The 83,378-nt window shown below is 66.7% G+C and carries 73 protein-coding genes and 1 tRNA gene; 39 read left to right on the top strand and 35 right to left on the bottom strand.

Features of this window, described 5'->3' with window-relative positions; translation table 11 throughout:
* Window positions 1-7: 7 nt before the first annotated feature.
* Window positions 8-1,207: a tyrosine--tRNA ligase gene (tyrS, locus tag N7640_RS16560; protein WP_279904536.1), complete on the bottom strand. Its 1,200-nt coding sequence runs from the start codon at window positions 1,205-1,207 to the stop codon at window positions 8-10.
* Between the two features lie 180 nt (window positions 1,208-1,387).
* Between tyrS and N7640_RS16555 the strand changes: the two genes are divergently transcribed.
* Together N7640_RS16555 and N7640_RS16550 are read left to right on the top strand one after the other, a co-directional pair.
* The gene (locus N7640_RS16555) at window positions 1,388-2,818 is read left to right on the top strand and encodes a peptidoglycan DD-metalloendopeptidase family protein (protein ID WP_279904537.1); all 1,431 of its coding nucleotides are present in this window, start codon (window positions 1,388-1,390) and stop codon (window positions 2,816-2,818) included.
* Window position 2,819: 1 nt separating this feature from the next.
* The gene (locus tag N7640_RS16550; RefSeq protein ID WP_279904538.1) at window positions 2,820-3,911 is read left to right on the top strand and encodes an anhydro-N-acetylmuramic acid kinase; all 1,092 of its coding nucleotides are present in this window, start codon (window positions 2,820-2,822) and stop codon (window positions 3,909-3,911) included.
* A gap of 52 nt (window positions 3,912-3,963) precedes the next feature.
* Here the strand turns inward: N7640_RS16550 and erpA are convergent, their stop codons facing one another.
* Both erpA and argC read right to left on the bottom strand, forming a co-directional pair.
* Window positions 3,964-4,314 carry an iron-sulfur cluster insertion protein ErpA gene (erpA, locus tag N7640_RS16545; protein WP_220813833.1) on the bottom strand — a complete coding sequence of 117 codons (351 nt, stop codon included), beginning with the start codon at window positions 4,312-4,314 and terminating at the stop codon, window positions 3,964-3,966.
* Window positions 4,315-4,482: 168 nt separating this feature from the next.
* On the bottom strand, window positions 4,483-5,517 hold the full coding sequence (argC, locus tag N7640_RS16540; RefSeq protein ID WP_220813832.1) for an N-acetyl-gamma-glutamyl-phosphate reductase: 1,035 nt from the start codon (window positions 5,515-5,517) through the stop codon (window positions 4,483-4,485).
* Between the two features lie 136 nt (window positions 5,518-5,653).
* On the opposite strand from argC, the gene hemJ reads away from it, so the two are divergent.
* The 4 genes from hemJ (at window position 5,654) to N7640_RS16520 (ending at window position 8,934) form a co-directional block, all read left to right on the top strand.
* A complete protein-coding gene (gene hemJ / locus N7640_RS16535) occupies window positions 5,654-6,079 on the top strand; it encodes a protoporphyrinogen oxidase HemJ (protein WP_279904540.1) in 426 nt (141 codons plus the stop codon).
* Between the two features lie 21 nt (window positions 6,080-6,100).
* A complete protein-coding gene (locus tag N7640_RS16530; protein ID WP_279904541.1) occupies window positions 6,101-7,063 on the top strand; it encodes a nitronate monooxygenase family protein in 963 nt (320 codons plus the stop codon).
* A gap of 95 nt (window positions 7,064-7,158) precedes the next feature.
* Window positions 7,159-8,124, top strand: coding sequence for a DUF805 domain-containing protein (locus N7640_RS16525; RefSeq protein WP_220813829.1), 966 nt, complete (start codon window positions 7,159-7,161; stop codon window positions 8,122-8,124).
* 3 nt (window positions 8,125-8,127) lie between these two features.
* A complete protein-coding gene (locus tag N7640_RS16520) occupies window positions 8,128-8,934 on the top strand; it encodes an SDR family oxidoreductase (protein WP_279904542.1) in 807 nt (268 codons plus the stop codon).
* On the opposite strand, the gene N7640_RS16515 is transcribed toward N7640_RS16520, so the two are convergent.
* Complete coding sequence (locus N7640_RS16515; RefSeq protein WP_279904543.1) at window positions 8,931-10,412, bottom strand: AAA family ATPase; 1,482 nt, start codon at window positions 10,410-10,412, stop codon at window positions 8,931-8,933. The genes N7640_RS16520 and N7640_RS16515 overlap by 4 nt on opposite strands.
* A 244-nt stretch (window positions 10,413-10,656) precedes the next feature.
* On the opposite strand from N7640_RS16515, the gene coq7 reads away from it, so the two are divergent.
* The gene (coq7, locus tag N7640_RS16510; RefSeq protein ID WP_279904544.1) at window positions 10,657-11,304 is read left to right on the top strand and encodes a 2-polyprenyl-3-methyl-6-methoxy-1,4-benzoquinone monooxygenase; all 648 of its coding nucleotides are present in this window, start codon (window positions 10,657-10,659) and stop codon (window positions 11,302-11,304) included.
* Window positions 11,305-11,368: 64 nt separating this feature from the next.
* Here coq7 and N7640_RS16505 read toward each other — a convergent pair whose 3' ends face one another.
* Window positions 11,369-11,791 (bottom strand): OsmC family protein, encoded by a 423-nt coding sequence (locus tag N7640_RS16505; RefSeq protein ID WP_192329118.1) that lies wholly within the window; start codon window positions 11,789-11,791, stop codon window positions 11,369-11,371.
* Between the two features lie 236 nt (window positions 11,792-12,027).
* Between N7640_RS16505 and crp the strand changes: the two genes are divergently transcribed.
* Complete coding sequence (gene crp / locus N7640_RS16500; RefSeq protein WP_220813825.1) at window positions 12,028-12,672, top strand: cAMP-activated global transcriptional regulator CRP; 645 nt, start codon at window positions 12,028-12,030, stop codon at window positions 12,670-12,672.
* Window positions 12,673-13,003: 331 nt separating this feature from the next.
* Here crp and trpC read toward each other — a convergent pair whose 3' ends face one another.
* The 12 genes from trpC to N7640_RS16440 all read right to left on the bottom strand — a co-directional run bounded on the left by trpC (window position 13,004) and on the right by N7640_RS16440 (window position 26,291).
* The gene (gene trpC / locus N7640_RS16495) at window positions 13,004-13,837 is read right to left on the bottom strand and encodes an indole-3-glycerol phosphate synthase TrpC (protein WP_279904545.1); all 834 of its coding nucleotides are present in this window, start codon (window positions 13,835-13,837) and stop codon (window positions 13,004-13,006) included.
* A complete protein-coding gene (trpD, locus tag N7640_RS16490) occupies window positions 13,834-14,880 on the bottom strand; it encodes an anthranilate phosphoribosyltransferase (RefSeq protein WP_279904546.1) in 1,047 nt (348 codons plus the stop codon). The genes trpC and trpD overlap by 4 nt, the downstream gene beginning before the upstream one ends.
* A complete protein-coding gene (locus N7640_RS16485; RefSeq protein WP_279904547.1) occupies window positions 14,880-15,473 on the bottom strand; it encodes an aminodeoxychorismate/anthranilate synthase component II in 594 nt (197 codons plus the stop codon). The genes trpD and N7640_RS16485 overlap by 1 nt, the downstream gene beginning before the upstream one ends.
* 12 nt (window positions 15,474-15,485) lie before the next feature.
* A complete protein-coding gene (trpE, locus tag N7640_RS16480) occupies window positions 15,486-16,964 on the bottom strand; it encodes an anthranilate synthase component I (RefSeq protein ID WP_279904548.1) in 1,479 nt (492 codons plus the stop codon).
* A gap of 73 nt (window positions 16,965-17,037) precedes the next feature.
* Window positions 17,038-17,802, bottom strand: coding sequence for a phosphoglycolate phosphatase (locus tag N7640_RS16475; RefSeq protein WP_279904653.1), 765 nt, complete (start codon window positions 17,800-17,802; stop codon window positions 17,038-17,040).
* Window positions 17,803-17,840: 38 nt separating this feature from the next.
* The gene (gene rpe, locus N7640_RS16470; protein WP_279904549.1) at window positions 17,841-18,515 is read right to left on the bottom strand and encodes a ribulose-phosphate 3-epimerase; all 675 of its coding nucleotides are present in this window, start codon (window positions 18,513-18,515) and stop codon (window positions 17,841-17,843) included.
* A 138-nt stretch (window positions 18,516-18,653) separates the two neighbouring features.
* On the bottom strand, window positions 18,654-19,481 hold the full coding sequence (locus N7640_RS16465; RefSeq protein WP_220813819.1) for an ABC transporter permease: 828 nt from the start codon (window positions 19,479-19,481) through the stop codon (window positions 18,654-18,656).
* Window positions 19,482-19,497: 16 nt separating this feature from the next.
* Window positions 19,498-20,745 carry an ABC transporter permease gene (locus N7640_RS16460; RefSeq protein ID WP_279904550.1) on the bottom strand — a complete coding sequence of 416 codons (1,248 nt, stop codon included), beginning with the start codon at window positions 20,743-20,745 and terminating at the stop codon, window positions 19,498-19,500.
* A 123-nt stretch (window positions 20,746-20,868) separates the two neighbouring features.
* Window positions 20,869-21,909: an ABC transporter substrate-binding protein gene (locus N7640_RS16455; RefSeq protein ID WP_279904551.1), complete on the bottom strand. Its 1,041-nt coding sequence runs from the start codon at window positions 21,907-21,909 to the stop codon at window positions 20,869-20,871.
* Between the two features lie 43 nt (window positions 21,910-21,952).
* On the bottom strand, window positions 21,953-23,062 hold the full coding sequence (locus N7640_RS16450; RefSeq protein WP_279904552.1) for an ABC transporter ATP-binding protein: 1,110 nt from the start codon (window positions 23,060-23,062) through the stop codon (window positions 21,953-21,955).
* Window positions 23,063-23,292: 230 nt separating this feature from the next.
* A complete protein-coding gene (locus N7640_RS16445; protein ID WP_220813815.1) occupies window positions 23,293-23,922 on the bottom strand; it encodes a response regulator transcription factor in 630 nt (209 codons plus the stop codon).
* The gene (locus N7640_RS16440; protein ID WP_279904654.1) at window positions 23,919-26,291 is read right to left on the bottom strand and encodes a transporter substrate-binding domain-containing protein; all 2,373 of its coding nucleotides are present in this window, start codon (window positions 26,289-26,291) and stop codon (window positions 23,919-23,921) included. The genes N7640_RS16445 and N7640_RS16440 overlap by 4 nt, the downstream gene beginning before the upstream one ends.
* A gap of 107 nt (window positions 26,292-26,398) precedes the next feature.
* Here N7640_RS16440 and N7640_RS16435 point away from each other — a divergent pair, with 107 nt between their 5' ends.
* Window positions 26,399-27,382: an alpha/beta hydrolase family protein gene (locus N7640_RS16435; RefSeq protein WP_279904553.1), complete on the top strand. Its 984-nt coding sequence runs from the start codon at window positions 26,399-26,401 to the stop codon at window positions 27,380-27,382.
* Window positions 27,383-27,484: 102 nt separating this feature from the next.
* Here N7640_RS16435 and N7640_RS16430 read toward each other — a convergent pair whose 3' ends face one another.
* From N7640_RS16430 to N7640_RS16420, 3 genes are read right to left on the bottom strand one after another with little or no spacing between them, the layout of a single operon-like run.
* Window positions 27,485-28,261 (bottom strand): TerB family tellurite resistance protein, encoded by a 777-nt coding sequence (locus N7640_RS16430; RefSeq protein WP_279904554.1) that lies wholly within the window; start codon window positions 28,259-28,261, stop codon window positions 27,485-27,487.
* 1 nt (window position 28,262) lies between these two features.
* Window positions 28,263-28,934, bottom strand: coding sequence for an N-acetylmuramate alpha-1-phosphate uridylyltransferase MurU (murU, locus tag N7640_RS16425; protein ID WP_279904555.1), 672 nt, complete (start codon window positions 28,932-28,934; stop codon window positions 28,263-28,265).
* Window positions 28,931-29,956, bottom strand: coding sequence for a phosphotransferase (locus tag N7640_RS16420; protein WP_279904556.1), 1,026 nt, complete (start codon window positions 29,954-29,956; stop codon window positions 28,931-28,933). Before N7640_RS16420 ends, murU begins: the two co-directional genes overlap by 4 nt.
* A gap of 126 nt (window positions 29,957-30,082) precedes the next feature.
* Between N7640_RS16420 and N7640_RS16415 the strand changes: the two genes are divergently transcribed.
* The 11 genes from N7640_RS16415 to N7640_RS16365 all read left to right on the top strand — a co-directional run bounded on the left by N7640_RS16415 (window position 30,083) and on the right by N7640_RS16365 (window position 44,202).
* Window positions 30,083-32,851, top strand: a complete 2,769-nt coding sequence (locus N7640_RS16415) for an LPS-assembly protein LptD (protein ID WP_279904557.1) — start codon at window positions 30,083-30,085, stop codon at window positions 32,849-32,851.
* Window positions 32,832-34,124: a peptidylprolyl isomerase gene (locus N7640_RS16410; RefSeq protein ID WP_279904559.1), complete on the top strand. Its 1,293-nt coding sequence runs from the start codon at window positions 32,832-32,834 to the stop codon at window positions 34,122-34,124. The genes N7640_RS16415 and N7640_RS16410 overlap by 20 nt, the downstream gene beginning before the upstream one ends.
* A 94-nt stretch (window positions 34,125-34,218) precedes the next feature.
* Complete coding sequence (gene pdxA / locus N7640_RS16405; RefSeq protein ID WP_279904560.1) at window positions 34,219-35,217, top strand: 4-hydroxythreonine-4-phosphate dehydrogenase PdxA; 999 nt, start codon at window positions 34,219-34,221, stop codon at window positions 35,215-35,217.
* A gap of 135 nt (window positions 35,218-35,352) precedes the next feature.
* Window positions 35,353-36,165, top strand: a complete 813-nt coding sequence (gene rsmA / locus N7640_RS16400; protein WP_220813807.1) for a 16S rRNA (adenine(1518)-N(6)/adenine(1519)-N(6))-dimethyltransferase RsmA — start codon at window positions 35,353-35,355, stop codon at window positions 36,163-36,165.
* 31 nt (window positions 36,166-36,196) lie between these two features.
* The gene (gene apaG / locus N7640_RS16395) at window positions 36,197-36,577 is read left to right on the top strand and encodes a Co2+/Mg2+ efflux protein ApaG (protein ID WP_279904562.1); all 381 of its coding nucleotides are present in this window, start codon (window positions 36,197-36,199) and stop codon (window positions 36,575-36,577) included.
* On the top strand, window positions 36,577-37,398 hold the full coding sequence (locus N7640_RS16390) for a symmetrical bis(5'-nucleosyl)-tetraphosphatase (protein ID WP_279904563.1): 822 nt from the start codon (window positions 36,577-36,579) through the stop codon (window positions 37,396-37,398). Before apaG ends, N7640_RS16390 begins: the two co-directional genes overlap by 1 nt.
* The gene (gene glpE / locus N7640_RS16385; RefSeq protein ID WP_279904564.1) at window positions 37,395-37,724 is read left to right on the top strand and encodes a thiosulfate sulfurtransferase GlpE; all 330 of its coding nucleotides are present in this window, start codon (window positions 37,395-37,397) and stop codon (window positions 37,722-37,724) included. The genes N7640_RS16390 and glpE overlap by 4 nt, the downstream gene beginning before the upstream one ends.
* A 275-nt stretch (window positions 37,725-37,999) precedes the next feature.
* On the top strand, window positions 38,000-39,922 hold the full coding sequence (locus N7640_RS16380) for a PrkA family serine protein kinase (protein WP_220813803.1): 1,923 nt from the start codon (window positions 38,000-38,002) through the stop codon (window positions 39,920-39,922).
* Between the two features lie 114 nt (window positions 39,923-40,036).
* The gene (locus N7640_RS16375; protein WP_220813802.1) at window positions 40,037-41,308 is read left to right on the top strand and encodes a YeaH/YhbH family protein; all 1,272 of its coding nucleotides are present in this window, start codon (window positions 40,037-40,039) and stop codon (window positions 41,306-41,308) included.
* Window positions 41,309-41,318: 10 nt separating this feature from the next.
* On the top strand, window positions 41,319-42,884 hold the full coding sequence (locus N7640_RS16370) for a SpoVR family protein (protein WP_279904565.1): 1,566 nt from the start codon (window positions 41,319-41,321) through the stop codon (window positions 42,882-42,884).
* 79 nt (window positions 42,885-42,963) lie between these two features.
* Window positions 42,964-44,202: a multifunctional CCA addition/repair protein gene (locus tag N7640_RS16365; RefSeq protein WP_279904566.1), complete on the top strand. Its 1,239-nt coding sequence runs from the start codon at window positions 42,964-42,966 to the stop codon at window positions 44,200-44,202.
* Window positions 44,203-44,275: 73 nt separating this feature from the next.
* On the opposite strand, the gene folK is transcribed toward N7640_RS16365, so the two are convergent.
* Together folK and folB are read right to left on the bottom strand one after the other, a co-directional pair.
* Window positions 44,276-44,806: a 2-amino-4-hydroxy-6-hydroxymethyldihydropteridine diphosphokinase gene (gene folK / locus N7640_RS16360; protein WP_279904567.1), complete on the bottom strand. Its 531-nt coding sequence runs from the start codon at window positions 44,804-44,806 to the stop codon at window positions 44,276-44,278.
* Window positions 44,803-45,156, bottom strand: coding sequence for a dihydroneopterin aldolase (gene folB / locus N7640_RS16355; protein ID WP_279904568.1), 354 nt, complete (start codon window positions 45,154-45,156; stop codon window positions 44,803-44,805). Before folB ends, folK begins: the two co-directional genes overlap by 4 nt.
* 75 nt (window positions 45,157-45,231) lie before the next feature.
* Between folB and plsY the strand changes: the two genes are divergently transcribed.
* A complete protein-coding gene (gene plsY, locus N7640_RS16350) occupies window positions 45,232-45,801 on the top strand; it encodes a glycerol-3-phosphate 1-O-acyltransferase PlsY (protein WP_220813797.1) in 570 nt (189 codons plus the stop codon).
* A 19-nt stretch (window positions 45,802-45,820) separates the two neighbouring features.
* Here plsY and tsaD read toward each other — a convergent pair whose 3' ends face one another.
* Window positions 45,821-46,846 (bottom strand): tRNA (adenosine(37)-N6)-threonylcarbamoyltransferase complex transferase subunit TsaD, encoded by a 1,026-nt coding sequence (gene tsaD, locus N7640_RS16345; protein WP_279904569.1) that lies wholly within the window; start codon window positions 46,844-46,846, stop codon window positions 45,821-45,823.
* Between the two features lie 204 nt (window positions 46,847-47,050).
* On the opposite strand from tsaD, the gene rpsU reads away from it, so the two are divergent.
* The 6 genes from rpsU to N7640_RS16315 all read left to right on the top strand — a co-directional run bounded on the left by rpsU (window position 47,051) and on the right by N7640_RS16315 (window position 55,966).
* Window positions 47,051-47,266 (top strand): 30S ribosomal protein S21, encoded by a 216-nt coding sequence (gene rpsU, locus N7640_RS16340; RefSeq protein ID WP_021702507.1) that lies wholly within the window; start codon window positions 47,051-47,053, stop codon window positions 47,264-47,266.
* Between the two features lie 152 nt (window positions 47,267-47,418).
* Complete coding sequence (gene dnaG / locus N7640_RS16335) at window positions 47,419-49,407, top strand: DNA primase (RefSeq protein ID WP_279904570.1); 1,989 nt, start codon at window positions 47,419-47,421, stop codon at window positions 49,405-49,407.
* A gap of 67 nt (window positions 49,408-49,474) precedes the next feature.
* Window positions 49,475-51,319 carry an RNA polymerase sigma factor RpoD gene (gene rpoD / locus N7640_RS16330; RefSeq protein WP_279904571.1) on the top strand — a complete coding sequence of 615 codons (1,845 nt, stop codon included), beginning with the start codon at window positions 49,475-49,477 and terminating at the stop codon, window positions 51,317-51,319.
* Between the two features lie 85 nt (window positions 51,320-51,404).
* The gene (locus tag N7640_RS16325; protein WP_279904572.1) at window positions 51,405-54,752 is read left to right on the top strand and encodes an EAL domain-containing protein; all 3,348 of its coding nucleotides are present in this window, start codon (window positions 51,405-51,407) and stop codon (window positions 54,750-54,752) included.
* Window positions 54,753-54,769: 17 nt separating this feature from the next.
* Window positions 54,770-54,846 (top strand) — tRNA-Ile (locus N7640_RS16320).
* Window positions 54,847-55,018: 172 nt separating this feature from the next.
* Entirely contained in the window at window positions 55,019-55,966 is a 948-nt protein-coding gene (locus N7640_RS16315) for a Dyp-type peroxidase (protein WP_279904573.1), read from the top strand.
* A gap of 51 nt (window positions 55,967-56,017) precedes the next feature.
* On the opposite strand, the gene N7640_RS16310 is transcribed toward N7640_RS16315, so the two are convergent.
* The 4 genes from N7640_RS16310 to N7640_RS16295 all read right to left on the bottom strand — a co-directional run bounded on the left by N7640_RS16310 (window position 56,018) and on the right by N7640_RS16295 (window position 60,069).
* Window positions 56,018-56,176 (bottom strand): YqaE/Pmp3 family membrane protein, encoded by a 159-nt coding sequence (locus N7640_RS16310; RefSeq protein WP_003084988.1) that lies wholly within the window; start codon window positions 56,174-56,176, stop codon window positions 56,018-56,020.
* 83 nt (window positions 56,177-56,259) lie between these two features.
* Window positions 56,260-56,493 (bottom strand): DUF1145 domain-containing protein, encoded by a 234-nt coding sequence (locus tag N7640_RS16305; protein WP_279904574.1) that lies wholly within the window; start codon window positions 56,491-56,493, stop codon window positions 56,260-56,262.
* A 14-nt stretch (window positions 56,494-56,507) separates the two neighbouring features.
* Window positions 56,508-58,223, bottom strand: coding sequence for a sulfatase-like hydrolase/transferase (locus N7640_RS16300; protein WP_279904575.1), 1,716 nt, complete (start codon window positions 58,221-58,223; stop codon window positions 56,508-56,510).
* 61 nt (window positions 58,224-58,284) lie between these two features.
* Window positions 58,285-60,069 (bottom strand): alkyl sulfatase dimerization domain-containing protein, encoded by a 1,785-nt coding sequence (locus N7640_RS16295; protein ID WP_279904576.1) that lies wholly within the window; start codon window positions 60,067-60,069, stop codon window positions 58,285-58,287.
* Window positions 60,070-60,167: 98 nt separating this feature from the next.
* Here N7640_RS16295 and N7640_RS16290 point away from each other — a divergent pair, with 98 nt between their 5' ends.
* A complete protein-coding gene (locus tag N7640_RS16290) occupies window positions 60,168-61,109 on the top strand; it encodes a LysR family transcriptional regulator (protein ID WP_279904577.1) in 942 nt (313 codons plus the stop codon).
* Between the two features lie 17 nt (window positions 61,110-61,126).
* On the opposite strand, the gene N7640_RS16285 is transcribed toward N7640_RS16290, so the two are convergent.
* The 4 genes from N7640_RS16285 to N7640_RS16270 form a co-directional block, all read right to left on the bottom strand.
* Window positions 61,127-62,506 (bottom strand): ATP-binding protein, encoded by a 1,380-nt coding sequence (locus N7640_RS16285; protein WP_279904578.1) that lies wholly within the window; start codon window positions 62,504-62,506, stop codon window positions 61,127-61,129.
* On the bottom strand, window positions 62,503-63,180 hold the full coding sequence (locus N7640_RS16280; protein ID WP_279904579.1) for a response regulator: 678 nt from the start codon (window positions 63,178-63,180) through the stop codon (window positions 62,503-62,505). The genes N7640_RS16285 and N7640_RS16280 overlap by 4 nt, the downstream gene beginning before the upstream one ends.
* 60 nt (window positions 63,181-63,240) lie before the next feature.
* On the bottom strand, window positions 63,241-63,846 hold the full coding sequence (locus N7640_RS16275; protein WP_279904580.1) for an outer membrane beta-barrel protein: 606 nt from the start codon (window positions 63,844-63,846) through the stop codon (window positions 63,241-63,243).
* Window positions 63,847-64,089: 243 nt separating this feature from the next.
* The gene (locus N7640_RS16270) at window positions 64,090-64,269 is read right to left on the bottom strand and encodes a hypothetical protein (RefSeq protein ID WP_279904581.1); all 180 of its coding nucleotides are present in this window, start codon (window positions 64,267-64,269) and stop codon (window positions 64,090-64,092) included.
* 311 nt (window positions 64,270-64,580) lie between these two features.
* Here N7640_RS16270 and N7640_RS16265 point away from each other — a divergent pair, with 311 nt between their 5' ends.
* From N7640_RS16265 to egtD, 3 genes are all read left to right on the top strand, one after another.
* On the top strand, window positions 64,581-65,141 hold the full coding sequence (locus tag N7640_RS16265) for an NAD(P)H-dependent oxidoreductase (protein ID WP_279904582.1): 561 nt from the start codon (window positions 64,581-64,583) through the stop codon (window positions 65,139-65,141).
* A 131-nt stretch (window positions 65,142-65,272) separates the two neighbouring features.
* On the top strand, window positions 65,273-66,559 hold the full coding sequence (gene egtB, locus N7640_RS16260) for an ergothioneine biosynthesis protein EgtB (protein ID WP_279904583.1): 1,287 nt from the start codon (window positions 65,273-65,275) through the stop codon (window positions 66,557-66,559).
* Between the two features lie 3 nt (window positions 66,560-66,562).
* Complete coding sequence (egtD, locus tag N7640_RS16255) at window positions 66,563-67,525, top strand: L-histidine N(alpha)-methyltransferase (RefSeq protein WP_279904584.1); 963 nt, start codon at window positions 66,563-66,565, stop codon at window positions 67,523-67,525.
* A 108-nt stretch (window positions 67,526-67,633) separates the two neighbouring features.
* Here the strand turns inward: egtD and N7640_RS16250 are convergent, their stop codons facing one another.
* From N7640_RS16250 to thiI, 4 genes are all read right to left on the bottom strand, one after another.
* Window positions 67,634-67,936, bottom strand: a complete 303-nt coding sequence (locus tag N7640_RS16250) for a hypothetical protein (protein WP_279904655.1) — start codon at window positions 67,934-67,936, stop codon at window positions 67,634-67,636.
* An 18-nt stretch (window positions 67,937-67,954) separates the two neighbouring features.
* Window positions 67,955-69,295 carry a cell envelope integrity protein CreD gene (gene creD, locus N7640_RS16245; protein ID WP_279904585.1) on the bottom strand — a complete coding sequence of 447 codons (1,341 nt, stop codon included), beginning with the start codon at window positions 69,293-69,295 and terminating at the stop codon, window positions 67,955-67,957.
* 172 nt (window positions 69,296-69,467) lie between these two features.
* Window positions 69,468-71,285, bottom strand: a complete 1,818-nt coding sequence (gene typA, locus N7640_RS16240) for a translational GTPase TypA (protein WP_220813768.1) — start codon at window positions 71,283-71,285, stop codon at window positions 69,468-69,470.
* A gap of 123 nt (window positions 71,286-71,408) precedes the next feature.
* Window positions 71,409-72,866 (bottom strand): tRNA uracil 4-sulfurtransferase ThiI, encoded by a 1,458-nt coding sequence (gene thiI, locus N7640_RS16235; protein ID WP_279904587.1) that lies wholly within the window; start codon window positions 72,864-72,866, stop codon window positions 71,409-71,411.
* A 332-nt stretch (window positions 72,867-73,198) separates the two neighbouring features.
* On the opposite strand from thiI, the gene glnA reads away from it, so the two are divergent.
* From glnA to N7640_RS16195, 8 genes are all read left to right on the top strand, one after another.
* The gene (gene glnA, locus N7640_RS16230; RefSeq protein WP_220813766.1) at window positions 73,199-74,602 is read left to right on the top strand and encodes a glutamate--ammonia ligase; all 1,404 of its coding nucleotides are present in this window, start codon (window positions 73,199-73,201) and stop codon (window positions 74,600-74,602) included.
* A gap of 273 nt (window positions 74,603-74,875) precedes the next feature.
* The gene (locus N7640_RS16225; protein ID WP_220813765.1) at window positions 74,876-75,283 is read left to right on the top strand and encodes a hypothetical protein; all 408 of its coding nucleotides are present in this window, start codon (window positions 74,876-74,878) and stop codon (window positions 75,281-75,283) included.
* A gap of 294 nt (window positions 75,284-75,577) precedes the next feature.
* On the top strand, window positions 75,578-76,111 hold the full coding sequence (locus N7640_RS16220) for a DUF4124 domain-containing protein (protein WP_220813764.1): 534 nt from the start codon (window positions 75,578-75,580) through the stop codon (window positions 76,109-76,111).
* Window positions 76,101-76,742: a DUF4124 domain-containing protein gene (locus tag N7640_RS16215; protein ID WP_279904588.1), complete on the top strand. Its 642-nt coding sequence runs from the start codon at window positions 76,101-76,103 to the stop codon at window positions 76,740-76,742. The genes N7640_RS16220 and N7640_RS16215 overlap by 11 nt, the downstream gene beginning before the upstream one ends.
* Window positions 76,743-76,934: 192 nt before the next feature.
* Window positions 76,935-78,020 carry a nitrogen regulation protein NR(II) gene (gene glnL / locus N7640_RS16210; protein WP_220813762.1) on the top strand — a complete coding sequence of 362 codons (1,086 nt, stop codon included), beginning with the start codon at window positions 76,935-76,937 and terminating at the stop codon, window positions 78,018-78,020.
* Window positions 78,017-79,450, top strand: a complete 1,434-nt coding sequence (gene ntrC, locus N7640_RS16205; protein WP_220813761.1) for a nitrogen regulation protein NR(I) — start codon at window positions 78,017-78,019, stop codon at window positions 79,448-79,450. Before glnL ends, ntrC begins: the two co-directional genes overlap by 4 nt.
* A gap of 284 nt (window positions 79,451-79,734) precedes the next feature.
* Complete coding sequence (gene yccS / locus N7640_RS16200; RefSeq protein ID WP_279904589.1) at window positions 79,735-81,924, top strand: YccS family putative transporter; 2,190 nt, start codon at window positions 79,735-79,737, stop codon at window positions 81,922-81,924.
* A 199-nt stretch (window positions 81,925-82,123) separates the two neighbouring features.
* Window positions 82,124-83,308, top strand: coding sequence for an NAD(P)/FAD-dependent oxidoreductase (locus N7640_RS16195; protein ID WP_279904591.1), 1,185 nt, complete (start codon window positions 82,124-82,126; stop codon window positions 83,306-83,308).
* Window positions 83,309-83,378 lie beyond the last annotated feature (70 nt).

Below are 83,378 nucleotides of genomic sequence, written 5' to 3'. Positions count from 1 at the left end.
AAACTTTTTACTCGGCCTTCAGGTGGATGCGTGCGAAGGCCTTCTTGCCGGCCTGGCAGACATGGCTGGAGCCAAGCTTGAACACGAAGCCGCGATCCACCACCTCGCCATCCACCTTCACACTGCCGGCGCTCAGCAGATCGCGCGCAGCCGCAGCGTTCTTCACCAGGCCCGCCTTATTAAGGACGGAGGAGACCGGCATATCCTCTATAGATAGAAGCTCGACTTCCGGAAGATCGTCCGGCAGCTCGCCATCTTTCAGGCGATTGCCAGCGGAACGGTGGGCATTGGCCGCCGCCTCTTCGCCGTGGAAGCGAGCAACGATCTCCTCGGCCAGCTTGATCTTGATGTCCCGGGGATTGGCGCCACTCACCACGTCCGCCTTGAACTGCTCGATTTCTTCCATGGAGCGGAAGCTCAGCAGCTCGAAGTAGCGCCACATCAGCGAGTCGGGCATGGACACCAGCTTGTTATACATGGCGCCCGGCGCCTCCTGGATACCCACGTAGTTACCCAGCGACTTGGACATCTTCTTCACGCCATCCAGACCCTCCAGCAACGGCATGGTGACGATGCATTGCGAAGACTGCCCATAGGCGCGCTGCAGCTCACGCCCCATCAGCAGGTTGAATTTCTGGTCGGTGCCCCCCAGCTCGACGTCGGCGCGCAACGCCACAGAGTCGTAGCCTTGAACCAGCGGATAGAGGAACTCATGGATGGCGATCGGATGGTTGCCTTCGTAGCGCTTCTGGAAGTCGTCGCGCTCGAGCATGCGCGCCACGGTGTACTGCGACGACAGGCGGATGAAGTCGGCCGGAGTCAGCTTGTCCATCCAGGTGGAGTTGAAGGCCACCTCGGTCTTCGCCGGATCGAGGATCTTGAATACCTGGGTCTTGTAGGTCTCGGCGTTGTCGAGCACCTGCTCGCGAGTCAGCGGCGGACGGGTAGTGCTCTTGCCACTGGGGTCGCCGATCATGCCGGTGAAGTCGCCGATCAGGAAGATCACCTGATGCCCCAGCTCCTGGAACTGGCGCAGCTTATTAATAAGGACGGTATGCCCCAGGTGCAGATCGGGCGCGGTAGGGTCGAAACCGGCCTTGATGCGCAGCGGCTCGCCACGCTTGAGTTTTTCCACCAGTTCGGATTCGACCAGGACTTCTTCCGCTCCGCGCTTGATCAGCGCCAGCTGCTCTTCAACCGACTTCATGACAGGACTCATGCCACTCGCAAAACCAAAAGGGAACCAACCATACAAGATCACTGACCAATTACAAGCTCTGCGCCCGGGGCTGCCGCTCGACAGACAGCCTGGCTTCAGGGTTGCCTATGATGAATTATGATTATATTTTAGGCAGTTAATGCACTCTTCCAAGAAACACCCCGAGCCATGACCCATACCTCTCCCAAAGCTACGTCCTACCCGCGAAGCCATCTGCTGGCTGCCAGCGGTGTCGCGGCGCTGCTGAGCCTGGCCTTGCTGGTGTTCCCATCCCGCGAGGTGGAAGCAAGGAAGACCTACCTGTCGATGGAGCTGGACAATGGCTCCGAACAGATACTGCAGGAAAAGGACGACCTCCGACCCGGGCAGGTTCTGGGGGATCGAGGCGCATCACCCTTCGCCGATGCCAACCTCGCCAATAATCAGAAAAGCGCCCAATCAGACGCTGATAACGAGAAGAAAGAAGAGCTTCAACCCGCCCCACCCTCCGATCCGCTGCAGAAGAGCGTCACCGTCACCAGTGGCGATACTCTCTCCACTCTCTTCGCACGCGTGGGCCTGAATGCCACGGCCCTGCACGAAGCCATCGACAGCAGCAAGGACGCCAAGCGCTTCAGCCGCCTCCATGTCGGCCAGACCCTGGACTTCAAGCTGACCGCCGACGGCAAGCTGGAGCAACTGAGCAGCAGACTCAACGATCTCGAAAGCATCTCCCTGACTCGCGACGACAAGGGCTTCTCCTTCAAGCGTGAACTGGTCAAGCCTGATGTCCGCACCAGTTACGCCCGTGGCGTCATCAACAGCTCGCTGTTCCTCTCCGCCAAACGCGCCGGGCTGCCACACAGCCTGACCATGGACCTGGCCAACGTGTTCGGCTACGACATCGACTTCGCCCAGGACCTGCGCGAAGGCGACGAGTTCGAGGTGATCTACGAGGAGCACACGGTCAACGGCAAGACGGTGGGCAACGGCAATATCCTCTCCGCCCGCTTCACCAACCGCGGCAAGAGCTATACCGCGGTCCGCTACACCAACAAGCAGGGCGTCACCAGCTACTACAACGCGGACGGGATGAGCATGCGCAAGGCGTTCATCCGCACGCCAGTGGACTTCGCCCGCATCAGCTCCAAGTTCTCCCTGGGCCGCAAACATCCCATCCTGAACAAGATTCGCGCACACAAGGGTGTCGATTACGCCGCGCCACGTGGTACGCCGATCAAGGCCGCCGGCGATGGTCGCGTACTGCTGGCCGGGCGCAAGGGTGGCTACGGCAACGCGGTCGTCATCCAGCACGGCAACAGCTACCGCACCCTGTACGGGCACATGCAGGGCTTCGCCAAGGGCGTGCGCACCGGCGTGAACGTCAAGCAGGGCCAGATCATCGGCTACATCGGCACCACCGGTCTCTCCACCGGCCCGCACCTGCACTACGAGTTCCAGGTCAACGGCCAGCACGTGGACCCGCTCGGCCAGAAGCTGCCGATGGCGGACCCTATCGCGAACAACGAGAAGCAGCGCTTCCTGCAACAGAGCAAGCCGCTGATGGCACGCATGGATCAGGAAAAGGCCACCCTGCTGGCCGCCAACAAGCAGCCCTGAGATGCTGCGCTACCTGGGGGTGATGTCCGGCACCAGCCTCGACGGACTGGACATCGCCCTGATCCACCAGGCCTCCCACCCCGCCCTGCTCGCCCATCACTACATCCCCATGCCCGACACGCTGCGTGCCGAGCTGCTGGCCCTGTGCTCGTCCGGCCCTGACGAACTGGCACGCGCGGCGGTGGCCGAACAGCGCTGGGTTGAACTGGCAGCCGACGGCATCCATGCCCTGCTGCGGCGGGAAGGCTTGAGCGCCGGCGATATACGTGCCATCGGCAGCCATGGCCAGACCGTGCGCCACGAGCCGGCCCGCGGCTTCACCGTACAGATCGGCAACCCGGCGCTGCTGGCGGAGCTGACCGGGATCGACGTGGTCGCCGACTTCCGGCGCCGAGACGTCGCCGCAGGCGGCCAGGGTGCGCCACTGGTGCCGGCCTTCCACGAAGCCCTCTTCGAGCGCGAAGATCAGCCCAGGGCCGTGCTCAACGTCGGAGGTTTCAGCAACCTCAGCCTGATCGAGGCGGACCAGCCAGTGCGAGGCTTCGACTGCGGGCCGGGCAACGTGCTGCTCGATGCCTGGATCGGCAAGAGCCTGGGCGAAGCCTTCGACCGCGGTGGCGACTGGGCCGCCAGCGGGCAACTGAATGATGCCTTGCTGCGCGCGCTCCTGAGCGATCCCTACTTTGCCACGCACGGCCCCAAGAGCACGGGGCGGGAGCTGTTCAACCTCGCCTGGCTCGAAAGCCATCTGGCCGCTCAGCCTGATCTGGCTCCCTCGGATGTCCAGCGCACGCTGCTGGAGCTGACCGCGCGCAGCGTCGTCGACTCGCTGCAGCAGGCCCAGCAGGGCACAGCCGAACTGTTGGTGTGTGGCGGCGGCGCGCACAACGACATGCTGATGCGGCGCCTGCAGGAGTTGCTGCCCGATTGCCGGGTGGCCAGCACCGCCGCGCGCGGCGTGCCGCCGGACTGGATCGAGGCCATGGCCTTCGCTTGGCTGGCCCACTGCTGCCTGGAGCGCATTCCGGCCAACCGCCCAAGCGTCAGCGGGGCGAAGGGCCCGCGCATCCTCGGCGCCATCTATCCGGCCTGAAGAAACGAAAAAGCCGCGCAATGGCGCGGCTTCTTCTTACAGCGGCGGGCAATCAGATCGAGAAAGACGATCCGCAACCACAGGTGGTCGAGGCGTTCGGGTTGTTGATCACGAAGCGCGATCCTTCCAGCCCTTCCTGATAATCCACCTCGGCACCAGCCAGGTACTGGAAGCTCATGGGATCGACCACCAGGCTGACGCCCTCGCGCTCGACGATGGTGTCATCGTCGGCGACGTCCTCGTCGAAGGTGAAGCCGTACTGGAAGCCCGAGCAACCGCCGCCGGTGACGAACACACGCAGCTTCAGGCGCGGGTTGCCTTCTTCATCGACCAGGTTCTTCACCTTGTTCGCCGCACCCTGGGTGAAGATCAGGGGGGTTGGAGTGAAGGTCTCGACGCTCATCTTGCTGCTCTCCCGGCGCCAGGCGCCATGTCACGTACTGCACGGGCGAGGATTATCCGCTTGTCCGAGCAAATTGGTCAATTATTGCGCGAAGGCAGGGCACGAGGCCCTGCCTGTTTAGATGGGAGTGCCCGCGACGAATTCAAGTTGTCGCGGGCGAGATGGCGGTCAGGGCAGCAGGGCGGCGTGGGAGAGTCCCAGGCGCTCGTCCAGTCCGAACATGATGTTGAGGTTCTGCACCGCCTGGCCCGACGCGCCCTTGACCAGGTTGTCGATGGCGGACAGCACCACCACCAGGTCGCCGCCCTGGGGACGGTGCACGGCGATGCGGCAGACGTTGGCGCCGCGCACGCTGCGGGTTTCCGGATGGCTGCCGGCGGGCATCACGTCGACGAACGGCTCGTCGGCGTAGCGGCGCTCGAACAGCGCCTGCAGATCCACGCCGCGGTCGGCGACGGTGGCGTACAGTGTGGCGTGGATGCCGCGGATCATCGGCACCAGGTGCGGCACGAAGGTCAGGCCGACCGGTCCGTTGGCGGCGCGGCGCAGGCCCTGGCTGATCTCCGGCAGGTGGCGATGGCCCTTGACCGCATAGGCCATCATGCTCTCGCTGGCCTCACACAGCAGCGAACCGACCTTGGCGCCACGACCGGCACCGCTGACGCCGGAGGCGCAGTTGGCGATCAACTGACTCGAATCTGCCAGACCGGCCTCCAGCAGCGGGATCAGGCCGAGCTGGGTGGCGGTCGGGTAGCAGCCGGGGACGGCGATCAGGCGCGCACCCTTGATCGCCTCGCGATTGACCTCGGGCAGGCCGTAGACCGCCTCGGGCAGCAGGTCCGGCGCGCCGTGGGGCTGGCCGTACCACTTGGCCCACTCCTCGGCGTCCTGCAGGCGGAAGTCGGCGGACAGATCGATCACGCGAGTGCCGGCGGCGAGCAGTTCGCCGGCCAGGGCATGGGCGACACCATGGGGCGTGGCGAAGAACACCGCATCACAGGCGCCCAGGGTGGCGACGTCCGGCACGCTGAAGGCCAGATCGTCGTAGTGGCCGCGCAGATTGGGGTACATGTCGGCGACCTTGACCCCGGCCTCGGAGCGCGAGGTGATCACCGCCACCTCGGCCTGCGGGTGCTGGGCCAGCAGGCGCAGCAGTTCCACCCCGGTGTAACCCGTGCCGCCGACGATTCCGACCTTGACCATTGCATACCCCCGCTGCGCGACCGTTGAGAAAGGCTGCCGATGATACGGCTCCGGGGCAACCAGGGCCAACCTCGAGGATGCGCTCGGCCATGGCTTTCTCTACTATCGGCGACACATTTCGCGCAGGAAGTCGTCGATGCTCTATCTCTGGGTCAAGGCCCTGCACATCATCGCCCTGGTCTGCTGGTTCGCCGGCCTGTTCTACCTGCCCCGGTTGTTCGTCTATCACGCCATGGCCGAGGACGACGCCAGCCGCGAGCGCTTCTGCGTCATGGAGCGCAAGCTGTATCGCGGCATCATGAATCCCTCGATGATCGCCACGCTGCTGTTCGGCGGCTGGATGCTCCATCTCAATCCGGCCTGGCTACAGCAGGGCTGGATGCACGCCAAACTGACGCTGGTGGTACTGTTGGTCGGTTATCACCATGTCTGCGGCGCCCAGCTCAAGCGCTTCGCCCGCGGCGAAAACGCCCGCGGCCACGTGTTCTACCGCTGGTTCAACGAAGTGCCGGTGCTGTTCCTGCTGGCCATCGTGGTGCTGGTGGTGGTGAAACCCTTCTGATCACGACAAGAGGAAAGACCCATGTCCCTGCCCGCTCTGTTCGACCAGCGCCTGCGCCTGCCCGTGGTGGCGGCTCCCATGTTCCTGGTGTCCACCCCGCAACTGGTACTGGCCTGCTGCAACGACGGAGTGGTCGGCAGCTTCCCGGCCCTGAACCAGCGCGAGACCAGCGGCTTCAAGGCCTGGCTGGAAGAGATCGAGGCGGGCCTGAAGCCGGACGCGGCGCCCTACGCGGTCAACCTCATCGTGCATGGCAGCAACCCGCGCCTGCAGGCCGACCTGGCTGTGTGCGTCGAGCACAAGGTGCCGGTGGTGATCACCAGCCTGGGCGCGGTCAAGGAAGTGGTCGATGCCGTGCACAGCTACGGCGGCCTGGTCTTCCATGACGTCACCACTCGCCGCCATGCGGAGAAGGCGGCCGAGGCCGGCGTCGACGGCCTGATCGCGGTGGCAGCCGGAGCTGGCGGCCATGCGGGCACCTGGAGCCCGTTCGCACTGATCGCCGAGATCCGCCAGTTCTTCGACAAGACTCTGCTGCTCTCCGGCTGCCTCAACCACGGTCACGAGATCCTCGCCGCCCAGTTGCTCGGCGCCGACCTGGCCTACATGGGCACCCGCTTCATCGCCACCCGCGAGAGCAACGCCGACGGCGACTACAAGCAGATGATCCTCGACGCCCGCGCCGCCGACATCGTGCATACCCCCGCGGTCTCGGGCGTGCCGGCCAGCTTCATGCGCCAGAGCCTGGAAAAGGCCGGCTACGACCTCAAGCGCCTGCAGGACAAGGGCGACGTCGACTACGGCGAGAAGCTCAAGCCGATCAGCGACGAGGCCAAGGCCTGGAAGACCGTATGGTCGGCCGGCCAGGGCGTCGGCGGGATCGCCGATCTGCCGACGGTGGCCGAGCTTATCGCACGCCTGGACGACGAATACCGCGCCGCACAGGGCCGGGGCAACCAACTGGCGGGGAAATGGCCGCGCTAGTGGCCATTTGGTGCAAATTGCCTGGCCGGCCGCTTGTGAGCGCCCGGCAAAGCCCCTAGGCTCAACGAATTTATAAAAGCGAACAGGGACGCAGCATGACCGAAGCACGTTACAAGATCGTATTCGAAGGGCAGTTGATGCCGGAGCAGACGCTGGAAACGGTGAAGGCCAACCTGGCCCGCCTGTTCAAGAGCGACCCAGGCAAGATCGACGTGCTGTTCAACGGGGCCCCGGTAGCGCTCAAGCGCGACCTGTCCGAGAACGAGGCCGACAAGTACCTGGTCGCCCTCCAGCAGGCCGGCGCCCAGGTGCGCAAGGAGCAGGACCTGGCTGCCAGGCTGAGCCTGGTGGATATCGAAGAAGAAAAGGCCGTAAGCGACGAGAACATGGAGTGCCCCAAGTGCGGGCACCAGCAGCCCAAGGCCACCGCCTGCTCCGCCTGCGGCATCGTCATCGAGAAGTTCCTCGCCCGCCAAGCGCTGCAGGCCCAGAGCACGCCGGCAACGACGGCGGCATCGCCCTACAGCACGCCCAAGTCCGATGTGGGCGACGGCTACGAGGAGTTCGCCGAACTCAAAGTATTCAGCGTTTCCGGGCGGATCGGCCGGGTCCGCTATCTGGGCTGGTCGATGGCGCTGCTGCTCATCTCCCTGGTGGCCTACGGCATTGCCGCCGGAATCATGGCCGCCTCGCCGATATTCGGCGGCATCCTGATGATCCCGGTGGTCATCGGCGCAGTCGTGGTCAGCGTGCAGATCGGCGTGCAACGCCTGCATGACATTGGCTGGTCCGGCTGGCTCTGGCTACTCAACCTGATACCCGTGGTCGGCAGCGTGTTCGCGCTGCTGATGCTCATCGTCCCCGGCAACCAGGGCGCCAACCGCTACGGGCCGCCGCCGCCGCCGAACAGCGGTGGTGTCATCGCCCTGGCCTGCACCATGCTCTTGGTACCCATCCTCGGCATTGTCGCGGCGATTGCCCTGCCGGCCTATCAGGACTACGTCAACCGCGCTGCGGAAGCACAGCAGCAGCAAATTCAGCAAGCCCCCTCCGGAGAGTAGGCCTTGAGCGGTTACGCCCTGATCACCGGTGCTTCGAGCGGCCTCGGCCTCGCCTTGGCCGAGGCGCTGGCCCGGCGCGGGCGTAACCTGATTCTGGTCGCACGCCAGCGCGATGCCCTGGAAAGCATCGCCTGCGAGCTGAGCCAGCGCTTCGGCGTCGAAGCGCTGTTCCGCGTGTGCGACCTGGCCGAACCGCTGCAGCTCACCGGCCTGATCCAGGAACTGGAGCAGAGCGAACGGCACATCGACCTGCTGGTGAACAATGCCGGCATCGGCAGCGCCGGCCTGTTCGTGGAGCAGGACTGGTCCACCGAGCAGCAACTGATCGAACTCAATGTGCTGGCCCTCGCCCGCCTCTGCCATGCCCTGGGGCTGGACATGAAGCGACGCGGTTCAGGGCAGATTCTCAACGTGGCCTCGCTGGCCGCGTTCCAGCCCGGTCCGCTGATGGCCAACTACTTCGCCAGCAAGGCCTATGTGCTGCACCTGTCGGAGGCGTTGCGCAGCGAACTGGCGCCGTTCGGCGTGAAGGTCTCGGTGCTCTGCCCGGGGCCGGTGGCCACCGCCTTCTTCCGTCGCGCCCAACTGCGCAGCGACGGACTGGACCGGCACGGCCAACTGGCCAGCCCGGAAGAGATTGCCCTGCTCGCCATCCGCGGGCTGGAGCGCAACCAGGCCATCATCATCCCAGGCTGGCGGCATCGCCTGGTGCCGCAGCTGTTGCGTCTGACACCCCGTGCCCTGGTGCGGCGAGTGGCCATGAAGATGGTCCGCCCGCTGTTGCCGCGGGCGGACGCCGAGCAGCCCTAGCCGGCGTTCACCGTCCGGCCATCGGCCCAGGCGCGCAGCGCCGTCAGGTCCTCGGCCATCACCACCGACAGCGGCGCGGTGCTCTGGATGCTGTTCAGCAGCAGCGTCTGATCCACCGACTGCTGCCGCGCCTGGGCGGCGTACAGGGCACTGACCACCACCTGTTCGATCTCGGCCCCCGAGAAGCCCGCACAGGCGTACGACAGCTCGGCTAGGTCGAACTGCTCGGGCTCCAGTTCGCGACGGCGCAGGTGGATGGCGAAGATGTCCGACCGTACCGCCGCATCCGGCAGATCGACGAAGAACAGCTCGTCGAAGCGCCCCTTGCGCACCAGTTCGGGCGGCAAGCGGTGGATGGCGTTGGCCGTCGCCACCATGAACACCGGCGCCTTGCGCTCGGCCATCCAGGTCAGCAGAGTACCGAGCACACGCTGGCTGACGCCATCATCATTCTCGCCGGTAGCCAGGCCCTTTTCGATCTCGTCCATCCACAGCACGCAGGGCGCCATCTGGCTGGCCAGTCTGAGCGCCTCGCGCAGGTTGCGCTCGGTCTCGCCGAAGAACTTGTTGTACAGACTGGCGAAGTCCAAGCGCAGCAGCGGTAGCCCCCAGAGGCCGGCCACCGCCTTCGCCGCCAGACTCTTGCCGCCGCCCTGCACGCCGACCAGCAGCATGCCCCGGGGCATGTCCGCACCCTTGCCGTTGAGGAATATCTCCTGGCGCTCGCTCAGCCAGCGCTTGAGATTGGTCAGGCCGCCCACCTCGGCGAAGCGCGCGGTGTCGTACTCGAAGCTGAGCACGCCCTCCAGGTCAAGCAGCTGGAACTTGGCCTTGTTCAGCTCCGGGATGTCTTCCTGGGTGATGGCGCCATCGTCGCAGATCACGTTGCGCGCCAGCGCCCGCGCCTCGGCGTGGGTCAGGCCACGCAGGTTCTTCACCATCTGCTGCAGGGTGCGGTTGTCGGTGCGCACCCGGGCCCCACGGTTGCGCTCGCTCCAGCGGGCAGCCTCCTCGCGGACGATGGCCAGCAACTCCTCCTCGGTCGGCAGCGCCAGGCTGAAGCGCGCCGCGTAGCGCTGGACCTCGGCCGGCAGCTTCACCGCATGGGAAACGAGCACCAGGGTCGGCTTGTGCGCCTCCTCGCTCATGGCGATTTCCTTGAGCAGGCGCACCAGCCTGGGGCTGTCGCCGAGGAACGGGTGCAGGTCGCACATCACGTAGAGGTTGGGCAGCGGGTCGGCCTTGATCATGCGCAGCGCCTGCTCCGGCTCGCGGCTGTCCAGCTCGCCCATCGGCTCGCCACCAAAGGCCAGGCGCTGCAGGCCTTCGGTCACCGACCAGGTGTGGATGCCCAGGCCACGCTTGACGGCGAGCGAAGTCAGCGTCTCCAGCACCCGGCGCTCGTCCCAGGACTCGATCACCACCAGCTTGACCCGGGACTCCAGCACCAGCCCCAGGTCGTGGATATCGTTCTTCAACACTCGCTCCTTGTGAGACCACCCGAACCAGGCCCACAGAATACCGAAAGCCGCCGGGGGAAGGCGCGTGGACTGCCTGTTCTGCAGGATAATCGACGGAACCGAGCCTCGTAGGGTGCACAGGCAGTCCCCTTGGTGCGCGCGGCGCACCCTACACGGCAGCCATGCGGCCTCTTGTCGCCGAGCGGATTTCTGCCCGGGGGCTCAGGTAAACTGCCGGCATGCTTTCCCGCGGAGATGGCCCATGACCAACGAACGCCAGTTTTCCCCCGTCGACCGCCTGCTCATGCAGGCCGACGCCGCCATGCGCACCCTGCTGCCCTTCAGCGGCGCCCCGGCGCGGCCGTCGCCGGCCATTCTGCAGAACGAGTCCGAACTGAGCGACGAGGATGCCCGCCACGTGGCCGGCCTGATGCGCATCAACCATACCGGCGAGGTCTGCGCCCAGGCGCTCTACCAGGGCCAGGCGCTGACCGCCAAGCTGCCCGAGGTGCGCAAGGCCATGGAGCATGCCGCCGACGAGGAGGTCGACCACCTGGCCTGGTGCGAGCAGCGCATCCGTGAGCTGGGCAGCCATCCCAGCGTGCTCAACCCGATCTTCTACGGCCTGTCCTTCGGCGTCGGCGCGGTCGCCGGGCTGATCAGCGACCGGGTCAGCCTGGGCTTCGTCGCCGCCACCGAGGACCAGGTGGTCAAGCACCTGGACGAGCATCTGGAGCAGATTCCGCCGGAGGACGCCCGGACCCGCGCCATCCTCGAGCAGATGCGCGAGGACGAGCAGCAGCATTCGACCAGCGCCCTGGAGGCCGGCGGCCTGCGCTTCCCGGCGCCAGTCAAGTTCGGCATGACCCTGCTGTCCAAGGTGATGACCAAGAGCACCTACCGCATCTGAGTAGCGGACATGAAAAAGGGCGCCCTCTGGCGCCCTTTTTCATTGGCTCATGCGTGGGTGCGGATCAACCCAGCTCGACGATTTCGTAGTCGTGGGTGATCTCGACGCCGGCGCGGCCGAGCATGATCGAGGCCGAGCAGTACTTCTCCGCGGACAGCTCGACGGCGCGCTTGACCTGCGCCTCCTTGAGGCCACGGCCCTTGACCACGAAGTGCAGGTGGATCTTGGTGAACACCTTCGGGTCCTCGTCGGCGCGCTCGGCCTCGAGGAAGGCCTCGCAGCTCTCCACCGGCTGGCGCGACTTCTTCAGGATGCTGACCACGTCGAAGTTGCTGCAGCCGCCCAGGCCGATCAGCACCATCTCCATGGGGCGCACGCCGAGGTTGCGACCACCCGCCTCGGGCGGACCATCCATCACCACCACGTGCCCGCTGCCGGACTCGCCGAGGAACATGGCCTCGCCGGCCCACTGAATACGCGCTTTCATCGCAAGGACTCCAACTGCCAGAAAAATGCCCGCCAGCTTAACACAGCACCTGGCGGGAGCTTTTCGACCCACCGGTCAGCCAGCAGGTCGGAAGCGCTGCAGACTGCGTCGCAAAAACGCATTACCGCAGGCCACCTGTCTGTTAAGCTGCCGACGGATAACTGGCACACTTGTTCGGATAACTAATAAGAAATTCGCCTGCTGGACAAAGGCTTACTCATTTTCGGGACTCGGGCATGGTCGCTATTACCCTTACACCTAAGATCAAGAACATCGACAAGCTGCTCGCGCACTGTCACCGCCGCCGCTACACAGCCAAAAGCACCATCATCTATGCAGGGGACCGTTGCGAGACCCTGTTCTTCATCGTCAAAGGCTCGGTCACCATCCTCATCGAGGACGACGACGGCCGCGAAATGATTATCGCCTACCTCAATGCGGGCGACTTCTTCGGCGAAATGGGCCTGTTCGAGAAGGAAGGCGCCGAGAAGGAGCGCAGCGCCTGGGTCCGCGCCAAGACCGAGTGCGAAGTGGCGGAGCTGAGCTACACCAAGTTCCGCGAACTGACCCAGCAGGACCCCGAGATTCTCTATGCGCTCGGCAGCCAGATGGCGGACCGCCTGCGCAATACCACCCGCAAGGTGGGCGACCTGGCCTTCCTCGACGTTACCGGCCGCGTGGCCCGCACCCTGCTCGACCTGTGCAAGCAGCCGGACGCCATGACCCACCCGGACGGCATGCAGATCAAGATCACCCGCCAGGAAATCGGCCGCATCGTCGGCTGCTCCCGCGAGATGGTCGGCCGCGTGCTCAAGTCCCTCGAGGAGCAGGGCCTGGTGCATGTGAAGGGCAAGACCATGGTGGTCTTCGGAACGCGCTGAAGAGCCCGCCAATCGGCGTAATGCTGTTCATATAAGGAATAATCGCGCGCGCTGTCCCTCGCCCCTCCGGGGAGAGGCGGGGAAACCAGCAGTCTCGCAGGTTTTCCGCCCTCTCCCCCAGCATCTCTCCACTTAGGCGTGCCCCCGAGCAAGCGCTTACGGTGCTAAGTGATGAGTTAACTGCTGTTGGTGAAATCAATCCCTGTGGGAGCGGACTTGTCCGCGAACGGGGCTGACAGCAAAGCTTCGCGGCCAAGGCTGCTCCCACACGGTCACGGCACTCGCCAGCAACACTCAAAGCCTAAGTGATCGGCTTTTTGTGGGCACTCGATCAGTCCGGGTCGATGCCCGCCACCACGCGACTGCCGGCGAAGAACAGACGCTTGAGTTCGGTACCCGGCTCCTCGGCGCGCATGAAGGCCTCGCCGACCAGGAACGCATACACCTCGTTGATTTCCATCAGCTCCACGTCGGCGCGGCTGAGGATGCCACTCTCGGTGATCACCACCCGGTCGCGCGGAATGCGCGGCAGCAGGTCGAGGGTCGTCTCCAGGCTCACCTCGAAGCTGTGCAGGTTGCGGTTGTTGATGCCCACTAGCGGCGTATCCAGGGTATTCAGCGCGCGCTCCAGTTCGGCGCCGTCGTGCACTTCCACCAACACGTCCAGGCCGACGTCCTTGGCGGTGGCGGCCAGCTCGGCCATGCGTACGTCGTCCAGCGCCGAGACGATCAGCAGGATGCAGTCGGCGCCGATGGCCCGCGCCTCCACCACCTGGTAGGGGTCGATCATGAAGTCCTTGCGGATCACCGGCAGGCGGCAGGCGGCACGGGCCTGCTGCAGGTACTCGTCGGCGCCCTGGAAGAAGTCGACGTCGGTCAGCACCGACAGGCAGGCCGCGCCGCCGGCCTCGTAGCTCTTGGCGATCTCGGCGGGGACGAAGTGCTCGCGCAGCACGCCCTTGCTCGGCGAGGCCTTCTTCACCTCGGCGATCACCGCCGGCTGCTTCTGCGCGACGCGCTCCTGCAGGGCGCGGGCGAAGCCGCGCGGGGCGTCGGCCTGGCGCGCCAGGGCCTCGACCTCGGCGAAGCTCACGCGGGCACGCCGCTCGGCCACTTCCTCAGCCTTGCGGGCAAGGATCTTCTCCAGCACGGTTGGAATGCTCACCCTTCGTTCTCCACGCGGAATACAGCGGTAAAGGAAGCCAGCTCGGCCAGCTTCTCCCAGGCCAGGCCGGTGTGCAACGCGTCGTGCGCGAGCTGCATGCCCTCGTTCAGGCTGCCGGCGATGTCGGCGGCATAGAGCGCGGCGCCGGCGTTGAGCACGATCATGTCGGCGGCCTTCTGGCCGTTCTCGGTCTTGCGCTTGCCCAGCGCGTCGCGGATCAGCGCCAGGGAGTCCTGGGCGCCCTCCACGGTCAGGCCGATCAGGCTCTGGCTCTTGATGCCGAAGTCCTCGGGCTGGATGCGGTACTCGCTGACCTCACCGTCCTTCAGCTCGGCGACATGGGTCGGCGCGGCCAGGCTGATCTCGTCCAGGCCGTCGCTGGCGTGCACCACCAGCACGTGCTTGCTGCCCAGGCGCTGCAGCACCTCGGCCATCGGCCGGCACAGCGCCTGGCTGAACACGCCGATCACCTGGTGTTTGACTCCGGCCGGGTTGGTCATCGGGCCGAGCATGTTGAACAGGGTGCGCAGCCCCAGCTCGCGGCGCGGGCCGATGGCGTGCTTCATGGCGCCATGATGGGCCGGGGCGAACATGAAGCCGACGCCGACGCTCTCGACGCAACGCGCCACCTGTTCAGGCTTGAGGTTCAGGTAGACCCCGGCGGCCTCCAGCAGGTCGGCGCTGCCGCTCTTGCCGGACACTGCGCGGTTGCCGTGCTTGGCTACCTTGCCGCCGGCCGCGGCGACCACGAAGGCGGCGGCGGTGGAGACGTTGAACACGTTCATGCCGTCGCCGCCGGTGCCGCAGGTATCGACCAGGCGCTCTGCGTCGATCTTCACCGGCGCGGCCAGCTCACGCATGACGGTGGCGGCGCCGACGATCTCGTCGATGGTCTCGCTCTTCATGCGCATGCCCATGAGGAAGGCGCCGATCTGCGCGTCGGTGCATTGGCCGGTCATGATCAGGCGCATCACGTCCTGCATCTCGGCGGTGGACAGGTCCAGCTGGGCGACCACCCGATTGAGGGCTTCCTTGATGTCCATCAGCGCGCTCCGCCTTGTTGCTTGAGGAAGTTGGCGAACAGTTCGTGGCCCTGCTCGGTGAGGATGGATTCCGGGTGGAACTGCACGCCCTCGATGTTCAGGGTCTTGTGGCGCAGGCCCATGATCTCGTCGACGCTACCATCGGCATGCTGGGTCCAAGCGGTAACCTCCAGGCAGTCCGGCAGGGTCTCGCGCTTGACCACCAGGGAGTGATAGCGGGTCACGGTCAGCGGCTTGTTGAGGCCGGCGAACACGCCCTTGTCCTCGTGGAACACCGGGCTGGTCTTGCCGTGCATCACCTGACGCGCGCGCACCACGTCGCCGCCGAAGGCCTGGCCGATGCTCTGGTGGCCCAGGCACACGCCGAGGATCGGCAGCTTGCCGGCGAAGTGCAAGATGGCCTCGATGGACACGCCGGCCTCGGTCGGTGTGCAGGGGCCGGGCGAGACCACGATGCGCTCGGGCTTCAGCGCCTCGATCTCGGCGATGGTCAGTTCGTCGTTGCGGATCACGTGGACGTCGGCACCCAGCTCGCCCAGGTACTGCACCACGTTGTAGGTAAAGGAGTCGTAGTTGTCGATCATCAGCAGCATGGTAGGTCCCCCTTACTCAACGGACTGTTCGGCGAGGCTGACCGCGCGGAACATGGCGCGACGCTTGTTCAGGGTTTCTTCCCACTCCAGGGCCGGCTGCGAGTCGGCGACGATGCCGGCGCCGGCCTGCACGTGCAGCTCACCGTCCTTGATCACGGCGGTGCGGATGGCGATGGCGGTGTCCATGTTGCCGTTCCAGGCGAGATAGCCCACGGCGCCGCCGTAGACGCCGCGCTTGACCGGCTCCAGCTCGTCGATGATCTCCATCGCCCGCACCTTGGGCGCACCGGACAGGGTGCCGGCCGGCAAAATGGCACGCAGGGCGTCCATGGCGCTCAGCCCCTCTTTCAGGTGCCCCGTCACGTTGGAGACGATGTGCATCACGTTGGAATAGCGCTCGATCACCATCTGCTCGGTGACCTTCACCGTGCCGGTGGTAGAGACCCGGCCGGCATCGTTGCGGCCCAGGTCGATCAGCATCAGGTGCTCGGCGATCTCCTTGGCGTCGGACAGCAGGTCCTTCTCCAGCTCGATGTCAGCTTCCTCGGTGGCGCCGCGCGGACGGGTGCCGGCGATCGGGCGCACGGTGACCAGGTTGTCCTCGACCCGCACCAGCACTTCCGGCGAGCTGCCCACCACGTGGAAGTCGCCGAAGTTGAAGAAGTACATGTAGGGCGTCGGGTTGATGCAGCGCAGCGCCCGGTACAGGTCGATGGGCGCTGCCTGGAACGGGATCGACATGCGCTGGGAGATCACCACCTGCATGCAGTCGCCGGCCAGGATGTATTCCTTGATCGCGTCGACCGCCGCCTCGTAGTCGTCGCGCTTGAAGCTGGAGACGAAGTCCGGCTCCTTGCCGGCCGGCTTGGACAGGTCCACGCCCAGGCGCGGGGTGATCGGCTGGCGCAGCTTGTTCAGCAGCTCCTGCAGCTGGGCCTGGCCCTGCTCGTAGGCGTCGGCCTGGGCCGGGTCGGCGAGGACGATGGCGTGCATCTTGCCGGCCAGGTTGTCGAACACGACGACCGCGTCCGAGACCATCAGCAGGATGTCCGGGGTGCCCAGTGGATCGGGGTTCGGGCAGCGGGCCAGCTTCTTCTCCACGTAGCGCACGCTGTCGTAGCCGAAGTAGCCGACCAGGCCACCGTTGAAGCGCGGCAGGCCGGCGATGGTGGGCACGTTGTAGCGCGCCTTGAACTGCTCGACGAAGGCCAGCGGGTCTTCGCTGTCGAGCTGCTCGACGACCTGGCCGTCGACGCTGACGCTGACCTGGTGGCCGTGCACGCGCAACACGGTGCGCGCCGGCAGGCCGATGATCGAGTAGCGGCCCCACTTCTCGCCGCCCTGGACGGACTCCAGCAGGTAGGAGTTGGGAGTGTCGGCCAGCTTGAGGTAGATCGACAGCGGGGTGTCGAAGTCGGCCAGGGTCTCGAATGCAAGCGGAATGCGGTTGAAGCCGTCGGCGGCCAAGCGCAAGAATTCTTCGCGGGTCATGCTCTGCCTCGTGGTATGAGGAAGTGAAACGGATGTCGGGCAAACGCGCCGGCGAGCGCCGGCCAGGGGAATGTCAGGCGCGCCAGCGCCAGCGGGCCAGGGCCTTGAAGACATTCGTCCATTGTTTGCGGGCAACCACCACGATGCTGTCTCGGCGGGAAGTAGAGTCCGGCGACATTAGCGCAGCGTCATCCGAGGCGCAACCGGGCAGCAGCTGGCGCAGGTCGTCGAGCACCCGCACCGGGTTCTCCTCGGCGATCGGCCGGCCGTGGTTGTAGCCGTAGCTCAGCGCCACGCAGGGCACGCTGGCGGCGCGGGCGGCCAGCACGTCGTTGCGCGAGTCGCCGATGAACAACGCGTGCTCTGGCTCCACCCCGGCCAGGCGCATGACGAACAGCAGCGCGGCCGGGTCCGGCTTCTGCTGCGGCAGGGTGTCGCCGCCGACGATCCAGCGGAAGTAGCGGCCGAGCTTCATCTCGTCCAGCAGCGGGGCGACGAAGCGCTCGGGCTTGTTGGTGATCAGCGCCAGCTCCACACCCTGCTTCTTCAACCACTTGAGGGTCGCGGTGACGCCCGGGTAGACGGTGCTCAGGGCATGGCTGCCGGCGTAGGCCTCGTTGAACAGTTCGAGGGCACGCTCGGTATCGGCGTCGCTGACCTCGGTGTGGTCGATGCCGCCGGCCAGGGCGCGGCGCACCAGCACCCGGGCGCCGTTGCCGACCCATTCGCGCACCCGCTCGACGCCGGCGGGCGGGCGCCCCAGCTGCACCAGCATGCGGTCGACCGCGGCGGCCAGGTCCGGCACCGAGTCCACCAGGGTGCCGTCCAAGTCGAACATCACCAGGCGCGGCAGGCTTCCTGCGAACAGCTCGTGGATCACGCGCGCACCTGGGCCAGCTCGGCGCGCATGGCGTCGATCACCGCCTTGTAGTCGGGCTGGTTGAAGATGGCCGAGCCGGCGACGAAGGTGTCGGCGCCCGCCTCGGCGATCTCGCGGATGTTCTTGGCGCTGACGCCGCCATCGATCTCCAGCCGGATGTCGCGACCGGAAGCGTCGATCAACGCGCGGGCCTCGCGCAGCTTGCCGAGGGTGCCGGGGATGAACTTCTGCCCGCCGAAGCCGGGGTTGACGCTCATCAGCAGGATCATGTCGACCTTGTCCATCACGTACTTCAGGCAGTCCAGCGAGGTGGCCGGGTTGAACACCAGGCCGGCCTTGGCGCCGCCGTCGCGGATCAGCTGCAGGGAGCGGTCGATGTGCTCGCTGGCCTCCGGGTGGAAGGTGATGTAGGCGGCGCCGGCCTCTATGAAGTCGCCGATGATGCGGTCGACCGGCTTGACCATCAGGTGCGCGTCGATCGGCGCGGTGATGCCGTACTTGCGCAGCGCCGAGCAGACCATCGGGCCGATGGTCAGGTTGGGCACGTAGTGGTTGTCCATCACATCGAAGTGAACGATGTCGGCGCCGGCGGCGAGCACCTTGTCGACTTCCTCGCCCAGGCGGGCGAAATCGGCGGACAGGATCGACGGGGCGATGGCGAAGGGTTGCATGGCGGCCTCAGGCTTCTATCACGGTGGCGCGATTGTAGCCTGAGTCGGGGGACGGGGCAGTTGTCGTATGTCAGGGAACGTGGGAGCGGCCTTGGCCACGATGCTCTCCGTCTCGCGGCCAAGGTCGCTCCCACTGGGCTATTCCGGTACGGCGGTGCGCATCTTCTCGCTGCGCCCGCGCAGCCATTCCAGGGTCAGCAGCATGACCACCGAGAAGGCGATCAGCAGGGTGGCGGCGGCGGCGATGGTCGGCGACAGGTTCTCGCGGATGCCGCTGAACATCTGCCGTGGCAGGGTGGCCTGCTCGGGGCCGGCGAGGAACAGGGTCACCACCACCTCGTCGAACGAGGTGGCGAAGGCAAACAGCGCGCCGGAGATCACTCCCGGCGCGATCAGCGGCAGGGTCACCCGGCGGAACGCAGTGATCGGCGAGGCGCCCAGGCTCGCGGCGGCACGCACCAGGTTGTAGTTGAAGCCCTGCAGGGTGGCCGACACGGTGATGATCACGAAGGGCACGCCAAGCACCGCGTGCACCAGGATCAGCGAGGTGTAGCTGTTGCCCAGGCCGAGCGGGGCGAAGAACAGGTAGCTGGCGACGCCGACGATCACCACCGGCGCTACCATCGGCGAGATCAGCAGGCTCATCACCAGCGCCTTGCCGCGGAACTCGCCACGGGTCAGGCCGATGGCCGCCAGGGTGCCGAAGACCATCGCCAGCACCGTGGCGGCCGGCGCCACGATCAGGCTGTTCTTCAGCGAGCGCATCCACTCGGCCGAGGTGAAGAACGACTCGTACCAGCGCAGGGAGAAGCCCTGCAGCGGGTAGACCAGGAAGCTGCCGGAGTTGAACGACAGCGGAATGATCACCAGCACCGGCAGGATCAGGAACAGCAGCACCAGCGCACACAGGCCGCGATGGGTCCAGAACCAGGCGCGCTCGACGGGGGACTTGTAGGGGCTCAGCATCTCGATGTTCTCCTGATCAGCCCAGACGCAGGCGGCTCGCGCCCACCAGCCAGCTGTACACCACGTAGAGCAGCATGGTGGCCAGCAGCAGCAGGCCGCCGAGGGCCGTGGCCATGCCCCAGTTGATGGTGGTGTTGGTGTAGAAGGCGACGAAGTAGCTGATCATCTGGTCGTTCGGGCTGCCCAGCAGCGCCGGGGTGATGTAGTAGCCGATGGACAGGATGAACACCAGCAGGCAGCCGGCGCCGACACCGGCCAGGGTCTGCGGGAAGTACACCCGCCAGAAGCTGGCGAACGGGTGGCAGCCGAGCGAGATGGCGGCGCGCATGTAGCTCGGCGAGATGCCCTTCATCACGCTGAAGATCGGCAGGATCATGAACGGCAGCATGATGTGCACCATCGCCACGTAGACGCCGGTGCGGTTGAACACCAGCTGCAGCGGCTGGTCGATCACGCCCATGGCGATCAGCGCGCTGTTGATCAGGCCGCCGGACTGCAGCAGCACGATCCAGGCCGCCACGCGCACCAGGATCGAGGTCCAGAACGGCAGCAGCACCAGGATCATCAGCAGGTTGCTGGTGCGGGTCGGAAGGTTCGCCAGCAGGTAGGCCAGCGGATAGGCCAGCACCAGGCAGATGGCGGTGATCACCACGCCCATCCAGAAGGTGCGGACGAAGATGTCCAGGTAGATGGCCTGGTCCGGGGTGGCGGACGCCAGCTCGCCGAGATCGTCGATGCGATGGTCGAGGGACGCCAGCAGGAAGTAGGAGGTGAAGGCGCTGTCGTTGCGACGGATCACCTGCCAGTAAGCGGGGTCGCCCCAGCGCTCGTCGAGGCTTTCCAGCGCGTCCTTGTAGGAGGCGGGCGCCTGCTTGAACGGCAGGGCGCGGCCGGTCTTGGCCAGCAGGCTGCGGTAGCCGGCCAGCTCCATGTTCAGGCGCGTGGAAAGGTCGCCGATGGTCTGGTTCTTGCGCGCCTCGGCCAGGTCCTGGGCCAGGGCCTGGTACACCGGCTCCTCGGGCAGGCCGCGGCCATCCCAGGCGGCGATCGCCTCGACGGTGCGCGGCAGGCTGCCGACCACCTCGGGGTTCTCCACGCTCTTGTACAGCAGGATGCCGATCGGCAGCAGGAACACCACGAAGAGGAACACCAGCAGCGGCAGGATCAGGCCCTGGGCCTTGAGCCGGTTGATGCGCTCGGCGCGGGCCAGCTTCTGCTTCAGGGTCAGGCCGGCGAATTCGGTGAGGGATACGGTAGTGGCCATCGCGGGCTCCAGAGACACCGGGACAAAGCGCCCTCGCCCAACGTCGGGCGAGGGTCAGAAGGGACGGGGGAGCGTCCCTCCTACCAACTCCCCTTCACAGGGAAGGGGCACTGCACGGGATGCTTATTTCGCCGCCCAGGCGTTGAAGCGCTGCTCCAGCTGCTCGCCGTAGTCGGCCCAGAAGGTCACGTTCATGGCCACCTGGTTGGCGATGTTCTCCGGGGTGGTCGGCATGTCCTTGAGCAGCGCCGGGTCGAGCAGCTCGACGGCCTTCTTGTTGGCCGGGCCGTAGGCGATGTTCGAGGAGTAGACCTTCTGCTGCTCGGGCTGCACGCTGAACGCGGCGAAGGCCTTGGCGGCGTCGCTGTCCTTGGCGCCCTTGGGGATGGCCCAGGCGTCGAAGTCGTAGATGCCGCCGTTCCACACCACCTTCAGGTTGCTCTCCTTCTGCACGGCGGCGATGCGGCCGTTGTAGGCGGAGCTCATCACCACGTCGCCGGAGGCGAGGAACTGCGGCGGCTGGGCGCCGGCCTCCCACCACTGGATGTGCGGCTTGATCTGGTCGAGTTTCTTGAAGGCGCGGTCCTGGCCTTCCTGGGTGGCGAGCACGGTGTAGACGTCCTTCGGCGCCACGCCGTCGGCCATCAGGGCGAACTCCAGGGTGTACTTAGCGCCCTTGCGCAGGCCGCGCTTGCCCGGGAACTTGGCCACGTCCCAGAAATCGGCCCAGCCGGCCGGCGCGGCGGACAGCTTGTCGGCGTTGTAGGCGAGCACGGTGGACCAGACGAAGAAGCCCACGCCGCACGGCTGGATGGCACCTTCGACGAAGTCCTCCTCGTTGCCGAACAGGGACGGATCGAGTTCCTCGAACAGGCCCTCGTCGCAACCACGGGCCAGCTCCGGCGACTCCACTTCCACCAGGTGCCAGGACACGCTGTTGGTGTCGACCATGGCCTTCACCTTGGCCATCTCGCCGTTGTATTCGCCGGCGACGATCTTGCCCTTGCCGGCCGCTTCCCACGGTTTGTAGAAGGCCTTGACCTGGGCGTCCTTGTTGGCGCCGCCGAAGGAGATCACCGTCAGGTCGGCGGCCATCGCCTGGGAGGCGCCGAACAGGCCGAGGGCCAGGGTCCCGAGGCGGAACATGCTGCGGATGTTGCTCATTGTTGTTTTCTCCACTGTGCAGGGTTGGAAATGCGCGGCGCCGTCACTCGACGACCAGAGGGTCCAGCGCCCTTACGTGCTCCACATGCCAGCCGAGCGGCACCACGTCGCCCACGCCCAGGGCGGGGTCGAGTTCGGCGATCGGCTGCTTGACGAAGAAGTTGGGGTTACCGCACACCTCCATGCGGATGCGCACGTGGTCGCCCAGGTAGATGAACTCGGCCACCCGGCCGCTGAAGCGGTTGGCGCAGCTCTCGCTGGCGCCGTTGATGCGCACCCGCTCGGGGCGGATCGACAGGCTGACCGGCTCGCCCGGCGCGCCGACCCTAACCGCCAGCGCCTGCACCTGCTCGCCACGGGCGGTGCGCACGGTGCAGCGCTCGCCGTCGCGGCTGACCAGCTCGCCGGCCAGGCGGTTGTTCTCGCCGATGAAGTGGGCGACGAAGGTGTTGCTCGGCGCCTCGTAGAGGTCGCGCGGCGGGGCGATCTGCTGGATCTCGCCCTGGTGGAACACCGCCACCCGGTCGGACATGGTCAGCGCCTCGCCCTGGTCGTGGGTCACGTAGACCACGGTCACGCCCAGGCGCTGGTGGATGTGCTTGATCTCCATCTGCATGTGCTCGCGCAGCTGCTTGTCCAGCGCGCCGAGCGGCTCGTCCATCAGCACCAGCTGCGGCTCGAACACCAGCGCGCGGGCCAGCGCCACGCGCTGCTGCTGGCCACCGGAGAGCTGCGCCGGGTAGCGGTTGCGGAAGTTGTCGAGCTGGACCATGGACAGCGCACGCTTGACCCGCTCGGTGATGTCGGTCTTGCTCATGCCGCGCACGGTGAGCGGGAAGGCCAGGTTCTCGGATACCGTCATGTGCGGGAACAGCGCGTAGTTCTGGAACACCATGCCGATGTCGCGCTTGTGCGGCGGCACGTTGTTGATCGCGCGCCCGGCCAGGAGGATCTCGCCGGCGGTGGGCGTCTCGAAGCCGGCCAGCATCATCAGGCTGGTGGTCTTGCCGGAGCCGGACGGGCCGAGCAAGGTGAGGAACTCGCCCTTGCGGATGTCCAGGTTGAGGTCTTTGACGATCAGGCTCTCGCCGTCGTAGCTCTTCTGCACGCCCTTGAAGCTGACGAGCACGTCGCTGGAAACATTCTCGGCCATCACCACACCTTTGTTCTTGTTGCCGTGGTGTAAGACTAGAAAGCCATGGAGCCAGCGCAAATCGGGCGGTATGAGAGATTGCTATAAGGCTTGCGGACGACGCGCTGTAGGGATCGCCCTACACGCAACAAGTCAGGTAGGAGCGGCCTTGACCGCGAATGCTTCACCACTCCGGCTATCGCGGCCAAGGCCGCTCCCACAGGGAGAAACTCGCAGCCTCTGGGGCCCCCTTACAGCAGCTTGTGCTCCACCGCGTACTTCACCAGGTCCGCCACCGAATGCAGATTGAGCTTCTGCATCAGGCGCGCCTTGTGGGTACTGATCGTCTTGCTGCTGACCGACAGCTGCTGGGCGATCTCGTTGACGCCCTCGCCGCGCACCAGGCGCTCGAACACCGAGAACTCGCGCTCGGACAGCAGCGAATGGGGCGGCCGCGAATCGGTCAGGCCAACCTCGAAGACCATCCGGTCGGCCAGCTCCGGGTCGATGTAGCGGCCGCCCGCGGCGACCTTGCGGATGGCGGTGAGCAGCAGCGCCGGGTCGCTGTCCTTGGTGGCGTAGCCCGCCGCGCCGATCTTCAGGGCACGGGCCGCCATCTGCGCCTCGTCGTGCATGGACAGCACCAGCACCGCCGGCGGCTCCGCCAGCGCACGGATGCGCGGGATCGCCTCCAGGCCGTTGACGCCGGGCATGGAGATATCCAGCAGCACCACCTCGCAGGGGGTGTGGCGCAGGGTCTCCAGCAATTGCTCGCCGTTGCCCGCCTCTCCCACCACGGTCATGTCCCTGGCCAGGCCGATCAGCTGCTTGATGCCCTCGCGGACAATGGTGTGGTCTTCGGCCACCAGTACTCGAATCACGCTACGACCTCTCTATCCAGTGCCACCCGCACGCTCAGCGTGGTGCCCTCCCCCGGCGCGCTGTCGATCGCCAGGCTGCCGCCGAGCATCAGCACGCGCTCGCGCATGCCGACCAGGCCGAAGGATTGTGCGCGCTGCGCGCCCGCCTCGAAACCCCGACCATCGTCACTCACCCGCAGCAGCAGCTCGTCGCCCTGCACCTCCAGGCCGACCTCCACGGTGTGCGCCTCGGCGTGGCGCAGCACGTTGGTCAGCGCCTCCTGCAGCACGCGGAACAGGCCGATGGCCTTGGCGTCGGACAGCGCCGGCAGCTGCTCGGGCACCTGCACCAGGCAGGGAATCTGGCTGCGCGTCTCGAAGCGCCGCGCCTGCCACTCGATGGCCGAGGCGATGCCGGCGTCGAGGATCGGCGGGCGCAGCGCGGTGGCCACGTCACGCACCAGCTGGAACAGGTTGGCGATCAGCTTCTTCATGCTGTCCAGGCGCGCCTGCAGGCCGGCGTCGAGGCCGGCGTAGGCCAGCTCGCACATGGAGGTCTCCAGCTTGAGCACGGTGAGCACCTGGCCCAGCTCGTCGTGCACTTCGCGGGCGATGCGCGCTTTTTCTTCCTCGCGCACGCTCTCCAGGTGCGCGGACAGCTCGCGCAACTGGGCACGCGACTCGGCCAGTTCCAGCTCGATGGCCTTGTTCTCGCTGATGTCCCACACCACGCCGTCCCACACCACGTGTTCGGCGCTCAGCTGGCGGGCGCTGGACTTGATGTCGGCCCAGCGCACGCGGCCGTCGCGGGTCAGGATGCGGCCCTGCCAGTGCCAGTCGCTGGCCGCCTCGATGGCGGCGTCCTGGGTGGCGTGGTAGGCGGCGCGGTCCTCCGGGTGGACCAGGCTGCGGATGCCGAAGTCCGCCGCCATGATGGTCGCCGCCGGGTAGCCGACCAGCTGCTCGCTGCCCTCGCTGATGAAGGCGAAGTCCACCGGCGCACCGGGCACCGGGCGCTCCAGGCGGAATACCAGGCCCGGCACGTTGCCGGCGATGCCCTTGAGGCGCGCCTCGCTCTCCTCCAGGGCGGCGCGGGCGCGGCGCCGCTCGGTGACGTCGGTGAGGTAGACCACAAGGTACTCGGCCTCGCGAAAGCGCAGGAAGCCCAGGGTCACGTCCGCCGGCATCCAGCTGCCGTCGGCGCGCCGGCAGTTGCTCTCGAAGTTCAGCGCGCCCTCCTCGTGCTGGCGCACCCGCTTCCACAGGTTGAGCCAGCGGTCCATGCCCAGGCCCGGCTCGAACTCCTGCAACGGCCGGTCGACCATGGCGCCGCTGTCGTAGCCGAGCATCTCGGCCACCGCCTGGTTGGCATAGCGCACCCGGCTGTCCCAGTTGACCCAGAGGATGCCGACCGTGCTGTGGTCGAGGGAGAACTGGGCCAGGCGCAGGGCCTCCTCCGCCACCTCGCGCCGGGCCAGGGTCTGGCGGGAGTCCAGCAGCAGCCGCTCCAGGCGTCCGCGCTGGCGGCGCAGCACCGTCAGCAGCAGCAGGCTGACCAGCAGCAATGCGCCAAGCAGAATGCTCAGGTTGCGCCAGAACAGCGGGGACTCGCCGAGGCTCGGCGTCCTGGCCGTCAGCCAACGCTGCTGCAGCTGCTCGAACTGCTTGGCCGGCAGGCCGCGCAGGCCGACATCAAGAATCGCCGCCAGCTGCGGCCAGTCGCGCCGGGTGCCGAAGCGCAGCAGCTGGGGCAGGCCGACGTCGGCCAGCACGGTCAGCCCGGCGAACTCGCTCTCCTGGCTCAGCCGGCTGAGCTGGGCCTGGTCGATGGCCGCGTAGCGCGCCCGCTGCGCCAGCACCGCGCGCAGGGCCTCGCGGTCCGACGGCAGCGCCTGCAGGCGCAGGTTGAAATAGTTGCTGCGCAGGTAGTCGGCGACCGCGCTGGGCTCGCGCACGGCGATCGGTTCGCGCTCGCCGAGGCTCTCCAGCTCGACGCCCAGATCGCCCAGGCGCTCACCCACCAGCAGGTGCGGAATGCGCAGATAAGGGTCGGAGAACTGCCACAGGCGCAGGCCGGCGGGGGTCTGCGTCAGCCCGGGCGCGAAGTCGATGCGCCCCGCCCGCAGGGCCTGGTCCAGCGCCGCCTGGTCCGGGTAGCTGAGCCAGCTCAGCTCGACGCCCAGGCTCCTGGCCAGCGCCTCGGTCAGCTCGATGTTGAGCCCGCTCAGCTGTTGCTGGCGGCGCTGGTACTCGGCGTAGGGCGCCTGCAGCACCACGCCCGCGCGCAGCCGCGGATGCTCGGCCAGCCAGGCGCGCTGGGCCGCATCCAGCCCGGCCGCCTGGCCGACCAGCGGGCACAGCAGCAACAGCCAACAGAGCACTCGAACCATGCGCACCACGACGATCCACGAGATGACGAAGCCAGACGCTACCTTACCTGACAAACCCCAACGAAGCGCTTAGGCTGCTGGAACCATCCTCCATGCGAAGTGCCGCGATGCGCGATCCCGTCCTGTCGATACTGCTGGCCCTGAGCCTGACCCTCGCCCTGCCCGTCCAGGCCGAGGAAGACCCGCCCGCCCCCGCCGAAGCGCCCGCCGCCGAGGGCGAGGCGCAGCCCGCGGAGGCGCCGCGCCAACCGCTGGAGGAGCGCAGCCAGGACCTGGCGCAGGGCCTCGAACGCCAGGTGCCGCGGGACGAGCAGCAGACCCTGCAGGCGGGCGGCGAATCGTTCCTCGCTCTGTGGAAGCCGGCCAACGCGCCCGAGTCCAAGGGCGTGGTGATCCTGGTGCCCGGCGCCGACGAGAGCGCCGACTGGCCGCAGGCGATCAAGCCGCTGCGCCTGAAACTGCCCGACGTGGGCTGGAGCAGCCTCAGCCTGACCCTGCCCGACAGCAAGGCCGCGCCCCTGCCGGAAGCGGTGCTGCCGCGCCCGCCGGAGCCGGTGGCCGTGGACACCGAGGCGGCCCCGGCCGAAGGTGAAGAGCAGCCCCAAGCCACCGAGACCGAGGCTGCGCCGCCCGCCGCAGCCGCCCCCACGGAAACCCCACCGCCGGCGCCGATCGACCCGGCCGAACGGGTCTTCGCCCGCATCCAGTCCGGCATCGCCTTCGCCGAACAGCAGGACGCCAAGCACATCATCCTGCTCGGCCACGGCGACGGCGCCTACTGGGCGGCGCTGTACCTCAAGGAGCGCCAGCCGGAGGCGGTCAAGCACCTGGTAACGGTGGCGGCCCAGCTGCCGGCCGGGCAGACGCCACCGCTGGAGGAGCTGATCCCCGGCCTGAAACTGGCCACCGGGGACTTCTTCTACAAGGACCTGCCCGCCGACCGCGGCAACGCGGTGCGCCGCAAGCAGGCCAGCAAGCGCCTGGATCACCAGAGCTATACGCAGATCGGCCTGAAGGCGCTGCCGGGCAACCTGGAGGCCGAGCAGGAACAGCTGTTCCGCCGCGTGCGCGGCTGGCTGGACAAGCAGTAATCCCCAGCGCCGAGGCCCAAGCGTGGGAGCGGCCTTGGCCGCGAAGCGCCCTCCCCCTGCAACCATCGCGGCCAAGGCCGCTCCCACAGCCCCCGCCAACCCCTAGCGGAAGCCGCGGCGCTGGCGCACCAACTCGTAGGCGACCTGCAGTTCACGGGTCTTGTCTGTGGCAGCGCGCAGCTGCGCGGGGCTGGCGCCGGAGCCGGAAATCTTGTCCGGGTGGTGGCGGCTGATCAGGCGGCGGTAGGCACGCTTTATCGCCGCCGGCTCGGTGTCCGCCTGCACGCCCAGCAGGCGCAACGCCGCCTGGTAGTCACCGGTCCTGACCTCCGGCACCTTGCGCTCCGGCTCGTACTCGTCGGCCAGGGCATTCAGCGCGTCGCGCTTCCAGCCCAGCCACAGCCCCCAGCGCTGGATCAGTTCGTATTCCAGTTCGCTCACCCGGCCATCGGCCCAGGCCATGCGCCAGCAGGTACGCAGCAGCACCTCGCCCCGTTCGGGCCGGCTGCGCAGCGCGCGCAGCGAGGTGCGCAGCTCCTTCTCGCCGGCTTGCTTGCCGCGGTTGAACGCCTGCATGGCCTGCCGCCGCGCCGCCTCGTCCAGGCCGAGGCGCTGCATCTCGTTGCGCGCCGTCTGGATATGGCTGTCAAGCACCCGGCCGCCGCTCTTGGCCAGGCGGCCGATCAGCATGAACAGCAGGTCTTCGTCGTCCAGGGCCGGGCGCCTTCCAACGCCGACCAGCTCCCGCAGGTGATCGAGGGATTGCAGGCGGATGCGCCGATCCAGCACCTGGCCGAGCAGGCCGCCGAGCAGCGCGCCGGGGATGCTGGCCAGGGCCATCCCGGCCGCGGCACCGATCAGAGTCGCCGGCCACAGCATCTCAGGCCTCCGCCGCCAGCAGGCGCTCGACGTCCGCCAGGCGCTCGTGGGTGCCGACGTCGATCCAGCGCCCGGCGAAGCGCTCGCCGCTGACCTGCCCATCGGCCATGGCCGCGCGCAGCAGCGGCGCCAGCTTGAAAGCACCGGGTTGGCAGCCGGCGAACAGACGCGGATGCAGCACGGCCATGCCGCTGTAGGTGAGCGACGGCTCGCCAGCGACGGCATCCGTCACCCGGCCGTCGCGTAGCAGGAAGTCGCCGCTCTGATGGTGGGCCGGATTGTCGACCAGCACCAGATGGGCCAGGCCATCCAGCGGCCGGCGCAGAGTGGCGAAGTCGCAGTCGGTCCAGATGTCGCCGTTGACCACCAGGAAAGGTTCATCGCCCAGCAGCGGCAGCGCCTTGAAGATGCCACCCCCGGTCTCCAGCGGCTCACCCTCGGCGGAGTAGGCGATACGCAGGCCGAAGCGGCCGCCATCGCCCAGGTAGTCCTCGATCTGCTGGCCGAGCCAGGCGTGGTTGATCACCAGTTCGGTGAAACCGGCGGCGGCCAGGGCGCGGACGTGAAACTCGATCAGCGGCGTGCCGGCGGCACGCACCAGCGGCTTGGGGGTGTGCAGGGTCAGGGGGCGCAGGCGCTCGCCCTTGCCCGCCGCGAGAATCATCGCCTTCATGCGGGTTGCGGCTCCCCCTGCGGCAGACCGGCCAGCAACTCGCCAAGCACGGCCAGTTCCGGCCGCCGCGCCAGTACGGCGTCTATATAGGCGAAGAAGCGCGGCACGTCGGCCAGGTACTTGGGTTTGCCGTCGCGGTGGCAGATGCGGGCGAAGATGCCGATCACCTTCAGGTGGCGCTGCACGCCCATCAGGTCACTGGCGCGGTGGAACTCAGCGAAGTCGTCCGGCACCGGCAACCCCGCCTCGCGGGCCATCTGCCAGTAGCGCCGCAGCCAGCCGGCCACGCGCTCCTCCGGCCAGCTAAGGAAGGCGTCCTTGAACAGGCTGGTGACGTCGTAGCTGATCGGACCGTGCACCGCGTCCTGAAAGTCGAGGATGCCGGGGTTGGGCTCGCTCAGCATCAGGTTGCGCGGCATGTAGTCGCGATGCACGAACACCCGTGGCTGGGCCAGAGCGCTGTCCACCAGCAGGTCGCAGACCCGCCGCCAGCGGTCGAGCTGCTGCCCCTCCAGCTCCACGCCGAGATGACGCTGCAGGTACCAGTCGGGGAACAGCTGCAGCTCGCGGCGCAGCAGGGCGTCGTCATAGGCAGGCAGCGCACCTTCGGCCGACATTTGCTGGAAGCTCACCAGGGCCTGCAGGGCGGATTCGAACAGGCTGTCGGCATTGTCCGCCGTCAGCACCTCGAGCCAGGTCTGCCGGCCCAGGTCGTCCAGCACCAGGAAGCCCCGTTCCAGGTCCTGGGTCAGCACCCGTGGTACATGCACGCCGGCCTCGGCCAGCAGGGCGGCGATCCTGACGAAGGGCCAGCAATCCTCCTGGGGCGGCGGCGCATCCATCAGGATCAGGCTGCGGCCCTCGGCCTGCCAGCGGAAATAGCGGCGGAAGCTGGCGTCGCTGCTCGCCGGGATCAGCTCGCCAGCGGGAACAGCCCCCCAGCCCTGGCGTTGGAACAAGGCGGGCAGACAGCCGTCCAACCAGTCTTCGAGCAGTTGCAGACGTACATCATGGTCAGGCATTACAGGGTCTCCGACGGCGCTAGCCGTTGCGCGGGTCATGCTTTATTATCCAGCATCTTTTTCAGCCCATCGAGAGGCGTGCGGCCCCCGCGGGTCGAAGGCGCGCAGGAAGCCCGGACTAACAAGATGGCAGTAAACCTCCCCCTGTTCCGTAAAAAATTCCCGTTGCTGGTAACCGGTGGCCTGCTGGCCCTGCAACCCCTGGCTGCGCCCCTCGTCATCGCTGCCGAGCAGTATGACTGCTCCGCCTCCGCCACCGGCGGCTGGGCCTGCTCGCCGAAGAGCAACACCACCGCCCAGCTGCCACGCCCGCAGCACAGCGCCTCGTCCGTCAGCACACTGGCTGACGGCAGCGCCGCCCAGCCGGCCAAGGGCCAGGCCCAGGGCGAGCAGACCGTACTGGTCACCGAGAGCGGTGGCCGCGCCCTGACCAGCCGCAGCGCCGACTACAGCCACCTCGACTGGGTGCCGCGCGAGAAGCTGACCAGCGCCCAGCTGGCGGAAGTCGGCCCCTACTGCGCCGGCGCCTACGTCGAGCCGCTGCGCCCGGGCATGAGCGACGGCACGCCGCTGGACGAGTCGCCCATGTTCGTCTCCGCCAGGGCCTCGCGCTACGAGCAGGAGAAGCAGACCGCCACCCTCGCCGGCGACGTGGTCCTGCGCCAGTCGAGCATGCAGATCGAGGCCAACGAGGCCAGCCTGCACCAGGCCGAGAACCGCGGCGAGCTGAAGGGCGACGTGCGCATCCGCGACAACGGCATGCTGGTGGTCGGCGACCGCGCCGAAATCCAGCTGGACAACGGCGAAGCCAAGGTCGAGAACGCCGAGTACGTGATCCACAAGGCCCACGTGCGCGGCAGCGCGCTCTACGCCAAGCGCGAGGAAAGCGCCATCATCCGCCTCAAGGACGGCACCTACACCCGCTGCGAACCGGGCAGCAACGCCTGGCACCTGAAGGGCAACAACATCAAGCTGAACCCGGCCACCGGCTTCGGCACCGCGACCAACGTGACGCTGCGGGTGAAGGACATTCCGGTGTTCTACACCCCCTACATCTATTTCCCGATCGACGATCGCCGCCAGTCCGGCTTCCTCGCACCGGGTATCAGCACCTCCAGCGACACCGGCTTCTCGCTGTCCACGCCCTACTACTTCAACCTGGCGCCCAACTACGACGCCACCCTCTATCCGACCTACATGGCCAAACGCGGCCTGCTGATGGAGGGCGAGTTCCGCTATCTGACCCGCAACACCGAGGGCCAGGTCGGCGGCGCATGGCTGGACGACAAGGAAGACGAGCGCGAGCAGCAGTCCGACTACGAAGACCAGCGCTGGATGTACAACTGGCAGCACCGCGGCGGCCTGAACGATCGCCTGCTGGCCGAGGTGGACTACACCGCCATCAGCGACCCCTACTATTTCCAGGACCTCAGCAGCGACCTGGAAAACCTCAGCACGCCCGACTTCCTCAACCAGCGCGGCACCCTGACCTGGCGCGGCGACAGCTTCACCGCCCGCCTCAACGCCCACGCCTACGAGCCAACCAGCGTCATCGACGTCACGCCGTACGAGCGTCTGCCGCAGCTCACCCTGGACGGCCGCCTGCCGTTCAACCCGGCCGGACTGCGCCTGTCCTACAGCACCGAATACGTCCGCTTCGACCGCGACCTGCGCAGCGGCAACTTCGTCGACAAGGACGGCAACGTCGAGCCCTGGTACGACAACAACGTACGCGGCCTGGCCCGCGCCACAGGCGACCGCCTGCACCTGGAGCCGGCCATCAGCCTGCCCATGGAATGGACCTGGGGCTTCGTCAAGCCGACGCTCAAGTACGCCTACACCCAGTACGACCTGAAGCTGGACTCCACCGGCAAGGCCCAGGTCGGCGGCAGCTACGAGGACTCGCCCGATCGCAGCGTGCCGATCGCCAGCATCGACAGCGGCCTGTACTTCGACCGCGACACCCAGCTGTTCGGCACCGCCTTCCGCCAGACCCTGGAGCCCCGCGCCTACTACCTGTACGTGCCGAAGGAAGACCAGGAAGAAATTCCCGTGTTCGACACCGGCGAGAACACCTTCAACTACGCCTCGCTGTTCCGCGACAACCGCTTCTCGGGCCGGGACCGGATCGGCGACGAGAACAAGCTGTCGCTGGGCGTGACCAGCCGCTGGATCGAGAACAACGGCTTCGAGCGCCAGCGCTTCAGCATCGGCCAGGCCATCTACTTCGATGACCGCAAGGTGCAGATGCCGGGCATCGACTACCGCACCCGCGACGACGCCACGGCCGATCTGTCGCCCTACGCGCTGGAGTACATGTACCGCTTCAACCGCGACTGGCACCTGACCTCGGACTTCAACTGGGATGGTGAAACCCACACCACCCGCTCCGGCAGCCTGATGTTCCACTACCAGCCGGAAGACAACCCGAACAAGGTGATCAACGCCGGCTACCGCTACCGCAACGACACCATCCGCTACGACCAGGCCAGCGGTACCTGGACCTACGGCAGCGACTTCGGCAAGCCGGGCAGTCCGAACTACATCAAGGACTACTACAAGGTCCAGCAGCACGACTTCTCGGTCATCTGGCCGGTGGTGCCGCAGTGGAGCGTGATCGCCCGCTGGCAGCACGACTACGCCCGCAGCCGCACGCTGGAAGCCTTCGGTGGTTTCGAATACGACAGCTGCTGCTGGAAGCTGCGCCTGATCAACCGCTACTGGATCGACTACGACGAAACCAGTCTCAACCCGGACACCAACGAAGAGCCGGACCGCGGCATCTTCCTGCAGATCGTCCTCAAGGGCCTCGGCAACGTGCTGGGCGGCAAGACCGACAGTTTCCTCGAGCAAGGCATTCAAGGTTATCGTGAACGTGAAGATCAAGCTTTCTGATTGTCTGCGCCCGCTGCTGCTGGGCGCAGTGCTCCTCGCTTCCGGCGCCCAGGCGCAGTTCCAGTCCCTCGACCGCGTGGTCGCCATCGTCGACAACGACGTGATCATGTACAGCCAGCTGGACCAGCGCCTGCGCGAGGTCGAGCAGACCATCGGCAAGCGCGGCGGCCAGCTGCCGCCGCAGGACGTGCTGCAACAGCAGGTGCTGGAACGCCTGATCGTCGAGAACCTGCAACTGCAGATCGGCGACCGCTCCGGCATCCGCATCACGGACGAGGAACTGAACCAGGCGATGGCCAGCATCGCCGAGCGCAACAGCCTGACCCTCGACCAATTCCGCGCCGCCCTCGCCCGCGACGGCCTGTCCTTCGAGGACGCCCGTGAGCAGATCCGCCGCGAGATGGTCATCAGCCGGGTGCGCCAGCGCCGGGTGGCCGAACGCATCCAGGTCACCAACCAGGAGGTGCAGAACTTCCTCGCCTCCGACCTGGGGCAGATCCAGCTGTCCGAGGAGTTCCGCCTGGCCAATATCCTGATCCCGGTACCAGAAGCAGCCTCGCCGGACGAGATCCGTGCCGCAGCGCAGAAGACCGCCCAGGTCTACGACAGCCTGCGTGGCGGTGCCGACTTCGCTCAGACCGCGATGTCCAGCTCCGCCAGCGAGAACGCCCTGGAAGGCGGCGAGATCGGCTGGCGCAAGTCCGCCCAGCTGCCGCCGGCCTTCGCGGAGATGATCCGCGGCCTGTCGGTCGACGACATCACCGAGCCGGTCCGCACCCCTGGCGGCTTCATGATCGTCAAGCTGCTGGAGAAGCGCGGCGGCGACACCCTGGTGCGCGATGAAGTGCATGTGCGCCACATCCTGATCAAGCCCAACGAGGTGCGCAGCGAGGCGGAGACCCGCCGCCTGGTGGAGCGCCTGTACCAGCGCATCATCGCCGGCGAAGACTTCGCCACCCTGGCCAAGAACTTCTCCGAAGACCCGGGCTCGGCGCTCAACGGCGGCGACCTCAACTGGATCGACCCCAACAGCCTGGTGCCGGAATTCCGCGAAGTGATGGCGAAGACGCCGAGCGGCCAGCTGTCCGAGCCGTTCAAGAGCCCCTACGGCTGGCACGTGCTGGAGGTGCTCGGCCGCCGCGCCACCGACAGCAGCGAGCAGTACCGCGAGCAGCAGGCGATGAACGTCCTGCGCAACCGCAAGTACGACGAGGAACTGCAGGCCTGGCTGCGCCAGATCCGCGACGAGGCCTACGTCGAGATCAAGCTCTGACGGCCTGATCGATCCGAAGGAGCCCGGCACCGCCGGGCTTTTTCTTGGGCGTAAGATACGCCTGCCACCGCCAGCACTCCCAACGAGGCCGCCCATGACCGCATCCCGCCTGTTTGCCCTCACCCCCGGCGAGCCCGCCGGCATCGGCCCGGACCTGTGCCTACTACTGGCCCGCGAGGCCCAGCCCGAAGCACTGGTGGCCGTCGCCAGCCGCGCCCTGCTGGCCGAGCGCGCGGAACAGCTGGGCCTGCACATCGAACTGCGCGAGGTCGGTCCCGGAAGCTGGCCGGAGGCGCCCGCACCAGCCGGCAGCCTGTACGTCTGGGACACGCCGCTGGCAGCCCCCGTGGCCGCCGGCCAGCTGGACGAGGCCAACGCCGCCTATGTGCTGGAGACCCTGACCCGCGCCGGCAAAGGCTGCATCGACGGCACCTTCGCCGGGATGATCACCGCTCCGGTGCACAAGGGCGTGATCAACGAGGCCGGCATCCCCTTCTCCGGCCACACCGAATTCCTCGCCGAGCTGACCCACACCGAGCAGGTGGTGATGATGCTGGCCACCCGTGGCCTGCGCGTGGCCCTGGTGACCACCCACCTGCCGCTCAAGGACGTGGCCGCCGCCATCACCGCCGAGCGCCTGGCGCGGGTCGCACGCATCCTTCACACCGATCTGGTGGAGAAGCTCGGCATCGCCCGCCCGCGCATCCTGGTCTGCGGCCTCAACCCCCATGCGGGCGAAGGCGGCCACCTGGGGCGCGAGGAAATCGAGGTGATCGAGCCGACCCTGGAGCGCCTGCGCGGCGAGGGCCTCGACCTGATCGGCCCGCTGCCGGCCGACACCCTGTTCACCCCCAAGCATCTCGAACACTGCGACGCGGTGCTGGCCATGTACCACGACCAGGGCCTGCCGGTGCTCAAGTACAAGGGCTTCGGCGCGGCGGTCAACGTCACTTTGGGCCTGCCGATCATCCGCACTTCGGTCGATCACGGCACCGCCCTGGACCTGGCCGGCAGCGGTAAGGTCGATACCGGCAGCCTGCGGGTGGCCCTTGAAACCGCCTACCAGATGGCCGCCAGCCGGCGCCAGGCATAGAAACATCGCCCGGATGCACGGCCGCCCGGATTGCACCCGGCTACCGGCCGGGGCTTGCCCGTGCTTTCCCTGTTAAACTGCGCCCCTTTCGCCTTGTCCGCCGCGGGCGCCAGCCCAAGGCCTGGAGCCGTACCGATGTCCGAATACCAACACCGCGCGCGCAAGCGCTTCGGCCAGAACTTCCTGCACGATGCCGGGGTGATCCACCGCATCCTGCGCGCCATCCACGCGAAGGAAGGCGAGCGCCTGCTGGAGATCGGCCCGGGCCAGGGCGCGCTGACCGAGGGGCTGCTAGGCAGCGGCGCGCAGCTCGATGTGATCGAACTGGACCTCGACCTGATCCCCATCCTGCAGGCCAGGTTCGGTAGCAACCCCAACTTCCGCCTCAACCAGGGCGACGCGCTGAAGTTCGACTTCACCCGCCTGGACGCCACGCCCCACAGCCTGCGGGTGGTCGGCAACCTGCCCTACAACATCTCCACCCCGCTGATCTTCCACCTGCTGGACAACGCGCCGCTGATCCGCGACATGCACTTCATGCTGCAGAAGGAAGTGGTCGAGCGCCTGGCCGCCGAGCCGGGTGGCGGTGACTGGGGCCGGCTGTCGATCATGGTCCAGTACCATTGCCGGGTGGAACACCTGTTCAACGTCGGCCCCGGCGCCTTCAACCCGCCGCCCAAGGTCGATTCGGCCATCGTCCGCCTGGTCCCGCACGAGACCCTGCCGCACCCGGCCAGGGACCATCGTCTGCTGGAACGAGTCGTGCGCGAGGCCTTCAACATGCGCCGCAAGACCCTGCGCAACACCCTCAAGCAACTGCTGCCGAACGAGGCCATCGAAGCCGCCGGCGTGGATGGCGGGTTGCGCCCCGAGCAGCTGGACCTGGCGGCCTTCGTCCGCCTGGCCGACCAGTTGGCCGAACGACAGGCCTCTGGCCAAACGGACTAAACTGCCTTTCCAGCCCGCCGAGTTCATCCCGATGGCCGATTCGCGTTACCAGATCGACGTCAGCGTCGAAACCCGCTACCTGCCGGAGCAGTCGACGCCGGAGCAGAACCGCTACGCCTTCTCCTACAAGGTCACCCTCCTCAACAGCGGCAGCCAGGCGGCCAAGCTGCTCAGCCGCCACTGGATCATCACCGACGGCGATGGCCGCGTGCAGGAAGTGCGCGGCGCCGGCGTGATCGGCCAGCAGCCGCACCTGGAGCCGGGGCAGAGCCATACCTACAGCAGCGGCACGGTGATGGCGACCAAGGTCGGCAACATGCACGGCAGCTATCAGATGCTGGCCGACGACGGCAAACGCTTCGACGCGCCGATCGCGCCCTTCCGCCTGGCCGTACCGGGGGTGCTGCACTGATGGCGACCTATGCGGTGGGTGACCTGCAGGGCTGCCTGCAGCCCCTGAAATGCCTGCTGGAACGGGTCGCCTTCGATCCGGCCAGGGATCGACTGTGGCTGGTCGGCGACCTGGTCAACCGCGGCCCGCAGTCGCTGGAGACCCTGCGCTTCCTCTACGCCATGCGCGACTCGCTGGTCTGCGTGCTGGGCAACCACGACCTGCACCTGCTGGCCGCCGCCCACAACATCGAGCGGCTGAAGAAGAGCGATACCCTGCGGGAAATCCTCGAAGCGCCGGACCGCGGCGACCTGATCGAGTGGCTGCGCCTGCAGAAGCTGCTGCACCACGACGAGCAGCGCGACATCGCCCTGGTGCATGCCGGCATCCCACCGCAGTGGACGCTGAAGAAGGCGCTCAAGCGCGCTGCCGAGGTCGAGGAAGCGCTGCGTGACGACGCCCGCCTGCCGCTGTTCCTCGACGGCATGTACGGCAACGAACCCACCCGCTGGGACAGCGACCTGCAGGGCGCGGCCCGCCTGCGGGTGATCACCAACTACTTCACCCGCATGCGCTTCTGCACGGAAGACGGCGCCCTCGACCTGAAGAGCAAAGAAGGCCTGGACAGCGCCCCGCCCGGCTACGCGCCCTGGTTCAGCTGGCCCCAGCGCAAGACCCGCGGCCAGAAGATCATCTTCGGCCACTGGGCGGCGCTGGAAGGCAAGTGCAACGAACCCGGCCTGTCCGCCCTGGACAGCGGCTGCGTGTGGGGCGGCAGCATGACCCTGATGAACGTCGACAGCGGCGAGCGCCACCTGTGCAGCTGCGAGGAGCAGAAATGAGCGAATTCAAACGCATTCCCCCGGAACAGGCCCAAGCCCTGCGCGAACAGGGTGCCGTGGTCGTGGACATCCGCGACCCGCAGAGCTTCGCCAACGGCCACATCAGCGGTTCCCGGCACCTGGACAACCACAGCCTGGCGGCCTTCATCGCCGCAGCCGACTTCGACCAGCCGCTGATCGTCACCTGCTACCACGGCAATTCCAGCCAGAGCGCCGCCGCCTATTTGGCACATCAGGGCTTTTCCGAGGTCTACAGCCTCGACGGTGGTTTCGAGCTGTGGCACGGCCAGTACCCCGATCAGGTATCCCGAGGCGAGGCCGAGTAAAAAAATTCGCGTGGCGCAAGCCGCGCCACACCCGGCCTGCAGGGTGCCTGTCGACGAATGGCAACCCTTTGTCACCCTTTCGCCACGCTTGACCCCACCGAAACCGAACTACTCTTAAGCCAAGGCCATCCAGAAGGGAGAGCCGGCACACCGGTTCCGGGCCATCGGTAGCGTCTTTGCGGTGTCTGGGGGATTTCCAAAGGCTGTACGGCCCCCTTGCGCGCACCCGCCCGAATGCCCCGCGCCGGCTCATTGCAAGCGAGCGAGGTGCAGTCATGAGTATATTCAGCCACTTCCAGCAACGATTCGAGGCGACTCGGCAGGAAGAATATTCCCTGCAGGAATACCTTGAGTTGTGCAAAGCGGATCGTAGCGCCTATGCCACGGCGGCCGAACGCATGCTGATGGCCATCGGCTCGCCCGAGCTGCTGGACACCTCAGCCGATCCGCGGTTGTCACGGATCTTCTCCAACAAGGTGATCCGCCGCTATCCGGCCTTCGCCGACTTCCACGGCATGGAAGAGTGCATCGACCAGATCGTGTCCTACTTCCGCCATGCCGCCCAGGGCCTGGAAGAGAAGAAGCAGATTCTCTACCTGCTGGGCCCGGTGGGCGGCGGCAAGTCTTCCCTGGCCGAGAAGCTCAAGCAGCTGATGGAGCATATTCCCTTCTATGCCATCAAGGGCTCGCCGGTGTTCGAGTCGCCCCTCGGCCTGTTCAACGCCGACGAGGATGGCCGGATCCTCGAAGAGGAATACGGCATCCCGCAGCGCTACCTGAGTTCGATCATGTCGCCCTGGGCCACCAAGCGCCTCAACGAATTCGGCGGCGACATCAGCAAGTTCCGCGTGGTCAAGCTGCACCCCTCGATCCTCAACCAGATCGCCATCGCCAAGACCGAACCGGGCGACGAGAACAACCAGGACATCTCCGCGCTGGTCGGCAAGGTCGATATCCGCAAGCTGGAGGAGTTCCCGCAGAACGACGCCGACGCCTACAGCTACTCGGGCGCGCTGTGCCGGGCCAACCAGGGCCTGATGGAATTCGTCGAGATGTTCAAGGCGCCGATCAAGGTGTTGCACCCGCTGCTGACCGCCACCCAGGAAGGCAACTACAACAGCACCGAGGGCCTCGGCGGCCTGCCCTACAGCGGCATCATCCTGGCCCACTCCAACGAATCCGAGTGGCACAGCTTCCGCAACAACAAGAACAACGAGGCGTTCATCGACCGCATCTACATCGTCAAGGTGCCCTACTGCCTGCGCGTCACCGACGAGATCAAGATCTACGACAAGCTGCTCACCCACAGCTCACTGGCCAACGCCCACTGCGCGCCGGACACCCTGAAGATGCTCGCCCAGTTCTCCACCCTGTCGCGCCTGAAGGAGCCGGAGAACTCCAACATCTACTCGAAGATGCGCGTCTACGACGGCGAGAACCTCAAGGACACAGATCCCAAGGCCAAGTCGATCCAGGAATACCGCGACAGCGCCGGCGTCGACGAGGGCATGAACGGCCTGTCGACCCGCTTCGCCTTCAAGATCCTGTCCAAGGTGTTCAACTTCGACCCGCACGAGATCGCCGCCAACCCGGTGCACCTGCTCTACGTGCTGGAGCAGCAGATCGAGCAGGAACAGTTCCCCGCCGAGGTGCGCGAGCGCTACCTGCGCTACATCAAGGAATACCTGGCACCGCGCTACATCGAGTTCATCGGCAAGGAAATCCAGACCGCCTACCTGGAGTCCTACAGCGAGTACGGGCAGAACATCTTCGACCGCTACGTGCTGTACGCCGACTTCTGGATCCAGGACCAGGAATACCGCGACCCGGAGACCGGCGAGATCCTCAACCGCGTGGCCCTCAACGAGGAACTGGAGAAGATCGAGAAACCGGCCGGCATCAGCAACCCGAAGGATTTCCGCAACGAGATCGTCAACTTCGTGCTGCGCGCCCGGGCCAACAACAACGGCAAGAACCCCACCTGGCTCAGCTACGAGAAGCTGCGCGTGGTGATCGAGAAGAAGATGTTCTCCAACACCGAGGACCTGCTGCCGGTCATCAGCTTCAACGCCAAGGCCAGCAAGGAGGATCAGCAGAAGCACAACGACTTCGTCAAACGCATGGTCGAGCGCGGCTATACCGAGAAGCAGGTACGCCTGCTGTCCGAATGGTATCTGCGGGTTCGCAAGTCGCAGTAAGAGCAGCCGCAAGCTGCAAGCCTCAAGCGGCAAGAAAGAGCAACGGTACACGCCGCTCCGCCCTAACTTGTAGCTTGAAGCTTGTCGCTTGAAGCTGCCCCGAAGGGGACTCCTATGAGCTACGTCATCGACCGGCGTCTGAACGGCAAGAACAAGAGCACGGTGAACCGCCAGCGCTTCCTGCGGCGTTACCGCGAACACATCAAGAAGGCCGTCGAGGAGGCGGTCAGCCGGCGCTCCATCACCGACATGGAGCACGGCGAACAGATCAGCATCCCCGGCCGCGACATCGACGAGCCGGTGCTGCATCACGGCCGCGGCGGGCGGCAGACCATCGTTCACCCAGGCAACAAGGAATTCAACGCCGGCGACCGGGTGCAGCGCCCCCAGGGCGGTGGCGGCGGGCGCGGCTCCGGGCGGGCGAGCAACTCCGGCGAGGGGATGGACGAGTTCGTCTTCCAGATCACCCAGGAGGAGTTCCTCGACTTCATGTTCGAGGACTTGGAGCTGCCCAACCTGATCAAGCGCCACCTGACCGGCGCCGACACCTTCAAGACGGTGCGCGCTGGCATCAGCAGCGAGGGCAACCCTTCGCGCATCAACATCGTCCGCACCCTGAGATCGGCCCATGCCCGGCGCATCGCCCTGTCCGGCTCCAGCCGCGGCAAGCTGCGCGAGGCCAAGGCCGAACTGGAGCGCCTCAAGCGCGAGGAACCGGACAACTTCGGCGATATCCAGGAAATCGAGGCGGAAATCGAGCGCCTCAGCGCGCGCATCCACCGCGTTCCGTTTCTCGACACCTTCGACCTCAAGTACAACCTGCTGGTGAAGCAGCCGAACCCCAGCTCCAAGGCGGTGATGTTCTGCCTGATGGACGTCTCCGGCTCCATGACCCAGGCCACCAAGGACATCGCCAAGCGCTTCTTCATCCTCCTGTACCTGTTCCTCAAGCGGAACTACGAGCGCATCGAGGTGGTGTTCATCCGCCACCACACCAGCGCCAAGGAAGTGGACGAGGAAGAGTTCTTCTACTCCCGCGAGACCGGCGGCACCATCGTCTCCAGCGCGCTCAAGCTGATGCAGGAGATCATGGCCGAGCGCTACCCGGTCAACGAGTGGAACATCTACGGCGCCCAGGCCTCGGACGGCGACAACTGGAACGACGACTCGCCGGTGTGCCGGGACATCCTGATCAACCAGATCATGCCGTTCATGCAGTACTTCACCTACGTCGAGATCACCCCGCGCGAACACCAGGCGCTGTGGTACGAGTACGAGCAGGTCGGCGAATCCTTCGCCAAATCCTTCGCCCAGCAGCAGCTGGTCTCCGCCGCGGACATCTACCCGGTGTTCCGCGAGCTGTTCCAGCGCCGCCTGGTCACCTGAGGGCAGCACCATGAGCGCAGCCGAGAAAAGACGCCAACCGATCTCCACCGGTTCGGAATGGACCTTCGACCTGATCCGCACCTACGACCGCGAGATCGCCCGCATCGCCGAGCGCTACGCGCTGGACACCTACCCCAACCAGATCGAAGTGATCACCGCCGAGCAGATGATGGACGCCTACGCCTCGGTGGGCATGCCGCTGGGCTACCACCACTGGTCCTACGGCAAGCACTTCCTGGCCACCGAGAAGGGCTACTCGCGCGGGCAGATGGGCCTGGCCTACGAGATCGTGATCAACTCCGATCCCTGCATCGCCTACCTGATGGAAGAGAACACCATGTGCATGCAGGCGCTGGTGATCGCCCACGCCAGCTACGGCCACAACAGCTTCTTCAAGGGCAACTACCTGTTCCGCACCTGGACCGACGCCAGCTCGATCATCGACTACCTGGTGTTCGCCAAGCAGTACATCATGCAGTGCGAGGAACGCCACGGCATCGACGCGGTGGAGGAACTGCTGGACTCCTGCCACACCCTGATGAACTACGGGGTGGACCGCTACAAACGCCCCTACCCCATCTCCGCCGAGGAGGAACGGCGCCGGCAGAAGGACCGCGAGGAACACCTGCAGAAACAGATCAACGACCTCTGGCGGACCATCCCGAAGAGCGCCAGCAAGGGCCACGAGCAGGACAACAAGCGCTGGCCCGCCGAGCCGCAGGAGAACATCCTCTACTTCCTGGAGAAGCACGCGCCGCTGCTGGAACCCTGGCAGCGCGAGGTGGTGCGCATCGTGCGCAAGATCGCCCAGTACTTCTACCCGCAGCGCCAGACCCAGGTGATGAACGAGGGCTGGGCCACCTTCTGGCACTACACCCTGATGAACGACCTGTACGACGAGGGCCTGGTCACCGAGGGCTTCATGATGGAGTTCCTCCAGTCGCACACCGGGGTGATCTACCAGCCCGGCTTCGACAGCCCCTACTACAGCGGCATCAACCCCTACACCCTGGGCTTCGCCATCTACAGCGACATCCGCCGCATCTGCGAGCACCCCACCGAGGAGGACAAGCGCTGGTTCCCGGACATCGCCGGCAGCGACTGGCTCTCCACCCTCAAGTTCGCCATGCAGAACTTCAAGGACGAGAGCTTCATCCTGCAGTTCCTCTCGCCCAAGGTGATCCGCGACCTCAAGCTGTTCAGCGTGCTCGACGACGACCAGCAGGACGAGCTGTTGATCCCCGCCATCCACGACGAGCCGGGCTACCGGCAGATCCGCGAGACCCTGGCGGCGCAGTACAACCTGGGCAACCGCGAACCCAACGTGCAGATCTGGAGCGTAGACCGCCGCGGCGATAGGTCACTGACCCTGCGCCACCAGCAGCACGACCGCAAGCCGCTGGGTGACTCCACCCAGGAAGTGCTCAAGCACCTGCACCGCCTGTGGGGCTTCGACATCCACCTGGAGAGCATGCGCGGCGAACAGATCATCGGCGTGCAGCACGTGCCACCCCGCACCGAGCAGGACAGCGACAACGAATACCCGCGCCTGGACCTGGCGATACCGCCGATCTAGCGGAGGCGGGTCCTGCTCGCTCAGAGCAGAGCCCGCTGTGGCGTTTTCGCTTATCCTCCGCCGCAACGGAGGAATCGACATGCAGATCTACAAGGTTGGCGGCGCCGTGCGCGACCGCCTGCTCGGGCGCGAGGTCAGCGACATCGACTGGGTGGTGGTGGGTGCCACCGCCGAAGCCATGCAGGCCGAAGGATATCGCCCGGTGGGCAGCGACTTCCCGGTGTTCCTGCATCCTGCCAGCGGCGAGGAATACGCCCTCGCCCGCACCGAGCGCAAATCCGGCAAGGGCTACGGCGGCTTCACCTTCCACGCCAGCCCGGACGTCACCCTCGAAGAAGACCTGATTCGCCGCGACCTGACCATCAACGCCATGGCCGAGGACGAACACGGGCAGGTCATCGACCCCTACGGCGGCCTGCGGGACCTGCAGGCGCGGCTGCTGCGCCACGTCTCCCCCGCCTTCGCCGAAGACCCGCTGCGCGTGCTGCGGGTGGCCCGCTTCGCCGCCCGCTACGCGCCGCTGGGCTTCGAGGTGGCCGACGAGACCCTGGCGCTGATGCGCCAACTGGCGGAGTCCGGCGAGCTGCAGGCACTGACGCCCGAACGCAGTTGGAAGGAGATTTCCCGCGCCCTAATGGAACCGAGGCCGGACGTGTTCGTCCAGGTACTGCGCGACTGCGGCGCCCTGGCCGAACTGCTGCCGGAGGTGGACGCGCTGTTCGGCGTACCTCAGCCCGAGGCGCACCATCCGGAAGTGGATACCGGTGTGCATTGCCTGATGGTGCTACGCCAGTGCGCCGAGCATGGGCAACCGCTGACCGTGCGCTGGGCCTGTCTGCTGCACGATCTGGGCAAGAGGCGCACCCCGGAAAGCGAGTGGCCGCGCCACATCGCCCACGAAGTGCGCGGGCTCAAGCTGATCGACGCGGTGAACCAGCGCTGCAAGGCGCCCCGCGACTGCGCCGAGCTGGCCCTGCTGGTCGGCGAATATCACACCCACGGCCATCGCGCCCTGGAGCTGCGCCCGACCACCCTGCTGGAGCTGCTGCAGCGCTTCGATGTGTACCGCCGCCCCCAGCGCTTCGAGGAATTCCTCGCCGCCTGCGAAATGGATGCCCGCGGCCGTCAGGGGCTGGAACAGCGCGACTACCCCCAGGCCGACTACCTGCGCGGCGTCATGCAGGCCGCCCGCGCGGTGGCGGTGCAGCCATTGGTCGAGCGGGGATTCAAGGGTGCCGAACTGGGCGAAGCGCTCAAGCGCGAACGCCTCAAGGCGCTCAAGGCCTACAAGAAAGACCGGCAGGACACGCCAACGTAGGTGCGCCATGCGCACCGAAGCCCCGCAAGGTGCCCGGCCCCGCGCCCCCTACGGCAGGGCCCTCACGAAGCGATTACGGCGCGGGATAGGCCCGGAGCAGCTCGGCCGGCGTCAGCTCGGCGCCACGCCACCGGAACGGCGCCGGCCACAGCTGCTGGTCGATCCGCGCCTCGCCCCACAGCTCGGCGAACGTCCGCTTCGCCTCGGGGTGAACGGCTTCGGGCGCCAGCAGGGCCAGTGGCCAGAGCACGAAGGCATTCTTCAGGATTTCCGCCCGGGGCAGCACCAGGCCGTCGAAGCTGCCGATCAGGTCGTCGTACAGCAGCACGTCGATATCCAGGGGCAGGCCCTTGCGCTCCGGGGCATAGCGGCCGTTGTCGGCCTCGATGAACTTGAGGCGGCGATCCAGCTCGTGCAGCGGCAGGTCGGTGCGGGCGCTGACCACCAGGTTGTAGAAGTTGCCGCTCTTGATGCCCACCGGCCGGCTCTCGAACACCGGCGAACAGCGCAGATCGTGGAGAAAGCCGGCCAGTGCATCCAGGCCGGCGGCCAGGCGCAGCTCGCGGTCGGCGTTGCTGCCCAGCCCGAGGAAGATGGGAGTCATGGCCGGCTGCGCTCGATTTCCACACCCACCGCACGGGCCGCGGCGTTGACGCCGGGCTTGGTCACCCGCAGGCGCAGCCAGGACAGGCCGAAGCGCTCCAGCAACAGCTCGGCCAGGCGCTCGGCGAAGGTCTCCACCAGCTCGAAGCGCGCGGCGGCGGCGAACGCCTGCACCTGCTGGTTCACTGCAGCGTAGTCCAGCGCCTTGCCCAGATCGTCCCCAGCCGCCGCCGGACGGATGTCCCAGGCGAAGGTCAGGTCCAGCAGCAGGCACTGGCGAATGCCCCGCTCCCAGTCGTAAGCGCCGATCAGGGTGTCGACTTCCAGCCCCTCGATGAAAACCTTGTCCAAACCTCGTCTCCGCTGGACGACAAGACCCTTGTCCCGCCGCTAGAATCGGGGCTCCCTCGCCCCGGAATGGATACCATGTTCTGGCTGCTGGCACTGCTCGCCTACCTGCTCGGCTCGCTGTCCTTCGCCATTCTGCTCAGTCGCCTGAGCGGCGGGCCGGACCCGCGCGCCAGCGGCTCGGGCAACCCCGGCGCCACCAACATGCTGCGGGTGGCCGGCAGGAAACTGGCCGTGCTGACCCTGCTCGGCGACCTGCTCAAGGGCCTGCTGCCGGTGCTGGTCGCCTACCTCGCCGGCCTCGACATCCAGCAACAGGCCTGGATCGGCCTGGCCGCCGTGGTGGGCCATCTCTATCCGCTGTACTTCCGCTTCCGTGGCGGGAAAGGCGTGGCGACCGCCGCCGGCATGCTGCTCGGCCTCTATCCGCCCTCCGCCCTGCTGGCCCTCGCCGCCTGGGCGCTGACCTTCTTCCTCACCCGCACCAGCTCGCTGGCCTCGCTGATCGCCACCCCGCTGACCCTGCCGCTGCTGGCCTGGCAACGCCCCGAGGCGCTGCTGCCGATGTGCGTGCTGACCGGGCTGATCGTGTGGCGCCACCGCAGCAATCTACGCGACCTGATGGCCGGACGCGAACGGCATTTCTAATAGTCGGCCTGAGCCCGGCTCATATGGCCGGCAGCTGCTCCATCGGCCAGCGCGCCTGTACCTGGATGGCCGGACCATCGCGCTGACCGGCCAGCAGTCGCTGGCAGCCGGCGTAGGCGATCATCGCGCCGTTGTCGGTGCAGAAGCGCGGGCGGGCATAGAACACCTGGCCCTTGAGCCCGGCCAGCATGCCTTCCAGCGAGCGGCGCAGCGCCTGGTTGGCGCTCACCCCGCCCGCGATCACCAGGCTGTTCAGGCCGGTCTGCTTGAGCGCGCGCTTGCACTTGATGGTCAATGTGTCGACCACCGCGTCCTGGAAAGCCAGGGCGATGTCGGCGCGGGTCTGCTCGCCGGCGTCACCCGCCTCACGGCACTGCTGCCAGGTATTCAGGGTGAAGGTCTTCAGGCCGCTGAAGCTGAAATCCAGGCCGGGACGATCGGTCATCGGCCGCGGGAAGGTGAAGCGTCCCGCCGTGCCCGATTCGGCCAGGCGGGCGATTTCCGGTCCGCCGGGATAATTCAGCCCCATCAGCTTGGCCGTCTTGTCGAATGCCTCGCCGGCGGCATCGTCCAGCGACTCGCCGAGCAGCTGGTAGCGGCCGATGCCGTCGACCCGCACCAGCTGGGTGTGACCGCCGGAGACCAGCAGGGCGACGAAGGGGAAGGCCGGCGGCTGTTCTTCCAGCATGGGCGCCAGCAAGTGGCCCTCCATGTGGTGCACGCCGATCACCGGGATGCCCCAGGCGAAGGCCAGGGCCTGGGCGCAGGAGGCGCCCACCAGCAGGGCGCCGACCAGGCCGGGGCCGGAGGTGTAGGCAATGGCCTCGATCTGCGCAGCCTCGGCGCCCGCCTCGCCCAGCACCTGGCGAATCAGCGGCAGCATGCGCTTGACGTGGTCGCGCGAGGCCAGCTCCGGCACCACGCCGCCGTAGACGCGATGCAGGTCGATCTGGCTGAACAGGGCATCGGCCAGCAGGCCGCGCTCACTGTCGTAGAGGGCGACACCGGTCTCGTCGCAGGAGGTTTCCAGGCCCAGCACTAGCATGGGGATTAAAACCTTCAACACTGGCTAAAAAAGAAGGCGCGCATGATAATCGCCGCCCCCTGACCGGGCCAGCGCTTTTCGATCAGAGGCTTTGCATTCCGCTGCGCGAGGCGTTAATATCCGCAGCCCTTGAAAACCGACGTACTCCCGTGCCCTTGCCGGATCGCGTCGTCCATTCGGTAAAACAGTGAAGGTACGACCTGGATGCCAGCCGTCAAAGTTAAAGAGAACGAACCCTTCGACGTAGCTCTGCGTCGTTTCAAGCGCTCCTGCGAGAAAGCCGGTGTACTGGCCGAAGTTCGCAGCCGCGAGTTCTACGAGAAGCCCACCACCGAGCGCAAGCGCAAGGCCGCAGCCGCCGTCAAGCGCCACGCCAAGAAAGTGCAGCGCGAACAGCGCCGCCGCGAGCGCCTGTACTGAGTTATCAGTCGCGCCGCTAGGCTTCCGCGATGCCCGGCTCCGGCCGGGCTTTGCATTTTCAGGCTCCACCCGACTCCGCTTCGCCGACCGGCGAATGACCGGAGTTTTTTCGTTTATGCTCCCGCCTCTGGCATCCGCACGCTGACGAACCCATGGCCGGCCTGATCCCGCAATCCTTCATCGATGACCTGCTCAACCGCACCGACATAGTCGAAGTGGTGGGTTCGCGCATCCAACTGAAGAAGGCCGGCAAGAACTACACGGCCTGCTGCCCGTTCCACAAGGAGAAGACCCCCTCCTTCAGCGTCAGCCCCGACAAGCAGTTCTACTACTGCTTCGGCTGCGGCGCGGGCGGCAACGCCCTCGGCTTCGTCATGGACCACGACAGCCTGGATTTCCCCCAGGCCGTCGAGGATCTGGCCAAGCGCGCCGGCATGGACGTGCCCCGGGAAGACAGCGGTCGCACGCCGCGGCAGCCGACCGACTCGCCGCTCTACCCGTTGCTCACCGCCGCCGCCGATTACTACCGCCAGGCCCTGAAGAGCCACCCGACGCGCAAGGCCGCGGTGGACTACCTCAAGGGACGCGGCCTGACCGGCGAGATCGCCCGCGACTTCGGCCTGGGCTTCGCCCCGCCGGGCTGGGACAACCTGTTCAGGCACCTGGGCGGCGACGGCATGCAGCAGAAGGCGATGATCGATGCCGGCCTGCTGATCGAGAACGCCGAGAGCGGCAAGCGCTACGACCGCTTCCGCGACCGGGTGATGTTTCCCATCCGCGACAGCCGGGGCCGGGTCATCGCCTTCGGCGGCCGGGTGCTGGGCGACGACAAGCCCAAGTACCTGAACTCACCGGAAACGCCGGTGTTCCACAAGGGCCAGGAACTGTACGGCCTCTACGAAGCGCGCAAGAGCAATCGCGACCTCGACGAGATCATGGTGGTCGAGGGCTACATGGACGTCATCGCGCTGGCCCAGCAGGGCCTGCGCAACGCCGTCGCCACCCTCGGCACGGCGACCAGCGAGGAACACCTCAAGCGCCTGTTCCGCCTGGTGCCCAGCGTGCTGTTCTGCTTCGATGGCGACGGCGCCGGCCGCAAGGCCGCCTGGCGCGCCCTGGAGGCCACCCTGCCGAACCTGCAGGACGGCCGCCGCGCACGCTTCCTGTTCCTGCCCGAGGGCGAGGACCCGGACACCCTGGTGCGTCAGGAAGGCACCGACGCCTTCCGCGCCCGCATCAACCAGCATGCCCAGTCGCTGGCCGACTACTTCTTCCAGCAACTGTCGGAAGAAGCCGACCCGCGCTCGCTGGAAGGCAAGGCGCACCTGGTGACCCTGGCTGCGCCGCTGATCGACAAGATTCCCGGCAACCACCTGCGCGCCCTGATGCGTCAGCGCCTCTCGGAAATCACCGGGCTCAGCGGCGAGATGCTGCAGCAGGCCGCGCAGAACGCACCACCCGCCCCCAGCGCCAGCCACGAGCCGCCGACGGACTATGGCCACTACTACGACGCCCAGCCGGACTACGGCGATGTCGCCGACTACGCCAACCACATCGAGCCGCCCGCCGAAGCCTACGAGCCGAAGAAAACCTGGCAGAAAGGCGAAGGCAAGGCCTGGAAGAAGGATGGCGAGTGGCGCAAGGGCGGTGACTGGAAGAAAGGCCCGCGCGACGGCGCCCCGCCGCGCAAACCGGTGCACGTGGAGACGCCGACCCTGACGGCGCTGCGCACCCTGCTGCACCACCCGCAACTGGCACAGAAAGTCGAAGATGTCAGCCATTTCGCCGACGAAGAAGACACCTACGCCCAGCTGCTGGTCGCCTTGGTCGGCACCCTGCAGAAGAGCCCCAAGCTGCGTTCGCTGCAGCTGATCGCCCGCTGGCACGGCACCGAACAGGGCCGCCTGCTGCGTGCCCTGGCGGAAAAGGAGTGGCTGATCGAAGGCGACAATCTTGAAAAGCAGTTCTTCGACACCATTACTACACTTACCCACGGCCAGCTGAAGAAACGCCGCGATCAACTGTTGCGGAGCGTCATGCACAAGAGCCCCAGCGAACTGAGCGACGAGGAAAAGGCTCTATTGAGAGAGCACTTCAGTCACGCTCCATCGACCGACAGCGAGAGCCCAACTGGCGCGTGATGCGCCAAATCGGGTATAATCCTCGGCTTATTTTCAGCCCGCCAAGACCTTCAGTGGATAGGGTGCTATGTCCGGAAAAGCGCAACAGCAGTCTCGTTTGAAAGAGTTGATCAGCCGTGGTCGTGAGCAGGGTTACCTGACTTACGCCGAGGTCAACGACCACCTGCCGGAGGATATTTCCGATCCGGAACAGGTGGAAGACATCATCCGCATGATCAACGACATGGGGATCAACGTATTCGAGAGCGCTCCGGATGCGGATGCCCTATTGCTGGCCGAAGCCGACACCGACGAAGCCGCCGCCGAAGAAGCCGCCGCCGCGCTGGCCGCGGTAGAGACCGATATCGGCCGCACCACCGACCCGGTGCGCATGTACATGCGTGAAATGGGCACCGTGGAGCTGCTGACCCGCGAAGGCGAGATCGAAATCGCCAAGCGCATCGAGGAAGGCATCCGTGAAGTCATGGGCGCCATCTCCCTGTTCCCGGGCACCGTCGACAGCATCCTCGCCGAATACCAGCGCGTCACCACCGAAGGCGGTCGCCTGTCCGACGTGCTCAGCGGCTACATCGACCCGGATGACGGCAGCCTGCCGGCCGAGGAAGTCGTGCCCGAGCTGAAGGAAGCCGCCGCCGAGACCAAGGACGACGAGGAAGAGGAGGAGGAAAGCGACTCCGACTCCGACGACGAAGGCGATGGTGGCCCGGACCCGGAAGAAGCCGCCCGCCGCTTCGGCGCGGTCGCCGATCAGCTGGAGAAGACCCGCAAGGCCCTGAAGAAGCACGGCCGCGGCAGCAAGCAGGTGGAACAGGAGCAAACGACGCTGGCCGAGCTGTTCATGCCGATCAAGCTCGTGCCCAAGCAGTTCGATGCCCTGGTCGAGCGCGTTCGCGGCTCCCTGGAGCAGGTTCGTGCCCAGGAGCGCGCCATCATGCAGCTGTGCGTGCGTGACGCCCGCATGCCGCGTGCCGACTTCCTCAAGCTGTTCCCCGGCAATGAAGTCTCCACCGAATGGTCCGCCGGCCTGGCCAAGGGCAAGGCCAAGTACGCCGAGGCCATCGGCAACCTGCAGGCCGACATCCAGCGCTGCCAGGAGAAGATGAGCGCCATCGAGGCCGACGCCGGCCTGGTGATCGCCGAGATCAAGGACATCAACCGCCGCATGTCCATCGGCGAGGCGAAAGCCCGTCGCGCCAAGAAGGAAATGGTGGAGGCCAACCTGCGTCTGGTGATTTCCATCGCCAAGAAGTACACCAACCGCGGCCTGCAGTTCCTCGACCTGATCCAGGAAGGCAACATCGGCCTGATGAAGGCGGTGGACAAGTTCGAATACCGCCGCGGCTACAAGTTCTCGACCTACGCCACCTGGTGGATCCGCCAGGCGATCACCCGCTCGATCGCCGACCAGGCGCGCACCATCCGTATCCCGGTGCACATGATCGAGACGATCAACAAGCTCAACCGCATCTCCCGCCAGATGCTGCAGGAGATGGGCCGCGAGCCGACTCCGGAAGAGTTGGGCGAGCGCATGGAGATGCCCGAGGACAAGATCCGCAAGGTATTGAAGATCGCCAAGGAGCCGATCTCCATGGAGACGCCGATCGGCGACGACGAAGACTCGCACCTGGGCGACTTCATCGAGGACTCCACCATGCAGTCGCCGATCGAAGTGGCGACCGTGGAAAGCCTCAAGGAAGCCACCCGCGAAGTCCTGGCCGGGCTCACCGCCCGCGAGGCCAAGGTGCTGCGCATGCGCTTCGGCATCGACATGAACACCGACCACACCCTCGAGGAAGTGGGCAAGCAGTTCGATGTCACCCGCGAGCGCATCCGCCAGATCGAGGCCAAGGCGCTGCGCAAGCTGCGCCACCCAACGCGCAGCGAGCACTTGCGCTCATTCCTCGACGAATGATGGCAAAACCCCGGCACCCGCCGGGGTTTTTGCTTCTGCGCCGGCTACACTGACAAGAGTATCCAACGCTTCCCGGAACCGCCGCATGTCGCGTCTGCTGGCCATTCTCCTGTCGTGTCTGGCGTGCTGGGCGCTCCCGGCGGCGGCGCTCGAGCTCAGCCCGGAGGAGCAGGCCTGGCTGGCCGACCACCCACAGCTGCGCCTGGGCATCGACCCCTCATGGCCGCCCTTCGAGTTCCGCGACGAACAAGGCCGCTACAGCGGCCTCAGCGCCAGCTATATCAGGCTGATCGAAGAGCGCCTCAAGATCCGGATGCAGCCGGTAGCCTCGAACGACTGGAGCGAAGTGCTGGCCCGCGCCCAGGAAGGCTGGGTGGACCTGCTGCCAGGCATCATGTCGACCCCCGAGCGTCAGCGCGACCTGGCCTTCACCCGCCCCTACCTCGACTTTCCCATCGTCATCCTCGCTCACCGCAGCGGCCCGCAGCCGCGCAGGCTGGACCAGCTGTACGGCCTGAAGATCGCCGTGGTGATGGACTACGCGCCCCACGTCATCCTGCGCAACCGCCACCCCGACCTCAACCTGCTGCCGCTGCCCAGCGTCGAGGCCGCGCTGCAGGCCCTCGCCACAGGCCAGGCCGACGCGATGATCGGCGACCTCGCCTCCAGTGTCTGGAGCCTGCGCGAGCTGAAGCTGGACGGCCTCAGCATCACCGGCGAGACACCCTACCGCTATCAACTGGCGATGGCCGCGCCGCACCAGAACACGCCGCTGATCGGCATCCTCGACAAGCTGTTCGCCGAACTGACCGAGAAGGAAATCGCCAAGCTACGCGAGCCCTGGGTCGGCGGCGTGCTGGACGAACGCGACGCCTGGCTGCGCGCCCTCCCCTATGGCATCCCCGTCTTCCTACTGGCCCTGCTGATACTGGCCACCGTACTGCGCATCAACCAGAGGCTGCGTCAGGAGATGCGCAGGGGCCGAAGCCTGGAAGAACGCCTGCGCAGCAGCGAACAGCACTACCGCGGCCTCATCGAGAGCCTCAGCGCGGTGGCCTGGCAGATGCGCCTCAAGGAGCAGCGCTTCACCTACGTCTCGCCGCACGCCGAGAAGCTGCTGGGCTATCCCCTGGACGAATGGCTGGAGCCGGGCTTCTGGCAGCGCCACCTGCACCCGGACGACGCCGAGCACGCGCACCGGCACATCCAGGGCGAGGGCCAGGCCGGCTTCGACTACCGCATGCTGGCGGCCGACGGCCGCACCGTGTGGATTCGCGACATCGTCACGCCGATGCCGGGCGACGACGGCCCGCTGCTGCACGGCCTGATGGTCGACATCAGCGAGGCCAAGCGCATCGAGCAGGCCCAGCGCCTGTCCGAAGAGAAGTTCGCCAAGGCCTTCCACGCCTCGCCGGACGGCCTGCTGATCACCCGCTCGCGCGACGGGCTGATCCTCGAGGCCAACGAAGGCTTCACCCGGATCACCGGCTACGACATCACAGAGGCGCTCGGGCACACCACCCGGGAGCTGAACATGTGGGCCAACCCGGAGGACCGCCTGCGCATGGTCGAGGCGGTACGCCAGCATGGCGGCCTGCGCGACTTCCGCGCCTGGCTCAACGCCTGCGACGGGAGGTTGCGCCTGGGCGAACTCTCGGTCCAGGCGATCATGATCGAGGACGAACCCTGCCTGCTCACCATCGCCCGCGACATCACCGACCGCGAGCAGATGGAGGAGCGCCTGCACCTGGCCGCCACCGTCTTCGAGAGCACGGCCGAGGGCGTGATGATCACCGACCTGGAGCAGCGCATCACCGCGGTCAACCGCGCCTTCAGCGAGATCACCGGCTACAGCGAGGCCGAGGCACTCGGCCAGAAGCCCGGCTTGCTCGCCTCCGAACGGCATGATCGGACCTTCTACAAGGACATGTGGCGCCAGTTGAACGAGGAAGGACACTGGCAGGGCGAGATCTGGAACCGGCGCAAGAACGGCGAGGAGTTCCCCGAATGGCTGACCATCAGCGCCGTGCGTGGCCAGGACGGCCAGATCACCCACTTCGTCGGTGTGTTCGCCGACATCAGCTCGCTCAAGCAGGCCCAGGAACGGCTGGACTACCAGGCGCACCACGACCCGCTCACCGGCCTGCCCAACCGCGCGCTGTTCGAACACCGCCTGGACAAGGCGCTGCAGGAGGCCCGCACCGAGCGCGGCCAGGGCGCCGTGCTGTTCCTCGACCTGGACCGCTTCAAGCACATCAACGACAGCCTCGGCCACCCGGTCGGCGACCAGTTGCTCAAGAGCATCGCCCAGCGCCTGCGCGGCCAGCTGCGCGACATCGACACGGTGGCGCGGCAGGGCGGCGACGAGTTCATCGTGCTGCTGCCCGGCCTGCAGCTGCCCGCCGACGCCGAACGGGTGGCGACCAAGCTGCTGAACTGTTTCAACACCCCCTTCCACACCGAGAGCAGCGAGTTCTTCATCAGCGCCAGCATCGGCATCAGCCTGTACCCGAGGGATGGCGAGGACGTCGCCACCCTGGTCAAGAACGCCGACGCGGCCATGTACAGTTCCAAGGCCAAGGGCCGCAACCGGGTCGAGTTCTACACCCGCAACCTGACCTTCCAGGCCACCGAGCGCATGACCCTGGAGCTGGAGCTGCGCCGCGCCATCGAGCGCGGCGAACTGAGCCTCTACTACCAGCCGAAGCTGTGTCTGACCAGCAGGACCCTGGTCGGCGCGGAAGCCCTGCTGCGCTGGCACCATCCGCTGTTCGGCGAGATTCCGCCGGATCGCTTCATCCCGCTGGCCGAAGACAACGGCATGATCCTCCAGCTAGGCGATTGGGTGCTGCAGGAAGCCTGCCGGCAGATGCGTTCCTGGCAGGAAAGCCACGCGCCGTTCGGCCCGCTGTCGGTCAACCTGTCCGGCAGCCAGCTGCGCCAGCCCAAGCTGGTGGAGCGCATCGCCGGCACCCTCGACGACTTCGGCCTGGCGGCCAGCTGCCTGCAACTGGAGATCACCGAGAGCTTCATCATGAACCAGGCCGAGGAAGCGCTGCTGGTACTCCACGAACTCAAGTCGCTGGGCCTGCAGCTGGCCATCGATGACTTCGGTACCGGCTACTCGTCCCTCAGCTACCTCAAGCGCCTGCCGCTGGACATCCTCAAGATCGACAAGTCCTTCGTCCTCGGCCTTCCCGGCGACCCGGACGATGTCGCCATCACCCGCGCAATCATCGCGCTGGGCCGCAGCCTGCAGATGTCGGTGATCGCCGAGGGCGTGGAAACCAAGGCCCAGGAAGCCTTCCTCGCCAGCGAGGGCTGCGAACAGATCCAGGGCTACGTGATCAGCCGCCCGCTCTCGGCCGAATCCTTCGCCACCAACTTTCTCGGCCCCCTGCCGATTGGCAGCGCGGAAAAGGCGCCGGTATAATCCGCCGCTCCTTCTGAGGGCCTATAGCTCAGTCGGTTAGAGCAGAGGACTCATAATCCTTTGGTCCACGGTTCGAGTCCGTGTGGGCCCACCAAGCAGAACAAGGACTTAGGCCAGTCATGCGACTGGCCTAAGTCTTTTTGGCCTCCTGAAAACTGCGTACCATTCCGGCTACCGCTCGTATTGTGCTGCGCCCAGCCTCTACGACGTTTCGCCCTGGCTCACGGAGCCAGGCACAAGCTCCCACAGAAGACGTCGAGGCAAAGATGGCCAGCGATTCCCCCTTGCCCCAGGCGGTCGGCACCCCGATCACCCGCAGTGCAATCTTTATCGTCGCGACCCTCAATCCGGGCGCGGAGCACAACGAGACCGTCCGGGCCTTGTGTGGTGACGTGGCGGGGCTGGTCCGCTCGGTGGGCAAGCGCGTGCCGGAAGGCGATCTCTCGTGTGTGGTGGGCTTCGGCGCCATGGCGTGGGATGTTCTTTTCGGTGCGCCGCGCCCCGCAGCCCTGCATGCGTTCCGTGCAATTGGCGCCGGCGAGCGGGTCGCCGTTTCCACGCCGGGGGACCTGCTGCTGCACATCCGTGCGGAGCAGATGGATCTCTGCTTCGAGCTGGCGACCCAGCTGATGACGCGGCTGGGCGAGGCGGTCACGGTGGTCGACGAGGTCCAGGGTTTCCGCTATTTCGACATGCGCAGCATCATCGGCTTCGTCGACGGCACGGAGAACCCGGTGGGCCGCGAGGCCGCGCATTTCACCCTGATCGGCGACGAGGACCCGGACTTCGCCGGCGGCAGCTACGTGCTGGTGCAGAAGTACCTGCACGACATGACCCGCTGGAACCAGCTGTCCACCGAGGCCCAGGAGCGCATCATCGGACGTACCAAGCTGTCGGACATCGAGCTGGACGAGTCGGTGAAGCCGAGCTGTTCGCACAGTTCCCTGACCACCCTGGTCAAGGACGGCCAGGAGGTGAAGATCCTGCGCGACAACATGCCGTTCGGTCGCCCGGGAGCCGGGGAGTTCGGCACCTATTTCATCGGTTATGCCCGCTCGCCGGAGCCGATGGAGGAAATGCTCGAGAACATGTTCATCGGCCTGCCGCCGGGCAACTACGATCGCCTGCTGGACTTCAGCAAGGCGGTGACGGGGAGCCTGTTCTTCGCGCCTTCCGCCGACCTCCTGGAGGAGCTGGCCGACAAGGCGCCCTGATCTCCCCGCATGAAAAAGCCGCGCAATCGCGCGGCTTTTTCGTTGCTGCCTTCAGCGCTTGGCGATGATGTACACCGCATGCACGATGCCGGGGATGTAGCCGAGCAGCGTGAGCAGGATGTTCAGCCAGAAGGCGCCACCGAAACCGACCTGGAGGAACACGCCCAGCGGCGGCAGCAGGATGGCGATCAGAATGCGGATGAGGTCCATGCGGTACTCCTTGAGGTCCATGGCGGCGGACGTCGCCGTACTAGCACAGACCCGCGCAAGCGCAGCGGGGTTCAGGCTGAATCTCAGGGGCTCAGGCTGCGCAGGTGCAGCACCCCGAACAGCAGCACCTGCAGGCGCGCCAGCATCGGTTGCGCCTGGCGCTGCAAGCGCCCATGCAGCACGACGATCTCCAGCACATGGATCACCAGCAGCAGCGCGGCGATGGCACTCATGGTCGGGCCGGCGAAGGGGTGCAGCAGGTTGGCCAGCGCCAGTATCCAGAACAGTGCGAGCGCGGCCTTGGCCAGGGTCAGCATGGAAAGCTCCCGGTTCAGTGGTAGAGGAAGGTCGGGCCAGGGTGTTCGCGGCCGTCGTCGACGCCGATCTCCAGGGCGACCAGCGCGTCGACCCGGGCGCTCAGCCGCTCAATCAGCTCGCGATGCGCCTGTGGCTCGGCGGCGAGGTTGTTCAGTTCGTCCGGGTCGGCCTGGGTGTCGTACAGCTCCAGGTCGTTGCGCGCCAGCAGGTCGTCGAAGCCAGCCGGCGTGTGGTGGTCGGATGGCGCGAAGTAGCGGGCGAACTTGTAGCGGCCGTCGTGGATGCCGCGGAACAGCGCGCGGTTGTCCAGCGACGGGCCGAGCTGCCCCTGGCGCAGGGATTCGCGCAGGATCGCCCAGGGCGTGACCTGGTCGGCATGGCGCATCACCGACTCGGTGAATTCCGGGTCGAGGTACATGACTACGCCGTAGTCGAACAGGTGGCCGCGCTCGTCCCGGGCCGAGCGGCGGTCGGCGCCGCCGAGGCTGTCCGCCAGGCTGACGCCGGCCAGCTGCGGGTAGCGCTCGGCGCGGGTCACGGCGTCCACTCCGGCCAGCTCCAGCACGGTCGGCGCGATGTCGACGGTCGAGCCCAGCACCTCGCTGGTGAAGCCCTGACGCACGTCCGGGTGGCGCACGATGAAGTTGACCCGGGTGTTCTCCCGGTACATGTGCGGCCCCTTCTGCCGCAGCTGGTGGGCGCCGGCCATCTCGCCGTGGTCGGCGGTGAGGATGACGATGGTGTCGTCGGCCAGGCCGGTGCCCTCCAGCGCCAGCAGCACCTGCTCGATGGACTGGTCGACGTCGCGCACGCAGTTCAGGTAGTAGCTCTGCAGGCCCTTCCAGGCCTCTTCGTCCCTGGGGTCGAGATGGCCGTACACGCGGTTGCACAGTTCCACGTCGGCGCGCTGGGCCCAGGGTTTGCGGCTCAGGTCCTCACGATAGAAGCTGCGCGGCAGGGGCAGGTCCCAGCGCGTCTGGTACAGCCCTGTGGTCGGCCCCGGGTCGATCGGGCCGAGGAAGTTGCGGCGCAGGCGCGACTGCTCCTGCTTCGCGCCGGAGCTGTAGAACATGATGTCGTGCGGGTTGACGAAGTTGACCGCGAGAAACCAGGGCGATTCGTCGTCGCGGTGCTGGTGCAGCCAGCCGACGGTGTCGCTGGCGGTGACCTTGTCGAAGATGAAGCCGGTCATCAGCGAGCCGTGGGGGTCGCCGTTGAGGTTGTAGTCGGCGAAGCCGAACGGCAGCAGGGCGTCGCGGGTGCTCTCGACCACGCCGTAGGTGAGGTTGCCCGGCTGCTCGATGTGCGACAGGTGCCACTTGCCCTTGTAGGCGGTGTGGTAGCCCTGCTCGCGCAGCATGTGGCCGAGGGTGGGCAGTCCGGGCGACAGCTCGCGGAACGGCGGCAGGCCGATGTTGGCGGTGATCCCCGTGCGCTGGGTGTGCTGTCCGGTGAACAGCACCGAGCGCGACGGCGAGCAGGGCGTGGTGTTGACGTGAAAGTTGCCCAGGCTGGCCGCGCCGCGCAGCAGCCGCTCGTGACCAGGCAGCGGCAACGCGCCGGGCAGGTCGCGGTGGGCCTGCTGCTGGTCGGTGACGATCAGCAGGATGTTCGGCTTGCGGCCGGCCGGGCGTACCCTGGCCGGCGCCGCCTGCTGCCCGAGGACAGGGGCGGCGACGCCCGCGGCGGTCAGGGCGGCGGCCTTCTTCAACAGCTCGCGACGTTGCATGGCACGCTCCTCCGGTGGCCCACGGGTGGTGCGACGCGCCGCCCGGGCGCGCCGCGGGACATCAGCGCACGGTCAGGGCGATCGGCGCTTCGGCGAAGTCGAAGCAGCCGAGGAAGGTCTTGATGTCGAGCAGGTTGCCGTCGACCTTCACGTCGCCCAGCAGCGCGCCCTTGAGCAGGCCGTTCTCGCCGCTGATCACGGTGTCCAGGTAGGTCTTGTCGAGGGTCAGGCGCAGCGCTGTGTCGGCATCGATGCCCCGGCGCAACTGGGCCACCCCGCGACGCACATCCAGGCTCCATTCCTCACCGATGTCGGGGAAGGCGAAGCCCAGGGTCAGCTCCACGTCGGCACTCTTCTCCGGGTCGATGCGGGTCACCCAGTTCTGCAGGAAGATGCGCGCCGGCAGGTTCTTCAGCATGTCGCTGGAGAGGAAGGCGCTGCGCACGCGGCGGCCCAGTTCCTCGGCGCCGCCGTCGTCGAGCTTGCCTTCCAGCTCCATGGCGCTCATCAGGTACCAGTTGCGCCAGTTGATGTTCATGCTGGCGTAGCCGAGCTTGCGGAAGCTGCGCGCCTTGATGTCGCGCGCTAGCTTGTCGCCGTGGTCGACGCGGATGGCGTAGCCGGACAGTTCCGCGGCCCACTGGTAGTCGCCCTTGAGGTAGGCCTCGCCGGCCGCCAGCAGAACCTTCTCGCGGCCGCCCATGAGCGCGATCAGGCGCTCGGCCTTGTCCTTCGGCGGGATCGGGTCGAGGTCCACCGGGTCACCCTGGAACCAGCCCAGGTAGCCCTGGTAGATCTGCCGCACGCTGTGCTTCACGGTGCCGTAGTACTCGCGCAGGTAGGGCGTGTAGCCGGCCAGGTGGGGCGGCAGCTGGACCTTCTCGACCAGCTCGTCGGGGGTCAGGCCCTTGTTCATCCAGCGCACGGTCTGGTCGTGGATGTAGGCGATGGCGTCGCGGGTCATGCGCAGCACTTCTTCGACCTTGTCCTTGCCGCTCACCGGCTGGCCGTGCAGAGGCACCATGTAGTCGGCCTGGAAGGCGCGCAGCTTGTCGAGGCTGTCCACCCACACCACCGGGTCGCGGAACTTGGTGCCGCGCAGGGTGTGGATGTTCGGCAGGGTCGGCCCCTGGGTGACCTCGGCGCTGATCAGCACGCGGTTGTCCGGCAGGTACAGGACGATCTCGTCCGGCGCCTCGCTGGGCACGTGGAGGAACTGCACCGGCAGGCCGGCGATGGTGGTGTCGAGCTTGTCCTTGAAGGTGATGGTCGGCGCGATGAAGGTCGAGGCGCCCTCATGGGCCAGCGGGCCGAGGCCGGCGTTCATCTGCTGCTTGTCGCTGTCCGGCAGCGCGGCGCCGAAGCTGTAGCCCGAGCGCATGGAGAGGATCGGCCCGACCAGCGCGCCCTGGGCGACGACGTTGTCGAGCAGGCTTTCCTGGGCGTAGATCTGCACCTCGCCGCTCTTCACCTGTTCCTCGCTGACGAAGCCCTTCACGCCGTTGATGTGGTCCGGGTGGAAGTGGGTGTAGACGATGGCCTTGATCGGCTTGTCGCTGATCTTGCGGAACTCGGCGAGCACCTTGCGCGACTGCTCGGCCGACTCGCCGGTGTCGACGATGATCAGCCCTTCCGGCGCCTCGATCATCACGCTGTTGGCGAGGTTCCAGCCCACCGCCGACCAGACGTTGTCGGCAATCGGATAGACCTTTTCGCTGAAGTGCCGGGTGTGTTCGGCCAGCTCGGCGTTGATCGACGGCTCGATGTGCTCGGTGGGCAGCTCAGCGCTGGCGGTGAAAGGCAGGGTCGCGGCCAGCAGCAGGCCACTGAATCGGCTGAATGACATGGGGGTTGGCTCGTTGTTGTTTGTCCCGCTAGGCAGACTGGCGAAAGCGAGCCAATAATTCCAATGCATTTCATTCGCTGATTCGATGCGAGACACGCATGAACGACCTGCGCCAACTCCGTCACTTCGTTGCCCTCGCCGACCATGGCCACTTCGCCCGCGCCGCCGAGGCCGTGCATCTCAGCCAGCCGGCCCTGAGCCGCAGCATCCAGGCGCTGGAAAGCGGCCTCGGCTGCACCCTGGTGGATCGCCACAGCCGCGGCATCAGCCTGACGGCCCACGGCCGCCTGGTGCTCGAACACGCCCGCCGCCTGCTGGCCGGCAGCCACGCCCTGCACAACGCGGTGAGCCAGCTCGGCAACCTCGCCAGCGGCGAACTGCGCCTGGGCGCCGGCCCCTACCCCGCCGCGCGGCTCGTGCCCCAGGCCATCGGCCGCTTCGCCGAGCATTACCCGAAGGTGCGCGTGCAGCTGCAGATCGACAACTGGCAGCAGTTGCGAACGCGCCTGCTCGACGACGAGCTGGAGCTGTTCGTCGCCGATATCCGTGAACTCCAAGGTGATCCCCAACTGTGCATCGAGGCGCTGCGCAGCCACCCCGGCGTGCTGTTCTGCCGTCCGCAACACCCGCTGTGCGGGCACGGCGGGCCGCTGCGGCTGGACGACCTGCGCGGCTACGCCCTGGCCGGCACCCAGCTGCCGCAGGCGGTGGCGGAGAATCTCGAACCCCTGGGCGGCGAGCAGGCGATGAGCATCCAGTGCGACAACTTCATGGTGCTCAAGGAGCTGGTGTCGAGCAGCGACGTGCTGAGCATGGCGCCCTGGGACGTGGTCGCCAGCGATGTGCAGGCCGGACGCCTGGCGATCCTCACCCTGAGCGGCGTGCCATACCTGGCCAGCTCGGCCTATGGCATCGTCAGCCGCAGCGGGCACAGCCTGTCGCCAGGCGCCGAGCAGCTGCAGCAGATCATCCGCGAGCAGGACAGCGAACACCTGATGCCTTCGCTACCTGCTCCCACTGCCGGCATCAACCAACCATAGAGCGCGAAGGAGCCAGCTCAACTGCGCGGCAAACGCACGCGGAATGCCGCGCCACCCAGGCTGGAGTCCTCCAGCAGCAGCTCGCCGCCGAAGCTTTCGATGATGTCCTTGACCACCGCGGTACCGATGCCCTGTCCTTCATGCTGGGTATCCAGGCGCTCGCCACGCTGCAGGATGCGCGCACGCTGGTCGACCGGCACACCGGGGCCGTCGTCCTCGACGCTCAGCTCGCAGTAGCCGGCCTGCTCGATGGCACTGACGCGAACGGTGCCCAGGCACAGGCGGTAGGCGTTCTCCAGCAGGTTACCGAGCAGTTCGAGCAATGCGCCCTGCTCGATGGGCACCTCGAACTGCACATCGAACACCCGCTCGACGCGCACGCGCTTGTCGCGATAGACCTTGTCCAACGCCTCGCAGAGGATGTCGAGCAAGGGCGCCAGGCGGGCACGGTGGCGCACCAGGCCGCTCTTGCGCAGGCTGGCACGCTGCAACTGGTAGCCGATCTGCTGGCTCATGCGCTCAATCTGCCGTTGCAGGATCTGCGCCTGCTCCGGGTTGGCGCTGCGCCCGGCGAGGTTTTCGCTGACACCCTGCAATACCGAGAGCGGAGTCTTCAGGCTGTGCGCCAGGTCATCCAGCGAGTGCCGGTAGCGCTCACGCTGCCGCCGCTCGCTTTCCAGCAGGTGGTTCAGCGAGCCGGTCAGGCGCAGCAGCTCGCGCGGGTGTTCCTCACTGAGCGCCTCCCGCTCGCCCGCCTCGACCTGGTCCAGCTCGGCGGTAAGCCGGCGCAAGCCGCGAAAGCCCCAGGTCAGGCCGAACCAGAGCAGGCCGAGCAGCACCAGCAGGGCCACCGTCAGCCACAGGTAGAGCTGCCGCATGAAGCCATCGTGCATGCCCTGGTAGTCGCTCACCGGCTGCATGGTGATCACGCTGTAGGCAGCCGCCTGGCCCCGCAGCAGGTCGATCTCCACGTCGTAGACGAAGAACTCCCGGCCGCTTTGCGCCCGCGCCCGCGAGAAGTCATGGCGGCCACCCTCGTAGCGTGGCGTGTAATGCACGCTCTCGGCGCGGGATGAATGCGACTGCCAGACCAGCGTGCCTTCGCTGTCGTAGATGAAACCGAGCTGGCGCGTCTCGAGGTTGTCGAATTCCTCGTCCGGCAGTTTATCCGGCATCGTCAGCCGGCCATCGACGATGCGCGCGGCGGAAATCAGCGTGCTGGCATCGGACGCCAGGCGCTTCTCGATGGATTGTTCGAGGGCGAAGACGAACGCTCGCTGCAGCACCGGCAGCAGCGCCAGCATGAACAGCACGGCCAGCGCCGCAGCGCCGAGCATCAGCCGCAGGCGCAGGGAAAACCCGGCGCGGCGCCGAACCCGCGTCACGCGCTCGCTCATCGGCAGCGCTCGACGAACAGGTAACCCTGGCCGCGCACGGTCTCGATCGGCTTGAAGCCGTTGTCGCCCTCCAGCTTGCGCCGCAGGCGACCGACCAGCACTTCGATCACGTTGGGGTCGCGCTCTTCGTCATCGGGGTAGAGCTGCTCCATCAGCCGTTCCTTGGCCACCACCTGCTGATGGTGGCGCATGAGGTATTCGAGGATGCGGTATTCGTAGGCGGTCAGCGCCATGGGCATGCCGTCCAGCTGAGCCTGCTTGCGGTTCAGATCCAGGTTGAGCGGGCCGGCCTCGATGGTCGACTGGACGAAGCCCGAGGAGCGGCGCAGCAGCGCGTTCAGGCGCGCCTCGAGTTCTTCGAACTGAAAGGGTTTGACCACGTAATCATCGGCGCCGGCGGCCAGGCCTTCGACCTTGTCCTGCCAGTTGCCGCGCGCAGTGAGAATGAGGATGGGAAAGGTCTTGTCCTGGCTGCGCAACTGGCGGATCAGGTCCAGGCCATTCATGCCCGGCAACCCGAGGTCGATCACCGCCAGGTCGTGGCTGTATTCCTGAGCCCGGTAGAGCGCCTCTTCGGCATTCGGCACCGCGTCCACCACATGGCCTTGTTCCCCAAGTCGCGTGTAGAGGTGATGACGCAACAGCGCCTCGTCTTCCACTACCAGCAATTTCATCAGGCGCTGTCTCCTGTGGGAGCTGGGCCGAAGCCCAGCGGGCGGGGGAACGTGCAGACTTTAGAACGCGTAGTTGGCGCCCAGGTATGCCTGCGAGGTGCTGTGCAGGTCCAGCGAACCCAGCTTGCCGGCGCCATGCGGGGACATCTCGGTGCTGGCGTTGGTACGCAGGTAACGATAACCCGCTTCAACCGATGCGTTCTTGTTCAGTTGCTGGAGAATACCGGCCTGCAGGCCCGCGGCATAACCGATGTCGCTGTCGCGGCTCAGACCACGGCTGTCCTGCTCCAGCTTGACCAGACCGAGGGTGGCGCCACCGAACAGCTTGGTGTTGTTGTCGCCCAGGGGCAGGAACAGGTCATAGCTGCCGAGCAGGTTCTGCTGGCGCAGCTTGTAGCCGCTATCGCTGTCCGAGACGTTCTCGTAGGTCGCGTAGTAGCGGCCGTTATCCTGCACCTGGCCGGCGCGGATACCCCAGGTACCGGTCTTGTGAATGACCTTGTCGAGCGATGGATTGCCCAGGCTCTGGTTCAGGGCAGAAGACTTCTGGATGTTGTTGTTGGTCTGACCCCAGGTCAGACCGACGAAGTTGTCGGCAGCCTGGGCGGTGAAGGCAGCCAGGGTCAGGCCGGTGGCCAGGGCGATACGGTTCAGGGTGGCTTTCATGGTGTGTTCCTCTTGGAGCGGTTTGGATGTGTGAAGCACGGGAGCCATCCTCCCGCAGCGCCACTGAACCGTTCCTGAACCCTTCCTGAACCTGCGCTGAACGAGCGGTGATGAGTACGACGCCAGGCGCCGCAGGGTTTGCATCACGCGCACACGACAACGCCAGCCACCGGCATTGCGCAGGCAGCCAACATCCGACTGCAGACGCTCGAGCAGGAGAGCCTGCAGTCGGTAAATGGGGAGTCAGTGTTGGGGGCGCTTCCCGTCGTGCGCGCGCTGGCGCAACTGAGCGGTCAGCGTGTCGATGGCCGCCAGGGCCTGCTGAATGTGCGCGTGGATCTGGCCTTCACTGGCTTTGCGGCGCGGGGCGCGCTCTTCAGCCTCCAGTTGGTAACGCGGATCGAACAGATTGAACGTATCCATTGCTGATTTCCTCACAAAGTACGGCCGCTGCGGTATGCAACGGCATGGTAGGCAGTGACGGGCATCGGGGATTGTTCTTGTTCGGCCAGCGTGCCGCCGGTTGATGACACTCGTGCAGAACACAGACAGCTGCACGGGGCCGGCGGTTTCAGCCGCCTGCGATCAATTTCCGCCGGTACGCGGCGCGGGTCAACACGACGCAATGTCGCAGCGGCGGAACGGGCGTGCCAGAGCGGCGCGATCGGCGAAGCGCACTATAGTTTCCAGTCCGGGTCTTCTTTCCGTTCGTCCACTCACTTCACGGAGTCACCATGAGCAAGGTATTCAATGTCGCGGTTCTCGTCGGCAGCCTCCGCAAGGCCTCGATCAACCGCAAGCTGGCCCTGGCCCTGGCCGAGCTGGCGCCGCCATCGCTGAAGCTGCAGATCGTCGAGATCGGCGACCTGCCGCTGTACAACGAGGACATCGACGTCAACCCGCCGCCCGCATCCTATACCGCCTTCCGCGACCAGCTGCGGGGCGCCGACGCGGTGCTGTTCGTCACCCCCGAGTACAACCGTTCGGTTCCGGCGCCGATGAAGAACGCCATCGACGTAGGCTCGCGGCCCTATGGCCAGAGCGTGTTCAGCGGCAAGCCGGCAGCGGTGGTCAGCGCCTCGCCGGGCGCCATCGGCGGCTTCGGCGCCAACCATCACCTGCGCCAGTCGCTGGTGTTCCTCGACATGCCGGTGCTGCAGCAGCCGGAGTCCTACTTGGGCGGTGCCGGAAACCTCTTCGACGAGGCCGGCAAGCCCAACGACAGCATCAAGGGCTTCCTGCAGAAATTCATCGACACCTTCGCCCGCTGGATCGAGATCCAGAACCGCGCCTGAGCCCTGCCGGCCGGGTCGCTCGACCCGGCCTCCTCGCCCCCGCGAAATCCGCTTGAACCTTTGCCGCCGGCGGCCGGTCGCTGTTCCTATGAACCGCCGCGCCAACGCGACGGCCGCACAGGAACAGCGACATGCCGAACCGGGCCCGCAGGACTGACGCCTCACTGGCCGGACTGGAACACCTGCTGCATCGCTACCACCGGGTACGCAGCGCCACCGAGCGCCTGTGCGAGCCGCTGGAGCGCGAGGACTACGTGATCCAGAGCACACCGGAGGTGAGCCCGCCCAAGTGGCACCTGGCGCACGTCAGCTGGTTCTTCGAGGCCTTCGTGCTGCAGCCCTTCCTGAAGGGCTACCGGCCGCTGGACGCGCGCTACGACCACCTCTTCAACTCCTACTACCAGACCCACGGCACGCCATTCGAGCGCACCCGCCGCGGCCTGCTGTCGCGGCCGACGGTGAGCGAGGTGTACGCCTACCGCAGCCATGTCGACCTGGCCATGGAGCGCCTGCTGGGGCACCTCGACGCGGAGATCGCCGAGGAGGTGCTGTCCCGCGTCGAGCTGGGCCTGGAACACGAGCAGCAGCACCAGGAGCTGCTGCTGATGGACATCAAGCACATCCTCGCGCAGAACCCGCTGCGCCCGGCCTACCGCCGGGATCTCACAGCCGCCGCCGGTACCCCGGTGGCGCCCCTGCGCTGGCTGAGCTATCCCGCCGGGGTACGCCACATCGGCCACGACGGCGGCGGCTTCGCCTTCGACTGCGAGCGGCCGCGGCACCGCGCCTTCGTCGACGCCTTCCAGCTGGCCAGCCGGCCGGTGAGCAACGCCGAGTACCTCGACTTCATCCGCGACGGCGGCTACCGCAGCAGCGCCCTGTGGCTGGCCGACGGCTGGGACCACATCCAGCGCGCCGGCTGGCAGGCGCCGCTGTACTGGCAGCGCGACGGCGAACAGTGGATCGAGCTGACCCTGGGCGGCCCCCGCGAACTGGACCCGGACGCGCCGGTGTGCCACCTCAGCCACTACGAGGCGGACGCCTTCGCCACCTGGGCCCAGGCCCGCCTGCCCAGCGAGGAGGAATGGGAGATCGCCGCCCAGGACGAGCCGCTGTGGGGCAACTTCGTCGAGAACGACCACCTGCAACCGGTGGCCTGCGCCGCCGGCGAGGGCCTGCAGCAGCTCTACGGCGATGTCTGGGAATGGACCTCCAGCGCCTTCCGCCCGTACCCGGGGTTCCGCCCGCTGGCCGGCAGCCTGGGCGAATACAACGGCAAGTTCATGTCCGGCCAGATGGTCCTGCGCGGGGGCAGCTGCGTCACCCCCGAGGACCATGTGCGCCCCACCTACCGCAACTTCTTCCACCCCACCATGCGCTGGCAGTTCGCCGGCCTGCGCCTGGCCAAGGAGATCTGACACATGGCATTGGCAATCCGCGTTCACGAACAGCCCTGGACGGCCGAGCGAGCGGCCCTGCGCGACGAGGCCCTGCTGGGCTTCGCCGCCAGCCCCAAGTCGATCTCGCCGAAGTTCTTCTACGATAGCCGCGGTTCCCAGCTGTTCGAGCAGATCTGCCGGCAGCCCGAGTACTACCTGACCCGCACCGAGGAAACCATCCTGCGCCTGGCCGCCGGCGACATCGCCAAGATCGCCGGACCGGACATCAGCCTGGTGGAATTCGGCAGCGGCGCCAGCCTCAAGGTGCGCCTGCTGCTGGAGGCCCTGCGCCCGGCCCGCTACCTGGGCGTGGACATCTCCCGCGAGTTCCTCGCCGCCAGTACCCACCGGCTGGCCGCCGACTACCGCTGGCTGGACGTGCACGCCCTGTGCGCCGACTTCAGCCAGCCGCTGGAGCTGCCGGCCGAGGCGCTGGGCAAGCGCCCTCTGGCGTTCTTCCCCGGCTCCAGCATCGGCAACTTCGACCCGGAACAGGCCCGCGCCTTCCTGCGCAACCTGCACGCCGCGCTGCCGCCCGGCAGCGGCCTGCTGATCGGCGTCGACCTGGTGAAGGACCGTCAGGTGCTGGAGCGCGCCTACAACGACAAGGCCGGCGTCACCGCCCAGTTCAACCTCAACCTGCTCGAACGCATCCGCCACGAACTGGACAGCGACATCGACCCCGGCCGCTTCCAGCACCGGGCCTTCTACAACGAGGCCGAGTCGCGCATCGAGATGCACCTGGTCAGCCCCCATGCGCAACAGGTACGCATCGAGGACCGCCTGTTCGAGTTCGCCGCCGGCGAGACCCTGCACACCGAGAACTCCTACAAGTACACCCCCGCCGGCTTCCGCCAGCTGGCCGCCGAGGGTGGCTTCGCCGCGGTGGCCATGTGGCGCGATCCCTGGCAGTTCTTCAGCGTGCACTTCCTGCGCCGCGAGTGAGCGACGTCCGCCGCTCGCCGGAGCGCTCCGCCTGAGGGAACAGCCGCGCGATCCGCCGCGCCAGCAGGCGACCCAGGCGGGCCTCCTCGCGCAACCCCACGTGGCCGCTCATGCGCGGTACCACAGGCGGAAGAAGGCGGCGGCGAGCAGCAGCGCCACCTGCCCCAGTGCCACGCAGAGCTGCAGGAAGGACTGCACGCTGGGGTTGTCGGCGGCGTCCGGCACGCCGGTCAGGGCCTCCCAGAAACCGCCCGGCAGCAGCGCCAGGGCGACGCTGGCGAGCGGTTTGCCGCTGAGGTTGAGGCCGTGGATCAGGTCGAACTGGCCGAAGAACATCAGGCCGATGAGGATCATCCCGGCCACCACCAGGCCGAGGGCGAAACAGGCGGAAAACTGCATCATCATGCGGATCATGGCGAACTCCCCGGATCAGGCGGCGGGCGCGGCCGGCCGGGACAGGCCGTACCAGTCGAGCTTGCGGGTCAGCACCATCACCGCGGCGAGCAGGCCGAACACCAGCAGCGAGCCCATCAGCAGCGCGTAGTCCTCGGCGCTGAGCAGGGCGTAGAGCATCCCGTAGAGCGCGGCCAGGGCGGCGGTGAAGCCGGCGCCGCGCAACCAGCTGCGCAGCACGTGGCTGACGTAGAAGCCGATCAGCGTCACGCAGGCCGATGCGGCCAGGGCGTAGGCGCTGGCGAACGCCATGTGCTCGGCCAGCGACAGCAGCAGCAGGTAGAACATCGCCAGCGACAGGCCTACCAGGCCGTACTGCACCGGGTGCACGGCCAGGCGCTTGAGCACCTCGAAGAGGAAAAAGCCGGCGAAAGTCAGGGCGATGAACAGCAGGGCGTATTTCAGCGCGCGGTCGCTCTTCAGGTACTGGTCCACCGGGTCGACGAAGCTGACGCCGAACTGGCGGCCGAGGAAGGCCTGGCAATCACCGTCGCTCACGCAGTCGCCCAGGGCCTCTTCCATGTTGGTGGCGAAGAAGCTGGTCTGCCAGCGCGCACTGAAGCCCTTGGCGGTGATCTCGCGCTCGCTCGGCAGGTACTCGCCGATGAAGCTCGGGTGCGGCCAGTCGGCGCTCAGGTCCACCTGGGTCTCGCGCCCGACCGGGGCGATGGCCAGGCTGCCGGTACCCTGCAGCAGCAGGTCGAAGGCGAAGTCCAGGCGACCGCCCTGGGACGATTCCGGCAGCGGCGCATGTACGCCGGCGCCGAGCAGCGGATCGGCGCTGCCCGGCTGGAACGGCAGCCGGCGCTCGCCCAGCTCCAGCACCAGGTTGTTCTTGATCCCGCGGATATCGCTGATGCCGACGCTGACGAACGGCTGGCCGAAGCGGTAGTCCGCCAGGTCTTCCGCGATGCCGTAGTGCGCCGGCAACTCGAAGTGGCCGCTCAGGCGGCCGTTGCTGTGGAACAGGCGCGCCTCGTAGATGCCGCGGGCACGCAGCTCGGTGCCGATGGTGCCGCCAACGGCCAGGCGCTCCGGCAGGAAATACAGGCGCCCACTCAGCTCGCGCTCGTCGAGGTAGCGCTCGCCGGTCTTGTCGTGGGTCTTCCACTCGCGGACGGTCTTGCGATAGGGCACCACCAGCAGCGGGCCAGTGATCTTCTGGCTGTGGCTGGAACTGCGCGCGATGTCTTCCAGCACGCCGTCGCGCAGGCTCTGACGCTCCTCGATCATGCCGTCGATCATCAGGATCGGGACCATCAGCAGAACGATCAGCGCGGCGATGGCGCCCAGCTTGATCAGCAGGTTGCGATTCATGGGGGAACTCTCCTTGGTTTGGACCGTGGGGAGAGTCTCGACGGCGACCATGGCGGCGCCGTGCGGGGAATGTGGAGAGCGTGTGGAGTTTGTGTGGAGGGCTCGCCCGGATGGCCCGCCCCGGAAACAAGAAGGCCGGGCATTTGCCCGGCCTTCCTGCATCTCGTCGAAATCAGACCTTGCTGCGCTCGTAGCGCTTGCGGTCGTTCTCGTTGAGCATTTTCTTGCGCAGGCGGATCGACTTCGGCGTCACTTCCACCAGCTCGTCGTCGGCGATGAATTCCAGCGCCTGTTCCAGGGTGAAGCGGATCGGCGGAACCAGGGCGATGACTTCGTCCTTGCCGGAAGCGCGCATGTTGTCGAGCTTCTTGCCCTTGGTGGGGTTGATCACCAGGTCGTTGTCACGGCTGTTGATGCCGGCCAGCTGGCCTTCGTAGATCTCGTCGCCCGGGCCGAGGAACAGTTTGCCGCGGCTCTGCAGGGTTTCCAGCGAGTAGGTCAGCGCGGTGCCGGTGGCCATGGAGACCAGTACGCCGTTCTGGCGGTTGCTGACTTCGCCGGCCTTGATCGGACCGTAGTGGCTGAAGGTCGAGGTCAGGATGCCGGTACCCGAGGTCAGGGTCAGGAAGTTGTTGCGGAAGCCGATCAGGCCGCGCGCCGGGATGGTGTATTCCAGGCGCACGCGGCCCTTGCCGTCGGGGATCATGTTGGTCAGATCGCCCTTGCGCAGGCCCATCTGCTCCATCACCGAGCCCTGGTGCTGCTCTTCGATGTCGATGGTGACGTTCTCGTACGGCTCCTGCTTCTCGCCGTCCTTCTCGATGATCACCACTTCCGGACGGCCCACGGCCATCTCGAAGCCTTCGCGGCGCATGGTCTCGATCAGTACCGAGAGGTGCAGCTCGCCACGGCCGGAGACCTTGAACTTCTCGGCGGACTCGCCGGCCTCGACGCGCAGGGCCACGTTGTGCAGCAGCTCCTTGTCCAGGCGGTCCTTGATGTTGCGGCTGGTGACGAACTTGCCTTCCTTGCCGGCGAACGGCGAGTCGTTGACCTGGAAGGTCATGCTCACGGTCGGCTGGTCGACGGTCAGCGGCGGGCGCGCCTCGACGTTGGCCGGGTCGCACAGGGTGTCGGAGATGAACAGCTCGTCCATGCCCGAGACGCAGACGATGTCGCCGGCTTCGGCGTCGGCCACTTCCACGCGCTGCAGGCCGGAGTGGCCCATGATCTTGAGGATGCGGCCGTTGCGCTTGCTGCCGTCGTCGCTGATCGCGACCACGGGGGTGTTGGCCTTGATCCGGCCACGGGCGATGCGGCCGATGCCGATCACGCCGAGGAAGCTGTTGTAGTCCAGCTGGGAAATCTGCATCTGGAACGGGCCGTCGACGTCGACCTGGGGTGCCGGGACGTGGTCGATGATGGCCTGGAACAGGGCGTCCATGTTGTCGTCCATCTTCTCGTGGTCCATGCCGGCGATGCCGTTCAGGGCACTGGCGTAGACGATCGGGAAGTCAAGCTGCTCGTCGCTGGCGCCGAGGTTGTCGAACAGGTCGAAGATCTGGTCGATGACCCAGTCGGGGCGAGCGCCCGGACGGTCGATCTTGTTGACCACGACGATCGGACGCAGGCCGGCCTTGAACGCCTTCTGGGTCACGAAGCGGGTCTGCGGCATGGGGCCGTCCTGGGCGTCGACCACCAGCAGCACGGAGTCGACCATCGACATCACGCGCTCCACCTCGCCACCGAAGTCGGCGTGGCCGGGGGTGTCAACGATGTTGATGTTGTAGCCGTTCCACTTGATGGCGGTGTTCTTCGCCAGGATGGTGATGCCGCGCTCTTTTTCCTGGTCGTTGGAGTCCATCACGCGCTCGGATTCCGCCTCTTTGCGGTCGAGGGTGCCGGACAGTTTCAGGAGTTTGTCCACCAGGGTGGTCTTGCCATGGTCGACGTGGGCGATGATGGCGATGTTGCGCAGTTTTTCGATCACGATGTCGTCTCGATTAGGGATTCGGTGTCGGCCGCGCACTCTACGCGGCCCGCATGAACGGGGAATTAAGGGCGCTGGTCGGGAGGACGCCGGCGGCGCACCTCGGCGAGACGACGCGCCGCTCTAGCGCGGGCGGTAGACGCGCACATTGGCATGTCCCTCGCTGAGCAGGTGGTGGGCGTGCAGGCGGCTCATCACGCCCTTGTCGCAATACAGCAGGTACTGGCGGCTCTCATCCAGTTCCTTGAAGCGGTTGTTCAGCGCGTAGAACGGCAGGGCCTGCACTTCGACGCCGGCAAGCACGAGCGGCTCGTCCTCGGCGGCGTCCGGGTGGCGGATGTCGATGACGATCTGCCCGGCCAGGGCCTCGGCCACTTCCTCGACCTGCAGGTCCTGGCCCAGTTCGTCGATCACCTTGTCCACGGTCACGCGCTTCGCGCGCTCCAGGGCGCGCTCGAGGATGGCCATGTCGAAATGGGTTTCTTCATGCTCGATGCGGCCGGGCTTGGCGCGGGTGGTCGGGTTGACCGAGATCACGCCGCAGTACTCGGGCATGTTCTTGGCGTACTCGGCGGTGCCGATGGCGGTGGCGGTGTCGATGATGTCCTGCTTGTGCGCGGCGATCAGCGGACGCAGCACCAGGGTGTCGGTGACCGCGTCGATCACCGAGAGGTTCGGCAGGGTCTGGCTGGAGACCTGGCTGATCGCCTCGCCGGTCACCAGCGCGTCGATGTTCAGCTCGGCGGCGATGCGGCTGGCGGCGCGCAGCATCATGCGCTTGAGCACCACGCCCATCTGGCTGTTGTCGACCTTGCCGAGAATCTCGCCGACCACTTCCTCGAACGGCACGCTGATGAACAGCACGCGGTGCGAGCTGCCGAACTTCTGCCACAGGTGGTGGGCCACTTCCATCACGCCCAGCTCGTGGGCACGGCCACCGAGGTTGAAGAAGCAGAAGTGGGTGAGCAGGCCGCGACGCATCATCTGATAAGCAGCGACGGTGGAGTCGAAGCCGCCGCTCATCAGCACCAGGGTCTGCTCGATGGAGCCCAGCGGGTAGCCGCCCAGGCCCTCATGCTGGGCGTGGACGATCAGCAGACGGTCGTAGCGCACCTCGAAGCGCGCCTCGACCTCGGGGTTCTTCAGGTCGATGCCGGCGGCTCCGCACTCGCGGCGCAGGCGGCTGCCGACATGAGTGGCGAGTTCCATCGAGGTGAAGTCATGGGTGTTGCCGGCGCGCTTGCAGCGCACGGCGAAGACCTTGCCGGCCAGCTGGGCACCAAAATGGGCCCGGCACTTCTCGAAGGTGTCGTCGAAATCCACGTAGGGATATTCGTGCACTTCGAGGAAGTGGGCGATGCCCGGCATGCTGCGCAGGCGCTCGAACATCTCCTGCTGGGTCTTGCGCTCGCTCACCTGGCTGACCAGGTCCAGGTTGTCCCACTCCCCTCGCACGTCCAGCGCCGGGTCCAGATCGCGCAGCACCGTGCGGATGTTCTTCGCCAGCTGGCGGATGAACTGCTTGCGCACCGGCCGGCTCTTGATGGTGATTTCCGCGAAGGGTTTGACGATGAGTTTCATGGGGAAAACGAGCGCAGGAAGGCGGGCCTAAAAACAGGGGCGCGGATTATAGCGGAAATTGCTCAAGCTTTGACCAAAAACAATATCCGCCGCCAAATAGCACCAAAAAGAGGCACAAAGCATTTTCAGGGCACCCATTCGGTGCATAAAACCGCTCAAAAAATCGCCACAGGCCGCGTACCCCCTGACTTTCAGGCCTCCAGCCCATTCCGGGGCACTGGCATGCAATTTGCTCCCTTGTGAGGCAGCCTGGCCTGGCGGACCATCCCGCCCGGCTTTGCCCCGATTCCGGGAGGCCGGCACAGCCGACCCCCATCCACCTGGAGGACACCATGTCGAAGTCGCTTCAACTGATTAAAGAACACGACGTGAAGTGGATTGATCTGCGCTTCACCGACACCAAAGGCAAGCAACAGCACGTGACCATGCCGGCACGCGACGCCGACGACGATTTCTTCGAATTCGGCAAGATGTTCGACGGCTCCTCCATCGCCGGCTGGAAAGGCATCGAAGCCTCCGACATGATCCTGCTGCCGGACGACAGCACCGCCGTGCTGGACCCGTTCACCGAAGAGCCGACCCTGATCCTGGTCTGCGACATCATCGAGCCGAGCACCATGCAGGGCTACGATCGCGACCCGCGCGCCATCGCCCGCCGCGCCGAGGAATACCTGAAGTCCACCGGCATCGGCGACACCGTGTTCGTCGGCCCGGAGCCGGAGTTCTTCATCTTCGACGAAGTGAAGTTCAAGTCCGACATCTCCGGCTCCATGTTCAAGATCTTCTCCGAGCAGGCTTCCTGGAACACCGACGCCGACATCGAGTCCGGCAACAAGGGCCACCGTCCGGGCGTGAAAGGCGGCTACTTCCCGGTTCCGCCGGTCGACCACGACCACGAAATCCGCACCGCCATGTGCAACGCCCTGGAAGAAATGGGCCTGGTCGTGGAAGTCCACCACCACGAAGTGGCCACCGCCGGCCAGAACGAGATCGGTGTGAAGTTCAACACCCTGGTCGCCAAGGCCGACGAAGTGCAGACCCTGAAGTACTGCGTGCATAACGTCGCCGATGCCTACGGCAAGACCGTGACCTTCATGCCGAAGCCGCTGTACGGCGACAACGGCTCGGGCATGCACGTGCACATGTCCATCTCCAAGGATGGCAAGAACACCTTCGCTGGCGAAGGCTATGCCGGCCTGTCCGATACCGCCCTGTACTTCATCGGCGGCATCATCAAGCACGGCAAGGCGCTGAACGGCTTCACCAACCCGTCGACCAACTCCTACAAGCGTCTGGTCCCGGGCTTCGAAGCCCCGGTCATGCTGGCCTACTCGGCCCGCAACCGCTCCGCCTCGATCCGCATCCCGTACGTCAACAGCCCGAAAGCCCGCCGCATCGAGGCGCGCTTCCCGGACCCGGCCGCCAACCCCTACCTGGCCTTCGCCGCCCTGCTGATGGCCGGCCTGGACGGCATCCAGAACAAGATCCACCCGGGCGATGCCGCCGACAAGAACCTGTATGACCTGCCGCCGGAAGAGGCGAAAGAGATCCCGCAGGTCTGCGGCAGCCTGAAAGAGGCCCTGGAAGAGCTGGACAAGGGCCGTGCGTTCCTGACCAAGGGCGGCGTATTCTCCGACGACTTCATCGATGCCTACATCGAGCTGAAATCGGAAGAAGAAATCAAGGTGCGCACCTTCGTGCACCCGCTGGAATACGACCTGTACTACAGCGTCTGATCCAGCACCGGCCGCATCCGCGGTCCGCTTGAAAGAGGCCTCCTTCGGGAGGCCTTTTTTATGGCTGTGTCATCGTTGATCGTCGGTTGTTGCACCCCTTGTGGGAGCGGATTTATCCGCGAATGTCGCGGCCAATCAGAATGCCGCCCAGGCGCCCCCACGAAAGCAGGAGTGCGCCACCAACCCGTCACGGGAAGAGGCGCCGCGCGAGAACGCCCGCTATCGCGCCGATCGGCTAGACTCACCGGCAACACCAGCCATCAAGGACAGCCCATGCGCCATCTCCTCTGGCTCCTGCTCGCCGCCCTCCCGGTGCTGCCCGCCCAGGCCGGCAACACCAATTGCAACGACGTCCACGACCGCGACCTGCGGCGCATCTGCGAGGCCGTGAAGAGCGGCAACAGCCGGGATTGCCGCGATATCGACGACCGCGATACCCGACGCTATTGCCGCGCACTGCTGGAGGAAACACCGCGGACCACCTGCGACGATATCCACGACCGCGACGCCCGGCGTCACTGCAACGCCGTCAGCAGCGGCAACGCCTACGAATGCGAAGACATCGACAACCGCGACATGCGCCGCCAGTGTCGTGCGCTGGTCAACCATTCGTCTTCGGAGTGCGAGGGCATCGACGACCGCGACATGCGGCGCCTCTGTCGAGCGGCCTTGTCCGACTAGCCGCACGGGCCACGCACGACCGGACCGTACGGGCGCGCCAGGCGCAGATAGTTACCACGCCGTGCGACGCAGCTCCCGTTAAGCACCGCTGCGCTTGCCAGCACGAGGCGGCAATGCAACGCTTAGGGCCTGTTCGCGAGCTTTCGAGCCAGAACCGCTATCGATCTGGGACGGATTCGCGAAGCACATGAACGAGCGGCCCGGGCCCGAGCGACACTGCGTTGCACGGCGGCATGGCCGACAATCGAGAGATCGTAGAAAGCTCCTGGAGCCTCTTCCACAGGGATATCGCACATGCGCCTGCTCACCGCCTGCCTGCTCTGCACCCTGGCCCTGCCCGCCGCGGCGCAGATCTACAAGTACACCGACTCCAACGGCAACACCGTCTTCACCAACCAGCCGCCGGAAGGCCAGAGCGCGGAATCCGTCGACCTGCCGCCGACCAACACCGTGGAATCGCAGAAGCCGGTGGCCAGCGAGCCGCCGATGAAGCCCGAGGAATCCCAGCAGAACCAGCAGGCCTACAGCCGCCTCGAAGTGACCGGCGTGCCCACCGAGGAAGCCCTGCGGGCCAACAACGGCAGCTTCATCGTCGGCGTGGCGATAGAGCCCAGGCTGCAACCCGGCCACAGCCTGCGCCTGCTGATGGACGGCCAGCCCTATGGGCAACCAACCAACGTGCCGCGCCTGCAGGTGACCAACGCGGACCGGGGCGAACACACCCTGGCCGTGGAGGTCCTGGCCGGCAACCAGCCGATCCAGCAGAGCGGCAGCGTCACCTTCACCGTGCAGCGCATCAGCGTGAACAGCCCTGCCCGTGCGAAATAGTCCGCGCACGCGCCAGCTGTTCATCTGCCTGCTGCTCGGCCTGGCCCTGCCCGCCAGCGCCGGGGTCTACACCTACATCGACGCCGACGGCAACCGGGTCTTCACCGACCAGCCGCCCTCCGAGAAGGCCGAGCGCATCGAGCTGGCGCCCAGCAACGGCATGACGGCCCCGCAGACGCCGGTGCAACGCCCGCAGGTCTATGCCGCGCCGCGCACCGAACCGGCCTACGACGTGCTGCGCATCCTGTTTCCCGAGCCCGACGCGACCGTGCGCGATGGCGCCGGCAGCCTGATTGTCACCGCCAGCAGCGAGCCCGGGCTGCACGACGGCCATAGCTACCGCCTGCTGCTGGACGGCAAGCCTATGGGCGAGCCTGGGCGCAGCCCGGTGTTCCCCCTGGAGAACATCGACCGGGGCACCCATCAGCTGTCCGTGGAAATCCTCGACGCCAAGGGGCGCATCGTCGAGCGCACCCCGGCGCAGCCGTTCCACATGAAGCGCATCACCCTGGCGGACAAGCGCCGGACCAACCCCTGCAAGAAGGACGACTGGGGCGTGCGCCCCGAGTGCCCGCTGAAGGACAAGCCCGCCGATCCGCCGAAGGACATCCCCTTCGTCCCCTTCATCTGAGCGGCACGCGAACGCACCAAAAAGGTGCGTATGCGCGCACTCATTTCTACACTCTCCCCGTTTTGGTTCATTCCTGATCCGGGCGACTGCGCCGAAACGCACCCTCCATGGCCCTGAGCGGGGGCTCCACGCGCCTTTTCGGAGCCTTGGTTTGCTTTTTGCATTTTCAGGGTTCAACTGCGGAAGCCGCCTATGACCATCAACGACGCCCTGCACCGCCTACTGCTGGACAACCTGACCACCGCGACCATCCTGCTCAATGCCGAGCTGCGCCTGGAGTACATGAATCCGGCCGCCGAGATGCTGCTGGCGGTCAGTGGCCAGCGCAGCCACGGGCAGTTCATCAGCGAACTGTTCACCGAGTCGCCGGAAGCGCTCAGCTCGCTGCGCCAGGCGGTCGACCACGCACACCCCTTCACCAAGCGCGAGGCCATGCTCACTTCGCTGGCCGGCCAGACCATCACCGTCGACTACGCGGTGACGCCCATCCTCAACCGCGGCCAGACCCTGCTGCTGCTGGAAGTGCACCCGCGCGACCGCCTGCTGCGCATCACCAAGGAAGAGGCCCAGCTGTCCAAGCAGGAGACCACCAAGCTGCTGGTGCGCGGCCTGGCCCACGAGATCAAGAATCCGCTCGGCGGTATCCGCGGCGCGGCCCAGCTGCTGTCGCGCGAGCTGCCGGAGGAGAGCCTCAAGGATTACACCAACGTGATCATCGAAGAGGCCGACCGGCTGCGTAACCTGGTCGACCGCATGCTCGGCTCGAACAAGCTGCCGTCGCTGGCCGTCACCAACATCCACGAGGTGCTGGAGCGGGTCGCCAGCCTGATCGAGGCCGAGGCCCAGGGCAGCATCACCCTGGTGCGCGACTATGACCCGAGCATCCCGGACGTGCTGATCGACCGCGAGCAGATGATCCAGGCCGTGCTCAACATCGTGCGCAACGCGCTGCAGGCGCTGTCCAGCCAGAGCGACCTGCGCCTGGGTCGCATCAGCCTGCGTACCCGCACCCTGCGCCAGTTCACCATCGGTCACACCCGCCACCGCCTGGTGGTGAAGGTGGAGATCATCGACAACGGCCCGGGCATCCCGCCCGAACTGCAGGAAACCATCTTCTACCCCATGGTCAGCGGCCGCCCCGACGGCACCGGGCTGGGCCTGGCCATCACCCAGAACATCATCAGCCAGCATCAGGGCCTGATCGAATGCGAGAGCCACCCGGGCCATACCGCGTTCGCGATCTTCCTGCCCCTGGACCAAGGAGCCGCACAGTCATGAGCCGCAGTGAAACCGTCTGGATCGTCGACGACGACCGCTCCATCCGCTGGGTCCTGGAAAAGGCCCTGCAACAGGAGGGCATGACCACCCAGAGCTTCGACAGCGCCGATGGCGTGCTCACCCGCCTGTCCCGCCAGCAGCCGGACGTGATCATCTCCGACATCCGCATGCCGGGCGCCAGCGGCCTCGACCTGCTGGCGCGCATCCGCGACATGCACCCGCGCCTGCCGGTGATCATCATGACCGCCCATTCCGACCTGGACAGCGCGGTGGCCTCCTACCAGGGCGGCGCCTTCGAGTACCTGCCCAAGCCGTTCGACGTGGACGAGGCGGTGTCCCTGGTCAAGCGCGCCAACCAGCACGCCCAGGAGCAACAGGGCCTGGAGGCTCCGGCCTCGCTGGGCCGCACCCCGGAGATCATCGGCGAGGCGCCGGCGATGCAGGAGGTGTTCCGCGCCATCGGCCGCCTCAGCCATTCCAACATCACCGTGCTGATCAACGGCGAGTCCGGCACCGGCAAGGAGCTGGTCGCCCACGCGCTGCACCGCCACAGCCCGCGCGCGGCGTCGCCATTCATCGCCCTGAACATGGCGGCGATTCCCAAGGACCTGATGGAGTCCGAGCTGTTCGGCCACGAGAAAGGCGCCTTCACCGGTGCGGCCAACCAGCGCCGCGGTCGCTTCGAGCAGGCCGACGGCGGCACCCTGTTCCTCGACGAGATCGGCGACATGCCCGCCGACACCCAGACCCGCCTGCTGCGCGTGCTGGCCGACGGCGAGTTCTACCGGGTCGGCGGCCACACCCCGGTCAAGGTGGACGTGCGCATCATCGCCGCCACCCACCAGAACCTGGAGTCCCTGGTGCAGGCCGGCAAGTTCCGCGAGGACCTGTTCCATCGGCTGAACGTGATCCGCATCCACATCCCGCGCCTGGCCGACCGCCGCGAGGACATCCCGACCCTGGCCCGCCACTTCCTCGCCCGCGCCGCCCAGGAGCTGGCCGTCGAGCCCAAGCTGCTCAAGGGCGAGACCGAGGACTACCTCAAGCACCTGCCCTGGGCCGGCAACGTGCGCCAGCTGGAGAACACCTGCCGCTGGATCACCGTGATGGCCTCGGGGCGCGAGGTGCACATCGACGACCTGCCGCCGGAGCTGCTGACCCAGCCCCAGGAAAGCGCGCCGGCCGCCAACTGGGAACAGGCCCTGCGCCAGTGGGCCGACCAGGCCCTGGGCCGCGGCCAGTCCAGCCTGCTGGACAGCGCCGTGCCGGCCTTCGAGCGGATCATGATCGAGACCGCCCTCAAGCACACCGCCGGCCGCCGCCGCGACGCCGCCGTGTTGCTGGGCTGGGGCCGCAACACCCTGACCCGCAAGATCAAGGAACTGGGCATGAAGGTCGACGGCGGCGACGATGACGACGGCGAGGACTGAAGCCCCCCTCTCCCCTTGGGAGAGGGGCTGGGGGTGAGGGCGCCATAGGCAGCTCGGAGCGGCCTGGAAAAACCTCACCCCGGCCCTCTCCCAAAAGGAGAGGGAGTAGGGTGCGCCGCGCGCACCGCCGCAAAGGCGACGCACCCTGCGTGACCGCGACGCGGGTTTCTCCCGCCCTACCGGCTATCCTCTGAACGAAAGGTCAACAAAATGGTGCCTCGGTGGCGCCATGCGCCGTCTTCTCCGGCAGACCAACCCACTTTCCGGCGGGTAGCCGTTCGCCCATGTCATCGCTGAGCCACACCCTGCGCCATCTCTGGGCGCGCGAGAAATTTACCTACGGCGTGCGGGTGTTCATCGCCCTGGCCGGGGCCATGGCGCTGTGCTGGTACCTGGAGCGCGTCTCCCTCGTCATCCCGCTGTTCCTCGGCTGCATCGCCAGCGCCCTGGCCGAGAGCGACGACCACTGGCGCGGCCGCACCCAGGCGCTGCTGGTGACCCTGGCCTGCTTCGGCGTCACCGCGATCTCGGTGCAGCTGCTATTTCCCTACCCCTGGCTGTTCGGTGGCGGCCTGGCCCTGGCCGCCTTCGCCATGACCCTGCTCGGCGGCATCGGCGAGCGCTACGCGGCGGTGGCCCAGGCCACCCTGATCCTGGCGATCTACACCGCCATCGGCCTGGAACACCGGAGCGGCGCGGAAGGCAGCTTCTGGCAGGAGCCGCTGCTGCTGATCACCGGCGCCGCCTGGTACGGCGTGCTGGGCATCATCTGGAGCGCGCTGTTCAGCCAGCAGCCGGTGCAGCAGTCGCTGTCGCGGGTGTTCGACGAACTGGGCGCCTACCTGCGCCTGAAGGCCTCGCTGTTCGAGCCGGTCAAGCAGCTGGACGTGGAGGCCCGCCGCCTGGAGCTGGCGCGGCAGAACGGCCGGGTGGTGACCGCGCTGAACCTGGCCAAGGAAATCATCCTCAACCGCATGAGCCGCAAGCGCAGCGGGCAGAAGACCAACCGCTACCTCAAGCTGTACTTCATCGCCCAGGACATCCACGAGCGCGCCAGCTCCTCGCACTACCCCTACAACGCCCTGGCCGAGGCGTTCTTCCACAGCGACGTGATGTTCCGCTGCGGCCGCCTGCTGAGCCAGCAGGGCAAGGCCTGCCAGGCCCTGGGCCGGGCCATCCGCCTGCGCCAGCCGTTCGACTACAACGACAACAGCCAGGCCATGGCCGACCTCGACGCCTCCATGACCTACCTGCGCGAGCAGCACAACCCGGCCTGGCGCCGCCTGCTGCGCTCCCTCGGCGCGCTGGCCAGCAACCTCGCCACCCTCGAGCGCAAGCTGTCCAGCGCCAGCAACCCGGACGCCCTGGCCGACGAGCAGGACAGCAGCCTGCTCGACCGCTCGCCGCAGACCTTGCGCGACGCCTTCGAGCGTCTGCGCCAGCACGTCACCCCGACCAGCCTGGTGTTCCGCCACGCCCTGCGCCTGTCCATCGCCCTGCTCGCCGGCTACGGCCTGCTGCACTGGATCCACCCGCAGCAGGGCTACTGGATCCTGCTGACCACCCTGTTCGTCTGCCGGCCCAGCTACGGCGCCACCCGCCTGCGCCTGGTGCAGCGGGTCAGCGGCACGCTGGTCGGCCTGGTGCTGGGCTGGGCGCTGATCCGCCTGTTCCCCGACCCCATGCTGCAGTCACTGTTCGCGGTGGCGGCCGGGGTGCTGTTCTTCACCCACCGGGTCGACCGCTACACCCTGGCGACCATCGCCATGACCCTGGTGGTGGTGCTCTGCTTCAACCAGATCAGCGACGCCTACACCCTGCTCTGGCCGCGCCTGGTGGATACCGTGCTGGGCACGGTGATCGCCGGCCTGGCGGTGTTCCTGATCCTGCCGGACTGGCAGGGACGCAAGCTCAACCAGGTGCTGGCCAGCACCCTGAGCAGCAACAGCCGCTACCTGCTGCAGATCATGCAGCAGTACGAGTCCGGCGCCCGCGACGACCTCAGCTACCGCCTGGCCCGGCGCAACGCGCACAACGCCGACGCGGCGCTGTCCACCACCCTGGCCAACATGCTGCTGGAGCCCGGCCACTTCCGGAAGGACGCCGAGACCGGCTTCCGCTTCCTGGTCCTGTCGCACACCCTGCTCAGCTACCTGTCGGCCCTCGGCGCGCACCGCGCGTCGCTGGCCGACGACGCCAGCGACGCCCTGCACGACCGCGCCGTGGCCCACATCAGCCAGAGCCTGGACACCATCGCCGCCGGCCTGCAGACGGGCCAGCCGATCGCCGTCTACGACGAGACCGACCAGACCCTGGCCGAGGAACTGGAGCAGCTGCCCGAGGAAATGGACGAGGGGCACCGCCTGGTGCAGGTGCAGCTCGGCCTGATCTGCCGCCAGCTGGCGCCGCTGCGCACCCTCGCCGCGCACCTGCAGAAAGGCCGGACGCAGCAGGCCGAAGCCAAGGTGGCCTGACCGCACCGAATCGCGGGTTTCACCCGCCCTACCCGGCTGACTCCCTCTCCCCTTGGGAGAGGGTTGGGGTGAGGGGGCTATGGGCAACTCCGAGTAGCCTGGGAAATCCCTCACCCCCAGCCCCTCTCCCAGAGGGAGAGGGGAGCGCCGCGCACTTTCCGCTAGAATGCGCGGCTCCACGACTCACCGAGGCTCCACCGTGTCCTTCTTCCCGGTCATCATCATCGGCGCCGGCGCCGCCGGCCTGATGTGCGCGGCCCAGGCCGCCGCGCGCGGACGCCAGGTCCTGCTGCTGGACCACGCCAACAAGCCGGGCAAGAAGATCCTCATGTCCGGCGGCGGGCGCTGCAACTTCACCAACATGTACTGCGAGCCGGCCAACTTCCTGTCGCAGAACCCGCACTTCTGCAAGTCGGCGCTGGCCCGCTACACCCAGTGGGACTTCGTCGAACTGGTGGTGCGCCACGACGTGCCCTACCACGAGAAGAAGCTCGGCCAGCTGTTCTGCGACCGCAAGGCCAGCGACATCCTCAACCTGCTGCTGGCCGAGTGCGACGAGCATGGCGTCGACCTGCGCCTGGAGACCTCGGTCGAGACCATCACCAGGCTTGATGCCGGCTACGCCCTGCGCACCAGCGCCGGCGAGTTCGCCTGCCAGTCGCTGGTGATCGCCACCGGCGGCCTGTCCATTCCCACCCTCGGCGCCACCGGCTTCGGCTACCAGGTGGCCAGGCAGTTCGGCCACAACCTGCTGCCCACCCGTGCCGGCCTGGTGCCCTTCACCATCACCGAGCCACAGCTCAAGACGCTATGCGGCGAGCTGTCCGGCACCTCGGTGGAGGACTGCGTGGTGAGTTGCAACGGGCAGAGCTTCAAGGAGAACATCCTGTTCACCCACCGCGGCCTGAGCGGACCGGCGATCCTGCAGATTTCCTCCTACTGGCAGCCGGGCGACGCCATCGAGATCGACCTGCTGCCACACATCGACCTGCCCGAGTGGCTGGCGACGCAGCAGCAGGAGCGCCCCAACAGCGAACTGAAGACCCTGCTCGCCGAGCTGTTCACCAAGAAGATGGCTGGCCTGCTGGCCGAGCAGTGGTTCGTCAGCAAGCCGCTCAGGCAGTACACCCCGGCGGAACTGGAAGCGGTGGCGCACAAGCTGTCCGCCTGGACCTTGGTGCCTGCCGGCACCGAGGGCTACCGCACCGCCGAGGTGACCCTGGGCGGCATCGACACCCGCGAGGTGTCGTCGAAGACCATGGAATCGCAGAAGTCGCCGGGCCTGTACTTCATCGGCGAGGTGCTGGACGTGACCGGCCACCTGGGCGGCTTCAACTTCCAGTGGGCCTGGGCCTCGGCCCATGCGGCCGCGCAGTACGTCTGATCGGCCATGACGCGGGTTTCACCCGCCCTACGGCCGTAGGGTGCGCCGTGCGCACCTGGGATTCGTCGGT

Origin of the sequence: Pseudomonas sp. GD04015, from assembly GCF_029837675.1 — a bacterium.
In the GTDB taxonomy this organism is placed as follows: Bacteria; Pseudomonadota; Gammaproteobacteria; order Pseudomonadales; family Pseudomonadaceae; genus Aquipseudomonas; species Aquipseudomonas paralcaligenes.
The sequence above is the reverse complement of the archived record's forward strand: the minus strand, read 5'-3'. Positions and strand labels throughout refer to the sequence as shown.

What these genes read in the sequence shown, in the direction of transcription:
- tyrS (WP_279904536.1), bottom strand. Translation starts at nt 1,207, where the DNA reads ATGAAGTCGGTTGAAGAGCAGCTGGCGCTGATCAAGCGCGGAGCGGAA.
- N7640_RS16555 (WP_279904537.1), top strand. Translation starts at nt 1,388, where the DNA reads ATGACCCATACCTCTCCCAAAGCTACGTCCTACCCGCGAAGCCATCTG.
- N7640_RS16550 (WP_279904538.1), top strand. Translation starts at nt 2,820, where the DNA reads ATGCTGCGCTACCTGGGGGTGATGTCCGGCACCAGCCTCGACGGACTG.
- erpA (WP_220813833.1), bottom strand. Translation starts at nt 4,314, where the DNA reads ATGAGCGTCGAGACCTTCACTCCAACCCCCCTGATCTTCACCCAGGGT.
- argC (WP_220813832.1), bottom strand. Translation starts at nt 5,517, where the DNA reads ATGGTCAAGGTCGGAATCGTCGGCGGCACGGGTTACACCGGGGTGGAA.
- hemJ (WP_279904540.1), top strand. Translation starts at nt 5,654, where the DNA reads ATGCTCTATCTCTGGGTCAAGGCCCTGCACATCATCGCCCTGGTCTGC.
- N7640_RS16530 (WP_279904541.1), top strand. Translation starts at nt 6,101, where the DNA reads ATGTCCCTGCCCGCTCTGTTCGACCAGCGCCTGCGCCTGCCCGTGGTG.
- N7640_RS16525 (WP_220813829.1), top strand. Translation starts at nt 7,159, where the DNA reads ATGACCGAAGCACGTTACAAGATCGTATTCGAAGGGCAGTTGATGCCG.
- coq7 (WP_279904544.1), top strand. Translation starts at nt 10,657, where the DNA reads ATGACCAACGAACGCCAGTTTTCCCCCGTCGACCGCCTGCTCATGCAG.
- N7640_RS16505 (WP_192329118.1), bottom strand. Translation starts at nt 11,791, where the DNA reads ATGAAAGCGCGTATTCAGTGGGCCGGCGAGGCCATGTTCCTCGGCGAG.
- crp (WP_220813825.1), top strand. Translation starts at nt 12,028, where the DNA reads ATGGTCGCTATTACCCTTACACCTAAGATCAAGAACATCGACAAGCTG.
- trpD (WP_279904546.1), bottom strand. Translation starts at nt 14,880, where the DNA reads ATGGACATCAAGGAAGCCCTCAATCGGGTGGTCGCCCAGCTGGACCTG.
- N7640_RS16485 (WP_279904547.1), bottom strand. Translation starts at nt 15,473, where the DNA reads ATGCTGCTGATGATCGACAACTACGACTCCTTTACCTACAACGTGGTG.
- trpE (WP_279904548.1), bottom strand. Translation starts at nt 16,964, where the DNA reads ATGACCCGCGAAGAATTCTTGCGCTTGGCCGCCGACGGCTTCAACCGC.
- N7640_RS16475 (WP_279904653.1), bottom strand. Translation starts at nt 17,802, where the DNA reads ATGTTCGACTTGGACGGCACCCTGGTGGACTCGGTGCCGGACCTGGCC.
- rpe (WP_279904549.1), bottom strand. Translation starts at nt 18,515, where the DNA reads ATGCAACCCTTCGCCATCGCCCCGTCGATCCTGTCCGCCGATTTCGCC.
- N7640_RS16465 (WP_220813819.1), bottom strand. Translation starts at nt 19,481, where the DNA reads ATGCTGAGCCCCTACAAGTCCCCCGTCGAGCGCGCCTGGTTCTGGACC.
- N7640_RS16460 (WP_279904550.1), bottom strand. Translation starts at nt 20,745, where the DNA reads ATGGCCACTACCGTATCCCTCACCGAATTCGCCGGCCTGACCCTGAAG.
- N7640_RS16455 (WP_279904551.1), bottom strand. Translation starts at nt 21,909, where the DNA reads ATGAGCAACATCCGCAGCATGTTCCGCCTCGGGACCCTGGCCCTCGGC.
- N7640_RS16450 (WP_279904552.1), bottom strand. Translation starts at nt 23,062, where the DNA reads ATGGCCGAGAATGTTTCCAGCGACGTGCTCGTCAGCTTCAAGGGCGTG.
- N7640_RS16440 (WP_279904654.1), bottom strand. Translation starts at nt 26,291, where the DNA reads ATGGTTCGAGTGCTCTGTTGGCTGTTGCTGCTGTGCCCGCTGGTCGGC.
- N7640_RS16435 (WP_279904553.1), top strand. Translation starts at nt 26,399, where the DNA reads ATGCGCGATCCCGTCCTGTCGATACTGCTGGCCCTGAGCCTGACCCTC.
- N7640_RS16430 (WP_279904554.1), bottom strand. Translation starts at nt 28,261, where the DNA reads ATGCTGTGGCCGGCGACTCTGATCGGTGCCGCGGCCGGGATGGCCCTG.
- murU (WP_279904555.1), bottom strand. Translation starts at nt 28,934, where the DNA reads ATGAAGGCGATGATTCTCGCGGCGGGCAAGGGCGAGCGCCTGCGCCCC.
- N7640_RS16420 (WP_279904556.1), bottom strand. Translation starts at nt 29,956, where the DNA reads ATGCCTGACCATGATGTACGTCTGCAACTGCTCGAAGACTGGTTGGAC.
- N7640_RS16415 (WP_279904557.1), top strand. Translation starts at nt 30,083, where the DNA reads ATGGCAGTAAACCTCCCCCTGTTCCGTAAAAAATTCCCGTTGCTGGTA.
- pdxA (WP_279904560.1), top strand. Translation starts at nt 34,219, where the DNA reads ATGACCGCATCCCGCCTGTTTGCCCTCACCCCCGGCGAGCCCGCCGGC.
- rsmA (WP_220813807.1), top strand. Translation starts at nt 35,353, where the DNA reads ATGTCCGAATACCAACACCGCGCGCGCAAGCGCTTCGGCCAGAACTTC.
- apaG (WP_279904562.1), top strand. Translation starts at nt 36,197, where the DNA reads ATGGCCGATTCGCGTTACCAGATCGACGTCAGCGTCGAAACCCGCTAC.
- N7640_RS16390 (WP_279904563.1), top strand. Translation starts at nt 36,577, where the DNA reads ATGGCGACCTATGCGGTGGGTGACCTGCAGGGCTGCCTGCAGCCCCTG.
- glpE (WP_279904564.1), top strand. Translation starts at nt 37,395, where the DNA reads ATGAGCGAATTCAAACGCATTCCCCCGGAACAGGCCCAAGCCCTGCGC.
- N7640_RS16380 (WP_220813803.1), top strand. Translation starts at nt 38,000, where the DNA reads ATGAGTATATTCAGCCACTTCCAGCAACGATTCGAGGCGACTCGGCAG.
- N7640_RS16375 (WP_220813802.1), top strand. Translation starts at nt 40,037, where the DNA reads ATGAGCTACGTCATCGACCGGCGTCTGAACGGCAAGAACAAGAGCACG.
- N7640_RS16370 (WP_279904565.1), top strand. Translation starts at nt 41,319, where the DNA reads ATGAGCGCAGCCGAGAAAAGACGCCAACCGATCTCCACCGGTTCGGAA.
- N7640_RS16365 (WP_279904566.1), top strand. Translation starts at nt 42,964, where the DNA reads ATGCAGATCTACAAGGTTGGCGGCGCCGTGCGCGACCGCCTGCTCGGG.
- folK (WP_279904567.1), bottom strand. Translation starts at nt 44,806, where the DNA reads ATGACTCCCATCTTCCTCGGGCTGGGCAGCAACGCCGACCGCGAGCTG.
- plsY (WP_220813797.1), top strand. Translation starts at nt 45,232, where the DNA reads ATGTTCTGGCTGCTGGCACTGCTCGCCTACCTGCTCGGCTCGCTGTCC.
- tsaD (WP_279904569.1), bottom strand. Translation starts at nt 46,846, where the DNA reads ATGCTAGTGCTGGGCCTGGAAACCTCCTGCGACGAGACCGGTGTCGCC.
- rpsU (WP_021702507.1), top strand. Translation starts at nt 47,051, where the DNA reads ATGCCAGCCGTCAAAGTTAAAGAGAACGAACCCTTCGACGTAGCTCTG.
- dnaG (WP_279904570.1), top strand. Translation starts at nt 47,419, where the DNA reads ATGGCCGGCCTGATCCCGCAATCCTTCATCGATGACCTGCTCAACCGC.
- rpoD (WP_279904571.1), top strand. Translation starts at nt 49,475, where the DNA reads ATGTCCGGAAAAGCGCAACAGCAGTCTCGTTTGAAAGAGTTGATCAGC.
- N7640_RS16325 (WP_279904572.1), top strand. Translation starts at nt 51,405, where the DNA reads ATGTCGCGTCTGCTGGCCATTCTCCTGTCGTGTCTGGCGTGCTGGGCG.
- N7640_RS16315 (WP_279904573.1), top strand. Translation starts at nt 55,019, where the DNA reads ATGGCCAGCGATTCCCCCTTGCCCCAGGCGGTCGGCACCCCGATCACC.
- N7640_RS16310 (WP_003084988.1), bottom strand. Translation starts at nt 56,176, where the DNA reads ATGGACCTCATCCGCATTCTGATCGCCATCCTGCTGCCGCCGCTGGGC.
- N7640_RS16305 (WP_279904574.1), bottom strand. Translation starts at nt 56,493, where the DNA reads ATGCTGACCCTGGCCAAGGCCGCGCTCGCACTGTTCTGGATACTGGCG.
- N7640_RS16300 (WP_279904575.1), bottom strand. Translation starts at nt 58,223, where the DNA reads ATGCAACGTCGCGAGCTGTTGAAGAAGGCCGCCGCCCTGACCGCCGCG.
- N7640_RS16295 (WP_279904576.1), bottom strand. Translation starts at nt 60,069, where the DNA reads ATGTCATTCAGCCGATTCAGTGGCCTGCTGCTGGCCGCGACCCTGCCT.
- N7640_RS16290 (WP_279904577.1), top strand. Translation starts at nt 60,168, where the DNA reads ATGAACGACCTGCGCCAACTCCGTCACTTCGTTGCCCTCGCCGACCAT.
- N7640_RS16285 (WP_279904578.1), bottom strand. Translation starts at nt 62,506, where the DNA reads ATGAGCGAGCGCGTGACGCGGGTTCGGCGCCGCGCCGGGTTTTCCCTG.
- N7640_RS16280 (WP_279904579.1), bottom strand. Translation starts at nt 63,180, where the DNA reads ATGAAATTGCTGGTAGTGGAAGACGAGGCGCTGTTGCGTCATCACCTC.
- N7640_RS16275 (WP_279904580.1), bottom strand. Translation starts at nt 63,846, where the DNA reads ATGAAAGCCACCCTGAACCGTATCGCCCTGGCCACCGGCCTGACCCTG.
- N7640_RS16270 (WP_279904581.1), bottom strand. Translation starts at nt 64,269, where the DNA reads ATGGATACGTTCAATCTGTTCGATCCGCGTTACCAACTGGAGGCTGAA.
- N7640_RS16265 (WP_279904582.1), top strand. Translation starts at nt 64,581, where the DNA reads ATGAGCAAGGTATTCAATGTCGCGGTTCTCGTCGGCAGCCTCCGCAAG.
- egtB (WP_279904583.1), top strand. Translation starts at nt 65,273, where the DNA reads ATGCCGAACCGGGCCCGCAGGACTGACGCCTCACTGGCCGGACTGGAA.
- egtD (WP_279904584.1), top strand. Translation starts at nt 66,563, where the DNA reads ATGGCATTGGCAATCCGCGTTCACGAACAGCCCTGGACGGCCGAGCGA.
- creD (WP_279904585.1), bottom strand. Translation starts at nt 69,295, where the DNA reads ATGAATCGCAACCTGCTGATCAAGCTGGGCGCCATCGCCGCGCTGATC.
- thiI (WP_279904587.1), bottom strand. Translation starts at nt 72,866, where the DNA reads ATGAAACTCATCGTCAAACCCTTCGCGGAAATCACCATCAAGAGCCGG.
- glnA (WP_220813766.1), top strand. Translation starts at nt 73,199, where the DNA reads ATGTCGAAGTCGCTTCAACTGATTAAAGAACACGACGTGAAGTGGATT.
- N7640_RS16225 (WP_220813765.1), top strand. Translation starts at nt 74,876, where the DNA reads ATGCGCCATCTCCTCTGGCTCCTGCTCGCCGCCCTCCCGGTGCTGCCC.
- N7640_RS16220 (WP_220813764.1), top strand. Translation starts at nt 75,578, where the DNA reads ATGCGCCTGCTCACCGCCTGCCTGCTCTGCACCCTGGCCCTGCCCGCC.
- glnL (WP_220813762.1), top strand. Translation starts at nt 76,935, where the DNA reads ATGACCATCAACGACGCCCTGCACCGCCTACTGCTGGACAACCTGACC.
- ntrC (WP_220813761.1), top strand. Translation starts at nt 78,017, where the DNA reads ATGAGCCGCAGTGAAACCGTCTGGATCGTCGACGACGACCGCTCCATC.
- yccS (WP_279904589.1), top strand. Translation starts at nt 79,735, where the DNA reads ATGTCATCGCTGAGCCACACCCTGCGCCATCTCTGGGCGCGCGAGAAA.